Raw genomic sequence first — 114,289 nt, 5'->3', positions numbered from 1 at the left:
TGGGCCTGCGCACCGAACCCGTGACGCGCGTTCGCGGCCGCACCCACCGGGTAGCCTGGAGCGCATGCCCCACCCGGAGGACGGTGCCCTGACCGAGGTCGTGCGCCTCGCCCGTGATCTGATCCGTCTCGACACCACCAACCACGGCGGCGGCCGCGCCGCGGGGGAGCGCGAGGCCGCCGAATACGTCGCCGCGCACCTGACCTCACTCGGGCTGACCCCCGAACTGTACGAGCCGATCCCGCGTCGCACCAACCTCTGCGTACGCGTGCCGGGGCGTGACCGCGACCGTCCGGCCCTGGTGCTGCACGGTCACCTCGACGTGGTGCCGGCCATCGCGGCGGACTGGAGCGTCGACCCGTTCGCCGGCGTCGTCCGCGACGGCATGCTGTGGGGCCGCGGCGCCGTCGACATGAAAGACATGGATGCCATGATCCTGGCCGCCGTCGGCAACCTGTTGCGCGCCGGGGAACAGCCCGCCCGCGACATCGTGGTGACCTTCTTCGCCGACGAGGAGGACGGCGGGCAGGAGGGATCCGCGTTGGTCGTGCGCGACCGACCCGACTGGTTCGCCGGGGCGACCGAGTCCATCAGTGAGGTCGGCGGGTACTCGATCACCGTGGGCGACCGCCGCGCGTATCTGCTGCAGACCGGCGAGAAGGGCCTGCTCTGGCTGCGGCTGCGCGCCCGGGGGAGGGCCGGGCACGGCAGCGGCCACCACCCCGACAACGCCATCACCCGCCTCGCCGAAGCGGTGGCGGCCCTCGGCCGCACCGCGTGGCCGGTGCAGCTGACCGACACCACCCGCGCCATGCTCGACCGGTTCGCCGACCTGGGTGGCACGGGCGAGACCGATCCCGACGCCCTCGCGGGCCTTGCCGGCCCCGCCGCCGGGTTCATCCGTTCGACGCTGCGGACCACGAGCAACCCCACCGGCCTGTCCGCCGGCTACAAGCACAACGTGATCCCCGATGTCGCCGAGGCGCTCATCGATGTGCGCGTGCTGCCCGGCACCGAGCAGACCGTGCTCGCCGAGGTCCGCCGCATCGTCGGCGACGACATCGAGATCGAGACGGTCACCCGCGACATCGGGCTGGAAGCACCGCTGTCGGGCGACCTCGTCGACGCCATGGTCGCCGCCCTCGGCCGGCACGACCCCGGCGTTCCCGTCATCCCCTACCTGATGGGCGGCGGCACCGACAACAAGGCGCTGGCGCGCCTGGGGATCACCGGCTACGGCTTCGCCCCGCTGCGACTGCCCGCCGGGCTCGATTTCACCGGCATGTTCCACGGCGTCGACGAACGGGTGCCGCTGGACGCCCTCGATTTCGGCACCGCCGTGCTCACCGACCTGCTGCGCACCTGCTGACCCCGCCGATCCCCGCCGACACCGCACGAAAGGCGCCCCATGCATTTCTTCGAGGCCGTCCTGCTCGGATTCGTGCAGGGACTCACCGAGTTCCTGCCCGTCTCGTCCAGCGCTCACCTGCGCATCGTCGGCGCCTTCCTGCCCGAGGCGGGGGATCCGGGGGCGGCGTTCACCGCCATCACCCAGATCGGCACCGAGACCGCCGTCGTCGTGTTCTTCTGGCGCGACATCGTGCGCATCATCGGCCATTGGTTCCGCTCACTGACCGGTCGCATCCCCCGCAACGACCCCGACGCCCGGATGGGCTGGCTGATCATCGTCGGCACCATCCCGATCGTGGTGCTCGGACTGCTGTTCCAAGACGCGATCGAGACCACCCTGCGCTCCCTGTGGATCGTGGCCGGCACACTCATCGTGTTCGGCGTCGTCCTCGGCATCGCCGACATGATCGGCGCGCAGCGGCGCAAGCTCGACGATCTGACCGTGGGCCACGGCATCCTGTACGGGCTCGCGCAGTCGCTCGCACTCATTCCGGGCGTGTCCCGCTCGGGCGGCACCATCACCGCGGGGCTGTTGATGGGCTACACCCGCGCCGCGGCGGCACGGTACGCGTTCCTGCTCGCCATCCCCGCGGTCTTCGGCAGCGGGCTCTACGAGCTGGCCAAGGTCATCCGCACACCCGCACACGAGGCGTTCTCGATGGGCGAGACCCTCGTGGCCACCGTCGTCGCGTTCGGAGTGGGGCTGGCGGTCATCGCGTTCTTCATGAAGTGGATCTCCAAGCACAGCTTTCTGCCGTTCGTGGTCTACCGGGTGGCGCTGGGCACCGTGCTGATCGTGCTGCTGAGCACCGGCGCGATCACGGCCTGACCGGTCTGAACCTCCTGCGGCTGGCGTCGGGCGGGACGGGCTCAGCGAGCACCCGGGCGTGGGTCGTCGCGGCCGGGCTTTCCCGGTCCGTCGCCGCGACGCAGGTAGCGCTCGAACTCCCGGGCGATGGCATCACCGGATGCCTCGGGCGAATCCCACGTGTCGCGGGCGGCCTCCAGCTGACGGATGTAGGCGCTCATCTCCTCGTCGTCGGCGGCCGCTGCGTCGATCGACGCCTCCCATGCCGCCGCCTGCGTGGGCAGGTCGCCGCGCGGCACCTGCGCCCCGGTGAGGTCCTCGAGGCGGTCCAGCAGCGCCAGCGTCGCCTTGGGTGACGGGGTGTGTCCGGCGACGTAGTGCGGCACGCTCGCCCACAGGCCCACACACGGGATGCCGGCATCCTCGGCCGCGACCGACAGTGCGCTGAGGATCCCCACCGGGCCCTCGTAGGTGCTGCGTTCCAGATCGAGCGCGGCACGCAGCTGTTCGTTGTCGCTGCCGGCGAACACCGAGATCGGACGGGTGTGGGGCACATCCGACATCATCGAGCCGAGGGCGACCATTCCGGTGATGTCTTCGCGCAGCAGCACGTCCACGATCTCGGACGAGAACGACTGCCACGCTCGCGCCGGTTCGACGCCGCCCAGCAGCCACAGCCGGGGCCCCCGCCCCCGACCCGTGGGGCGCAGCAGGGTGGTCTCGGGCCATTGCAGCACGCGACGGCCGTCCCCGGTGGTGACCATCTGCGGGCGGGTGTACTGGTAGTCGAAGTACAGCTCCGGGTCGACCGAGTAGACGGTCTCGAAGCGGCCGGACTCCTTCAGCAGGGTCGTCGCCGAGGTGGCCGCCTCGCCGGCGTCGTTCCAGCCGTCGAAGGCGGCGACGACCACCCGTGAGCCCAGTCCGTCCACGCGCGCCCCCTTCCACCGGTCACCGTCCAGAATAGGCGAGCGGGCCCGGCGGCCGCCCGGGACCGCGCCGATAGCATGGGAGGATGACGACATCCCTGCCGGCGGCCGTCCTGTGGGACATGGACGGGACCTTGGTCGACACCGAGCCGTACTGGATGAGTGCCGAGACCCAGCTGGTCACCGAGCACGGCGGCACGTGGACCCGCGAGCAGGCCCTGCAACTGGTGGGTCTGGCCTTGGACGAGTCGGCGCGCATGTTTCAGGCCGCCGGGGTGCGCATGGGTGTGACCGCGATCGTCGACCGACTCACCGACGACGTGCTCGCCGGCCTCGCCCGCGACGGGGTGCCGTTCCGTCCCGGCGCGCGCGAGCTGCTGGCATCGTTGCGCGATGCCGGGGTGAAGACCGCGCTGGTGACCATGTCGATGGGTCGCATGGCGCGTGCGGTCGCCGACCTGATCGACTTTCCCGCGTTCGATGTGATCGTGGCCGGTGACGAGGTCACCCGGCCCAAGCCGTATCCCGATCCCTATCTGCAGGCGTGTCAGGCGCTGGGGGTGGATGCCGCCGATGCGGTCGCGTTCGAGGATTCGCCCAACGGGCTGCGTGCCGCCGTGGCCTCCGGTGCGGTCACCGTGGGCGTGCCGCACATGGTCTCACTGACCGGTGCGGGCGCGCACGCCCTCTGGCCGAGTCTTCACGGCCGCGACGCCGACGACGTGGCGGCGGTGTTCGGGGCGCACCGCGGCGCCGGCGACGGTGTGGCCGGTCCGCGCGGGGAGGGCCGCGGCGCCCCCGGGGGTTCCGCGGCCGACGACCCGGTGACCGGCGGTCTCACGGGCGACCCTGTCGCGACGCGCCCTGGCGACCCTGTCGCGACGCAGCCCGGAGCCCACGCGTGAGCGTCCCCGGCCTGCGCGGCCCGTTCCGCTACGGCGACCGCGTGCAGCTGACGGGGCCGAAGGGCCGCCTGCACACCGTCACGCTGCGTGAGGGCGGTGAGCTGCACACCCATCGCGGCGTGCTGCGCCACGACGACCTGGTCGGCCTGCCGGACGGATCGGTGGTCCGCAACAGCGGCGATGCCGAGTACCTGGCGTTGCGGCCGCTGCTGCGCGATTTCGTGATGTCGATGCCCCGCGGCGCGGCCATCGTCTACCCGAAGGACGCGGCGCAGATCCTCGCCCAGGCAGACGTGTTCCCGGGTGCGGTGGTGGTCGAGGCGGGCGTCGGGTCGGGTGCGCTGTCGTTGTGGCTGTTGCGTGCGATCGGGCCGACCGGGCGGCTGATCTCGTTCGAACGGCGTGAGGAGTTCGCCGAGGTGGCCGAGGCGAACGTCACGACGTTTCTGGGCGCGGTCCCCGAGAACTGGCGGATCGAGCTCGGTGACCTGACGCAGCGCCTGCCCGAGACCGTGCCACCCGGCGGTGCCGACCGGGTGATCCTCGACATGCTCGCACCGTGGGAGTGCATCGACGCGGTCGGCGAGGCGCTCGTCCCCGGCGGGGTCGTGGTCTGCTATGTGGCGACCGCCACCCAGCTGAGCCGAGCAGCCGAGTACATCCGCGGCACCGGTCTGTTCACCGAGCCCGAAGCCAGCGAGACCATGGTGCGCGGGTGGCACGTCGAGGGGTTGGCGGTGCGGCCGGACCACCGCATGGTGGCGCACACCGGGTTCCTGCTGGCCGCTCGGCGGCTGGCTCCCGGCGCGGTGCCGCCCGATGTGCGGCGGCGCGCGGTGCGCAAGACGGCGTACGGCGACGAGGATGTGGAGCTGTGGACGCCGGGTGCGGTGGGTGACCGGCAGATCACCGACAAGAACCTGCGCAAGCGCGCCCGCGACGCCAAGCGCGCCGCCGACGGTGCGCGCCGTGCGGCCGCGGCAGGGCCGTCCGGGGACGATTCGTCGAACGCCTAGACTGGTCCGGTGCGCAAACTCCCCGCTGTCTTCGCCGTCCTGTCCCTGACAGCCGTCGCCCTCGTCGGCTGCGCCTCGTCGTCGGACCCGGCGGCGTCGTGCCCGCGGCACACCGACGCAGGGTCGCCGACGATGGACCTGGTCTCGGTGACCGGATCCGAGACATCCGTGCCCCACGTGCAGGTGCGCACCCCGTTCCACACCGCGCACACCGAGTTCGCCGACGTCACCGCCGGCACCGGTACGGTGCCGATCGACCGCGACGACCAGATGATCGTGCTCGACGTCTCGCTGGTCAGCGCGCAGACCGGCAAGACCCTGATCAGCACCCCGTACGACGGTGACCAGTCCCGCGCCATGCCGCTGTCGCAGTGGGTGCAGTCGTTCCCGGCGTTCGGCGACGCCCTGCACTGCGCGACCGCAGGCTCTCGCATCGCCGTGGCGATCGCTCCCGGCGGTGTGGCACCGACCGGCGCGCAGAGCCTCGGCCTGGCCGCCGACGACTCACTGATCGCCGTGCTCGACGTGCGCCGGGTCTACCTGGGAGCCGCCAACGGTGCCCTGGTCTACAACTCCGGCTGGGGCATGCCCGCGGTGGTGCGGGCGCCCGGCGGCCGCCCCGGCGTGATCGTCCCCGACGGAGCCGCCCCCACGACGCAGAAGGTGCAGGTGCTCAAGCGCGGTGACGGCGAGAAGGTGACCGGTGACGCCCCGGTGCTGCTGAACTACACCGTCGTCAACTGGACCGACAAGAGCGTGGCCGAGACGACATGGGATGCCTCACCGCAGTTCGTGACGCTGTCGACGATGTCGAAGGGCTTCCAGCACGCGGTGGAAGGTCAAACGGTCGGATCGCAGGTGCTCGCGGTGATTCCGAAGGCGGATGGCGCCTCGGACGCGCAGGACACGCAGATCGCGGTGATCGACATCCTCGGGATCGGCCCGGCCGGTTCCGGTCAGTAGCCGCGCCCGCGCGTTCCCGCACGCGGCTGCGGGCCCGGTCCTAGGATGGGGGACGTGCCCGCCAATGCCGCGTCATCGTCGCCGTCCGTCGAGCGCAACGCCCCCGAAGAACGGCTGCTGAACCTCGTCGTCGCCCTGATGGCGACCGAGCAGGGCCTGACCAAGGACGCGATCCTCGCCTCGGTGTCGGGGTACCGCGAGCAGGGCGAGGCCGGGGCGTCGAAGGATGCTCTGGAGAAGATGTTCGAGCGCGACAAGGAGAACCTGCGGGGCCTGGGCGTACCGATCGAGACCATCGGCGACCGCCTCGACCCGGACGATCTGCGACAGGCGCGGTACCGCATCCCCACCTCCGAGTACGCACTGCCCGCCGACATCACGTTCACGCCCGCCGAGGTGGCGGTGCTCACCCTCGCCGGAGAGGTGTGGAGTCAGAGCTCGCTGTCGGCCGACGCGCGCAGCGGACTGCGCAAGATCCGGGCACTCGGCATCGACGTCGACGAGCCGATCATCGGCTACTCGCCCCGGATCAGCCAGCGTGAGGCGTCGTTCGCGCCGCTGCAACGTGCCATCGAACAGTGCCGGGTCGTCACGTTCCCCTACCTGAAGCCGGGCGAGAGCGCGCCGCGGGTGCGCACCGTGCGCCCGCTCGCCCTTGTCGAGTACGAGGCGCGCTGGCACGTGTTCGGCATCGACGTGGACGCCGACGCCGACCGCACGTTCCTGCTCTCGCGGATCGCCGGCGACGTCAAGGTCACCCGCACCGGGTTCGATCCCGCGCTGCGTGACGGGGCGGGCGAGCGGGCGTTGGCCGGCCTGGCGGCGGTCGCGTCACGACAGTCCGCGCTGCTGGAGGTGAATCCCGGCACCGAGGCGGCACTGCGGCTGCACCGTCGGGGCACACCCGCCGAGCAGGGTATCCGCGTGCCGTACGTCGACGTCCACATCTTCGCCGACGAGTTGGCCTCGTACGGCCCCGAGGTACGGGTGGTGGAACCGGCCGAGCTGCGCGATCAGGTGGTGCGGCGCCTCCGGACCGCCCTGAAGGTGCACGAAGGAGCGCGATGAACGGCGAGCGACCGGTGCTGGCCACCGATCGGGCGGCCATGATGCTGCAGCTGGTGCCCTACCTGTTGAACCAGGGCGAGGTGTCGGTGGCTGACGCCGCCCGGGACTTCGACGTGAGCCCGGACCAGATGCGCGCCATGGTCGAGAAGCTCACCGTCATCGGACGCCCCGGCGACAGCGGCTACTGGCAGCTGCCCAACGACCTGTTCGACATCGACTGGGACCTGCTGGACGAGCAGGACCGCATCGTCATCACCAACGCGGTCGGGCTCGAGAAGGCGCCCCGGCTCACCGCCCGCGAGGCGGCCGCCCTGCTGGCCGGTCTGCAACTGGCGCGGTCACTGCCCGGCGTCGGCGACAGCGGTGTGATCACCGGACTGCTCGCCAAGCTCGCGCGCGGAGCGTCGAGCACCCCGGCCGACGTGATCGTCGCGCCCGAACCGGTCGACGACGTCCGCAGCGCCGTCGACGAGGCGTTGCGGCGCCGGGTGGCGATCTCGTTCGTCTACAAGGCGCCGGATGCCGCGGCCACCACCCGCACCGTCGACCCGGTCAAGGTCCACATCGCGGACGGGCAGTGGTACCTGCAGGGCTGGTGCCACCTGCGGCAGGCGATGCGCACCTTCCACCTCGACCGGGTGAGCGAGCCCGTCCTCACCGACATCCCGATCGCGCACGGCGAGGAGCCGGTGCCCGAGCTGTTCCAGACCGGACGCGGCGACATCGTGGTGCAGGTGCGGTTCCCCGCCGCCCTCGCGCCGCAGCTGGGCGGATACCTCGACCACGCCGAGACGCGGACAGCAAACGGTGTGACCATCGCGACGCTGCGGGTCGCCGACGCGCAGAGCCTCAAACGCCTCGCCACGGGCCTCGGCGGTGACCTGCGGATCCTACGGCCCGACCAGGCCCGCGCCGCGGCGGCGGAGTGGGCGCGGGCCGCGCTCGCCCAGTACCCGCAGTGAGCTCGGTCCGCCGAAACACCGCCCCGCGTGCCGGGGCCTCGGCGCCGCGGGTTAGACTGTTCCGACAGCGCACGAAGGAGACGACATGGGCGCATTCGGGTGGCCGCACCTCCTGATCATCCTCGCGGTGATCCTGCTGCTGTTCGGGGCGGCGAAGCTGCCGGCCCTCGCCAAGAGCCTCGGCCAGTCGGCCCGGGTGTTCAAAGGCGAGATGAAGGCGATGAAGCAAGACGACGCGCCCCCCGCGTCGGCGACGCCGTCGGCACCGGCGACGGATGCCTCGTCCAGCGCACCGACGCCGACCAACAGCGGCGGCGACGCCAAGCAATAGCCGGTCGTGACACAGACCGATTCCCCGCACATCGACGAACCGGCGACGCCGCGGCGCGAGAAGCGGATGTCGCTGGGCGATCATCTGCGCGAGTTGCGCAAACGGCTGTTCATCGCGGCGGCCGGCCTCGTGGTCGGGATGGTGATCGCGTTCATCATCAGCGAGCCGGTGATCGATCTGCTGTCGCAGCCGATCGCGCACATCGCCGCTCAGAACGGCCACGAGTACACCAAGCTGAACTTCAACACGGTCACCAGCGGGTTCGACCTGCGCATGCGCATCGCGTTCTCGATCGGTCTGCTGATCTCGGCACCGGTGTGGCTGTGGCAGCTGTGGGCGTTCGTCATGCCCGGCCTCACCCGCAAAGAGATCCGCTACACGGTCGGCTTCATGTGCGCGGCGATCCCGTTGTTCGTGGGTGGTCTGTACGTGGGCTGGTTGATCATGCCGCACATGGTCGAGATCATGGCCCTGTTCGTCCCGGACGGCGATGGCATCTCACGGTTCTACGACTACTCCACCTATTACGACTTCGTCTTCAAACTGCTGCTGGTGGTCGGAGTGTCGTTCGTCACGCCGGTGTTCCTGGTCGCGCTGAACCTGGCGGGCGTCATGAGCGGCAAGACGATCCTCAAGGGGTGGCGGGTGGCGATCATCGTCATCGTGGTGTTCGCCGCCGCGGCGACCCCCGCGGCCGATGTCACGTCGATGCTGTTGCTGGCCGGCATCCTGTGCGTGCTCTACTTCGCGGCGGCGCTGCTGTCGCTGCTGTTCGACCGGCGCAAGGCCAAGCGCAGCCCGGTGGAGCCGCTGGGGTGAGCGACCGCAGTCCCGCCGACCGTTACGCGGACGCACAGGCTGCGGTGCGGCATCCGATCGCCACGGCGTTCGCGCAGGCGCAGCGGTTCGAGCTCGACGATTTCCAGATCGCCGGATGCCACGCCCTCGAAGACGATCGCAGCGTGCTGGTCGCCGCCCCCACCGGCGCCGGAAAGACCGTGGTGGGCGAGTTCGCGATCCACCTGGCGATGCGCCAGGTCGCGGCGAAGGCGTTCTACACCACGCCCATGAAAGCCCTGTCGAACCAGAAGTTCCGTGAACTCGTCGACGTGTACGGGGCGGATGAGGTGGGCCTGCTCACCGGCGACGTGAGCATCAACCCCTCCGCGCGGGTCGTGGTGATGACCACCGAGGTGCTGCGGAACATGCTCTACGCCGACTCGACCGCCCTGCGTGACCTGAGGTTCGTGGTGATGGACGAGGTGCACTACCTCGCCGACCGGTTCCGCGGCGCGGTGTGGGAGGAGGTCATCATCCACCTGCCGCTCCAGGTGCGGCTGGTGTGCCTGTCGGCGACCGTGTCCAACGCCGAGGAGTTCGGCGACTGGCTCGACACCGTCCGCGGCGCCGGCGCCGACGGCGGCGGTTCCGCGGTGGAGGTGATCGTCTCCGAGACCCGGCCGGTGCCGCTCGAGCAGCACGTGCTCGTGCGCGGCGACCTGTTGCCGTTGTTCGACGACCGCGCCGGCGTCGCCACGGCGCGGGTCAACCAGGAGCTCATGCGCATCCGCTCGTTCACCGGCCAGCGCTACGAGAACAACCGCAGCGCGCAGAAGTTCCGGTCGTCGGGCGGGTACGAGGCATCCCGTCGCCGCCCCGACCGAAGCCACCGGCGCCCGGTGCGATCGGCGAACGCGCGGCGCATCGAACGCATGGACCGGCCCGACGTGGTCCGGCTGCTCGAGCGCGACCGGCTGCTGCCGGCGATCTTCTTCATCTTCAGCCGGGTCGGCTGCGAGGCCGCGGTGCAGCAATTGCGCCGTGCCGGGGTCCGGCTCACCTCGAACGCCGAGCGGGCGCAGATCCGCGAGATCGTGGACGAGCACACCCGCACCCTGCAGGACGAGGACCTCGCCGTGCTCGGCTACTGGGAGTGGCGCGAGAGCCTGGAGCGCGGCATCGCCGCGCATCACGCCGGACTGCTGCCCGCGTTCAAAGAGGTCGTCGAAGAGCTGTTCCAGCGCAAGCTCGTCAAGGCGGTGTTCGCCACCGAGACGCTCGCTCTGGGCATCAACATGCCCGCCCGCACCGTCGTGCTCGAAAAGCTCGAGAAGTTCAACGGCGAGGCCCGGGTGGCCATCACCTCGGGGGAGTACACCCAGCTCACCGGTCGTGCCGGCCGCCGCGGCATCGACGTCGAGGGGCACGCGGTCATCCAGTGGACCGAGGGCATGGACCCGCAGTCGGTCGCGGCACTGGCGTCGCGGCGCACGTATCCGCTGAACTCCAGTTTCCGTCCCACCTACAACATGGCGGTGAACCTCATCGACCAGTTCGGGCGTGCCCGTGCGCGCGAGATCCTGGAGTCGTCGTTCGCGCAGTTCCAGGCCGACCGCGCCGTCGTGGGGCTCGCCCGACGGGTGCGCGAGCAGGAGCACTCGCTCGCCGGCTACGCCGAGGCGATGACGTGCGATCGCGGCGACTTCCTCGAGTACTCCGCGATGCGGCGCGCGCTCAGCGACCTCGAGAAGCAGGGCCGCAAGGACGGTCACGCCTCGCACAGCGCCCGCCAGGCGCGGCAACGCGAGATCGACCGGCTGCGGCGGCGACTGCAGCGGCATCCGTGCCACGACTGCCCCGACCGCGAGGCGCATGCCCGGTGGGCGCAGCGGTACTGGAAACTCGAGCGCGAGACCGACCGCATCCGTCGCCAGATCGCCACCCGCACCGGCACCGTCGCCCGCCAGTTCGACCGGGTCGTCGACGTGCTCGCGGCACTCGACTACGTGCGGATCGACGACGACGGGGCCACCGTGCTCACCGACGCCGGCCGCACCATGCGCCGCATCTACGGCGAACGCGACCTGCTGGTGGCCGAATCGCTGCGTGCGGGCATCTGGCGAGACCTGGATGCCGCGGGCCTGGCCGCGCTCGTCTGTTGCCTCGTCTACGAACCGCGCCGCGACCAGGCTCAGGCGGGGGAGCGGGGCCTGCCGCGCGGGCCGTTCCGCGCGGCGCTCACCGAGACACAGCGGCTGTGGGCGCAGCTGGATGATCTGGAGCACGACCACCACCTGCCCGGCACCGCCGAGGTGCCGTCGGGTCTCGCGCAGGCGATGCACTCGTGGGCGCGCGGGGCGGGGCTGGAGCGGGTGCTGGTCGAGGCCGATATGGCGGCGGGGGACTTCGTACGGTGGGCGAAGCAGACCATCGATCTGCTCGACCAGCTGACGCTCGTTTCCGACGCCGACGTGGCCGCCACGGCCCGACGTGCCCTCGACGCGGTGCGCCGCGGCATCGTCGCCTACTCGTCGGTGTGAACGGGCGGCTCCCGTAGGCTGGAGCGGTGCCCGAACGCCGTGCCCTGCCGCGCCCGCTGCTGCCGCTGGGTGTCGCGACGTTCGCAGCGGCGCTGGGTGGTTTCCTCCTGACGCTCGCGTTCCCGTCGACCAGCTGGTGGCCGCTGGCGTTCCCGGCCGTGGCGCTGGCACTGCTCGCCCTGATCGGACGCCGGACGTGGGCGGCGGTGCTGGTCGGCTTCGCGTTCGGTGTGGTGTTCTTCCTGGTCAACGTGTCGTTCACCGCGCGGTACCTCGGCCCCGTGCCGTGGCTGGCACTGTCGATCTTCGAGGCGGTCCTCACCGCCGCCGGGGCCTTGCCGATCGCCCTCGCGTACCGGTGGCTTCCGCGTCGTGCACCGGGCCGCACGGCACGGCTTGTGCTGCTGCCGGTGCTGGTGGCGGGTCTGTGGACGATGCGCGAGCAGGTGCTCGGCAGCTGGCCGTACGGCGGATTCCCGTGGGGGAGGGTGGGGATCAGCCAGGTCAACGGTCCCTTCGCCCAGGTGGCCTCGTGGGTGGGGGTGAGCGGGCTGTCGTTCCTGGTCGTGTTCGTCTGCGCCGCCGCGATCGAATACGTCCGGATCGCCCGGTTCCGCGACGTCCGCACCATGCTGCCGGCACTGGTGGGCGTCGCCGTCATGCTCGTGCCGCAGTTTCCGACCACACCCGCCGGATCGATGCGGGTGGGGGCGGTGCAGGGCAACGGTCCCACCGGCTACTTCGACCACCGCCGGCCCGGCGAGGTGTTGAACGCGCAGCTGGATGCCACCGCCCCTCTCATCGGTGAGCCGATGGACGTGCTGCTCTGGCCCGAGGGCGGCGTCGACTCCGACCCGACCTCCGACGCCACCACCGCAGCCGCTCTGGACGGGCTGAGTGCCGAGGTGGGGGCTCCGCTGATCGTCAGCGCGATCACCGAACGCGGTGATGACCTGTTCAACTCGTCCCTGCTGTGGCAGGCGGACGCCCCGCACAACCCCGTCGCGGTCTATGACAAGCGGCATCCGGTGCCCTTCGGTGAGTACGTGCCCGACCGGCCGTTCTACCGCTTCTTCGCTCCGGACCTGATCGACCTGGTGCAGCGCGAGTACACGCCGGGCACGAACCCACCGGTGTTCGAGGTGAACGGGGTCGGCGTGGGGCTGGCGATCTGCTTCGACGTGATCTACGACGATGTCATCTGGGACGGTGCCCGCGGCGGCGCCGAGGTGTACATGTTCCAGACGAACAACGCCGACTTCCGGGGCACCGACGAGAACCTGCAGCAGCTGGCGTTCGCGCGCATGGCCGCGATCGAGACCGGCCGGTCGGTGGTGAACATCTCGACGGTGGGCACCAGCCAGATGATCGCGCCGGACGGGCGCGAGATCGCCGGCCTTCCCGCCGACACCGCCGGCGCACTGCTGCACGACGTGCCGTTGCGCACCGGGCTGACCCCGGCGGTGATCGCCGGGCCGGCGATCACCGTGCTGCTGGGTTGGGGGAGTGCGGCGGCGATCGCGGTGCTCGGCCTGCTGGTGTGGGCGCCGTGGCGCCGCCAGCCGCGCGCGCGAAACGACGATGCCGGCCCCGACGGGACCGGCATCGCGTGATCCTGAAAGGTCAGGCCGACAGCTTCGAGCTGTCGTCGGCGGCGCCACGACGGGCGCGGATGTAGTTCAGGCGCTCCTCGAGCAGCTCTTCGAGCTCGGGGATCGTGCGGCGCTCCAGCAGCATGTCCCAGTGGGTGCGGGGTGCCTTGTCGTCGCTGTGGTCGACGCTGACGGTGCCGTCACCGACCCGCAGCACCGCCTCACCGCCGCAGGTGCGGCATTCCCAGGTCTCGGGCACCTCGGCGTCGGCTGCGAAGGTCAGCGTGGTGTCGCGCCCGCACGCCGTGCAGGCATAGGTCTTCTGGATGCGCTCATGGAACACGACGCCCTCTTCGCTCTGCAGGCTTTGGGCGCCGAGTCGGATGCCGCGCAGGCTCCGGTCTGCCATGGTGTGGTCCTCTCGTCGCTACCCAGGTATAACGCGTCCACCTGTGCGCATCATCCGAACGGGCAGGGGCGGGAGGCCTTTCACAGAGGATGCTCAGCGGTCGGTGCCCGGGGCCTGACCGGCTGCCACGCGCAGCGCCAGATCGGCACGGTCGGTGACCACGCCGTCGACACCGAGAGCGAACAGCCTGCGCATGTCGGCCTCCTCGTCCACCGTCCACACGTGCACCTCGACACCGGCCCGGTGTGCGGCATCCAGCAGTCGCGGCGTCACGATCCGCACGCCGCGATGCCGTTCCGGTACCTGCAGGGCGTCGACACCGGACAGGGCACGTCTGACCAGCGCGCGCGAGTGCAGCGTCAGCGCCGCCAGCACCCGGCCGATGGTGGCGGTGCCCGCCGAGGTGGCCGGCACACCGCCGGCGTCTCGCGCTGCGGTCAGGGCGCGCCCACGCCGCCGATCCGAGAAGCTGGTCAGCAGTACCCGGTCGGCGTGGGGCGCGACGATCCTTCCGGCGGGTTCGGCCGCCTCGTCGGCCTTCACGTCGATGTTGAACCGGACGGTGGGGAACGCGTCGAGGGCCTGCTCGAGCGTGATCAGCCCCCCGCGATCGGCCATGAGCGCGTCGAGTTCTGCGAGCGACACCGCGGCGAGCGGGCGCGGGTCTCCGGTGACACGCTGCAATGTGGCGTCGTGGAACAGCACCACCGCACCGTCGACGGTGAGGTGGCAGTCGGACTCGACGTACACCGCACCGGCCGCGTGTGCCTCGGCGACCGCGGCGAACGAGTTCTCGGCGATGCCGTGGGCAGCAGCTGCCGCCGTGACCAGGCCCCGGTGCGCGAGGACACGGGGTGTGCCGGACCCCGCGAACCAGGGATGCGTCACGGCGTGGGCGGGGTGAGCGGCGGCTCGGAGGTGGTGCCCGGTGCGGTGTCGCCGGGACCGGCCGTGGTCGCCGGCGTGGGCGCCGATGTCCCGGACGGGGCGGAGGGCTGCGCGCCCGCCGCGGCCGTCGTGCCGGCGCTCGCCGCTGCTGGGCTCCCCGCGGCCGGGCCCGTCGCTGCCGGGCTCGCCGCGCGTGCGCGGGCCGCGGCACCCGCCACCGTGCCGCCGAAGGCACCGGTCAGGCCCTTGAGCGCGTCGGTGAACTCGCTGGGGATGATCCACAGCTTGCTCGATGCGCTGTCGGCGATCTTCGGCAGCGTCAGCAGGTACTGGTAGGCGAGCAGCTTGTCGTCGGGGTTGCCCTTGTGGATCGAGTCGAACACCGCGCCGATCGCCTGGGCCTCGCCCTCGGCGCGCAGCACCTGCGCCTGCTTGTCACCCTCGGCCTCGAGGATCGCGGCCTGCCGGCGCCCTTCGGCCTCGAGGATCTGCGACTGCTTCGAGCCCTCTGCGGTGAGGATCGCGGCACGGCGGTCACGCTCGGCACGCATCTGCTTCTCCATCGAGTCCTGGATCGACACCGGCGGGTCGATGGCCTTGAGCTCGACCCGTGAGACGCGGATGCCCCACTTGCCGGTCGCCTCGTCGAGGACGACCCGCAGCTGGCCGTTGATCTCGTCGCGGCTGGTGAGCGCCTCCTCGAGGTTCAGACCGCCGACGACGTTGCGCAGCGTGGTCGTGGTGAGCTGCTCGACGGCGCCGAGGTAGTTGGCGATCTCGTAGGTGGCGGCACGGGCGTCGGTGACCTGGAAGTAGACGACGGTGTCGATGGACACGACCAGGTTGTCTTCGGTGATGACCGGCTGCGGCGGGAACGATACGACCTGCTCACGCATGTCGATGAGCGGACGGAGTCGGTCGATGAACGGCACCAGCAGGTTCAGGCCGGGCTGCAGGGTCTTGTGGTAGCGGCCGAGGCGCTCGACGATGCCGGCGGTGGCCTGGGGGATGATCCGGATCGACCGGACGATCACCACCAAGACGAAGATGACGATCGCGATGGCCAGCAGCCACCCGATCGCGGTGGGGATGAGCTGCTCTACGGTCATGCGTCGTCCTCCTGCAGGGTCGTCGGATCGGTCTGGGGGTCGGTGTGGACGAAGGCCGTGGCACCGTCGATGCGCGCCACGCGCACGTGCGTGTGCGGGGGGATGGATTCGTCGTCATCGGCGGTGCGCGCGGTCCAGGTCTCGCCGTTGTCGAGCTTGACCAGCCCGCCCAGCCGGGTCACCGTCGACAGCACGAGTCCCGGCATCCCCAGGAGCGCTGCCACGTTCGACGGGGTCGGGTCCTCGCCGCGACGCAGGCGTCGCAGCAGCGGGGGTCGCAGGACGAAGATGAGCAGCACCGCCAGCACGGCGGCGATCACCACCTGCAGCCACAGCGGCGCGCCGAACAGATCGGCGATCAGGCCCGCCAGGCCGCCGATGCCCAGCATCAGGAATGTGAAGTCCAGAGTGAGCATCTCGATGACGAGGAACAGCGCGATGAGCACGATCCAGGCGATCCACGCGAACTGTTCGATGCCCGTGATCAGGTCCACGCCGCCTCCAGAGCCGTCATCGAGTGTGCCTCGAACCTAGCATGACGTATGCCGACGACACCGGGATTGATAGGGTCGAAGCGCCGCGCGCGACATCGCGTGGGCGAGCATCGAGCACGATATCAGGAGGTCCCGTGACCCAGACCCTTCCGCCCGTACTTGCGTCCGGCGCGTTGCGCGGCAAGACAGCGCTGGTCACCGGATCGTCACGCGGCATCGGTGCCGACACCGCACGCTACCTCGCCGAGGCGGGGGCGAACATCGTCATCAACTACCGCAACAAGGCACCGCGTGCCGAGAAGCTGGCGGCGTCGCTGCGCGAGCTGGGCGTGCAGGTGCTCGTCGTCGGCGCCGACCTGACCGACCAGGCCTCGGTGGACGCGATGTTCGCGAGCGTCCGCGAGACGTTCGGCGGCCTCGACCTGCTCGTGCTCAACGCGTCGGGCGGCATGGAGTCCGGCATGGGTGAGGACTACGCGCTCAGGCTCAACCGCGACGCCCAGGTGCGGGTGCTCGAGGCCGCCGTGCCGCTGATGCCGGCCGGGTCGCGCGTGGTGTTCGTCACCAGCCACCAGGCGCACTTCATCCGCACCACGCCGACGATGCCCGAATACGAGCCGGTCGCCCGTTCGAAGCGGGCCGGAGAAGACGCGCTGCGCGAGCGGATCCCCGCCCTGGCCGAGCGCGGCATCGAGTTCGTCGTCGTCTCGGGCGACATGATCGAGGGCACGATCACCGCAACGCTGCTGAACCGGCTGAACCCCGACGCGATCGCCGCCCGTCGCGACGCGGCCGGCAAGCTCTACAACGTCGCGGAGTTCGCCGCCGAAGTCGCCCAGGCGGCGATCGACCCGATCCCCGAGGGCAACCTGCGGCTGGTGGGCGACGTCAGCTCGTTCACCCCGGAGTGAGCCGATCCCGTCGAACGCAGACACACAGGGCCCCGCATGCGGGGCCCTGTGTGTGGGGTGCGCGCGTCAGAGGTCGCTCGAGGCGAACGTGAACGCACGGATGATCTGGATGATGCCGAGCACCACCAGCGAGATGCCGAGCAGCCACCACAGCACGACGGCGCCCCACGCGGGCGAGAACAGCAGGATGACACCGGCGATGATGCTGAGGATCGCGAAGAAGACCGACCAGACCTTCGAGCGCGAACCGCTCAGCGTGGTGAGGGCGACGATGCCCTCGACGATCCACATGATGCCCACGAGGATGCCGAGGAACACGGCGAGCCACGCCGTGGTGGCCGTGAGGTTCGCGAACGCGATGATGCCGGCCGCGATGAAGATCAGGCCGAGGATGATGTGCCCGATACGGGCCCATCCGCCCATCGTCTTGGCGAAGATCCCGAGGCCGACGTAGACCAGGCCGCCGGCGATGGCGTAGATCGCGATGATCGAGGTGACGACCATGGCGGTCTTGCCCGGCCAGACGAGGATCAGGATGCCGATGATCAGGGCGATGAGGCCGCCGAGGCCGAGCGCGGTGCGAATGCCGTTGACCGCAGCCTTCGCGGGAGATGAGTCGGTGGACATGATGCTCACCTTTCTGAGAGGAACCTGTGAAGTTGCCGCCTTTCAGGCTAGCGGGGACGGATGGCGGCGCGCCACACGACACGCGGGCGCGCGCGTGGGGGCGGGGGTGCATAGGCTGAGGCCCATGCATCCGGCAGACAGCCATGACCTGATCCGCGTGCGTGGTGCCCGCGAGAACAACCTGAAGGGGATCGACGTCGGGATCCCGAAGCGCCGGCTGACGGTGTTCACCGGCGTGTCGGGCTCCGGCAAGAGCTCGCTGGTGTTCGCGACGATCGCCGCCGAGTCGCAGCGGATGATCAACGAGACCTACAGCGCGTTCGTGCAGGGGTTCATGCCGTCGATCCCGCGGCCCGACGTGGACGTGCTCGACGGGCTGACCACCGCGATCGTCGTGGACCAGGAGCGACTGGGAGCGAACCCGCGCTCGACGGTGGGGACGGTCACCGACGCGAACGCGATGCTGCGCATCCTGTTCTCGCGGCTGGGGCAGCCGTACATCGGCGGACCGACCGCGTTCTCGTTCAACGTGCCGACCCAGAAGGCCAGCGGCATCATGACCTCGGCCAAGGGTGAGAAGAAGATCGTCCGCAACGAGATCTACCTGGGCGGCATGTGCCCGCGGTGCGAGGGCCGCGGCCAGGTGTCGGACATCGACCTTTCGGCGGTGGTCGACGAGTCGCTGTCACTGAACGACGGGGCGATTCTGGTGCCCGGATACACGGCCGACGGGTGGATGGTGCGGGGCTTCGCCGAGTCGGGGTTCTATCCCGCCGACAGACCGATCGCGACGTTCACCGAGAAGCAGCGTCACGCCTTCCTGTACAGCGAGCCGACGAAGGTCAAGATCAACGGCATCAACATGACCTACGAGGGACTGATCCCGAAGATCACCAAGTCCATGCTGTCGAAGGACCTCGATGCGTTGCAGCCGCACATCCGCCGCTTCGTGGAGCGTGCGGCGACCTTCACCACCTGTCCGGAATGCGACGGGACGCGGCTGACCGAGGGGGCGCGGTCGTCGAAGATCGACGGTGTCAGCATCGCCGACGCGTGTCGCATGCAGGTCACCGACCTGGCCGAGTGGGTGCGCGGGCTGGACCGGCCCGAGGCGGGGCCGCTGCTGACCGGACTGGGTGCGAACCTGGACGCGTTCGTGACGCTGGGGCTCGGCTACCTGAGTCTGGAGCGTCCGTCGGGGACGCTCAGCGGGGGAGAGGCGCAGCGCATCAAGCTGCTGCGCCACCTCGGCTCGTCGCTGACGGATGTCACCTACGTGTTCGACGAGCCGACGATCGGTCTGCACCCCCACGACATCCAGCGCATGAACGAACTGCTGCTTCAGCTGCGTGACAAGGGCAACACGGTGCTGGTGGTCGAACACAAGCCCGAGACGATCGCGATCGCCGACCACGTGATCGATCTCGGCCCGGGGGCGGGTACGGCCGGCGGGCAGATCTGTTTCGAGGGCAGCGTCGGTGATCTGCGCACGAGTGACACCCTCACCGGCAGGCACCTGGACGACCGGGCATCCGTGAAGAAGACCGTCCGTGAGGCATCCGGTGTTCTTGCCGTGCGTGGTGCAGATGCCCACAATCTGCAGAACGTGGACGTCGACATTCCGCTGGGCGTGTTGACCGTGGTCACCGGGGTGGCCGGCTCGGGCAAGAGTTCGCTCATCGGCGGTTCGGTCACCGGGCGCGACGGTGTGGTCACCGTGGACCAGGGGGCGATCAAGGGGTCACGCCGCAGCAACCCGGCGACGTACACCGGGATGCTCGAGCCGATCCGCAAGGCGTTCGCGAAGGCCAACGGGGTCAAGCCGGCGCTGTTTAGCGCGAACTCCGAGGGGGCGTGCCCGACGTGCAAGGGGTCGGGCGTGATCGTCACCCAGTTGGGGTTCATGGACAGTGTGGAATCACCGTGTGAAGACTGCGGGGGTACGCGGTTTCAGCCGGCGGTGCTGGAGTACACGCTGGGCGGCAAAGACATCACCGAGGTGCTGGCGCTGCCCGTGGTCGAGGCGCGGGAGTTCTTCGCATCCGGCGAGGCGAAGATCCCGGCGGTGGTGGCGATCCTGGACCGGCTGGTGGACGTGGGGCTCGGCTATCTGACGCTCGGTCAGCCGCTGTCGACGTTGTCGGGCGGCGAGCGGCAGCGGATCAAGCTGGCCACGCAGATGGCCGACGGGGGAGAGGTCTACGTGCTCGACGAGCCCAGCAGTGGCCTGCACCTGGCCGATGTGGCGAACCTGCTCGGGCTGCTGGACCGGTTGGTGGACGCCGGCAAGAGCGTCATCGTGATCGAGCATCACCAGGCGGTCATGGCGCACGCCGACTGGATCATCGATCTGGGGCCCGGCGCCGGCCACGACGGCGGGCGGATCGTATTCGAGGGCACGCCCACGCAGCTGATCGCGGAGCGTTCGACGCTGACCGGCCGGCACCTGGCCGAGTACGTCGGGCCGTGAGGTGGCCGCGACCGGCCGCGACGTGCCTGCGCGGTGCAACGGCGCCGATTCCACACAGACCGACGTGTGATCGGAGCCTCGACGAAGGCGGCTCGATGTGGCTACAATAATCGTATCAAACAGGCCACATGTGGGGGAGTGCGATGAACGTGGGCATCAGGGAGCTCCGTGACGGGCTCAGCCGCTACGTCGCCGCGGCCCGCGACGGCGAAGAGATCGTCGTCACCGACCACGGCAGGGCCGTCGCCCGGCTGGTGCCGTACCGTGCGCCGAGCGTCCTGGAGAGCCTGATCGCGCGAGGTCTCGTGACGCCTGCGGCACAGAGCCGAACGGAACTGCCCGAACCGATCGTCGCGCAGGGCACGGTATCGGATCTGATCGCCCAGCAGCGCCGGTGACCGTCTATCTCGACACCTCGGCCATCGTGCCGCTGGTGGTCGCGGAGCCCACCTCGCGCCTGTGCCGCGAGGTGTGGCTGGCCGCGGACCGTGTGGCGACCAGTCGGCTTGCGTATGTCGAGGCGGCTGCGGCGTTGGCTTCGGCGCACCGCCGGGCGCGGCTCACGACGACCGACGTCGGCGAGGCGCGCGACCGGCTCGACCGTCTGTGGCGGATGATCGATGTCGTCGAGTTCGATGCCGCGCTGATGGATGCTGCGGCTTCCGCATCGGCGACGTTCGCGCTGCGGGGGTACGACGCCGTGCACTGCGCGAGCGCATTGCGCATCGCGGATGTGCGAACCGTCGCCGTCTCGGGCGATCGCGCCCTGTTGGACGCTTGGCACAAGGCAGGCCTGGCGACGATCGACACCAACAGCACCGCGCTGGGTCATCGCCGATAATGCACATTATGTCAGTCCGTAGGCAAATGCAGGGCAGCATCCCGCTCTCCCGCCGGAAGTCGGTGACCGCAGCGGGGCGCACCTGAGATGTTCTCTGACCGTGCCTTCCCTGTTGTCAGCGGTGCAGTGGCGTTGTGTCTATCGGTCGCGTCGATCGCTCATCGCCGTGCGGGTCCGTGGACTCGTCTGTTACTTTGGCTGCATGTTCCGTTACTGATGCGGCGCCCTCGCGCTGCTGACCAGACCTCCTCCCTTCGAGATCAACGAACGGAACTTTCTCATGCCTGAAGGCGTGCGCACTCTCGCGCTCACAGACTCTCCCGCTCTCACCACAACCGTCGCGGGCATCCTGCTTCGCCCCGTCGTGTCGACGGACCGCGGCGATCTGGCAACCCGGATTCTCTCCACCGTCATAGACAGCGAGGCACACGCTGTCGTCGTCTTCACTAATTGAGGAAGTACACCTGGAGCGACCCCCGGAGACGCGCCGCGCGTCCCATATCGGCCTCACGGGATGAGGTGCTCCCCCGCGCCCACCGCGTACGCCTCGCGGATCCACCCTCCGAACACGTCGTCGAGCTGATCGAGACGCGTGACCCGGAGGTAATGGACGAACAGTCGTTTCGTGTACGGCGACGAGCGCGTGATCCGCGGGTCTTCCACGCGGCGTTGCAGGTCGAGGTAGCAGTCGAGACTGTGGGCCTTGGGTTTTGCGCCGGCGAAGCCACGCCGTGTGCCTTTGAGCGTGATCGCTGACTTCGTGACACTGTAGGTGAACGGTCCGCATTCGGCGACAAGCTCGATGAATCGGTCGTACAGCCGCGCAATGTCATCCGGCACCTGGTCGAGGTGGTCATCCACGGTCCACGTCATGGCCACACGATAGCGGCTCGGAATCGGACCGACCTCGCTGCCCGGCCGGGCCTGCGCGTAGACTGCCGGACGTGCATCTGACGGTTCGAGGCCCGGGCAACGGGCGGCAAGGGGTGTCGGGCGCGTCGAGCGCCGGCATGAGATGACCGCGCCCCGGCGCTCCCGCACTCCGCGGTGAGCGCTGCTCCGGCGTACCCCCACTCCCCGATCGACAAGAACCGAAGGAACCCTCATCATGCATGCCCTGACCGAGAAGGACGTCCGCAGCTCGTTCGCGAACGCGTCGCTGCGCGAACGCAACAGCCTCACCCTGCCCACGGGCTTCGACGACCTCGACTGGGATGCCCGCGACTTCCTCGCCTGGCGCGACCCGAAGCTGGCGCCCCTCGGCTACGTCGTCGCGATCCTCGACGACCGACCCGTGGGCATCCTTCTGCGCGTCTCGGATCAGCCCACGCGCACCCGCCCGCAGTGCTCCTGGTGCGAGGACGTCACGCTGCCCAACGACGTCGTCTTCTTCAGCGCGAAGCGCAGCGGACAGGCAGGACGGCGGGGCGACACCGTGGGCACGCTCGTGTGCGCCCGGTACGAGTGCCCGCGGAACGTGCGCAAGCTGCCCCCGCTCGCCTACCCCGGCTTCGACCGTGAGGCGGCGCGAGAGCGGCGGATCGTCGCGCTCCGCGAGAACGTCGTGAACTTCGTGCGAGACATCCGCGACAGCGACTGACCGAACAGGGGCGACGCCGCCCTGCCCTCAATGCCACCGCGGTGCCCGAGCCTCAGGCTCCGGGGGTCGAGAACGGTCAGGATGCGGCGCCCGTGGGCGCTGCGACCAGTGACTTGCCCGGTCTCCCGGAAGCCGAGCTTCTCCAGAACGCGGCGAGACGGGGCATTCCAGTCCCGGACCGTCGCCCACAGCCGCGCGTGTCCGACATTGTCGCAGCGCCCTCTCGCTCGCGCCACACGTCGAGCCTTGGAGCGAGCATTGCGAGCATGCTGTGTCGGCCGCATCGCCTGTTTCAGCGCGGCCGAGGCAGCGCAGGGCGCGGGGCGCCACGCGACTACGCTGGATGCTGGTGTCTTGTCGGAACGGAAGCTCGTGACCACTCCCCTCTCCCCTGCCCCGATGTGGCGCGCCTGGCTGATCTGGGGCGTCGCCGTCGCCGCCTACATCCTCGCCGTCACCAACCGCACCTCGCTGGCGGCGGTCGGCGTGGACGCGGCGCACCGGTTCGACGCGGATGCCTCGACCCTGTCGATGTTCGCGGTGCTGCAACTGGCGGTCTACGGGTTCATGCAGTTGCCCGTCGGTATGCTGCTCGACCGGCTCGGCACCCGTCCCATCATCGTCACCGGCATGGTGCTGATGGCCGTCGGCCAGCTGGTGATGGCACTTTCACCCAACGTCGGCATCGCGATCGGCGCACGCATGCTCATCGGCGCCGGCGACGCCGCGGTCTTTCCCAGTGTGCTCCGCGTGGTCGCGACCTGGTTCCCCGCCCAGCGCGGATCGCTCATGGTGCAACTCACCGGCATCGTCGGTCTCACCGGACAGCTGCTGGCCATCGCCCCGCTCGCGACCCTCGTGCACGCGACCGGTTGGTCGATCGCCTTCGGCTCACTCGCCGGGCTGTGCATCCTGTTCGCGATCCTGCTCCTGGCCGTCGTGCGCAACCACCCGCCGACCATGGCCGCCGATCTCTCGGTCAACACCGACACCGGTGCGATCCAGGTCGTCACCTCGGCCGTCGACACCCGCATCGGGCTGAAGGCCACGTGGTCGCACCCGGGCACACGGCTCGCGTTCTGGTCGCACTTCACCACACCCTTCGCCGGCACCGCGTTCATCATGCTGTGGGGCATCCCCTTCCTCACCGCCGGTGAAGGCCTCACCTCGGCGCAGGCCGCCCTGGTCACCACGGTGTATGTCGTGGTCGGCATGCTGCTCGGCCCGGTGATGGGGGCGTTGTCGGGCCGCATGCCGAACCATCGATCCCGGATGCTGGTGCTGCCCACCGTCGCATTCCAGATGCTCGCCTGGCTCGCGGTCATCGCCTGGCCCACACCGGCTCCGCTCTGGCTGCTGTTCGTGCTGGCCGTCGCCATGGGCACCGGCGGACCGGCATCCATGATCGCGTTCGATCACGCCCGCACCCACAACCCCAGCCACCGGCTCAGCACCGCGACCGGCATCACCAACACCGGCGGGTTCATCGCGGGCCTTGTCGCCATCTTCCTCATCGGCGCGGCCCTCGACCTGCAGGGTGCCGGGACTCCGGACACGTACAGCCTTGAGGCGTTCCGTCTCGCCTTCCTCACCCAGGTACCACTGTGGCTGATCGGTGCGTTCTTCATCGTGTTCGAGCGCAAGCGCACCCGCATCCGGATGGGACTGGACGAACCCCGCACGAAGCGGCGCCCGCGCGCGTAGTCTGGGCGCATGTCACGCGCCCGCCCGGCCGGCTCCTACGGCATCGACGCCCCTTGGGTTCCCTGGTTGTGGCTCGGGCTCGGTGTGCTGTACCTGGCGCTCACCGTGTGCGGCATCGTGTGGTGGGATGTCACCGCCTGGGGCAACACGATCGTCGCTGTCATCGGCGTGCTGTTCCTGTGCGGGGCGGCGCTGTACTGGCACGCGACCCTGCGCGGCAAGTTCCTGGTCTGGCGCGGGCTGCTGGACGAGCTGCCCGCCCCGCCCCGCGCGCTCGACATGGGGTGCGGGCGAGGTGCGGTCGCCATCATGACCGCGCTGCGGTTCCCGTCCGCGCACGTCGAGGGCGTCGACCTGTGGCGTTCGATCGATCAGTCCGGCAACGGCGAGCAGGCCGCGATCGCCAACGCCGAGGTGAGCGGGGTGGCCGATCGCATCTCGTTCGCGACCGCCGACATGACCGCACTCCCCTCCCCCGATGCGGCATACGACCTGGTGACGGCGAGCCTGTCTATCCACAACATCCCGACCGCGGACGGGCGGGCCCAGGCGATCACCGAGGCGTGGCGGGTGCTCGCACCCGGCGGCCGGCTGGTGATCGTCGACATCTCGAAGGTCGGCGAGTACATCGTCACCCTGCGCGGGTTGGGCGCCGAGGCGCTCCAGGTGCGGCCGGCGGGATGGCGGATGTGGTGGAGCGGGCCGTGGATGGCCACCCGCATCCTCACCGCGGTCAAAGCGCCCGTCTGACCCGCCGCAGCCTGCGGGCCCCGGCTACGGCACCGCCCCGTCGCCGTTCGATGGGCTGACCTCGACCCAGTCGGGGTACTTCGCTCTGCGGCCGTCGCCCGACGAGCGGCCGGTGAGCCGGCGTTGCACCCACGGCAGCACGTGCGCGCGGTAGTAGGCGGCGCCACGCAGTGCCTGCTGGTCGTCGAGCGGTGGCAGCGACCACCACGCGGTCGGGGCGGCCAGGCCCAGCGCGGTCAGCACCCGTGCGGCGACCCGGTGGTGGCCGCGGGCGTTCATGTGCAGTCGGTCGGGCGACCAGTACCCCGGGGCGCTCAGCTCACGATCGGGCCAGTTCCATGCCGTCACCACATCGGCCCGGTCGGCGAGCCGCGCCGCCACCGCGGCCGACAGTTCGTCGCCGCGGCGCTGGATCAGCCCGTGCAGCGGAAGCTGACCCGACGGATTCGCGCCCGAGAGGGCGATGAGCTGCACGCCCGCCTCGTCGCAACGACGCAACACCTGCGTGAACCGGTCGGCGACATGCGCGATCGACGTGCGCGGCCTCAACATGTCGTTGCCGCCGCCGTTGAACGACAGGTGGGTGGGTTTCAGAGCCAGCGCCGCCTCGAGCTGTTCGTCGACGATCGGGCCGATGAGCTTTCCCCGGATCGCGAGATTGGCGTACTCGATCGGCCGACCGGTGGCATCCGCCCACCCCTGTGCGACCAGGTCGGCCCAGCCGCGCACCACACCGCCGGGCAGCTCGTCGCCGACGCCCTCGGTGAACGAGTCACCGATCGCCACGAGACGCACGGATGTCACGGGCACAAGCCTACGACCGCGAGACCGGGCGTCGTGTCGACCCGCTGCGTTCGCAGCGCGGCTGAGGTGAGGTGTCGTTCCGACCCGCTGCGCCCGCTCACCGACCGGAACCGGACAGCAGCGCCGTACGGAGCGTGTCGAGCCCCACGCCGCCGAGGTCGAGTGCGCGCTTGTGGAACTGCTTGATGTCGAACGCGTCGCCTGCGGCGGCCGCGTACTCGTCGCGCAGCTGCTCCCAGATGCGCTGGCCCACCTTGTACGACGGCGCCTGTCCGGGCCAGCCGAGGTACCGGTTGACCTCGAACTGCACGAACGCGTCCGACATGTTCACGTTGTGGCGCATGAACTCGAGTGCGAAACCGGCGTCCCAGGTCGATCCGCCGTCACCCAGGTGCGCCCAAGCGGCCGGGCGCGGCTTGCCCAGGTGCACGCCGATGTCGAGCACGACCCGGGCCGCGCGCATGCGCTGACCATCCAGCATCCCGAGCCGGTCGGCAGGGTCTTCGAGGTAGCCCAGCTGCTCCATCAACCGTTCGGCGTACAGCGCCCAACCCTCGGCGTGCCCGGAGGTGCCGGCCAGCAGGCGTCGCCACGCGTTGAGCTCGCCGCGGTTGTAGACCGCCTGCGCGATCTGCAGGTGGTGGCCCGGAACACCCTCGTGGTACACCGTGGTCAGCTCGCGCCACGTGTCGAAGTCCTCGACCCCCTCGGGCACCGACCACCACATCCGTCCCGGGCGCGAGAAGTCGTCGGTCGGGCCGGTGTAGTAGATGCCGCCCTCCTGTGTGGGCGCGATCATGCACTCGATGCGGCGCACCGGCTCGGGGATGTCGAAGTGGGTCGCGCCCAGCTCGGCGACGGCCCGGTCCGCGGTCTGCTGCATCCAGCGCTGCAGCGCCTCGGTGCCGTGCAGTTTGCGGGCCGGGTCCGCCTCGAGGAACGCCACCGCCTCTTCGACGCTTGCGCCGGGCTTGATCTCGTTCGCGATCGACTGCTGCTCGGCGACCATGCGTGAGAGCTCTTCGAGCCCCCACTCGTACGTCTCGTCCAGGTCGACCGTCGCACCCAGGAACTGCCGCGAGAACAGCGCGTACAGCTCGCGCCCGACGCCGTCCTGCTCGGTGGCGGCGGGTGCCAGTTCGGAGCCGAGGAACCCGGCCAGCTTGTCGTATGCGACGCGGGCGCCGCCGGCGGCGTCCGACAGGGTGCGGGCCAGGGATGCCGGCAGTTGCCCGTCGTCGGGGGCGGCCTCGCCCGCGAAGGTCGCGAAGAAGCCGTCGTCGGCGGTGTACCGGGCGATCTGGGTGATCACCTCGGTGACCTGGCGGCGCGCCGGCACCACACCGGAGGCGATGCCGGTGCGCAGCGTTTCGATGTAGCCGTCGATGGCTGCCGGCAGCGCGCCCAGGCGGGCGGCGATCGTCTCCCAGTCGTCGGCGGTGGCCGTCGGCATGAGGTCCAGGACACTGCGGATGTCTTGGGCGGGCGAGGCGATGACGTTAAGGTCACGCAGGTGCGCCTGCGCGTCGTACACGTCCAGCGACAGTTCGAGCTCACGGGTGAGGTCGAGCTTGGTCACCTCGTCCACGGCGTCCTGCGGCGCCGCCTCGCGCAGCTGCGCGAGGCGTGCGCGCACCCGGCGTACGGCCTCGTCGGCGCCGGCGGGCGAGTAATCGCCGTACCGGTCGTTGTACTCGTCCCGGCCGATGTAGGTCGCCACAGTGGGGTACAGTTCGGCGACATCGTCGACCCAGGCCTCGGCGATCGTGTCGACCGGAGTGGGGGTGCGTGCGGAATCCGTCATGCGATGAGCCTACGAGCGAGACGGCGGCTCAGGCAATCCGGCACTCAGTGCCCGGCCTCATCCCAGTTGGGGCCGCGTCCGATCTGCACATCCAGGGGCACGCTGAGCTGCGCCGCATCCCCCATCCGGTCGCGCACGATGCGTTCCACGGCGTCCCACTCCCCCGGCGCCACCTCGACGACGAGTTCATCGTGGATCTGCAGCAGGATGCGCGACGTCAGCTGCTCGTCGAGCAGCTGACGGTGGATGCGGAACAACGCGATCTTCATGATGTCGGCCGCGCTGCCCTGGATCGGGGCGTTCAGCGCCGCCCGCTCCGCGTTCTCGCGCAGCACCCGGTTCGGGCTGGTCAGGTCGGGGAACGGGCGGCGGCGGCCGAAGATCGTCTCGGTGTAGCCGTCGACCCGTGCCTTCTCGACCGAGGCGCGCAGGTAATCGCGCACGGCGCCGAACCGGGCGAAATACTCGGTCATCAGCTGCTTGGCCTCGGCCTGCTCGATGCGCAACTGCTTCGACAGCCCGAACGCGCTCAGTCCGTACACCAGCCCGTACGACATCGCCTTCACCTTGGTGCGCATCGCCGGGGTCACGTCGGCCGGGTCCACGCCGAACACGCGTGAGCCGACGAACCGGTGGGTGTCTTCGCCGGAGTTGAACGCCTCGATGAGCCCCGGGTCTTCGGACAGGTGCGCCATGATGCGCATCTCGATCTGCGAATAGTCGGCGGTCAACAGCGTCTCATATCCGTCGCCGACCTCGAACGCGCCGCGGATGCGATGGCTCTCGTCGGTGCGGATGGGGATGTTCTGCAGGTTCGGGTCGGTGCTCGAGAGCCGCCCGGTCTGGCTGCCGGTCTGCAGATAGGTCGTGTGGATGCGGGAGTCCGGACCGATCGCGACGTCCAGGGATTCGATGATCTGGCGCAGCTTGGTGGCCTCGCGATGCTGCAGCAACAGATCGAGGAACGGGTGCGGACTGGTCTCTTGCAGGGCGGCCAGCGCCCCCGCGTCGGTGGAATAGCCGGTCTTCGTCTTGCGGGTCTTCGGCAGCCCGAGTTCGTCGAACAGCACCTCTTGCAGCTGCTTGGGCGAGCCGAGATTCACCTCGCGGCCGATGGCGGCGTACGCCTCCTGTGCGATGCCGTCGGCGCGGATGCCGAGCTCACCCGAGAACGCGGAGAGCTTGTCGTGTGAGACGGCCACGCCCGCCAGTTCCATGTCGACGAGGGCGAGCAGCGTCGGCAACTCGATGTCGGTGAGCACGGTCGCGACCGGCTCGGGCAGCCGGGCGCGTTGCGCCTGCGCGACCCGCAGCGTGTACCAGGACAGCTGGCCGGGTGTCGCGCCCTCGGTCTCGGGGACGAGCTGCGTGGGGTCTGCCTCCGGCAGTTTCTCGCCCAGGAACCGTTCCACAAGGTGCCCGAGCGTCTTGTCGGGAAAGCTCGGACGCGCCAGCCACCCGGCGAGGATCACGTCATAGGCCAGCCCGGCCACGCGGCATCCGGCCCGCTGCAGGGCCTTGAGCTGCGGCTTCGCGTCACTGAACACTTTGGGCGTATCGCCGGCGAGCCAGTCGCGCAGCGCATCGGCGAGGTCATCCGACCAGGTCGCTTCGGCCGCGGCATCCGCCCGCGCGAACCCGATCCGGTGCACCCGGCCGGCCTCGGTCACCACCGTGACCCCGACCTCGGTGTCGGACTCGGCCAGCCATGCGGTCAGCTGGGCCGGGTGCAGTTCGGCCGGTGTCGGGGCGTCGGCGACGGGCGCGGCATCCTCACCCGACTCGGCTGTGCCGGTCGCCTCGAACACCCGCGGCAGGAGGGTGCGGAACTCCAGCCGCGAGAAGATGTCGCGCACGGCCTGCGCGTCGATGGGTTTCACGGCGAGATCGGCCGGCGTCACCGGAAGCTCGAGATCGCGCAGCAGACGGTTCAGTCGGCGGTTGCGGCGCACGTCATCGAGATGCTCGCGCAGGTTGCCGCCCACGACACCGGTGATCTGGTCGGCGTTCTCGAGCAGTGCGTCGAGCGAGCCGAACCGGGTCAGCCACTTGACGGCGGTCTTCTCGCCCACCTTCGGCACGCCCGGCAGGTTGTCGCTGGTCTCGCCGACCAGGGCCGCCACGTCGGGGTACTGCGCGGGGTCGACACCGTACCGTTCGCGCACCGCGGCGGGGTCGTAGCGCTTGAGCTGCGACACCCCCTGCACGCTCGGGTACAGCAGCGTGACGCGGTCGTCGACGAGTTGGATGCTGTCGCGGTCGCCCGAGCAGACGAGCACGTCGTAACCGAGTTCGGCGCCCTGTGTGGCGAGGGTCGCGAGGATGTCGTCGGCTTCGACGTCTTCTTTGGTGAGCACCGGGATGTTCATCGCGGCCAGGCACTCCTGCAGCAGCGGGATCTGGCCGCGGAACTCGGCGGGCGTCTCGGAGCGGGTGGCCTTGTACTCGGCATACTCGCGGGTGCGGAACGACACCCGCGAGGTGTCGAACGCGACGGCCATGTGGGTGGGCTTTTCGGCCTTGATCAGGTTCACCAGCATGGACAGGAATCCGTAGATGCCGTTGGTGTGCTGGCCGTCCTTCGTCGAGAAGTTCTCGACGGGCAACGCATAGAACGCGCGGTAGGCGAGCGAATGGCCGTCGACGACCAGAAGGGTAGGCTTTGCGGAGTCCGTCACCCTGTCAGCCTAGCCAGGGCGACGGACATCCGAATCGGCCCCCGACCGGAAGGCAGCGATGGCTGAGCAGGCCCCGACCGACACCCCGACTCCGCTGGAGTGGGCGCGCGAACGCGGCATGGGCGCCCTTGCCGCGCGGATGGGCATCGAGTGGACCGAGTTCTCGGCTGAGCGCTGCGCGGCACGGATGCCGGTGGCGGGCAACACCCAGCCGGTGGGCCTGTTGCACGGTGGTGCGTACGTGGTGCTGGGCGAATCGCTGGGCTCGATGCATGCGAACTTCCACGCCGGGCCGGGGCGATTGGCCGTGGGCGTGGACATCAACGCCACGCACACGCGATCGGCGACCTCCGGCTACGTGACGGGCGTGTGCACACCGATCCATCTGGGCCGCAGCATGACGGTGCACGAGATCGTGGTGAGCGACGAGCAGGGCCGTCGCTGCTCCACGGTGCGGATCACGAACCTGATCAAGGACATGCCCGCGCGTTGAGCCGTCTCAGCGTGCGGTGAGCAGGGCGAGGATCTCGGCGAGTTTGCCGTCCATAGACCCGAGCCGCTTCTCGACGGCACCGAGCCGGGAATCGACCCCATCGAATCGAGCATCGTGCGCGTTCAGGCGCTCGTGCACCCCCGTCAGCTGGGTACTGATCTCGTTCAGGCGATTGTGATGCCGGCGCAGGGTGCCGTCGATCGACGAGATCATCTCGTAGATGGCCTGCACATCGTTGTCGAGCTGTGCGACCTTCAGCTCCATCGCGGCGGGTGACATCGGCATGTCCACGACCCTACGCGTTGTCTGGTTCCGGCGGGAGCCGGAAGCGGCATCTGTGGACAAGTCGCTGACGGCGAGCTCGAAGCTCAGCTCTTCTTCGGGGCGAGCTGCTCGATGATCGCCTTGGCGACATCCTGCATGGTGAGGCGCCGATCCATCGACGCCTTCTGGATCCAGCGGAACGCCTCGGGCTCGGTCAGGCCCATCTTCTCGTTGAGCAGGCCCTTCGCGCGGTCGACGAGCTTGCGGGTCTCGAAGCGCTCGACCATGTCCTGCACTTCGGCCTCGAGCGTGATGATCTGCTCGTGCCGGGCCAGGGCGATCTCGATCGCCGGCAGCAGGTCGTTCGGAGTGAACGGCTTGACGACGTAGGCCAGGGCACCGGCCTCACTGGCACGCTCGACGAGCTCCTTCTGGCTGAACGCGGTGAGCAGCACCACCGGGGCGATGTGGTTCTTGCTGAGCTTCTCGGCGGCCGAGATGCCGTCCAGCTGCGGCATCTTGACGTCCATGATGACCAGATCGGGCCGCAGCTCGGTGGCCAGCTGCACGGCGGTCTCTCCGTCGCCGGCCTCTCCGACCACGTCGAACCCGTTGTCGCGCAGGATCTCGACGATGTCCAGCCGGATCAGCGATTCGTCCTCGGCCACCACGACACGGCGCGGGGCGGTTGCAGCGGAGTTCTGTTCCTGCTCAGTCACCTTACGATCCTACGGTATGGCGCTTCCCGCACGTGCGAGCGGGCGCACTCTGCGGGTCATCGTCGCGCCGTGCGGGTCGCAGAAGGTGCCGGATGCTGTGCCGCCGGGCGGCCTCTTGTGAGACCGCGCCGTACGGGTCGCAGAAGATGCCGGATCCTGCGCCGCCGGGCGGCGTCTTATGAGACCGCGCCGCACGGGTCGCAGAAGATGCCGGATCCTGCGCCGCCGGGCGGCGTCTTATGAGACCGCGCCGCACGGGTCGCAGAAGATGCCGGATGCTGCGCCGCCGGGCGGCGTCTTGTGAGACCTGGCGCGGCGCGGGTCGCAGAACGTGCCGGATGCTGCTCGGCGAGGCGGCGTCTTGTGAGACCTGGTGCGGCGCGGGTCGCAGAACGTGCCGGGCGGTGACGTTGCCCGGCGTGCACTCGACTGGCGACCTGGGCGGTTGGGTCTGTGCTGTCGGTCTGGCCGGGCGACTGAGCGCGACATACGATCGCGGTATGAACCTGTCCGCGAAGGATCGTGCATTCCTGGAGGCGACCCACTCGGCCGCGATGATCACGGTCGGCGCCGACGGCGTACCCAAAGCGGTGCGCGTGGGTGTGGTGGTGGTCGACGGCCGGCTGTGGAGCAGCGGCACCGCCGATCGCGTGCGCACCCGGCGGTTGCGCGCCGATCCGCGCTGCACGCTGTACGTCCACGACGCCGGTCACGGGTATCTCACGCTCGAGACGACCGTCCGCGTGCTCGACGGACCCGATGCGCCGGACCTGTCGCTGCGCCTGTTCCGCACGATGCAGAACCGGCCCGCCGGTCCGCTGATGTGGTACGGAAAGACACTGGACGAGGACGCGTTCGTGGCCGCGATGATCGACGAGAAGCGCCTGGTCTACGAGTTCGACATCCACCGCGCCTACGGCATGCACTGACCCGCGCTCGGGCGCCCGGTGAGACAGACGTGCCGGTGGTGGGAGTCGAACCCACACGCCCTTGCGGGCAACCGAGTTTGAGTCGGTCGCGTCTGCCATTCCGCCACACCGGCGCACGTGCGCCCCAGCCTATCGCAGCCGGCGGCGCCGCTCGCAGCGAGGAGACGGTCGAGCGCGTCGAGCAAGACGCGACATCCCGTGCCCGAAGCCGGCACCTTCTACGAACCGCGCCGCGGTAGGTCTCACAACACGCCGCCCGGCGGCACAGCATCCGGCACCTTCTGCGACCCGCCCGGCCCGGTCTCACAAGACGCCGCCCGGCGGCACAGCATCCGGCACCTTCTGCGACCCGCGCTGCGGCAGGTCTCACAACACGCCGCCTGACCGCGCAGCAGCCGGCACGTTCTGCGACCCGTAGATTGCGGTCTCACAACGCGCCGCCTGACCGCGCAGTATCCGGCACGTTCTGCGACCCGCCCGGCGCGGTCTCACAAGACGCCGCCCGATGCGGCCGATGAGGCGACGAATGCGGGATGCCTCAGCCCGAGGCATCCCGCATTGCGTGCCGTGTGCGACTACCGGTGGTCGCGGTAGATGGGTGCCGCGCCGTGGATGGCGTCGCCGACCTTGTGCACACGGATGTCGTTGGTCGACCCGACGATGCCGGGCGGGGAGCCCGACACGACGACGACCTTGTCGCCCACCTGAGCCATGTCGTTGCCGAGCAGGTAGTCGTCGACCTGCAGGAACATGCGGTCGGTGTGCGGCACATGCTCGACCAGGGTCGAGTGGATGCCCCAGGTCAACGCCATGCGGCGGCGGATCGCCGGCTCGGCGGCGAACGCGATCATCGGCATCTTCGGGCGCAGCCGCGACATCCGCCGCGCGGTGTCACCGGACTCGGTGAAGATGCACAGGTACTTGGCGTCGATGAACTCGGCGACCTCGAGCGCCGCGGCGGTGATGGCCCCGCCCTGCGTGCGGGGCTTGGTGCCCAGCGGCAGGATGCGCTCCAGACCGTGCTCCTCGGTCGACTCGATGATGCGCGCCATCGTCTCGACCGTCACCACGGGGTACTCCCCCACACTGGTCTCGCCCGAGAGCATGACCGCGTCGGCGCCATCGAGCACCGCGTTGGCGACGTCGGACGCCTCGGCCCGGGTGGGCACCGGAGAGTGCGTCATCGACTCGAGCATCTGCGTGGCCACGATCACGGGCTTCGCCATGCGACGGCACAGTTCGACGGCACGCTTCTGCACGATCGGCACCGCCTCCAGCGGCAGCTCCACCGCCAGGTCACCGCGCGCCACCATGATGCCGTCGAACGCGTCGATGATCTCTTCGAGGTGGTCGACCGCCTGCGGCTTCTCGATCTTGGCGATCACCGGCACGCGACGGCCCTCTTCGGCCATGATCACGTGCACGCGCTGCACGTCCTTCGCGTCGCGCACGAACGACAGGGCGATGATGTCGGCACCGATGTTCAGCGCCCAGCGCAGATCGGCCTCGTCCTTCTCGCTCAGCGCCGGCACGTTCACCGCGACGCCCGGCAGGTTGATGCCCTTGTTGTCGGACACCGGCCCGCCCACGACCACCCGGGTGGTGACCGCCGGTCCGTCCACCGAGGTGACCTGTACCCGCACCTTGCCGTCGTCGATCAGCAGGAAGTCGCCCGGCGAGACGTCGTCGGGCAGCCCCGCGAACGTCGTCGAGACGAGATCCTTGGTGCCGGGCACGTCTTCGGTGGTGATGGTGAACACATCGCCCTCGGCCAACTCGTGCGGGCCGTCGGCGAACTTGCCGAGGCGGATCTTCGGCCCCTGCAGGTCGACGAGCACGGCCACCGGCCGGTTTGCGTCGTCGGCGGCCTTGCGCACGTTGGCGAAGTTGTTCTCGTGCACGGCGTAGTCGCCGTGGCTGAGGTTGAACCGTGCCACGTCCACGCCGGCGTCGATGATCGCGCGGACCATCTCATACGTCGACGTGGCGGGCCCGAGTGTGGCGACGATCTTGGCGCGTCTCATACCGAGCTGATTCTCCGTGGGTTTGTAAAGGGAACGAGCAAAACTGGAATTCCTCCGCCAGCCTACGCGGGCTGCAGGCCGATCGCGACATCGCCGGGGGCCACCGGAGCGGGCAGGGCGGTCTCGCCGGTCAGGTACCGGTCGACGGCCGCGGCCGCCGCCCGTCCCTCCGCGATCGCCCACACGATGAGCGACTGTCCGCGTCCGGCATCGCCGGCCACGAACACCCCCTCGGTCGCGCTCTGGTAGTCACCGGAGCGCTGCAGTGCCCCACGCCCGGTGACGGCGACGTCGAGCTCGGCGGCGATGCCGTCGTGTTCCGGGCCCGTGAAGCCCATGGCGATCAGCACCAGGTCTGCCGGAATCTCGCGCTCGGTGCCGGCCTTGGGCACCCGGGCGCCGTCGACGAACTCGGTCTCGGCGACCCGCAGCGCCCGCACCGTGCCGTCGGCACCGGTGAGGAACTCGACCGTCGAAGCGAGGTACGCGCGCTCACCGCCCTCTTCGTGCGAGGACTGCACTTCGAACACGGTGGGGAACATCGGCCACGGCTGGTGCGCCGGCCGGTCGGGCGACGGCTGCCGTCCGATCGCGAGGTTCGTGACCGAGCGGGCGCCCTGCCGGTGGGCGGTGCCGATGCAGTCCGACCCGGTGTCGCCGCCGCCGATGACGATGACGTGCTTGCCGGCCGCGGTGATCTGGTCGGCGACCTCGTCGCCGGCGACCACCCGATTGGACTGCACCAGGTACTCCATGGCGAAGTGGATGCCACCGGCATCGCGCCCGGGGATCGGCAGGTCCCGTGGCACCGTGGCGCCGGTGGCGACGACGACCGCGTCGTACCGGGCCCGCAGGTCGGCCCAGCCCAGGTCGCGCCCGATCTCGACGCCCGGGCGGAACTTGGTGCCCTCGGCCTCCATCTGGCGCAGCCGGGCGTCGAGCACCTGCTTCTCGAGCTTGAAGTCGGGAATGCCGTAGCGCAGCAACCCGCCGATCCGGTCGTCGCGCTCGAACACCGCGACGGTGTGCCCGGCGCGGGTCAGCTGCTGCGCGGCGGCGAGCCCGGCGGGCCCGGAGCCGACCACGGCGACCGTCTTGCCGCTCAACCGGCCCGGCAGTTCGGGCTCGACCCAGCCGTGCGCGAACGCCTCGTCGGCGATGGTCTGCTCGATGCGTTTGATCGTCACCGCCGGCTGGTTGATGCCGAGTACGCACGCGCTCTCGCACGGTGCCGGGCACAGGCGTCCGGTCAGCTCGGGGAAGTTGTTCGTCGCGTGCAGCCGCTCGCTGGCGGCGTGCATCTCGTCGCGGAACGTGAGATCGTTCCACTCCGGGATGAGGTTGCCCAACGGGCAGCCGCGGTGACAGAAGGGGATGCCGCAGTCCATGCAGCGGCTCGCCTGCCGGCGCACCATCGCGCCGTCGGTGGCCTCGTAGACCTCCTTGTAGTCCATGATCCGCACCGGGACCGGCCGGCGCGGCGGCAGCTCGCGCTCGGTCACCTTCAGAAAACCCTTCGGGTCAGCCATGGGTCACCTCCAGGATGCGGTTCCAGACCACGTCGCCGTCGGGGTCGAGCCCTTCGGCGATGGCGTTCTGCCGGGTGTGCAGCACCGCCGCATAGTCGCGCGGCAGCACCTTCACGAACTCGCCGACGGTGTGCTCGAAGTCATCGAGCATCGCGGCGGCCAGTGTCGAGCCGGTTTCGGCGCGGTGCCGTTCCAGCAGGTCGCGCACGATGGCGGCATCCCCCGCGCCCAGCGGCAGCAGCTCCAGTTCACCGCCGTCGAGTGCCTCGCGGTTGACGGATGCCTCGTCCAGTGCGTACACGTACGCGGTGCCGCCCGACATCCCGGCGCCGAGGTTGCGCCCGGTGGCTCCCAGGATCAGCGCGAGCCCCCCGGTCATGTACTCGAGGGCGTGGTCGCCGACACCTTCGACCACGGCGGTGGCGCCGGAGTTGCGGACGAAGAACCGCTCCCCCACCACGCCGCGCAGGAACATGCTGCCGCTGGTGGCGCCGTATCCGATGACGTTGCCGGCGATGACGTTGTGTGCCGCGTCGAACCGCGCGCCCACGGGCGGGCGGATCACGATCTGCCCGCCCGACAGGCCTTTGCCGACGTAGTCGTTCGCATCGCCGTGCAGTCGCAGTGTGATACCCGCCGGCAGGAAGGCGCCCAGCGACTGCCCTGCCGACCCGGTCAGATCGATCTGGATCGAGTCGGTGGCAAGGCCGTTCTCGCGGTGCACCCGGGTGACATGGTGGCCGAGCAGCGTGCCGACGGCGCGGTCGGTGTTGCGGATCGTGGCGGCCAGGCGCACGGTGCCGCCGTGGTCGATGACATCCCGCGCCCGGGCGATCAGCGGCACGTCGAAGTGCTCGTCGACGTGGTGCTCCTGGTCGCGCAGGTGGCGCCGCGGCTCGTCCGCCGCGAACACGGGTCCGTGCAGGATCGGGCCGAGGTCCAGTCCCGCGGTCTTGAAGTGGCGGACGGCGTCGTCGACGTCGAGCAGTTCGCTGTGCCCGACCGCCTCGTCGATCGAGCGGAAGCCGAGCGCGGCGAGGTGCTCGCGCACCTCTTCGGCGATGAACTCCATGAAGGTGGCGACGAACTCGGGCTTTCCACTGAACCGTTCCCGCAGCAGTGGGTTCTGCGTGGCGACCCCCACCGGGCAGGTGTCGAGGTGGCACACCCGCATCATCACGCAGCCCGAGACCACCAGCGGTGCGGTGGCGAAACCGAACTCCTCGGCGCCCAGCAGGGCGGCGACGATGACGTCACGGCCGGTCTTGAGCTGCCCGTCGGCCTGCACCACGACCCGGTCGCGCATGCCGTTGAGCATGAGGGTCTGCTGGGTCTCGGCCAGGCCGAGCTCCCACGGCGTGCCGGCGTGCTTGAGCGAGTTCAGCGGGCTGGCGCCGGTGCCGCCGTCGTGGCCTGAGACGAGGATGACGTCCGCCAGCGCCTTCGCGGTTCCCGCCGCGACCGCGCCGATGCCGGATTGGCTGACCAGCTTGACGTGCACGCGGGCGCGCGGGTTCGCACGCTTGAGGTCGTAGATCAGCTGCTTGAGGTCCTCGATGGAGTAGATGTCGTGGTGCGGCGGCGGCGAGATCAGACCGACCCCGGCGGTCGCGTGGCGGGTGCGCGCGATCCACGGGTACACCTTCGCGGGCGGCAACTGGCCGCCCTCACCGGGCTTGGCCCCCTGGGCGAGCTTGATCTGGATGTCGTCGGCCTCGGTCAGGTACAGGCTGGTGACGCCGAACCGCCCGGAGGCGACCTGCTTGATCGCACTGCGCCGTTCGGGGTCGAGCAGCCGGTCGACATCCTCGCCCCCTTCGCCGGTGTTCGACTTGCCGCCGATCCGGTTCATCGCGATGGCGAGGGTCTCGTGCGCCTCGCGGGAGATCGAACCGTAGCTCATCGCCCCGGTCGAGAACCGTTTCACGATCGAGGCGACCGGTTCGACCTCGTCCAGCGGCACGGGCGGGCGCTGACCGGTGCGCAACCGGAACATGCCGCGCAGCGTCTTCAGCTCGGCCGACTGGTCGTCCACCAACCGGGTGTACTCACGGAACACGTCGTACCGGCGGGTGCGGGTGGAGTGCTGCAGCCGGAACACCGTCTCGGGGTTGAACAGGTGCGCCGGGCCGCCGCGGCGCCACTGGTACTCGCCGCCGGTCCACAGCCGTTCGTGCGCCCTGGCCGCCTCGTCCTTCGGGTAGGCGAAGTCGTGGCGCACCTGGTTCTCGGCCTCGATGTCTTCGAGGGTGATGCCGCCGATCTTCGAGGTGGTGCCGGTGAAGTACTCGTCGATCACCTCGCGGCCCAGCCCGATCGCCTCGAACACCTGCGCCCCGGTGTACGACGACACGGTCGAGATGCCCATCTTCGACATGATCTTCAGCACGCCCTTGCCGAGGGCGTGGATGACGTTGAACACGGCCTGCTCGCGCGAGATGCCGGTGATCGCCCCCGACCGCACCAGGTACTCCACGGTCTCCATGGCCAGGTACGGGTTCACCGCCGACGCGCCGTAGCCGAGCAGGGTGGCGACGTGGTGCACCTCGCGCACGTCGCCGGCTTCGACCACGAGCCCCACCTTCATGCGGTTCTGGTTGCGGATGAGGTGATGGTGCACGGCCGAGACCATGAGCAGCGACGGGATCGGGACGAGGTCCTTGTCGGAGTCGCGGTCGGACAGGATGATGAACTCGGCGCCGTCGTCGATGGCGGCGTCCACCTCGGCGCACATCCGGTCGAGCCGGCGTCTCATGGTGCCGGGGCCGGCGTCGAAGTGGTACAGCCCGCGCACCGTGACGGCACGCCGTCCGGGCATGGTGCGCTCGATGTTCTGGATCTTGGCCAGCTCGTCGTTGTCGAGCACCGGGAAGTCGATGGTGATCTGCCGTGCGTGGTCGGGACCCCAGGCCAGTAGGTTGCGCTCGGGTCCGATGCCGGACTGCAGGCTGGTGACCACGGACTCGCGGATCGCGTCCAGCGGCGGGTTGGTGACCTGCGCGAACTGCTGGGTGAAGTAGTCGAACAGCAGCCTGGGGCGGTCGCTGAGCACCGCGATCGGGGTGTCGGTTCCCATCGCGCCGATCGGCTCGGCACCGTGCTGCCCCATCGGGGTCAGCAGGATCCGCACCTCTTCTTCGGTGTATCCGAACGTGCGCTGCCGGCGGGTGATCGAGGCGATCGGGTGGACGATGTGCTCGCGTTCGGGAAGTTCGGCGAGGGCGAGCTTCTGCCGCAGCCACAATTCCCAGGGGTGCAGCGCGGCCAGTTCGGCTTTGATCTGTTCGTCCAGCACGATGCGTCGCTGCGCGGTGTCGACGAGGAACATCCGACCCGGCTGCAGCCGGCCGCGGCGCTGGATGCGCTCGGGTTCGAACTCGAGCACACCGGTCTCGCTGCCGATCACCACCAGGCCGTCGGTGGTCTGCGTCCACCGGCCGGGCCGCAGACCGTTGCGGTCGAGCGTCGCGCCCACGAGCGTGCCGTCGGTGAAGATCATGGCGGCGGGGCCGTCCCACGGCTCCATCTGCAGCGCGTGGTACTCGTAGAACGCGCGCAGGTCGGGCGCCAGGTCGGTGCGCGCCTCGTACGCCTCGGGCACCATCATCAGCATCGCGTGCGGCAGGCTGCGGCCGGTGAGGGTGAGCAGTTCGAGCACCTCGTCGAACGAGGCGGAGTCGCTGGCGCCTTCGGTGCAGATCGGCAGCAGCGGGTCGATGTCGCCGAGCAGATCGGATGCCAGCTGCGACTGGCGGGCGCGCATCCAGTTGCGGTTGCCGCCCACGGTGTTGATCTCACCGTTGTGCGCGAGCATGCGCAACGGCTGCGCCAGCGGCCACGACGGGAACGTGTTCGTCGAATAGCGGGAGTGCACCACCGCCAGCTGGGAGGCGAACCGCTCGTCTTGGAGGTCGGGGTAGAACGGCTCGAGCTGCAGCGTGGTGACCATGCCCTTGTAGCCGAGGGTGCGCGAGGACAGCGAGACGAAATACGCGCCCAGCTCATGCTGGGCGCGCTTGCGGACGCGGTAGACGCGACGGTCGAGGTCGAGGCCCGCGATCGCCGGCGCACCGCCGATGGCCGGGCGCGACAGGAACAGCTGCTCGAAGTCGGGGCGCGCGTCCAGGGCGAGCTTGCCCAGGTGCGCGTCGTCGGTCGGCACCGTGCGCCACCCGAGCACGACGAGGTTCTCACTGCGCGCGATCTGCTCGATGCCGGCCTTCTGCGCCGCCCGTTCGGCCGCATCGCGGGGCAGGAACACCGTGCCCGCGGCGTACTCGCCGGCCGGCGGCAGCTGAAAGTCGGTCACCGCACGCAGGAACGCGTCGGGCATCTGGGTGAGGATGCCCGCCCCGTCGCCGGTGCCGGCGTCAGAGCCGATCGCCCCACGGTGCTCGAGGTTGCGCAGTGCGGTCAGGGCGAGCTCGATGATGTCGTGCCCGGGCTCGCCGCGGAGCGTGGCGACCATGGCCAGGCCGCAGGCATCCTTCTCGAATGCCGGGTCGTACAGGCCCTGGCGGGGCGGGAGCGCCCCCGGCGAAGTGGGGTCGTTCAGGGTCGCGGACACAGTCGTCCTCCCGTGCGGATCAGGATGGGACGACGTCGGCCCAGGAGTCGGAGGGGAAGGCCCGTCCGATCCCAGCGGTGGGTCAGCGGACGGTGGCCGGTGAGGCGTCCGCGTTCGTGGCGCGGGAGGCCGGATCGTCGTCGAGACCAGGCTCGCTGGTGTCGACGTACTCAGGGGTGTTTCCCGATTGTACAGCCCCGCGACCGGTCCACTCGCGTCCGGGTCGATACGGTGACGGTTCGAGACCCGGATGCCGGCGCTTCTGCACGATCATGATGACCAGGCCCACGATCACGCCGAAGATCGCCGCCCACACGTTGGTGCGCAGCCCCAGGAACACGTCGCTCGGGTCGATGCGGATGGACTCCCACACGATGCGGCCGGCGCTGTACCAGGTCAGGTACAGGCCGAACAGCCGCCCCCACTGCATGCGGAACCGTTGTCCGGCCCACAGGATCACCGCGGCGCCGAGCAGGTTCCAGATCATCTCGTACAGGAACGTCGGGTGGAACAGGGTGCCCGGCGCAAGGCCCGCCGGGAACGCCGGGTTGCTCGACTCGATCTCAAGCCCCCACGGCAGGTTCGTGGGCAGCCCGAACAGTTCGTGGTTGAAGTAGTTGCCCAGCCGCCCCATCGCCTGCGCGATGATCAGGCCCGGCGCCAGGGCGTCGGCGAAGCTCCAGAACCGGATGCCCGTCCACCGGCATCCCAGCCACGCGCCCACGGCGCCGCCGATCAGCGCGCCGTAGATGGCGATGCCGCCCTCCCAGATGTACAGCGCCGACAGCGGGTTCTTGCCCGGGCCGAAGTAGAACGAGTAGTGCGTGAGCACGTGGTAGGCGCGGGCGCAGATGATCGCCAGCGGTACCGCGATCAGAGCGATGTCGATGACCACCCAGGGTTCGCCGCCCCGCTTGGTGAGCCGGTGGTTCGTCATCAGCGTGGCCACGACGATGCCGGCGATGATGCACAGGGCGTAGAAGTGGATGCGCAGCGGCCCGAGGTCGATGTAGCTGATGGACGGGCTCGGGATGCTGGCGAGCACGCCGTGCAGCGCGCTGGCGGGGGCGAACGTCATGCGTACGAGTCTAGGCGTTCGTGCGCGCGGCCCCGTGCGCGGTGCCCGCGGCCAGGGCACGGGCGGTCGCGCCGACTCCGGCGACGCCCTTGTCGCGCAGGGCGCGCACCAGGGCGGTGCCGACGATGGCGCCGTCGGCGTACTCGAGCACGCCGGCGACCTGGTCGGCGTTGGAGATGCCGATGCCCACGCAGCACCGCTGTGCCCCATGCTGGCGTAACCGTTCCACCAGGGTGCGGGCGGCGGCATCCAGCTGCGCCCGTTCACCGGTGATGCCCATCGTCGAGACCGTGTACACGAACCCGGTCGTGTTGCGCACGATGAGCTCGAGTCGCTCGTCGGTCGAGGTGGGCGCGGCCAAGAAGATCCGGTCGAGCCCGGTGCGCTCGCTCGCCGCGATCCACTCCGGCGCGGCGTCCGGAGTGATGTCGGGCGTGATCAGGCCCGCTCCCCCGGCCGCAGCCAACTCGTCGGCGTACCGGTCGACGCCGTACTGCAGCACCAGGTTCCAGTACGTCATCACCAGCACCGGCACGTTCGACCGCTCGGCGATCTCGCGCACCGCCGGGAACAGATCGCGGATGCGGAACCCGGATGCCAACGCCGCCTGGGACGCCTCCTGGATGACGGTGCCGTCCATGACCGGGTCGGAGTAGGGCGGTCCGAGTTCGAGGATGTCGGCGCCGGCGTCGGCGAGGGCGACGGCGGCCTCGATGCTCGTGCGCAGGTCGGGGTAGCCCAGGGGCAGGTAGCCGATGAACGCGCCGCGCCCGGCGGCGTGGGCGGCGTCGATGGCTGCGGCGGTGCGGGAGGTCATCCGAGCGCCCCTTCGTCGTAGAGGCCGAAGTAGCGGGCGGCGGTGTCCATGTCTTTGTCGCCGCGGCCGCTCAGGCACACGGCCAGCACCGCGTCGGGGCCGAGTTCGCGGCCGACCCGCAGCGCTCCGGCCAGCGCGTGCGCCGACTCGATGGCGGGGATGATGCCCTCGGTCTCGCTGAGCAGCCGCAGCGCCTGCATGGCCTCGTCATCGGTCGCCGGGATGTAGTGCGCCCGCCCGATCGAGGCCAGCCACGCGTGCTCGGGACCGACGCCCGGGTAGTCGAGCCCGGCCGAGATGGAGTGCGACTCGATGGTCTGGCCGTCCTCGTTCTGCAGCACGTACGTCTTGGCGCCGTGCAGCACGCCGACCCGGCCGCGTTCGATGGATGCCGCGTGTCGGGCGGTGTCGACCCCGTCGCCTGCGGCCTCCACGCCGTAGAGGGCGACATCCGCGTCGTCGAGGAACGCATCGAACATGCCGATGGCGTTGGAGCCGCCGCCGACGCAGGCGAGCACCGCGTCGGGAAGCCGGCCGACCTCGTCGAGCAGTTGGGCGCGGGCCTCGTCGCCGATGACCTTCTGGAAGTCACGCACCATCGCCGGGAACGGGTGGGGGCCGGCGGCCGTGCCGAAGATGTAGTTCGTGGTCTGAACGCTGGCGACCCAGTCACGGTAGGCGTCGTTGATGGCGTCCTTCAGCGTGCGCGACCCGGTCTTCACCGCGATCACCTCGGCGCCCAGCAGCCGCATGCGGGCGACGTTCAGCGCCTGCCGCTGCGTGTCGACCTCGCCCATGTAGATGGTGCACTCGAACCCGAACAGGGCGGCGGCGGTCGCGGTGGCGACACCGTGCTGCCCGGCCCCGGTCTCGGCGATCACGCGGGTCTTGCCCAGACGCTTGGTCAGCAGTGCCTGACCGAGCACGTTGTTGATCTTGTGCGAGCCGGTGTGGTTAAGGTCTTCGCGTTTGAGGAACACCCGGGCACCGCCGGCGTGGGCAGCGAAGCGCGGCACCTCGGTGATCGGCGACGGCCGCCCCGCGTACGAGTGCAGCAGCCGCGAGAACTCGGCCTGGAACGCCGGGTCGACGATCGCGGCCTCGTACTCGGCGGTGAGCTCGTCGATCGCGGCGATGAGGGACTCGGGCATGTACCGGCCGCCGAAGTCGCCGAAGAACGGGCCGCGCGCGTCGCGCAGAGAGGTCATGGTGTCTCCGGGGCGGTCAGGAAGGCCTGCAGGGTGGCGACCGGGTCACCGGTGACCAGCGCTTCGCCGATCAGCACCACATCGGCGCCGGCGGCACGGTAGTGGGCGACGTCGGCCGGGGTGTGCACCGCCGATTCGGCGATCTTGACGGCACCGGCGGGGATGCGCTCGGCCAGTCGCCCGAACAGGTCGCGGTCGAGTTCGAACGTGGTCAGGTCACGGGCGTTCACACCGATCAGTTCGGCGCCGATGTCGGTGGCGCGGGCGATCTCGTCGGCGGAGTGGGTCTCGACCAGTGCGGTCATGCCCAACTCGCGCACCAGATCGTGCAGCCGCGCCAGCCGGTCCTGCTCGAGCGCGGCGACGATCAGCAGCACCAGGTCGGCGCCGGCGGCGCGTGCCTCGAGCACCTGGTACTCGGTGGCGATGAAGTCTTTGCGCAGCACCGGCAGCGACACCGCTGCACGCACCGCGACCAGGTCGTCGAGGCTGCCCTTGAAGCGGCGTTGCTCGGTGAGCACCGAGATGGCGGATGCGCCGCCCTGCTCGTAGCGTCGGGCCTGCGCGGCCGGGTCGGGGATGGCGGCCAGGTCGCCGCGGGACGGGCTGGCACGCTTGACCTCGGCGATGATCTTCACCCGTTCGGCGGGTGCGAGCGCCGCACGCGCGTCACGCGCCGGGGCGAGGGCGAGGGCATCCCGTTCGACTGCGGATGCCGGCCGCTGCGCCTGGCGGGCACGGGCGTCGTCGACTGCGCCGGCCGTCAGGTCGGCGAGCATGCTCAATGCTCTTTGGGCGTGAACTTCGGTCCGTTGATGCCGTAGCCCGCCTTCGACATCACCCACCCCACGATCAGGCCCACCAGCATGAGTGCCGCGCACGCCCACACCAGCCACGGCACGTCGAGGAAGAACGCGACGGTGCCGGCGGCGAACGCGATCAGCATGATGATCACGGCGGTCCATGCGGCCGGCGAGTGTCCGTGGCCGGGGTCGGCGATGGGGTTGCTCATGGGGCTCCTTCGTGTGCGGGCGCACCGTGCCGCGCCCTGTGGCAAGTCTAGCGGGGGTCCCGATCCGCAGTGGGATCCTCACCCCGTGACAGGTCGTCCCACGAGTCGATCGCGTCGACCGGTCCCGCCGCCGCGCTGGGCGCGGCATCCGTGCGGTACTTGCGGCCCGAGCTGCCCCAGTGCGCCGCGGTCGCCAGCACGAACACCGCAACCGCGCACAGCACCGCCCACACCGCGACGGCCACCAGCGGCCAGGCGGTGCCGGTGATCGTGTCGACCAGCCCCGAGACCGCGTCGTCGCCGGCGATGCCGGTGGCGTCGGTGACGGTGCGGGCGACGGCTGAGATCGGATGCCCGAAGCCGACGCGGGCGCTCAGCACGAGCTGGACGACGCCGATGCCCAGCGCGATCGCCCCGAACAGGTAGCGCAGCGCGCGGCCGACGATCGACAGCGCAGCGCCCAGGGCCAGGACCGCCAGACTGAGCGGGGCGAGGACGGGGATGGCTGCGGCACCGGTGACCGTGAGGTCGTGGGCGGCGGCCCCGGTCAGCCGCACGTGCAGCCAGGTCTGCGTCGACGACATCAGCCCGAGCGCACCGCACAGCACGGTGAGCACGACGGACGTCAGCCGCGCGCGGGCCTTCACGGGCGTCCTCCGATGACCGGGTCGAGGTCGTCGGCGTCGAAGCAGGTGCGGTCGCCGGTGTGGCAGGCGGCGCCGATCTGCTGCACCGTGACCAGCACGGTGTCGCCGTCGCAGTCGAGCCTGGCGCCGCGCACCAGCTGGATATGACCGGAGGTGTCGCCTTTGCGCCAGTATTCGCCGCGGGAGCGGGACCAGAACGTCACGCGCCCGGTGGTGAGGGTGCGGCGCAACGCCTCGGCGTCCATCCACCCGAGCATCAGCACCTCGCCGGTGTCCCACTGCTGGATGACGGCGGGCACGAGCCCCTGCTCGTTGAACGACACCCGGCCCAGGCGCTCCTCGATCGACCCGGTCATGCGGCAGCCTCCACGTCGCGGACGGTGATGCCGTCCTGTGCCAGCGCCCGTTTGACGTCGCCGATCGTCAACTGCCCGGAGTGGAACACGGAGGCCGCCAGTACGGCGTCCGCGCCGGCGTGCACTGCGGGCGGGAAGTCGGTCGCGGCGCCGGCTCCGCCCGAGGCGATGACCGGCACCGACGAGAGCTCACGCATCAACCCGACCAGCTCGAGGTCGAACCCCGTCTTGGTGCCGTCGGCGTCGATCGAGTTGACGAGCAGCTCGCCGGCGCCGCGCTCGGTGGCTTCGCGCGCCCAGCCCAGTGCGTCCAGGGCGGTCTCGACCCGCCCGCCGTGCGTGGTGACGGCGAAACCCGACTCGGTCGCCTGCGAGCGGGTGACGTCGAGCGAGAGCACCAGCACCTGGGCGCCGAACCGGTCGGCGATCTCGTCGATCAGTGCCGGGCGGGCGATCGCGGCGGAGTTCACGCCGACCTTGTCGGCGCCCACAGACAGCAGCCGGGCGACGTCGTCGACGCTGCGCACTCCCCCGCCGACGGTGAGCGGGATGAACACCTGCTCGGCGGTGCGGCGCACCACCTCGTACGTGGTCGCCCTCTCGTCGACGGTCGCGGTCACGTCCAGGAAGGTGAGTTCGTCGGCGCCCTGCGCGTAATATCGGGCGGCCAGCTCGACGGGGTCGCCCATCTCGCGCAGGTTCTGGAAGTTCACGCCCTTGACGACCCGACCCGCGGCGACGTCCAGGCACGGGATGACCCGGCACGCGAGCGTCATCACAGCCTCGCCGCGTGGATCGCGGTGACCAGGATCGCCCGCGCGCCGAGTGCGTACAGCGCGTCCATCACCTGGTTGACGCTCTTGCGCGGGCTCATGATGCGCACCGCGACCCAGTCGGGGTCGCGCAGCGGCGAGATCGTCGGTGATTCGATGCCGGGGGCCAGCGCCACCGCCTCGTCGACGAGGTTCGCGGGCAGGTCGTAGTCGATCAGCACGTACCGGCGGGCGACCATCACGCCCCGCAGTCGGCGCAGCAGCGTCTCGGTGCCGTCGGCGTCGTGCGGGCCGGCGACGAGCACCGCCTCGGACGTGAGGATCTCGGGGCCGAACACCTCGAGCCCCGCCTGGCGCAGCGTGGTGCCGGTCTCGACCACGTCGGCGATGGCGTCGGCGACCCCCAGCTCCACGGCCGACTCGACGGCGCCGTCCAGCGGCACCAGATCGACGGCGATGCCGCGCTCGTCGAGGAACGCGTCGACCAGCCCCGGGTACGAGGTGGCCACCCGCACCCCGTCGAGATCGCCGACGTCCGCGAACCGTCCGGGGGGTGCGGCGAAGCGGAACGTGGAGTGCGCGAAGCCCAGCGCCTCGATCTCACGGGCACCCGGCATGCGGGCGTCGCGCAGCAGGTCGCGCCCGGTGATGCCGACGTGCAGAGCCCCCGAGCCGACGTAGGTGGCGATGTCCTTCGGACGCAGGTAGAAGAACTCGACCTCGTTCTCGGGGTCGATCAGGTGCAGTTCCTTGCTGTCGCGGCGGCCGGTGTAGCCGGCCTCGGCGAGCATCTCGGCGGCCGTCTCGGCCAGCGAGCCCTTGTTGGGCACGGCGATTCGCAGCATGGGGGTCTTCCTGTCGTCAGCGGGGGCGGTACGCGGCATCACAGATGTCGGTACACGTCCTGAAGCGTCAGTCCCTTCGCGATCATCATCACCTGCAGGTGGTACAGCAACTGCGAGATCTCTTCGGCTGCGGCATCCGTCGACTCGTATTCGGCGGCCATCCACACCTCGGCGGCCTCTTCGACGACCTTCTTGCCGATCGCGTGGATGCCGGCGTCCAGCTCTGCGACGGTGCCGGATCCGGCGGGGCGGTCGGTCGCCTTCGCGGACAGTTCCGCGAACAGGGAGTCGAACGTCTTCACCTAGCCAGGGTATCGAACCGCAGCCGCCCGGCCGACCGCGTGACCGCCCGGGTGGTCAGTGCGCGTGCGCGGCGGCGGTGTGCCGCAGTGCCGCGATGGCCGCCTCGGGATCGGGCGAGCCGAACACGGCGGAGCCTGCCACGAACGTGTCGGCTCCGGCCTCGGCCGCCTGGGCGATGGTGGATGCCGCGATGCCGCCGTCGACCTGCAACCACACCGACGATCCGCGACGGCGGGCCTCGTCGTGCAGGCGGCGCAGCTTGGGCATGGTCTCGGGCATGAACGACTGGCCGCCGAAGCCGGGCTCGACGGTCATCACCAGGATCTGGTCGAAGTCCTCGAGGATGTCGAACAGCGACTCGACCGGGGTCATCGGCTTGACCGCGACACCCGCGCGGGCGCCGATCGCGCGCAGCCGGCGTGCGAGGGCGACCGGCTCGTTCGCGGCCTCGAGGTGGAACGTGACCGACGCGGCGCCGAGCTCGGCGTAGCCGGGCGCCCACCGGTCGGGGTCGTCGATCATGAGGTGCACGTCCAACGGCACGGGGCTCGTGGCCTGGATGCGCTCCACCATCTGCGGGCCGAACGTGAGGTTCGGCACGAAATGGTTGTCCATCACGTCGACGTGCACGAAGTCGGCACCGGTGATGCGGGCGAGCTCGGCCTGCATGTTCACGAAGTCGGCGGCGAGGATGCTGGGGTTGATGCGCACGTCCCCATTATGTCGGGCGGCGATGTGCCCGCCACCGGAGCCGGTTCGCGGTGCGTGTCCCAGAACATGCGGGATGCCGCGGGCGGAGGCCGCATCTTGTGGGACACGCGTCACAGTCGTGTCGCAGAAGATGTGGGATGCCGCGGGCGGGGTGGCACGCCCCGGGACACGCTTCAGCGGCGGCGCAGCAGGGCGATCGACATGGCGTCGGTGCCGTGCCGGTGTGGCCACAGCTGGGCGCGGCCCGAGCCGTCGGCGGGGGTCGGCAGGTCCATCGGCGCGCGCGCGAGCGTCTGCAGCACCGCACGGGTGTCGAGTTCGTCGATCTCGTCGCCGTGGGTGCGCCGGATCTCGGCGAGCACGCCGGCAGTCTCGGCCAGGTGCGGCGAGCAGGTGACATAGGCGAGCAGCCCGCCCGGACGCAGCGCGCCGATCGCGGCGGTCACCAGCTCGACCTGCAGCGCGGTGAGCGCGGGTACGTCCTGCGGGCTCTTGCGCCACCGCGCCTCGGGGCGCCGGCGCAGCGCACCGAGCCCGGTGCACGGCGCGTCGACGAGCACGCGGTCGTATCCCGCGGGGTGCGATGCCGCGAACTCGCGGCCGTCCTGTTCGTGCACCGTCACCTCGCCGGGCACGCCCGCCAGCGCGCGGCGCACCAGGCCGGCGCGGGCCGGCACCGGCTCGTTGGCCTCGAGCCGGGCGCCGCCGCGCCGGGCCTCGGCGGCCAGCAGCGCGGTCTTGCCGCCGGGTCCGGCGCACAGGTCCAGCCACCGCTCCCCCGCGGCGATCGGCGCCGCCCGGGTCAGGGCCAGGGCCGCCAGCTGCGAGCCTTCGTCCTGCACGCGCAACGTGCCGCCCGAGGCGCGCACGAGCGGTTCAGGGTCGCCCGCCCCCGGCAGGAACCCGGTAGGCGCGTACGCGGTGCGCGCGGCCCCGTCGGGCACCCGGCCGAGCTCCGGCAGCGCGGCCATCGCGACCTTCGGTGCGGCGTTGTCGGCGGTCAGCAGCGCATCCAGTTCTTCGGCCCGGCCTTCGGCGGTCAGGGCGCGGCGCAGCGCGCGGATCACCCACACCGGGTGCGCGGTGCGCAGTGAAAGCCGCTCGTCATCGGACCGCGCGGTCTGTTCGATGCGGGCCAGCCACTCCCCCGGCGTGTCGCGGGCGATACGGCGCAGCACGGCATTGGCGAAACCGGATGCGGCCCGCCCCGCGTGTTCGCGCACCTGCTGCACGGTCTCGTTGACGGCGGCGTGCGAGGCGATGCGGGTGGACAGCAGTTGATGCACGCCCAGGCGCAGGGCGTCGAGCACCACGGGGTCGATCCGATCGACCGGACGGTCGGCGGCCGCGGCGATCACGGCATCGTAGGTGCCGCGCCGGCGCAGCGTGCCGTACGCGAGTTCGGTGGCCAGGGCGGCGTCGGCACGCTCCAGCCCGGCCCGGTCGATCAGTCGCGGCAGCAGCAGGTTGGCGTAGGCGTCGTCGGCGTGCACGGCGCGCACGGTCTGGTAGGCGACATCCCGGGCGCCGGTCACGAACCGGCCACCGGTTCGTCCACGCGCAGGCCCCGCCACCAGTCCGCGGCGGCCATGGCGGCCTTGCCCGCCGGTTGTACGCGGTCGATGAGCACAGGCTCGTCAGCGGTGCCGATCAGCACCTCACCGCCGTCCTCGGCGATCCGCCCGGCGCCCAGCCGCACGTCGCGGTCGGCCGGGCGCAGGGCGAGCACCTTCACCCGCACGCCATCGACGGTCGTGTAGGCGCCCGGCTCGGGCGTCGTGCCCTGCCACCGGGCGATGACGTGCGCGGCCGGCTCGTCCCAGCGCAGGCATCCGTCGTCGGCGGTCGGCTTCGGCGCGAGCGTCGCCGCCCCGATCTGCGGATGTGCCTGCGCGGTGCCCGAACCGATGGCCGCCACGACGTCCTCGACCAGGTAGGCACCGCGGTGGGCCAGCGCGTCGAGCACATCGCCGGCAGTGGCCAACGGGGGCACCTCGTAGCGCAGTGTCGCATACACGTCGCCGGCGTCCAGCTGCGGCACGAGCCGGAACACGCTCGCCCCGGTCACCTCATCGCCCGCGATGAGCGCATGCTGCACCGGCGCCGCACCGCGCCAGCGCGGCAGCAGTGAGAAGTGCAGGTTGATCCAGCCGTGCCCCGGCAGCGACAGCAACGGCTCGCGCACCAGGGCGCCGTACGCGACCACGACGCCCAGCTCGGGACGGGCCTGCGCGACGGCGGTGGTCGCGGCCTGGTCGAAACGGGCGGCGCGCAGCACGGGAAGTCCGAGACGTTCGGCCGCAGCGGCCACCGGCGAGGGGGTGAGCACTCGCTTGCGTCCGAGTGGGGCGTCCGGTCGGGTCACGACGAGCGCGACCTCGTGACCGGCCTCGACCAGCCTCATCAGCGACGGCACGGCGACCTCGGGGGTACCGGCGAACACCAGACGCATCGTCCTCCTCGGGGGTGTCACAGCTCGGGATCGAGCACGTCGAGCCGCACTCTGAGTGTATTCCGGGAGCCGGCCGGGGCGCCCTTGGTCCGGCGTCGCGTGCTCAGCGCGGCGGTGACCACGGCACCGCGCAATGCGTCGGCCACCGCCCGGCCCTGCGCGTACCCGAACCGCACCAGGGCGCGGCGGGCGCCGTCGCCGGCGGCCTCGGCCCCGTCGCCGACCGGCACGGGACCGAGCACCGCGTCGGCGTCGAGGCCCGGCACCGCTTCGTGCACCGCGGCAAGCGCCGCCTGCACCTGGCGTGCGGTGCCCTCCACGACGGCGACCCGCACGGCGGGCGGCATCTTCAGCGGTGCGCGCTCGGCGAGTTCCGCACGCGCATAGGCCGGCTGCGTCCAGGTGGCCAGGGCCCGGGCCACCGGTCCGGCGACGCCCACCAGGTGCACCGGTGCCCCGGGCGCCGCCAGTGCCGCCGCGTTCGACCACCAGCGCAGGGCGGACTCCGTGATCCGCAGGTCGTCGGCCTGCAGCATCCTGTCGCCGTCCAGCAGCAGCACCGCGCGGTACCCGTCCACGGCGATCGGCTCCGCACCGCGCGTGGCGATCACCAGGGCCGGTGCGGCCCCGACGGCGGCCACGGGGTGCTCGCCGTCGGCGAGGATGACCCGGGTGCCGGGGAACGCGCGGCCGAGCTCGTCGGCGGTGCGCTCGCTGCCCGACGAGGCCATGCGCACCCGGGTCGAGCCGCAGCCGCACGTCCAGCCGTGCGCGGCGCGGCCGCACCATGAGCACTGCGGCACCGCCCCCGGCCGTGCGGCGCGCAGCGGTCCGCCGCACACCGCGCAACGGGCGGGCCGGCGGCATTCCGCGCAGACCAGGGTGGGTGCATACCCGGGTCGGGCCACCTGCACGAGCACCGGGCCGGTGCGCAGGGCTTCACGGGCCGCGGCGAAGGCCGCCGACGGCACCCGTGCTCCGCGCGCCTCGCCCTCGCGCGTGGCCGACAGCACCACGCGGGGCGAGCGTCGCCGGGCCGCCGGCACTTCGCGCACCCAGCCCGCCTCGACCAGTCGCTGTACGTCGGTGGTGCGGGTGTGACCGGCGAACACGAGCGCGCACGGTTCGAGCTCCTGCCGCACCAGCGCGGCGTCGCGGGCGTGCACGCCGGGACTGAGCGGTTCGGACAACAGCGGGTCGCCGTCGTCCCAGATCGCGATCAGGCCGAGCGATGCGGCGGGCGCATACACCGCGGACCGTTTGCCGATCACCACGCACGGCGCGTCGGCGAGCACCCGCAGGTACGCGGCGTAACGCTCGGGCCCGGACTGCTCGGCGTCCATCCGCACCACAGCCGTCTCGGGAACGAGCTCCGCCAGCGCGCGCTGGACCTGGTCGAGGTCGCGGTGGTCGGGCACAACCAGCACGGCGCTCTGTCCGCGCGCGAGGGTGTGCGCGGCGGCGGCGGCCAGCAGCAGCGCCCAGGCGCCGACGGTGTCGGTCTCGCTCAGCCGCACCGGGTGCGGCGGGGCGTCGAGGGCGACCCGCCGCGCGTCGTTGACGGCGTCGGTCAGACCGGGGTACTCGCCGAGCACGTCGTCGGCCCGGCTGGCTCGCGCGGCGTCGATGTGTGCGGCCTCGGGCGCGGCTGCGGCCAGCCAGGCCTTCTCGGCGCGCACCATCCGTTTCGGCACGACCAGGCGCAGGATGTCACCGGCCGAGCCGGCGGCGCGGTCGGCCACCCGCCGCGCCAGCGTGTACAGGCGATGCGGCAGCACCGGCACCGGGGACACCACGGCATCGATCTGCGACAGCGGCCGGTCTGCGGCATCCGCTTCGCCGATCTCGACGAGATACCCGTCGACGACGCGTCCGGCGCTGCGCAACGGCACCTTCACCCGCACGCCCGGTACGGCCGTGTCGGCGAGGTCGTCACCGATCGCGTAGTCGAACAGCCGGTCCAGCTGCGGCAGCGGCGAGTCGACGAGCACCCGCCCGACCCGGCGCCCGGTCACCTCAGATCCCGGCGGCGGCGCGCAACTCGTCGACGCGGTCGGTGCGCTCCCAGGTGAAGTCGGGCAGCTCCCGTCCGAAGTGCCCGTACGCGGCGGTCTGCGCGTAGATCGGGCGCAGCAGATCGAGCTGCTCGATGATGGCACGCGGTCGCAGGTCGAACACCTCGCGGATCGCGTTCGTGATCACCTCGTCGGGCACCGCGCCGGTGCCGAAGGTCTCGACGTACAGTCCGACCGGGCTCGCCTTACCGATCGCGTAGGCGACCTGCAGCTCCAGCCGCCGCGCGAGACCCGCGGCGACCGCGTTCTTGGCGACCCAGCGCATCGCGTAGGCGCCGGAGCGGTCGACCTTCGACGGGTCCTTGCCGCTGAAGGCACCCCCGCCGTGCCGGGCGGCGCCGCCATAGGTGTCGATGATGATCTTGCGGCCGGTCAGGCCCGCGTCGCCCTTGGGCCCGCCGATCACGAAGGGTCCGGCGGGGTTGATGAAGTATTCGGCGTGCGAGGCGTCCAGGCCGGTGGTGGCCAGGACGGGGTCGATGACCTCGGCGCGCACCGCCGCGCGCAGGGCGGCCATCGAGATGTCGGGGTGGTGCTGGGTCGACAGCACGACCGTCTCGATGGTGCGGGGCACGTCGCCCTCGAAGCCGACGGTGACCTGGGTCTTGCCGTCCGGGCGCAGGAACGGCAGCGCATCCGACCGCCGAGCCTGGCTGAGCCGCTCCGCGAGCCGGTGCGCGGTCCATGCCGTGATCGGCATGAGCTCGGGCGTCTCGGTGGTGGCGTACCCGAACATGATGCCCTGGTCACCGGCCCCCAGCTCGTCGTTGGGGTCGGTGGAACCGTCGTCGCGGTGTTCGAGCGCCCGGTCGACCCCGGCGGCGATGTCGCTGGACTGCTCGCCGATCGACACGCTGACCCCGCACGAATCGCCGTCGAACCCGGTGTCGCTGGAGGTGTACCCGATGCGGTTGACCACCGCGCGCACGGTGCCGGGCACGTCGGCCCACGCCTCGGTGCGCACCTCGCCGGCCACGTGCACGAGGCCCGTGGTGACCAGGGTCTCGACGGCGACCCGGCTGCCGGGGTCTTTGGCGAGCAGCTCATCGAGGATGGAGTCGGAGATCTGGTCGCAGATCTTGTCGGGGTGGCCCTCGGTGACGGATTCGGACGTGAACAGGCGCAGCTGCGTCATTGTGCTCCCAGGATCGATGTGGGCACCAGTATGCCCCCGGCCGCGGACATACCGCGTTCCGGGGGCAGCCAGAGGAAACGAAGCGTCACTCCGCCGGGCGCAGGCGGAGCTTGTCCTCGTTGATCTCGTGGAGCGCGATGGTCAACGGCTTGTCCTCGACCGTGGAGTCGACCAGCGGCCCGACATTGTCGAACAGGTTGCCCTCGTGCAGGTCGGAGTAGTAGTCGTTGATCTGACGCGCACGCTTGGCGGCGTAGATGACGAGCTGGTACTTCGAGTCGACCTTCTCGAGCAGGTTGTCGATGGGCGGGTCGATGATGCCCTGGTTGCTTCCGGCCATGACAGGCCCTCCTTCTGGGAACGTGGACCGCACCGTGCGCGACGCGCCGGGCGTGCCTCCAGTCTACCGGGTGGCCACGCCGCACCCGCCGAGAACCCGGAGCCGGTCACCGTGGCATCCGCGGCACTGGGGACCGACGCGGGTCACCGGGCCAGAGCGGCCACCTCGGCGGCGGCGCGGGCGACGTCGTCGTTGACGACGAGATGGTCGAACTCGCCCTGCGCGGCCAGTTCCACCTTCGCGGTGCGCAGCCGCCGAGCACGCTCCTGGGCGTCCTCGGTTCCCCGCCCGATGAGGCGCCCCACCAACTCGTCCCAGCTGGGCGGCAGCAGGAACACCAGGGTCGCCGACGGCTCGGCCGCCCGCACCTGCCGTGCCCCCTGCAGGTCGATCTCCAGCAGCACGGTGCGCCCGTCGGCGAGGGCCCGCTCGATCGGCGCACGCGGGGTGCCGTAGCGGAACCGGTTGTGCACGGTCGCATGCTCGAGCAGCTCGCCGGCGGCGATCATCCGGTCGAACGCGGCGTCGTCGACGAAGTAGTAGTGCACGCCCTCGACCTCGCCCGGGCGCGGCGGACGCGTGGTGGCCGACACCGACAGCAGGATCTGCGGGTGGTCCTGCTGGATACGGGCGGCGACCGTGCCCTTGCCCACCGCGGTGGGTCCGGCCAGCACGAGCAGCCGACTGCGGCCGTCGCGCGGGTGCACCTGCGGGAACCGCTCGTCCAGCCAGAGCGCCAGGGCGCGGCGCTGCCGCACGCCCAGCCCGCCCAGACGCTTGACCGGTGAGATGTCCAGCTGCGCGAGGATGCGGTCGCGCTTTCCCTCGCCGATCGCCGGCAGGGCCGTCAAGAACTCGGTGATCCGCAGCGTGCCGGCCGCCGACCCCGCATCGTCCGACGCCCGACGCAGCACGTCCTGCGGCGGCACGACCCTGGTCGAGATGTCGCGTTTGAGCGCCGCCCGCGCCCGCCTCGCGGCGACCGCCTTCTGCGACGCCGCGACCCGGTCCACCTCGGGGGGATGCTGGGCATCGACCACGTTCACGCCTCCAGTTCGCTCTGATGGGTCTCGATGGCCTCGGCCAACCCGTCGGGGCCGGCCGAGAGGATGCTGCGGCTCGCACTGGCGAGCACCTCGGGCGCAGCCGGGCCGAACAGCCGGCCCAGGTCTGAGAGCGCGGCGCCCTGATGGCCGAACCCGGGAGCGAGCACGGGCAGGCCGGTCAGGGCGGCGTCGCTCAGGCCGAAGGCGTCACGGTCGCAGGTCGCGCCGATCACCACGCCGAGGCTGCCGTCCACGTCCAGCGCGCGCACCTGCGCGCACACCTGGGCGGCCACCGGCACCCCTGTCGCCGTGGCGGCGCGTTGCAGTCCGGCCGCTTCGGGGTTGCTGGTGGCGGCCAACACGAACAGGCCCTTGCCGTGCGCCAGGGCGAACCGTGCGGTGTCGGCCAGAGCGCCCACACCCAGGTAGGGGCTCACCGTCAGCGCGTCGGCCTCCAACGCGGCGCCCGGGGCCAGCCACGCCTCGGCGTAGCCCTGCATCGTCGACCCGATGTCGCCGCGCTTCGCGTCGGCGATCACGATCAGCCCCGCTGCGCGCGCGGAGCCGATCACCTCTTCGAGCGCCGCGAAGCCGGCCGATCCGTACCGCTCGAAGAACGCCACCTGAGGCTTGACCACGCCGACGCGGGATGCCGCGGCCCGAACGACCGCCAGCCCGAAGCGACGGGCACCGTCGGCCGACACATCCAGCCCCCACGCGGTCAACAGCCCCGGGTGCGGGTCGATGCCCACGCACAACCGCCCGTGGGCGGCACTCGCCTGCCGCAGCCGCGCGCCGAACGAGCTCACGCAGGCACCGCCGCCCGATCGGCCGCGTATTCCTGCAGGCTGCGCACCTCGAACCCGTCGCCGGTCGCGTCCAGAGCACTGACCGCGGCGCCGAGCGTGGCGATCGTGGTGAACAGGGCCTTGTCGGCGGCCACGGCGGCGGCGCGGATCTCGTAGCCGTCGGCGCGGGCCGACATGCCGCTGGGGGTGTTCACCACGATGTCGACCTCGTCGGCGTCGATGAGGTCGACGATGCTGCGCCCGCCGACGGACTGGGTCTCGCTGAACTTCTGCACGATGCCGACCTCGATGCCGTTGCGGCGCAGGATCTCGGCGGTGCCCTCGGTGGCCACCAGAGTGAAGCCCAGCTGCGCCAGCCGGTGCGCCGGCAGGATCACCGCGCGCTTGTCGTCGTCGGCGACCGAGATGAACACGGTGCCCGAGCGCGGGATGCCCCCGTAGGCGGCCGCCTGGCTCTTGGCGAACGCGGTCGGAAAGTCCCGGTCGAAACCCATCACCTCGCCGGTGGAGCGCATCTCGGGGCCGAGCACCGAGTCCACCGTCTTGCCCTCGGCGGTGCGGAACCGCTTGAACGGCAACACCGCCTCTTTGACGGCGACCGGCGCGTCGATCGCGACCGTCGAGCCGTCGCCGGCCGGCAGCATCCCCTCGCCCCGCAGCTGCGCGATCGACGCGCCCGCCATGATGCGGGCGGCCGCCTTGGCCAGCGGTGTGCCGAGCGCCTTCGACACGAACGGGACGGTGCGGCTGGCGCGCGGGTTGGCCTCGATGACGTGGAGCACGCCGGCGCTGACCGCGAACTGCACGTTGAGCAGGCCGCGCACACCGACGCCGGCGGCGATGGCCTCGGTGGCCTCGCGCACGCGCTGGATCTCACCGCGGCCGAGGCTCATCGGGGGCAGCGCGCAGCTGGAGTCGCCGGAGTGGATGCCCGCCTCCTCGAGGTGCTCCATGATGCCGCCGATGAACAGCTCATCGCCGTCGTAGAGGGCGTCCACGTCGATCTCCACGGCGTCGTCGAGGAACCGGTCGACCAGCAGGGGCTTGCCCGGACCGATGATCGCCGCCTCGCCGATGCGCACGAAGTAGTCGCGCAGGCTGGGGGTGTCGTAGACGATCTCCATGCCGCGACCGCCCAGCACGAAGCTCGGGCGCACCAGCACGGGGTAACCGATGTCTTCGGCCACCGCGACCGCGCCGTCCACGTCGATCGCGGTGCCGTGGCGCGGGGCGACGAGGCCTGCGGCATCCAGGATGCCGCTGAACAGCGCGCGTTCCTCGGCGAGGTCGATGGCCGCCGGGCTGGTGCCGAGGATCGTGTACCCGGCATCCTCGATGCCCTTCGCCAGCCCCAGCGGGGTCTGGCCGCCCAGCTGGCAGATCACGCCGAGGATGGTGCCCGAGCGCGACTCGGCGTGCAGCACCTCGAGCACGTCCTCAAGGGTGAGCGGCTCGAAGTAGAGCCGGTCGCTGGTGTCGTAGTCGGTCGAGACGGTCTCGGGGTTGCAGTTGACCATCACGGTCTCCAACCCGGCGTCGGCGAGGGCGAACGAGGCGTGCACGCAGGAGTAGTCGAACTCGACGCCCTGCCCGATGCGGTTGGGGCCCGAGCCGATGATGACGACCTTGGTGCGCTCCGAGGGCTCCACCTCGGTCTCGGTGTCGTAGCTTGAGTAGTGGTACGGCGTGAGCGCCGGGAACTCCCCCGCGCAGGTGTCGACGGTCTTGTACACCGGGCGGATGTGAAGACCGTGACGGATGCCGCGGACCTCCGCCTCGGAAAGGCCCCGCAGCTGCGCGAGCTGGGCGTCGCTGAAGCCGTGCTCCTTGGCCAGGCGCAGCGTGTCGGCGTCCAGCTCCGCCGCCGTTCGCACGAGCTCGGCGACCTCGTTGATGAGCACGATCTGGTCGAGGAACCAGGGGTCCATCTTCGTGGCGTCGAACAGCTGCTCGGTCGTCGCGCCCTTGCGCAGCGCCTGCTGGATCAGCACGATCCGGCCGTCGGTCGGGGTCTTCGCCCGCTCGACGAGCTCGTCGACCGACCGCGGTTCGTCGCCCCAGTGGAAGCTGGAGCCGCGCTTCTCGAGCGAGCGCAGCGCCTTCTGCAGCGCCGTCGTGTAGTTGCGGCCGATGGCCATCGCCTCGCCCACCGACTTCATGGTGGTGGTCAGGGTGGCGTCGGCGGCCGGGAACTTCTCGAAGTTGAACCGCGGCACCTTGACGACGACGTAGTCGAGGGTCGGCTCGAAGCTCGCCGGGGTCACGCGGGTGATGTCGTTGGGGATCTCGTCGAGCCGGTAGCCGATGGCGAGCTTGGCCGCGATCTTGGCGATCGGGAATCCGGTGGCCTTGGACGCCAGCGCCGACGAGCGCGACACCCGCGGGTTCATCTCGATGACGATGATGCGGCCGGTGGCGGGATCGACGGCGAACTGGATGTTGCAGCCGCCGGTGTCCACACCCACGCGCCGGATGATCTCGATGCCGATGTCGCGCAGCTTCTGGTACTCGCGGTCGGTGAGGGTCAGCGCCGGCGCGACGGTGATCGAGTCGCCGGTGTGCACGCCGACGGGGTCGACGTTCTCGATCGAGCACACCACGACCGTGTTGTCGGCCGCGTCGCGCATGAGCTCGAGCTCATACTCCTTCCAGCCGAGGATCGACTCCTCCAGCAGCACCTCGTGCGTGGGCGAATCGTGGAGCCCCGCTCCGGCGATGCGGCGCAGGTCGGCCTCGTCGTAGGCGAACCCGGATCCCAACCCGCCCATGGTGAAGCTCGGGCGCACCACCAGCGGGTAGCCGAGCTCCGCGGCCCCGGCGAGCACCTCGTCCATGGTGTGGCAGATGCGGGACGCCGCGACATCCGCCCCCGCCTCGATCACGAGCTCTTTGAAGATCTGCCGGTTCTCGCCCTTCTCGATCGCGTCGGGGCGGGCACCGATCAGTTCGACGTCGTATGTGGCGAGGATGCCACGCTCGTACAGCGCCATGGCCGCGTTCAGGGCGGTCTGGCCGCCCAGGGTCGGCAGGATCGCGTCGGGGTGCTCTTTGGCGATGATCGTCTCGATCACCTCGGGGGTGATCGGCTCGATGTAGGTGGCGTCGGCGAAGTCGGGGTCGGTCATGATCGTCGCCGGGTTGGAGTTGACGAGGATGACGCGCACACCCTCCGCGCGCAGCACCCGGCACGCCTGGGTGCCGGAGTAGTCGAACTCGCACGCCTGGCCGATCACGATCGGCCCGGAGCCGATGACCAGGACGGAGTGGATGTCGTCGCGCTTAGGCATTGTTCTCCTTCAGGGTCGCGACGACGAGGTCACGGAACCGGTCGAACAGGTAGTTGGCGTCGTGCGGTCCGCCGGCGGCCTCGGGATGGTACTGGACGCTGAAGGCCGGCACGTCGAGCGCCCGCAGACCCTCGACCACGTTGTCGTTGAGGCCGACGTGGCTGACCTCGACACGGCCGTAGCCGTGCGGGCTGTCGACCACGCCGGTCACGGGCGCGTCGACGGCGAAGCCGTGGTTGTGGGCGGTGATCTCCACGCGCCCGGTCTGCTTGTCGAGCACCGGCTGGTTGATGCCGCGGTGGCCGAACGGCAGCTTGTAGGTGGTGAAGCCGAGCGCCCTGCCCAGCAGCTGGTTGCCGAAGCAGATGCCGAAGAACGGCACCCGGTCGTCGAGCACGCGCCGCAGCAGCGCGACCTGCTCGTCGGCGGTGGCGGGATCGCCCGGCCCGTTCGAGTAGAACACCGCGTCGACGTTCGCGTCGCGGATCTGCTCGTAGGTGGCGTCGTACGGCAGCACGTGCACGTCGAAGCCGCGGTCGGCGAGGTTCTCGATGCTGGCCTGCTTGATCCCCAGGTCGATGAGGGCGACGGCGCCGATCCGCTCGCCTCGTGCGGGCACGACTGTCGCCGTTTCGACCGACACCTGCGCGGACAGGTTCTGTCCGGCCATCTCGGGGGCCTCACGCACGCGGCGCAGCTGCTCGTCGACGTCCAGGCCGGCGGCCTCGCCTGAGAAGATGCCGCCGCGCATGCTGCCCGCCGAGCGGATGTGGCGGGTGACGGCTCGGGTGTCGATGCCGCTGATGCCGACGATCCCGTCGCGGATGAGCGCGTCGTCGAGTGACTCGTCGGCGCGCCAGTTCGATACGACCCGTGAGGGGTCGCGCACGATGTAGCCGGCGACCCAGATGCGCCGCGACTCGGGGTCTTCGTCGTTCATGCCGGTGTTGCCGATGTGCGGTGCGGTCTGCAGCACGATCTGGCCGGCATAGGACGGGTCGGTGAGGGTCTCCTGGTATCCGGTCATGCCGGTGGCGAAGACGACTTCGCCCAGCGTGGTGCCGCGGGCGCCGTAGGCGCGGCCGCGGTGGCGGGTGCCGTCCTCGAGCACGAGTACGGCGGGGTCGGTGGTGAGGGTCATGCGGCGGATCCTGTCCGGTGGATGAGGGGGCGGATGCGCTCGGCCAGCGCCTTGGCGGAGGCATCCTGCGGTCTGAGGTAGGTGTCGACGGCGAAGCCGGGGTCGGTGCGCCAGGTGACGCGCACCAGGCCGTCCTTTTCGACGACGCGGTCGATGGCGAGCGTGGCCTGTGCCACCTCGTCGATGCGCTCGGCCGGCAGGACGATACGGTCCTGACCGGGGATGTCCAGGGCGATGCCGGCGTCGGCCACCGTGATCTGCGCCTTGGAGCGGAACCCGAGTCCGGGGGCGGCGACGCGCTCGAGCGGCTCCCCCTGCCGGGTGGTGGCCACGTACAGCCCGTCGAAGCGGGCCGTCACGTGTGCACCGTCCGGCAGGGCGGTGACCGTGCTCAGCGGCTGCGCGTCGCGCCGGGTTCGTCGCCGCCAGGCCCACGCCATCAGCGCCAGCAGCACCGCCGCGACGGCGACCATGACCAGCAGGGCGCCTTCGCGGGTCATGCGGGCACCTGCGTGAGCGTGCCGTCGGCCACGGTGGGCGCTCCGGCGTGCACCGTCCACCGCACCGAGCCGGGCAGTGGCCGGCCGAGGTACGGCGAGTTGCGACTGCGACCGCGCAGGTCGGCGGCCTCGAACGTGCCCGCCGCATCCGGGTCGTAGAAGGTGAGTTCCGCGGGTTCACCGGCGGCGATCGGCCGACCGTGACCGGCCAGGCGCCCGATGCGCGCCGGGGTGCGCGACATCACGCGGGCGACGTCGGCCCAGTCGAGCAGGCCGGTCTGCACCATCGCGGCGTGCACCACGCGCAGGGCGGACTCGAGTCCGACCATGCCGTTGGCGGCGGCCTGCCACTCGCAGCTCTTCGCCTCGTCGGGGTGCGGGGCGTGGTCGGTGGCGACGATGTCGATCGTGCCGTCGGCCAACCCTTCGCGCACCGCGTGGACGTCTTCGGCGCGGCGCAGCGGCGGGTTCACCTTGAACCGGGCGTCGTAGCCGCGAACGAGTTCCTCGTCCAGCAGCAGGTGGTGCGGGGTGACCTCGGCGGTCACCGCGATGCCGCGCTTCTTGGCCCAGCGGATCAGGTCCACCGAGCCGGCCGTGGACAGGTGGCACACGTGCAGGCGGGAGCCGACGTGTTCGGCCAGCAGCACGTCGCGGGCGATGATCGACTCTTCGGCGACCGCGGGCCAGCCGGCAAGTCCCAGCTCGGCCGACACGGCGCCCTCGTTCATCTGGGCGCCCTCGGTCAGCCGCGGGTCCTGGGCGTGCTGGGCGATCACACCGTCGAACGCTTTCACGTACTCGAGGGCGCGTCGCATGATGAGCGGGTCCCAGACGCAGAAGCCGTCGTCGCTGAACACCCGCACCCGGGCGCGGGAGGCGGCCATGGCACCGAGCTCGGCCAGCCGCTCGCCCTTCTGACCGACCGTCACCGCGCCGATCGGCTGCACGGTGACCAGGCCCGCCGCCTCGCCGAGGGCGAGCTCCTGCTCGACGACGCCGGCGGTGTCGGCCACGGGCGAGGTGTTGGGCATGGCGAACACGGCGGTGTAGCCGCCGGCGGCGGCCGCCTCGGACCCGGTGCGGACGGTCTCGGATGCCTCGTACCCGGGCTCGCGCAGATGGGTGTGCAGGTCGACCAGGCCCGGCAGGGCGATGAGCCCGTCGACGTCGATCTCGCGGGCGCCGGCGTGCGAAAGCCCGGTGCCGACCTCGGCGATGCGACCGTCGGCCACGAGGATGTCGGCGGCCGTGTCACCTTCCAGCGATGCTCCGCGGAACAGGAGGACCTCGGTCATCGTGCGTCCTCCTTCTGGTTCGGTGTCGTCGCGTCGTTCGTGGCGGGGTCGTCTGCGGGCGCGGGCCGCTCCCCCGCCAGCAGCAGGTAGAGCGCGGCCATGCGCACCGACACCCCGTTCGTGACCTGGTCGAGCACGGTCGACCGGGGCGAGTCCGCCGCCTGGGCGCAGATCTCCAAGCCCCGGTTCATCGGACCGGGATGCATCACCATCGTACTCTCCGGCAGCGCGGCGAATCGTTCCGGCGTCAGTCCCCAGTGCCGGGAATACTCCCGTTCGGTGGGGAAATACGCGGCGTTCATGCGCTCGGCCTGGATGCGCAGCATCATGAGCGCGTCGGGCCCGTCGGCCACGGCCTCGTCGAGGTCGTAGCCGACCTGCACCGGCCAGCCCGAGACATCCTGGGGCACCAGCGTGGGCGGGGCGACCAGCGCAACCTTGGCGCCCAGCGTGTGCAGCAGCCACACGTTCGAACGGGCGACCCGTGAGTGCAGGATGTCGCCGACGATCGTCACGCGGACCCCGCTCAGGTCGCGTCCGCGGCTGGCGTCGCCGAACCGGCGCTTGCGGATGGTGTAGGCGTCCAGCAGCGCCTGGGTGGGGTGCTCGTGGGTGCCGTCGCCGGCGTTGAGCACACCGGCGCTGATCCAGCCGCTGGTGGCGAGGGTGCGCGGCGCGCCCGAGGCGCCGTGCCGGATCACCACCGCGTCGGCGGCCATCGCCTGCAGGGTCTGTGCGGTGTCCTGCAGCGACTCGCCCTTCGAGACGGACGAGCCCTTGGCCGAGAAGTTGATCACATCGGCTGAGAGCCGTTTGGCGGCGGCCTCGAACGAGATGCGGGTGCGGGTGGAGTCCTCGAAGAACAGGTTCACGACGGTCTTGCCGCGCAGCGTCGGAAGCTTCTTGACCTCGCGGCGCTGGGTGCCCGCCATGTCTTCGGCGACGTCGAGGATCCGCAGCGCGTCGGCGCGGTCGAGGGTGCGGGTGTCGAGCAGGTGCCTCATGACTCGATCGTCACCTCGTCGGCGCCGTCGACCTCGGCCAGGCGCACGTTGACGCGCTCGTCGCGGGAGCTCGGCAGGTTCTTGCCCACGAAGTCGGGGCGGATGGGCAGTTCGCGGTGCCCCCGGTCGACGAGGATCGCCAGGCGCACCGCGGCGGGCCGGCCGATGTCTTGCAGTGCGTCGAGGGCGGCGCGGATGCTGCGGCCCGAGAACAGCACGTCGTCGACGAGCACGACGGTGCGGCCGTCGATGCCGCCGGGCGGGATCGAGGTCGGTTGCGGGGTGCGCGTGGGATGTCGGTGCAGATCGTCGCGGTACATCGTGACATCCATCGCCCCCACCGGCACCGGCGTGCCGGCGACGTCGCCGATCAGCGCCGCGATGCGGTGCGCGAGGGTGACGCCTCGCGTCGGGATGCCCAGGATCACGAGGTTCTGTGCGCCCTTGTTCGACTCCAGGATCTCGTGCGAGATCCGAGTCAGGGCTCGTGCGATGTCAGCGTCATGCAGCACGGTGCGCGTGCTCATCCGCCGCTCCCTTCTCCGCCTCACGGGACGGGGTTAAAGGTTGCCTGCTCGTTCGAGTCTATCGGGTGCCGGCTCCCCCGCCGACGACCCCGACTTCCCCTCGGAAACGTGCGGCGGGCTCGTGCGTGTCTCAGAACGTGTGGGTTTCGGCGGTGGCATCCCGCATCTTCTGGGACATCGGTCGCGGGCGTGTCTCAGAACCCGTGGGTTTCGGAGGTGGCATCCCGCATCTTGTGAGACATGCCCCGCGGGCGTGTCTCAGAACCTGTGGGTTTCGGAGTTGGCATCCCGCATCTTGTGGGACACGGGCGTCACGGGCGTGGTCGCGTCGGCCGGCTGCGGGACGGCGGCTCAGCGCACGGGCTCGGCGACCGAGCCTTCGGCAACCGGGCCTTCGGCGACCGGGCACTGCTCGGCGCGGATCGGGTGGCCCTGCGTGGTGAGGCAGCGGCCGGTGGTCAGGTCCCACTTCCAGTCGTGCATGCTGCAGGTGAGCACGCCGTCCTGGATCGTGCCGGTCTTCGACAGGTCGGCGCGCAGGTGCGGGCAGCGGCGCTGGATCGTCCAGTCGCCCAGCTGCACATCCTCGGTCTGGTCGGTCTGCTCCTGATACCAGTTCTCGACGTACTCGATCCGATCCACCGACAGGCACTTCAGGAACGTGGTGAGGAACTCGTTGAACTTGCCGCTCCGCCCGACCGAGAACTGCATCGACAGGAAGATCGAGTTCGACCAGTCGATCTCGTGGTCGCGGATGTTCGTCGAGACGAGGTCAGCGGGGATCGTGTACCAGTAGATGCATTCCTCGCCCGCATACTCGCGCACCTTGGCCTTCGGAAAGTCGACGACCATGTCGAGCTCGCCGATGCGGAACCGCACGTTGCCGCCGACACCGAGCCGGATCGTGCGGGACTTGCGCAGCAGCGGCTCCCACCACGCTTTCAGCGCGGCGAGCATCTCATCGGGGGCCATCACCGGGGCACGGGATGCCTCTTCCGCGCGGATCTCGTCCTGCCGCGCATCGCGCTGCTCGGCCAGGTACGTCCACTTGTCGCCGAAGATGCGGTCGATCTCGGCGTCGGTGTACAGCGTCTGAGTCACGCTGATCCGACCGTGGTCGAGGTCGACCTGTGTTCCGGGCAGGAACAGGTACCCCTTCTGCTCGGGTCGCAGCTGCCGCATGTGCTCGAGGAACTGGGCCTGGTCGGTGAAGATGGCATCGTCTTCAAGGCCCCACCCGTTGTACCGGAACAGCTCCTCGCGCAGGAACATCGGCGGCCCCGCCATCGGGAACACGTGCTCGGCGTCGACCTTCTCGATGTAGTACATGGCGCGCTTGTTCTGCGCGTCACGCTTGAGCCGGGCGAAGTTCTGCTTGGCGTCCTGCGGCAGGTCGTACACCATCGGCCACCAGATCGCCCCCGACACCTGCGTGAAATACGCGTCGGGTTTCGAGAAGCCGAGCAGCTTCTCCAGATCCAGCGGGTGCGAGTCATTCTGGTTCAGGATGCTGGCGGTCCCGTCGTCGACCGACAGCGACGAGTCGCCGATCGGCCCGTCGCTGGGGGCGCGCAGTGGCGTGACCATGAGCTTCAGGTCACCGAACTCGAGCGGAACGCCCGCTTGGGTGTAGACGATGTTCGTGTAACCGAGACGGCGCAGGTCGTCTTCGAGGTCGTCGGTCGGGTATTCCGGCAGCAGCACCCGGATGTCTGTGCGGATGTACCGCTGCATGAGCGCCGGGTCGAAGTGGTCGCGGTGCCGGTGCGAGATGTAGAGGAAGTCGGCCGCCCCGAACCGCTCCCAGTCCAGGCTGCGGTTGTCGGGGAACGGGAACCACGATCCGTAGAAGCTCGGGCCGATCACCGGGTCGCAGATGATGCTGCCGCCGGTGGTCTCGATGAACATGCCCGCATGGCCGAGGCCGGTGATCCGCATGTGTCCTCCCGTTCGAATCGCCCACCGAGTCTACGCGGCCGATCCTGTGTGACCGGCGTTCACGGCCGTGCGTGCACAGACCGGGCGGACGGCCGGTCCGGCGGTTCAGGCGAACAGGCCGCGGATGTCGTCGGCGGTCAGGGACTGCGCGAACAGATCGTCCTCGTCCATGACCGAGCGGAACAGCCGGGCCTTGCGCTGCTGCAGGGCGAGTACCTTCTCTTCGATGGTGCCGCCGGCGATCATCCGGTACACGAACACGCTCCGGGTCTGCCCGATCCGGTGGGTGCGGTCGACGGCCTGGGCTTCGGCCGCCGGGTTCCACCACGGGTCGAGCAGGAACACGTAGTCGGCCTCCGTGAGGGTGAGTCCGAACCCGCCCGCCTTCAGGCTGATCAGGAACACCGGGGCGTCGCCGGTGCGGAACCCGTCGACGACCTCGCCGCGCCGCCGGGTCGAGCCGTCGAGGTGCGCGCTGGCGATGCCCGCGGCATCCAGTCGCTGCGCGGCCAGGTCGAGGAACGACGTGAACTGGCTGAAGACCAGGCATCGGTGCCCCTCGGCGGCGAGTTCGGCGACCTGGGAGACGAGCTCGTCGAGCTTGGCCGACGGGATGCGCGCGTCGGCGGGATCGACCAGCGCCGGCGACAGTGCGAGCAGGCGCAGCAGCGTCAGCGACCGGAACACGATGAAGCGGTTGCGGTCGAGGTCCTCGAGCAGCCCCAGCACCTTCTGCCGCTCGCGCTGCAGCACGGTGTCGTAGCGGGCCCGGTGGGCGGCGGTCAGCTCGATGTGCAGCACCTGCTCCTGCTTCGCCGGCAGTTCGGCGGCCACGTGCTCCTTCGTGCGCCGCAGCATGAGCGGGCGCACCCGGCGCCGCAGCCGGGCCAGGCGGGCGGACCGGTACGGCGCCCCCTCCTGATTCTCGGGCACCTTGCCCTGCTCGATCGGGCCGATGTACTCCTGCCGGAACCGGCGGGCGGACGGGAAAAGCCCGGGCGAGGTCAGTGACAGCAAGGCCCAGAGTTCGGCAAGGGTGTTCTCCATCGGCGTGCCGGTGATCGCGAACGTCACGTCGGCGCGCAGTCGGCGGACCGCCTTGTGCAGCCTGGTCGCCGGGTTCTTCACGAACTGGGCCTCATCGAGCACGACGCCGGCCCAGTCCACCGCGACGAACTCGTCCTCGTCCAGCCGCAGCAGCGCGTACGAGGTCACGACGACGTCGGCATCGGCCGGGAGCGGACTGCGGCGCCGCGCCCGCGTCGCGTCGACGACGGCCACCCACAGGCCCGGTGTGAACCGCGCCGCTTCGTCGCGCCAGGTCGTCAGCACCGAGGTGGGCGCCACCACCAGGAACGGGCGCCGCGGGCCCGTCTGCACCGCGTGGGCGAAGAACGCGAGCATCTGCAGCGTCTTGCCCAGCCCCATGTCGTCGGCGAGGATGCCGCCGAGCCGGTGGCGCCACAGGAACGCGAGCCAGTCGTACCCGGCGCGCTGATACGGGCGCAGCTCGGCGTGCAGACCAGCCGGCAGCGGCGTCGACTCGATGCGCTGCACGTCCCGCAGCCCGTCGACGGCCGCCCGCCACGAGACGGCGGGTTCGGCGACGTCGGCGAGGTCCTCGAAGTCCTCCCACAACGCAGTCTGATACCGGCTGATGCGCGGCCCGGTCTCCCATTCGGTCAGTTCGGCCGCCTCGTCGATCAGCTCCCGCAGCCGGTCGAGCGCAGGGTGGCGCAGCGAGAAGTAGCTGCCGTCGACGAGCAGGAGCTTGCTCTGCCGTTTCGCCAGTGCGGTGAACAGCGGCTGGAACGGGATGGCGTGGCCGTCGATCGTCACGAGCACGCCGAGGTCGAACCAGTCGGGGTCGGTGCTCTCCACGGTCGACACGGTGATCTCGGGGTCACCGGTCAGCTCCTGGTAGGTGCGGCGCCGGCCGTGGGTGACGACGCGGACGCCGTCGAGAGCCTCGAGCGCGGGGACGGTCTCGGCGATGAACTCGGCGGCCTCGATGCCGCTGCAGGTCGTGATCGCTGTGGCGGGCGGCCCCGCCGCCGGCGGCCATACCGCATCGAGCCGACCCCGCACCTCGGCCTCCGCCTCGGCGTCGCGATCGGGATGCTCCCCGGTGAGCGGGAACCGGTCGCCCGACGCGTACACCCACTCCCACGCGTACTCGACGACCTCGCGCGGCCGGAATCTCACCGACAGCTCGAGCACCGGCGGCGACGGCTCGGGGACCGCGACTCCGGCGCCGGCCACGATCTTCGCCCGGCGCGCCAGCCGCGCGTACCCACCGCTCAAGAACTCCTGGACCTCGGCGGCGGGAACGGACATGCCGGCAGGATGCTCGAGCAGCGTGCGCAGCGGCTCACCGAGCGCACCGGGGGCCAGCGTCAGAGCGATCCGACCACGCGACACGGTCCACGAGTACACGCCGGTGCGGTCGACGGCGCGGACCCTCTCAGGGTCGACGACGGCGTCCTCGATGCGCACCTCGGGCACGAGTCTCAAGCCGCGCCCGTCCCGCTGCACCACGATGGCCGCGTCGGCGTCGGATGCCATCCGCACCTCCTGCCCCTTGGCGGCCGACACGATCTCGATGCCGTGCGCGGGTGCAGTGGCCAGGTGCGGCCACAGCAGATCGGACGCCACCGTGTCGAGGGTGAGCCAGTCCGACACGTCGACGAACGGACCGATGGCACGGGTGCCGTGTGCGATGCTGTGCAGCTCGAGCATCCAGCGAACGTGGTCGGTGCGAAACAGCGACCCCTGGCGTCGCAGCGTGTCCCATGCCGCCTGGCCGCGGATCCAGTTTCCGGTCGAGGTGCTGCGCATCAGCGGGCGCAGTCCGACCAGCACCTCTCCCCCGGCCGTGGCGAGGCTGCGAGCCGTCGCGGTCGCGACGGAGCGGGGCGCCCAGCGCGAGGCGCCGGTGCGGGAGCGCTGGCGCAGCTCGACCCCGAGCGCCAGCGGCACCGCGCCCGGTGCCGCACCGCCGGACGCCGTGCCGTCGCGCAGCAGGTCGCGCCACGACGGTGTCGGCGCCGGCACGGGCGTCGGAGCCGGCGCGAACCCGTCGGCCGCCGCCCACGCGCGCACGTCCTGCCGAGCGGCCGGTTCCGCCGTGGTGGCCGCGGCCGGTGCAGGACGGGCGGGTACGGGCGTGCGTCGCGGCGGGGGCCCCGTCCGTTCGTTCGAGGCGAGCATCGTCGCGACGGTGTGCTTGCACCAGGCGGTCATCGGGCACGTGCACGACGCACTGGCGATGCCGCCGGCGCCGTCCGGTCGGATCGTCGTGCGATACACCGCGGAACGGCTTCCGGACACGGTGCCGCGCAGGACGCCGGCATCCTCGTCCCACGCCACCGAGCGCACGGCGCCCTGCCGGAAGTAGTCGACGCCGCGCACGAACCCGAAACCGAGCGCCTGGCGTCGGATCTGCTCGGGATCGAAGAACGGTGCGGTCACGGGACCCATTCCAGCCGGGGCCACCGACATCCGTCGTCAGGACGAGCGCGCGATGCGGGCGAGCACGCCGTTGACGAACGCGCCCGACTCGTCGGTGGAGAACTCCTTGGCCAACTCGACAGCCTCATCGATGGCGACCGCGGTGGGCACCTCGTCGTTGTAGAGGATCTCCCAGGTGGCGATACGCAACAGGGCACGGTCCACCGCGGGCATCCGGGACAGCGGCCAGTCCTTGGCGAAGGTGGTGATCTGCTCGTCGATCTCGCCCTGGTTGTCGATGATCCCGTCGACGATCTCGCGCGCATACAGCCACGAGGCCTCACGCGCCGGCTCGTTGGCGGCGCGCTGCGCCTCGGCGGCGAGGATCGTCGCGACCTCGTCGCCGCGGACGTCGGCCTGGAACAGGATGTCCAGGGCGCGCTTGCGCGCCTTCGTGCGTGCGCTCATCGGGCGGGCGCGCTCAGTTCACGCGGCCGAGGTAGTCGCCGGTGCGGGTGTCGACCTTGACCTTCGTGCCGGTCTCGAGGAACAGCGGCACCTGGATCTCGTACCCGGTCTCGACGGTGGCGGCCTTCGTGCCGGCCGACGAGCGGTCGCCCTGCAGTCCGGGCTCGGTGTAGGTGATCTCGAGCACCACCGAGGCGGGGAGTTCGACGTACAGCGGGTTGCCGTCGTGCAGGGCGATCGTGACCTGCTGGTTCTCGAGCAGGAAGTTCTTCGCGTCGCCGACCACCGCGGCGGGAACCGTGATCTGGTCGTAGTCGGTCGCGTCCATGAACACGAAGCCGTCGCCGTCGCTGTACAGGTAGGTGAAGTCGCGGCGGTCGACGTTCTCGATCTCGACCTTCGAGCCGGCGTTGAACGTCTTGTCGTTGGTGCGGCCGGTGACGACGTTCTTCAGCTTGGTGCGCACGAACGCGCCGCCCTTGCCGGGCTTGACGTGCTGGAACTCCACGACGCTCCAGAGCTGGCCGTCGAGGTTGAGGACGACGCCGTTGCGGATGTCTGCGGTGGATGCCATGGGTGATGTGGTCCGTTTCGTCGGTCGGGGACGGGCCCGGCACGAGCCCGACGTCTGATTCTACGGGATGTCGTCCGCACCCTCGGGGGCTGGGGGCCGCGGGGCCACCAGCGGCAGCAGGATCTCGTCGACGATCGCGGTGATCTGCTCGTCCGGCAACGGGGTGAACGTCATCAGCATGTCGTGCCGCATCAGGTCGGCGGCGACCGTGCGCACGCGCGGCGTCAGGCGTGCGGCATCCGCTTCGCCGCGCTGCACGGCGCGGTCGAGGATCACGTCCATGCCGCCGCCGCGGCCGCCGAACGCCTGCTCGCGCAGATGGGCGAAGGTGCGCCCCGACTCGGAGAAGTACGCCCCCACCAGCACGCTCATCAGCGGGGCCAGCTGGCCGCGGCTCGCGCTCGCACGCCGCAACAGTTCGATGGCGTCGCCGCGCAGCGAGCCGGTGTCGGGCACCTCGACGCGGTCGCGGCGCAGGCCGTGGGCGACGGATGCCTCCAGCAACGCCCAGCGGTCGGGCCAGCGCCGGTAGATCACCGAGCGGCTGGTGCCGGCGCGCTCGGCCACCGCGTCGATGGTGAAACCGCCGTATCCGTCGACGATCAGCTGCTCCCAGCCGGCATCGAGGATCGCGTCCTCGAGCTGCTTCCCGCGCCGCCGTCGCACCGACTCCTGAAGATTCATTTGTGTATCTTATCGTGACGGCGTATCGTCGGTCACGTCTGTTAGATACAGCTCTGACTCTTAAGGATCCGCATGTCCGAGGCATCCGCCCCTGCCGTCCCCCGCCGCGCGATCGTCACGGCCCTCGTGCTCATGGTCGGGGGCCTGGCCGTCATCTTCGACAGCACGATCATGAGCATCGCGCTGAAGACCCTCGCCGTCGACCTGGACGTGCCCATCGGCACGATCCAGTGGGTGACCACCGCGTATCTGCTCGCGCTGGGCGTCGCGATCCCCGCGGTCGGCTGGGCGCAGGCGCGCATCGGCGGCAAACGGCTCTGGATGATCGCGCTCACGATCTTCCTCGTCGCCTCGATCGCGTGCTCGCTCGCGTGGGACGCGCCCAGCCTCATCGCGTTCCGGGTCGTGCAGGGCGTCGGCGGCGGTCTCATGATGCCGCTGATGGCGACCCTGGCCATCCAGCAGGTGCCGGGCGGTGCCGGACTCGGCCGGCTGATGGCGACGGTGAGCCTGCCCGCCGCGCTCGGGCCCATCCTCGGCCCCACCATCGGCGGACTCATCCTGAACCTCCTGGACTGGCGCTGGATCTTCTGGGTGAACGTGCCGTTCTGCCTGGTCGGGCTGCTGCTCGCCTGGAGGCTGATCCCCGCCGACCCGCCGCGGGGCCGGCCGGTGCTGGACTGGCTCGGACTGGTGCTGGTCTCGCCGGGGCTGGTCGGCGTGCTCTTCGGACTCTCGAACGTGAGCCGCGACGGCGGCTTCGCACGTCTGGACGTCTGGCCGCCCGCGGCGGCGGGCGTCGTGTTCCTCGCGCTGTTCGTGCTCGTGCAGCTGCGCCGCCCCGCCACCGCGCTGGTCGATGTCGGCCTGCTGGCCCGCAGGCCGGTCGCCTCGTCGACCGCGGTGCTGTTCCTGTCGGGCGCGTCGCTGTACGGCGCGATGCTGCTGCTGCCGCTGTTCTTCCAGCTGGTGCGCGGCGCGGACGCGCTCACCGCCGCGCTGCTGCTCATTCCGCAGGGGGTCGGCGCGCTGCTGAGCCGGACGCTGGCGGGCAGGCTCACCGATGCGATCGGCGCGCGCCTGGTGGCGATCGCCGGGTTCGTCGTGATGGGGGCGGCGACCGTGCCGTTCGCACTCGCCCACGCGGCGACGAACGACTGGTGGCTGGCTGCGGTGCTGGTCGTGCGCGGCTTCGGCATGGGCGCCGTGATGATCCCGGTGATGTCGGTCGCCTACCTCGGGCTGGAGCGGGAGCAGGTGCCGCATGCCAGCATCGTCACACGTCTCGCGCAGCAGATCGGCGGCGCGTTCGGCACCGCGGTGCTGGCGGTGATCCTGGATGCCTCGACCCGCGGCGCGCACGGGATCGCCGACGTGGCGTCCGGCTTCGACACGGCGTTCTGGTGGGCGGTGGGCTTCACCGTCGTCGCGATCGGCGTGTGCCTCACGCTGCCGTCGCGGCCGCGCCCCACGGCTGCGGCCGAGGCGAAGCGGGCCGCGGTCGGGGCCGCGTGAGCGCGGGGCGCGCCGGGGCCGCGTGAGCGCGGGGCGCGCCGGGGCCGCGTGAGCGCGGGGCGCGCCGGGGCCGCGTGAGCGCGGGGCGCGCCGAAGCGCGCCGGGGCGGCGGTTCGGCACTCGCGACGCCGTGGCCGGGTCAGCCCTCGGACTGGCCGGCGATCACGTCGATGAGCAGGTTCACGGCGGTCGCGTAGCCGGCGACGCCCTCGCCGATCACGTGCACGGCCGCGACGTCACGCACGTACGAGACCTGCCGGAACTGCTCGCGGGCGTACACATCCGAAATGTGCACCTCGGCGACCGGGAGCGCGACGCCCGACAGCGCGTCGCGCAGCACGACCGAGGTGTGGGTGAGCCCGCCCGGGTTGATGACGATCCCTGCGCACTCGGTGCGCGCGGCGTGGATGGCGTCGATGAGCACGCCTTCGTGGTTGCTCTGCACCGCCTGCACGTCGAAGCCGCGGGCGGCGGCCGCGTCGGCGGCGATCCGTTCCACGTCGGCGAGGGTGGCGGTGCCGTACACCTCGGGCTCGCGCACCCCGAGCAGGTTCAGGTTCGGCCCGTTGACCAGCAGCAGGCGGCGCGGTGCGCTCATGACCCGATCTCCTGGTAGGCGGCGTACAGCAGCGACTCGTCGGGCGCCTGCATCACCGTCGGACGGCCGATGCCGTCGAGCACGACGAAGCGCAGCATGCTGCCGCGCGCCTTCTTGTCGCGGCGCATCGTGGCCAGCAGCTGCTGCCACGCGCCGGCCCGGTAAGTGGTCGGCAGCCCCAGCGAGGTGAGGATGTCGCGATGCCGGTCGACAGCGGCGTCGTCGAGGCGTCCGGCCAGCCGTGACAGCTCGGCGGCGTACATCATGCCGACGCTGATCGCCGCGCCGTGGCGCCACTGGTATCGCTCGGCGTACTCGATGGCGTGCCCGAGGGTGTGCCCGTAATTGAGCATCTCGCGCAGCCCCGCCTCGCGCAGGTCCTGTCCCACCACCTGCGCCTTCATGCCGATCGCCAGTTCCATGCAGCGGCGGAACGCGTCGGAGCCGGGGTCGACCGCAGCCTGCGGGTCGGCTTCGACGAGGTCGAGGATCTCGGGGTGGCGGATGAACCCGGCCTTGACGACCTCGGCGAACCCGGCCACACGTTCGTTGGCCGACAGGCTGTCGAGCAGGTCGAGGTCGCAGATCACCGCGCGCGGCGTCCAGAACGCGCCGACGAGGTTCTTGCCCTCGTTGGTGTTGATCCCGGTCTTGCCGCCGACGGCGGCATCGGCCATGCCCAGCACGGTGGTCGGCAGCTGGATGACGTCGACGCCGCGCAGCCAGGTCGCGGCGACGAAACCGGCCAGGTCGGTCACCGCGCCCCCGCCGAAGCCGATCACCGCGTCGCTGCGCGTCAAGTCGGCCTGGCCGAGGATCTGCCAGCAGAACGACGCGACCTCGATGCGCTTGCCCGCCTCGGCGTCGGGGATCTCGGCGAGCAGCACCTGTCGCCCGGTGGCGGCGAGGGCTTCGCGCAGCTGTTCGGCGGCGGTCGCCATCGACGGCTGGTGCACCAGCAGCAGCTTCGCGGCACCCTCGGGCACGACGGCCGGTAGCCGGTCGCGCAGGATGCCGCGGCCGACGGCGACCTCGTAGGGCCGCTCGGCGGCGACCGGGATGACGGTGGTGTCGGTCATCGCTGTCCTTCCTGGGCGTCGTGCGCCCGACTGGAGCGCACCCAATCGGCCACCCGCGCGACGATGTCGCGGATGTGTCCGGTCGAGGTGTCGAAGGTGACGTCGGCGAGCCGGTCGTACAGCTCCCGCCGCTCGGCGCTGACCTGCCGCCACCGGGCCAGGGCGTCCTCACCCTGCAGCAGCGGGCGGGTGGAGGTGCGGATGCGACCGGCCACGGTACGCGGGTCGACGGTCAACAGCACGACCCGGTGAGCGGCCAGGTCGGCTCGGGTGTCGGCATCGAGCACCGCCCCGCCGCCGAGCGCGACGATGCCGTCGGTGCGAAGACCCTCCTTGACGGCCTCGCGCTCCAGCTCGCGAAAGCGCGCTTCACCCGCTGCCGCGAAGATCTCGGGGATCGGTCCGTACGTGCGCGAGACGGCGACGTCGGTGTCGAAGAAGCCCACACCCAGGGCCTTGGCGACCTTGCGGCCGATGCTCGTCTTGCCGGCCCCCATCGGGCCGATCAGCACGACGGCGCGGCCGGTCATGCCCGGGCGGGGTCGCTGTGGGCGGCCGTGCGCAGGGTGTCGGGGATCGCGGCGAGGTACCCGTCGAGGTTGCGGCGGGTCTCGGCGACGCTGTCACCGCCGAACTTCTCGAGCACCGCCTCGGCCACAACGAGTGCGACCATCGCCTCGGCGACCACGCCCGCGGCGGGCACCGCGCACACGTCGGAGCGTTGATGGTGTGCCGATGCGGTCTCGCCGGTGGCCACATCCACCGTGCGCAGGGCGTGCGGCACGGTCGCGATCGGTTTCATCCCGGCGCGCACCCGCAGCACGGTGCCGGTCGACATGCCGCCCTCGGTGCCACCGGCACGGTCGCTCGCGCGCACGATGCCGTCGTCGGCGGCGAAGAGCTCATCGTGCGCGGCCGAGCCGCGGCGGCGGGTGGTCTCGAACCCGTCGCCGACCTCGACGGCCTTGATGGCCTGGATGCTCATGAGCGCCTGCGCGAGCCGGCCGTCCAGGCGGCGGTCCCACTGCACGTGCGAACCCAGCCCGGGCGGCAGCCCGTAGGCGAGCACTTCGACGATGCCGCCGAGGGTGTCGCCGTCCTTGCGGGCGGCGTCGACCTCGGCGACCATGCGCGCGCTGGTAGCCGCATCGAAGCATCGCAGCGGGTCGGCGTCCAGTGCTGCGACGTCGCCCGGGCCGGGCACCGGGGCATCCGGCGGCACCTGCACGGGGCCGATCGAGAGCGTGTGGCTGACCAGGCCGATGCCGAGTTCCGCCAGGAACGCCCGCGCGATCGCACCGAGCGCGACCCGGGCCGCCGTCTCGCGGGCGCTGGCGCGTTCGAGGATCGGCCGGGCCTCGTCGAACCCGTACTTCTGCATGCCGACGAGGTCGGCGTGGCCAGGCCGCGGGCGGGTCAGCGGTGCACCGCGTCCGCGAGAGCGGTCGGTGAGGTCGACGGGTTCGGCGCTCATCACCTCGGTCCACTTCGGCCACTCGGTGTTGCCGATCCGCACCGCGATGGGGCTGCCGATCGTGTAGCCGTGTCGCACGCCGGCCGAGACGGTCAGCTCGTCCTGTTCGAACTTCATGCGCGACCCGCGGCCGTACCCGAGCTTGCGACGCTGCAGGTCGGCCTGGATCGCCTCGCGCGAGACGGGCACGCCGGCGGGCATGCCCTCCATGAGGGCGACGAGTTCGGGGCCGTGCGATTCGCCGGCCGTGAGCACGCGGAGCATGGCTCCAGTCTCCCACGCCCTCGCGCAGGCTCAGTCGCCGGTGACGGCCGCGCGCATCGCGGCCAGCACCGCCGGCTCGTCCGGCAGGGGCGTGTCGGGGTCGCCGTGCACAAACACGCGCACCTGCAGCAGCGCCTGCTCGGTGAGCATTCCACGGCCGGGAACGGCGGTGCCCCCGGCCCGCTGCCATGCCCGCGCCAGGTCGGTCGGCCACTGCCCGTAGACGACGTCGTAGAGGATGCCGCCGCCCGCCGCCGCCGCGTCGGCGACCTCGTCGGGCACCTGGGCACCGCCGGGCAGCGCGGCCACGGTCAACGGCGTGGGCTCGTGGCCGGCGGCATCCAACGGCACAGCATGCACCGCCACGCCGATACGCTCCCCCAGCGCCACGAGCGGTGCGGCCGAGTCGACCCGTCGCGCCGCGACCTCGACGGCGGTCGCGCCCAGCTCGGCCAGGGCGAGCACGGCCGAGGTGGCGGTCGCTCCGGCACCGATCACCCGGGCCGAGCCGACACCGGCCAGTCCGTGCGTGCGCAGGTCGCGTGCGATGCCGCCGACGTCGGTGTTGAACCCGTGCGGCCCGTCGTCGGTCAGCAGCAGCGTGTTCACGGCGCCCGACAGCTCCGCCCGCCGGTCGCGGGTGCGTGCGGCGCGGAACGCGGGCGTCTTCAGGGGCATGGTCAGCGACAGGCCGCGCCAGGACGCGTCCAGGCCGTGCAGGGCTGCGCCGAAGGATGCGGCATCCACCCGCCGCCTGGTGTACCGCCAGTCCAGCCCGAGCGCACGGTAGGCGGCGGTGTGCAGGACCGGCGAGAGGCTGTGGGCGATCGGGTCGCCCCAGACCGCGAGCAGGTCTGGGCCGATCAACATCCCGAGTCCGGGTGCGCCTTGCACCACTGCTGGAACTGGGTGACGGCCTTCTCATGCTCTGCGTACGTGGTGCTGAACACCGTCTTGCCGGTGTCGAGGTTCACCGTCACGAAGTACAGCCATGGGCCGGCGGCGGGGTGCATCGCGGCGTCGATGGCAACGTCCCCCGGGTTGCTGATGGGTCCGACCGGCAGCCCCGCGTGCACATAGGTGTTCCACGGGTTGTCGTCCTTCAGCGCAGCCGCCGACGAGCTTGCGGTGCCGTCGTGCATCTCGCCGTACCCGTACTGGGCGGTCGAGTCCATCTGCAGCTTGCCGAACGTCTCCTGATTGTTCGGATCGAGGCGGTTCTCGATCACCCGCGACACCTTGTAGAAGTCGTCGGACGAGCGTGCCTCGCGCTGGATGATCGACGCGATCGTGAGGATCCGTTCCCGGTCGGCCTGCGCCACCCCGGCGTCGTCGAGCGAGCTCACGGTGCGGTCGACCATCGTCTTGATGACATCTTTCGCGGTGACCCCGGGCGGGAACGTGTACATCGCGGGGAACAGCCAGCCCTCGAGGCTCTTCGCCTTCACCCCGTACGCCGACGGGTCCTTGACGGCGGCCTGGAAATCGGCGAGCGGGATCTTCAGCGCGTCCGACAGGCGCTTCAGGATCTGATCCTCGGTGAGGCCTTCGGGCAGCAGCGCCGAGTTCTCGAGCTTGTTGGCCGGGTCGGTCAGCGCGGTCAACGCGTCCTTCGCCGTCATCATCTTCTGCAGCTTGTACACGCCCGGGTAGAACGTCGGATTCGCGTGGCTGGACACCAGCATGTCGTAGAACACGCCGGGGGTCTTGGTGACCCCGGCCGACGCGAGCGACTTCGAGATCGAGGCACCGGTGTCGCCGGCGACGATCGTCACCAGAGCCTCGCCGTGCGCCTGTCCGGCCTCGTAGTCCTTCGGCTCTTCCCACCCCATCAGTGAGCGGATCTGCGGCTCGTAGGTGTGCCACACGTAATAGCCGCCGCCGGCGATGCCACCGAGCACCACCAGCACGACCGCCAGTGCGATCCAGCGACCGCGACGCTTGGCCCGCCGACTCTTGCCGGGCGGGACGGTGCCGAGCGCGTCGGTGGTGGCGGCGCCGGTGAACAGATCCTCCACCGAGGGGCGGTGCGCGGTGCCGGCCGACGTGTGGCCGTGAGCCCCCTGACCGTGCGCGGCGTGCTGGTCGGCAGCCGCCTGGTCGGTAGCCGTCGGCCGCGAGGGCGTGTGCCGGTGCGCGGACGCGGCCTGCGCCGCACCGCCGGCCGCAGAGGCCGGCGCTCCGGCATCCGTCGGCCGTGGCGCCGACACCGGTGTCGGCTGCTGCCGGGCGGCGTCGCGTCCGCCGGTGGCCGGCGTGTCCCCGGCGGCGCCGTCGCGGCTGGCACCGCCCGCCGCCGCCGCGCGGCGCGCGGCTTCACGGGCGGCACGGCGGGACGTGGGCACGGCGCCGTCGGCAGCGTCGGCGGCGTGTGCGCCGGTCTGCCCCGAACGCGGGTCGGGCAGGCGGCCGTAGAGGTCGGCGAACGGGTCGTCGCCGTCGGGACGGGCTTCGGGCATCAGGCGGGCTCCTGCGCTGGGGGGACGAGGTCGCCGGCCGGGCGACCTGTGCGCTTCTCGATGTCGAGAGCCTGCTGCAGGAAGACCACCGCGGCGACCTGGTCCACAATGCTACGAGAAGAACGCTGGGTTCTGCCCGACCCGCGCAGCGCGGCGTGCGCGCTCACCGTGCTCAGCCGCTCGTCGACGAGCCGCACCGGTCGCAGGGATGCCGCGGCCAGCGCGCCGGCGAACGCCCGGGCGTCCGCGGTCGAGGGCGTGTCGTCACCGCGCAGGTTCAGGGGCAGGCCGACGACGAGCTCGACCGCGTCGTGCTCGGTCGCCAGCGCCAACACCCGCGCCACCGAGGCGTCGTCGCGCGGGACGGTCTCGACGGGCACGGCGAGCATCCCATCGGGGTCGCAGCGGGCGACGCCGATGCGGGCACGGCCCACGTCGACGCCGAGCCGCACCCCGCGCCGGAACGTCATCCGCGCTCCAGTCCGGCCCGCACCGCCTCGAGCGCGGCCGGCAGGGCTGCGGCATCCGTCCCGCCGCCCTGTGCCACATCGTCGCGTCCGCCGCCTCCGCCGCCGAGGACGGATGCCGCGGCCTTGGCGAGAACGCCGGCCCGCGCCCCGGCGGCCCGGGCGGCCTCGTTGAGCGCCACGACCACCAGGGGGCGGCCCTTCGCCTCGGCACCCAGTGCCACCACGGCGGCGTCGGCGCCCAGCCGGTCGCGCACCTGCAGGGCCAGGGTGCGGGCGTCGTCGGCCGAACCGACCGTACCGATGGACTGCGCGACGAGCCGGTAGCCGTCGACAGGGGTCGCGGTCTGCGCCAGCGCCGGAGCCCGGTCGGCGAGGGCGCGCGCCTCGAACGCGGCGATCTTCTTCTCAGCGGCCTTCAGCTGGGCGCTCAGTTCCGCGATGCGAGCGGGCAGCTGCTCGCGCGGTGTCTTCAGCGCCGACGTGAGCTGCGAGACGATCGCCCGCTCGGCGGCCAGATCACGGAAGGCGTCCAGGCCCACCAGGGCCTCGACCCGCCGGTTGGAGGCGCCCACCGACGATTCGCCGACGAGGTTGATCAGCCCCACCTCGGCGCTGGTGGACACGTGCGTGCCGGCGCACAGCTCGCGCGACCAGGGACCGCCGATGTCGACCATGCGCACGGTGTCGCCGTACTTCTCACCGAACAGAGCCATCGCGCCCAGCTTTTTGGCCTCGGCCAGCGGCAGAACGCGCGTGGTCACCTGCAGGTTCTCGCGCACCGCGTTGTTGGCGATCTCTTCGATCTCGCTCTTGGTGTCGTCCGACAGCGCCTGACCCCAGGTGAAGTCGAAGCGCAGGTAGCCGGCACGGTTGAGCGAGCCTGCCTGCGTCGCCGTCTTGCCGAGGGTGTCGCGCAGTGCGGCGTGCACCAGGTGGGTCGCGGAGTGTGCCTGTGCGGCGGCGCGCCGGTTCGCGGCATCCACCACGCTGGTCGCCGGCTGCCCCACGCCCACCTCGCCCTGCCGCACCTCGACGGTGTGGCTGACCAGGCCCGGCACCGGTTTCTGCACGTCGAGCACGTCCAGTTCGTAGCCGGGGCCGACGATCATGCCCTTGTCGGCCACCTGTCCACCGCTCTCGGCGTACAGCGCGGTCTCGGCCAGGATCACTTCGGCGATCTGGCCCTGCACCGCCCGCTCGGCGGGCACCCCGTCGACGAGCAGGCCGAGCACGGTCGACTCGGTCTCCAGGTCGGTGTAGCCGGTGAACACGGTCTCGCCCTGGGCCCGGAACGCCCGGTACACGCTCTGGTCGGCGAGCGCTCGCTTGCGCGAGCGGGCGTCGGCCTTCGCGCGTGCCTTCTGCTCCTGCATGAGCGTGTCGAACGCGCCCCGATCGACCGACAGTCCGGCCTCTTCGGCGACCTCGAGGGTCAGGTCGATCGGAAAGCCGTACGTGTCGTGCAGCAGGAACGCCTCCGACCCGCTGAGAGCGGTATTGCCGGTCTTCTTGGTCTGGTCGATGGCGAGGTCGAGGATGGTGGAGCCGGCCGCGAGCGTGCGCAGGAAGGTCTCCTCTTCGGCGAAGGCGTACTGCGAGATCCGTGTCCAGTCCGTGGCGACCTCGGGGTAGGCATCCTTCATCGCGTCACGCGAGGCGGCGAACAGCTCGGGGAAGGTGGGTCCGTCCACGCCCAGCAGGCGCATGGCGCGCACGGTGCGCCGCATCAGCCGGCGCAGGATGTAGCCGCGGCCTTCGTTCGCGGGGGTGACCCCGTCGCTCAGGAGCATGAGCGATGAGCGCACGTGGTCGGCGATCACCCGGAAGCGCACGTCGTCGGCGTGCTCGGCCCCGTAGCGCCGGCCCGACAGGTCGACCGCGCGGTCGAGCACCGGGCGCACCTGGTCGATCTCGTACATGTTCTCGACGCCCTGCGTGATGAACGCGACGCGCTCCAGACCCATGCCGGTGTCGATGTTCTTCTTGGGGAGAGGTCCGACCACCTCGAACTCGGTCTTCGACCGCACGTTCGTGATCTGCTCCTGCATGAACACCAGGTTCCAGATCTCGGTGAACCGGTTGTCGTCCACGGCCGGACCGCCGTCCTGGCCGTACGCGGGTCCGCGGTCGAAGTAGATCTCCGAGCACGGGCCGCCGGGGCCGGGCTGGCCGGTGTGCCAGTAGTTGTCCTCTTTGCCCATGCGCTGGATGCGTGACTCGGGCAGTCCGGCGATGCGCTTCCACAGTCTGGCCGCCTCGTCGTCGTCTTCATAGACGGTGACCCACAGGTCGCGCTCGGCGAAGCCGAGACCGCCGTCGGAGGTGGGTGTGGTCAGCAGTTCCCAGGCGTAGCCGATGGCGCCCTCTTTGAAGTAGTCGCCGAACGACCAGTTGCCGAGCATCTGGAAGAACGTGCCGTGCCGCGCGGTGTGACCGACCTCTTCGATGTCGAGCGTGCGGATGCACTTCTGGCAGTCGGCGGCGCGCGGGAAAGGCGCGGGCACCAGGCCGTTCAGGTACGGGATGAACGGCACCATCCCGGCGATCGTGAACAGGATCGACGGGTCGTCGGTGACCAGCGACGCCGACGGCACGATCACGTGGTCGTTGCGTTCGAAATAGTCGAGGTAGCGCTGGGCGATCTCAGCGGTCTTCATGCGTGTGTGCTCCGGAAGGCAGCAAGGGGCCACAGGCCCGGGTGCGGGAGGGATCAGTCGGCGAGCTTGCGGGCGGCGTCCTGCGCCTTTTCGGCGACGTCGGATGCCACATCCGTGGCCTTCTCGGCGAGGTCCGAGGCGGTGTCGGCGACGGTCTCGACGGCGGAGGCTGCGACGTCCTTGACCTTTCCGGCCGCGTCGGCTGCGGCATCCCGTGCCGTCTGCACCAGGTCGACCGCGCCGTCGCGCGCGTCGGCCACGGTCTGCGAGATGCGCGCCTCCTGGTCGCGGTAGGCATCGCCGACGCGGCCGGTGAACTCGGTGATCCGGGCGTCGATGTCGGCGAGCATGTCGCGGCCGCGCGGGTCCTTGTTGACGAGGTGGGCGAGGACGAAGCCTCCGGCCACGCCGACGAGGAACCACAGGAGCTTCTTCATGTCATCCCTTCCCTGCGCGGAGCCGTGTCGGCGCCGCCTGTCCATCGTAGGCGGAAATGCCACGAGGGCGCCGGGATCCCCCGGCGCCCTCGTCTGTGCGAACTGAGCGAGTCGGGCCCGATCAGCGCGCGGCGTAGTACTCGACGACGAGCTGCACGTCACAGACGACGGGCACCTCGGCGCGCTTGGGCCGGCGCACCAGGCGGGCCTGCAGCTTGTCGAGGTCGACCTCGAGGTAGCCGGGCACCGGGGGCAGCACCTCGGCGTTGCCGCCGGCGGCTGCGACCTGGAAGGGCTCGGTGCCCTCGCTGCGGGCCTTGACGTGGATGAGCTGGCCGGGCTTGACCCGGAACGACGGGCGGTCGACGAGCTGTCCGTCGACGAGGATGTGCCGGTGCACCACGAACTGGCGGGCCTGCGCCATGGTGCGCGCGAAGCCGGCGCGCAGCACGAGCGCGTCCAGGCGCATCTCCAGCTGCTCGACGAGGTTCTCACCGGTCAGCCCGTCCTTGCGACGGGCCTCTTCGAACTGGATGCGCAGCTGCTTCTCGCGGATGCCGTACTGCTCGCGCAGACGCTGCTTCTCGCGCAGACGGACGGCGTAGTCGCTGTCCTGCTTGCGCTTGGTGCGGCCGTGCTCGCCGGGACCGTAGGGGCGCTTCTCGAGGTAGCGCGCCGCCTTCGGGGTGAGGGCGACGCCGAGGGCGCGGGACAGGCGGACCTTGCGGCGGTCCTGGGACTTCGATGCCACGAAGTGTTCCTTCCATGACGCGGCCGTGTCTCTCACGGCTCGCGGGCGTATCGCCCTTCCTCCGCCGGTCCGGACTGCACGCCGGGGCAGACCGGATGGTGTGAAGAAGAAAGGGGATGCCCGAAAACACGGTTTCGAGCCGATCCAGCCTAGCAGATCGAGCCCGGCCGCCGCCGAGGATGCGGGCCGGGGCATCCTGACCGGCGCGTGTCCCACAAGCTGCGGGTGCCCCACGCCGCATCCCGCACCATCTGAGACATGCTCCCCGGCGCGGCGGCCGGCACGCGGCCAGGTGCCGGCGCGCTCAGGCGCCGCCGAGGATGCGGCGGATCTTCTCGAGCCGTGCCTGCACGTCGCGCTCGGCGCCCAGCGGTTTCGGCTCGTAGTAGCGGCGCCCGCGCAGCTCGTCGGGCAGGTACTGCTGCGCCGACACTCCGATCTCACTGTCGTGCGGGTACACGTACCCCTTGCCGTGTCCGAGCCGCTTCGCGCCGGGGTAGTGGGCGTCGCGCAGGTGCACGGGCACCCGACCGAACCCGCCGGCGCGCACGTCGGCGATCGCCGCGTCGATCGCCAGATACGCGGCGTTCGATTTCGCGGTCGTCGCCAGGTAGGCGGTCGCTTCGGCGAGCGGGATGCGGCCTTCGGGCATGCCGATGAACGCGACCGCGTCCGCGGCGGCCACGGCGATCTGCAGGGCCTGCGGGTCGGCCAGTCCGATGTCTTCGGCCGCCGAGATGACCAGGCGCCGGGCGATGAAACGGGGGTCCTCGCCGGCTTCGATCATGCGGGCCAGATAGTGCATCGCCGCGTCCACGTCCGATCCGCGGATGGACTTGATGAACGCGCTGATCACGTCGTAGTGCTCGTCGCCCTGACGGTCGTAGCGCAGCAGCGCCTTGTCCACGGCCTGCGCGACGTGTTCGGCGGTGACCGTCGCCGGTCCGGCGTCACCGGCCGCGTCGGCATGGTGCTCCCCCTCGCGCTCGTCGCCGTCCGCGCGCGCGTCGTGCTCGTCACTGTCCGCGTCGGCGCCCGGCTCGTCACCGGCCGCGTCGCCACGGTGCTCGGCGGTGACCGTCGCCGGTCCGGCGTCACCGGCCGCATCGCCACGGCGCTCCCCCTCGTGCCCGTCACCGGCCGAATCGGCGCCGGCCGCGCCGTCGTGCGCCGCGGCGGGTGTGGCGAGGGATGCCGCGGCCTCCAGTGCCGTGAGCGCCCGGCGCGCGTCACCCGAGGCCAGCCGCACCAGTGCCGTCCGGGCATCGTCGGCGAGTCGCACCGCACCTGCCAGGCCCCGGGGGTCGGCGACCGCGCGGTCCAGGAGCATGCCCAGGTCGTCGTCCGACAGCGGCTGCAGCGTGAGCAGCAGAGATCGGCTGAGCAACGGCGAGATCACCGAGAACGACGGGTTCTCGGTGGTGGCCGCGATCAACACCACCCAGCCGTTCTCGACGCCGGGCAGCAGGGCGTCCTGCTGGGCCTTGGTGAACCGGTGGCTCTCGTCGAGGAACAGGATCGTGGACTGCCCGTACAGGTCGCGCTGGTTCAGAGCATCCTGCATCACCTCGCGCACGTCGCGCACGCCCGCCGTCACCGCCGACAGCTCCACGAAGCGCCGCCCCGACGACCGGGCGATGGCCTGCGCCAGCGTGGTCTTGCCGGTGCCCGGCGGCCCCCACAGGATCACCGACACCGCGCCGGGACTTGTCGCGCTCGGGTCGGCGAGCGTGACCAGCGGCGACCCCGGCCGCAGCAGATGCCGCTGTCCCGCGACCTCGTCGAGCGAGGTGGGCCGCATGCGCACGGCCAGCGGCGTCTGGCCCGAGAACAGCGCGGTGGGGGTGGTCACTCCCCCAGGCTATCCGCGCCCGCCGACGTCGCCGCCGGTGATGTCCGGCACGAGCGCCCGCTTTGTCGCGGTGTCACCGGCGCCCATAGGATCGTGCTGCAGGGTCGTGCTGACGACGGACGAGGAGGCTCGGTGGCCGCGGCGAAGGACAGGGATGCCCGCATCCAGCGCGAACGCGCACGCGCGTATCAGGCGCGTCAAGAGCTCAACGCCCGGCAGCAGCACCGCCGCACCCGCGACAATGTTGTGGGCGGCATCGTCGGCGCCGTGCTGTTGGTCGGCGTGATCGGCGTGCAGGTCGCCTATTACACGGCCGGACCGGGCGCGCCCGCTCCCGCGCCGTCACCGACCACGACAGCGGTCTCGACGCCCGCACCCACGGCCACAGCCCCCACCCCGGCGCCCACCGCGCCCGCCCCCAGCGGCTCGACCACGCCGTGACCGGCACACGTCTCGTACTAGGCTTGTGACCCGTCCATTCCCCACGATCGGCGCCAGCCGTGATGAGGTGCACCCGTGACTGCCGACGCAGAGAACACCCCCGTGACCCCGCCCGTGCCCGGCCCCCCGCCGGCGTCCGCCCCCACCGCCCCGGCGGTGCCCGAGACGGCAGCAGAGACCTGGGGCCGCGTGGACGAGAACGGCGTCGTGTCGGTGCGCACCGAAGACGGATGGCGCGTGGTGGGCGAGTACCCCGACGGCACGCCCGACGAGGCTCTCGCGTACTTCGAGCGCAAGTTCGCCGACCTGGCCGGTGAGGTCGTCCTGCTCGAGGCCCGGCACCGTCGCGGCGGCGCCTCGGCGAGCGATCTGCGCGCCACCGCGCTCGCGGTGCGCGAGAAGACGGTGGATGCCGCAGCCGTCGGCGACCTCGCAAGCCTGCAGCGGCGCCTGGACGCGCTGGTCGCCGAACTCGAGCAGGCCGCGGCCGTCGAGGCCGAGGCCGCGCGCGCCGCCGTGGATGCCGCCGTCGCGGCGCGCACCGCTCTGGTCGAGCAGATGGAGGCGCTGGCCGCCCGCGACCCGAAGTCGGTGCAGTGGAAGCAGACCACCGCCCAGGTCGCCGAGCTGTTCGAGCAGTGGCAGACCCAGCAGAAGGACGGACCGCGCCTGCCCAAGTCGGCCGCACAGCGCCTGTGGAAGCGGTTCCGCGATGCCCGCGCGGTCATCGACAAACAACGTCGTGAGTTCTATGCCGACCTCGACGAGGTGCACAAGGCGGCCCGCGCCCGCAAGACCACGCTCATCGAACGTGCCGAGGCACTGGCCCCCAAGGGCGAGGACGGCATCGCGGCGTACCGCGACCTCCTGGACGCATGGAAGTCGGCGGGCCGCGCCGGCAAGAAGGCCGACGATGCGCTGTGGGCGCGCTTCAAGGCGGCCGGTGACGCCCTGTACGCCGCACGCAGCGAACGCGAGAGCGCCGAGATCGAGGCATCTCGCGAGAAGATCGAACTCAAGCGTGGGCTGCTGGACGAGGCCGCCCCGATCGTCGACGAGCCCGACCTCGCCAAGGCGCGCGCCGCGCTCACCCGCATCCAGCGCCGGTGGGACGAGATCGGTCGCATCTTCCCCCGCGACACCGAACGCGCACTGGACGACGACCTGCGCAAGATCGAGCAGAGCGTGCGCACCCGCGAGGACGCGGACTGGAAGCGGAACAACCCCGAGACCAAGGCCCGCGCCACCGATCTGACCCGCCAGCTCACCGACGCGATCGCCAAGCTCGAGTCCGAGCTCGCCGCCGCCGAAGCCGCCGGCGATGACCGGGCGGCCGCCCAGGCGCGCGAGGCGCTGGCGGCCCGGCGCACCTGGCTCAAGGCCGTCGGCGGCTGAGTTCTCCACAGCTCGGGCTTGTGTCCCCCGCGGCGCGGGTGGATGCGGCACACTGCCGTACATGCACTCCCTGCACCTGTACTTTCCCGGCGACAGGCTTTCTGAGGCGGAGCTGTTCGCCGCATGTCTGGACGGGCATCTCGCCCCGGTGGGCGAGGCGTTCCTGCCCGCCGATGCGGTGGAGACGGCGGCGCTGCGCGCGGCATCCCTCGCCCCGCTGCTGGGCGGGCAGCTGGCCGCCACCGGCTTGAGCGCGGCGTGGATCCACGGGGCGCTCGCCTTTCCGCCCGGGCGGCACAGTGCCCAGCGCGTCAGCGCGCAGCGGCGTGGGCACATCCTCGACCGCCGCATCGAATACCATGACCGGCGGCTCGACGCCGACCAGGTGATGGTGCTCGGGGGCGTGCACGTCACCACACCCACACGCACTCTGGCAGACCTGGTCCGGGTCGCCGATGCCGCCCACCGCGAGGCGGCCGAGATGATGGTACGCACCGGCATCGCGGATGCGCACACGGCGGTTCAGTGGCTGCACAGTGCCGGCCCGCTGCCCAACAAACGCGCCGGATTGACGCTGCTGCGTGCGCTGGCGGCGGATCAGCCCGAGGTCACCCGGTAGACGTCGTACACGGCGTCGATGCGCCGCACCGCGTTCAGCACCCGGTCCAGGTGCACGGTGTCGCCCATCTCGAACACGAACCGGCTGATCGCCAGGCGGTCGTCGCTGGTCGACACGGTGGCCGACAGGATGTTGACGTGATGTTCGCTGAGCACGCGGGTGACGTCGCTGAGCAGCCCCGAGCGGTCGAGCGCCTCGACCTGGATCTGCACCAGGAACACGCTCTTGGCGGTAGGGGCCCACTCGACGTCGATGAGACGGTCCTTCTCGGCCATCAGCGCCTTCACGTTCGTGCAGTCGGCGCGGTGTACCGAGACTCCGCTGCCGCGGGTGACGAACCCGACGATCTGGTCACCGGGCACGGGTGTGCAGCACTTGGCGAGCTTGACGAGGATGTCGTCGGCCCCCCGCACGAGGATCCCCGAGTCGCTGCCGCGGTGCGCGCGCGGCTTTCCGCCGTGCGGCGGCAGGTCGATGGGACCGGTCACCGCCTCGTTCACCGTCACCAGGGCCGTGACCTTCTCGAGCACCGACTGGGTCGACACGTGGCCCTCGCCGACGGCGGCGTACAGCGCCGAGACATCCTCGTAGCGCAGCTGCTGGGCGACCTCGGCGAACGAATCCTGGTTCATCAGCCGCTGCAGCGGCAGGTTCTGCCGGCGCATCGCCCGGGCGATGGCCTCCTTGCCCTGCTCGATCGCCTCTTCGCGGCGCTCCTTCGTGAACCAGCCACGGATCTTGCTGCGCGCCCGGGTGCTCTTGACGAAGCTGAGCCAATCCTGGCTGGGTCCGGCATCCGGATTCTTGGACGTGAAGACCTCGACGACGTCACCGGAGTGCAGCTCGGACTCCAGCGGCACCAGGCGCCCGTTGACCTTCGCCCCCATGGTGCGGTGCCCGACCTCGGTGTGCACGGCGTAGGCGAAATCCACCGGGGTGGCGCCGGCGGGCAGCCCGATCACGCGGCCTTTGGGGGTGAAGACGTACACCTCTTTGGCGCCGATCTCGAACCGCAGCGATTCGAGGAACTCCCCCGGGTCGGCGGTCTCGGCCTGCCAGTCCGAGATGTGCGCCAGCCATGCCATGTCGGCGTCCACGCGGGCGCCCGACTTGCCGCCGTTGACCCGCTCCTTGTACTTCCAGTGCGCGGCCACGCCGTACTCGGCCTGCTGATGCATCTCATGGGTGCGGATCTGGATCTCCACCGTGCGCCCGCCGGGACCGATCACCGTGGTGTGCAACGACTGGTACAGGTTGAACTTCGGGGTGGCGATGTAGTCCTTGAAACGCCCCGGCAGCGGTGTCCACCGCGCGTGGATCGCGCCGAGCACCGCATAGCAGTCGCGCACCGTGTTCACCAGCACCCGGATGCCGATCAGATCGTAGATGTCGTCGAACTCGCGACCGCGCACCACCATCTTCTGGTACACCGAGTACAACTGCTTGGGCCGCCCCATCACCTGCCCGCGGATCTTCAGTTCGCGCAGGTCGGCCTCGACGTCGGTGATGACACTGTGCACGTACTGTTCGCGCTGCGGCGTGCGCTGTTTGACGAGGCTGTCGATCTCGGCGTAGAGCTTGGGCTGCAGCACCGCGAACGACAGGTCCTCGAGTTCGGCCTTGATGGCCTGGATGCCCAGCCGGTGCGCGAGCGGCGCGTAGATCTCGAGGGTCTCGGTGGCCTTCTTCTTCGCCTTCTCGGGCGGCACGAACCCCCACGTGCGGGCGTTGTGCAGGCGGTCGGCGAGTTTGATCAGCAGCACCCGGATGTCTCGTGACATGGCCACGATCATCTTGCGCACCGTCTCAGCCTGGGCGCTTTCGCCGTACTTCACCTTGTCGAGCTTGGTGACCCCGTCCACGAGCATGGCCACCTCGTCGCCGAACTCCATGGTGAGCCGGTCGAGCCCGTAGTCGGTGTCTTCGACGGTGTCGTGCAGCAGCGCGGCCGCGACCGCGCGCGGCCCGAGGCCGAGATCGGCGAGGATCTGCGCCACCGCGAGCGGGTGGGTGATGTACGGCTCGCCGCTCTGCCGCTTCTGCCCGGTGTGCGCGGCATCCGCCGTCGAATACGCGCGCTCGATGATCGACAGGTCACCCTTGGGGTGGTGCGAGCGCACGGTGCGGATCAGCTGTTCGACGTCGTCGCGGCGCTGACTGCGTGAGAAGATGCGCGGGACGAGTCGCCGCAGCGAGGAACTCTGCCCCGCGGGGACTGTCTCGGCCACCCATGCACCCCCTCCGCGTCGGCTGGCACCATCCTACGCCCGGGCCTCGCAGTGCCCGTGCCCGCCGGCCCTGGTCACGCAGCCGGTGTCACCCCGTTCGCGCCACCCGGCTCTCGTCACGAGACGCCGGCCGCGGCCGAGCCGGTCAGACGGTGACCGCAGTGGCCTTGGCCCGCGCCTTGCGCACCTTCTGGTCGTGGGCCTTCACTGCCGGTTCGCTCTCGCGGAACAGCGAATACAGCGGCGAGGCCACGAACAGCGTCGAGTAGGCGGCGACGATGATGCCGACGAAGATCGCCAGCGAGATGTCGCTGAGGGTCTGCGCGCCCAGCGCGAACGCACCGATGAACAGGATCGCCCCGACGGGGAGGATCGCCACCACGGTCGTGTTGATCGAGCGCACCAGGGTCTGGTTGACCGCCAGGTTCACCGACTCGCCGAACGTGCGGTTGGCGTGTTCGCCGTCCTCGTGCGTGTTCTCACGGATCTTGTCGAACACGACCGTGGTGTCGTACAACGAATAGGCGAGGATGGTGAGGAACCCGATCACCGCCGCCGGCGAGATCTCGAACCCGGCCAGGGCATAGATGCCGATGGTGATCACCAGCACGTCGACCAGCCCGATGATCGCCGCGCCCGACATCTTCCAGGTGCGGAAGTACAGCGCCAGGATGAGGAACGTCAGGGCGAGGAAGATCGCCAGGCCCCACAGCGACTGTCGGGTGACGTCGGCGCCCCAGCTCGGGCCGATGAACGATGCGGTCACCTCTTTGGCATCGACGTCGTAGATCTTCGCAAGCGCCGCACGGACGTCCTCGGTCTGCTGCGGGGACATCTGGTTGGTCTGCACGCGCACGCCGTCGGCGCCCACCGTGGTGACCTTGGTGGTGGCGTCGGGAACGACCGAGGTGACCGCCTCGGTGGCCTTCGTCTGATCGGGGCTGCTCACGCCCGACACGGTGAACTGCGACCCGCCGGTGAACTCGATCGAGAACTGCACCGGCCGCACCAGCGGCACCAGCACCGAGCCGACGACCAACAGTGCCGCGATGACGAACCAGATGCGCCGCTTGGGGATGAACGGGAAAGAGACCTTGCCCGAATACAGGTTGTTGCCGAACCGGCTCATGACGCCCATCAGCGGTCAGCCCCCTTCGTCGGTGCGTCGGTACTGCCGCCGTTCTTCGCGGCGGCCTCTGCGGCCAGCTTGCGCTCGGCGATGGTCTGACGGCGTGCCGCCTCACCGCGCGAACGGGCCGCGCGCCGTGCGGCGGCGCCGGGTGCCTCGACGGCGGGGGCGCGGAACTCCGCGCGCCCGCGGTAGACGGCGCCCAGCGCGTCCGGGTCCATGCCCGAGAGCGCATGACCCTCACCGAAGAAGCGGGTGCGCGCCACCAGCTGCATCACCGGGTGGGTGAAGATGATGAAGATCAGGATGTCGATGGCCGTGGTGATCCCGAGCGTGAACGCGAAGCCCTTCACGGTGGCATCCGCGAGGATGTACAGCACCACCGCGGCGAGGATGTTCACCGCCTTGGCGATGTAGATCGTGCGCTTGGCGCGGCCCCAGCCGTCTTCGACGGCGCCGGTGATCGATTTACCGTCGCGCAGTTCGTCGCGGATGCGCTCGAAGTACACGATGAACGAGTCCGCCGTGAATCCGATCGTCACGATCAGACCGGCCACGCCCGCCAGCGACAGGCGGAAGCCCATTCGCCAGGCGAGGATGCACAGCAGCACGTAGGTGATCACCGCCATGACCGCCAACGATGCGATGATCACGAAACCGAGGGCGCGATAGCTCAGCAGCGAGTACACGGCGACCAGGGCGAGACCGATCAGGCCCGCGATGAGGCCGATCCGCAGCTGCTGCGAGCCGAGCGTCGCCGAGATGGTGTCGGAGCTGACCACGGTGAAGCTCAGCGGCAGCGCGCCGTACTTCAGCTGGTCGGCGAGGGTCTTCGCGCTCTCTTGTGTGAAGCTGCCGGTGATCGACGGGTTGCCGTCGGTGATGATGCCGTTCATCGCCGGAGCCGAGATGACCTTGCCGTCGAGCACGAACGCGAACTGGTCGCGCGGCGATTCGGCCTTCAGCCCGTACAGCCGCTGGCTGACCTCGGCGAACGCCTTGGTGCCCTCCGCGTTGAACTTCAGCTGCACCTCCCACTGACCGTTCTGGGAGTTCTGTCCGTAGCCGGCGTCGGTGATCTGCGAGCCGTCGAGCTCGACCGGGCCCAGGATGTACTTCACCGAGCCGTCGTCCGAGCAGGTGATCAGCGGCTGATCCTTGGGCGCGTTGGCCGGGTCGTTGTCTTTGGAGCCGCAGTCGTAGGCGAGGAATTGGGCCTGCAGCTTCGGCGTGATCCAACTCGGATCGCTGCCGTTGCTCGGCGACGCGGTCGGAGTGGCCTGCAGCGTCGGCGCCGGGGTGGGGTACGGCGTCTGCTTTCCGTCGTCGCCGACGAACGAGGTCGCCGGTGCCCCGGTGTACAGCACCGAGCGCAGCTGCATCTGGGCCGAGGCCTCGATGCGTTCACGGGTCTGCTCGTCGGCCTGACCGGGGATCTGCACGACGATCTGGTTGCCGGCCTGTGTGGTGATGTCGGACTCGCCCACGCCCGAGGCATCCACCCGCTGGCGGATGATCGTCGCGGCCTGCTGCATCTGGTCGGTGGTCGGCGCCGAACCGTCCGGGGTCTTGGCCTGCAGGATGATCTGCGTGCCGCCCTGCAGGTCGAGCGCCAGTTCGGGCACCCACGACGCCTTCTGGAACACGTACACGCCGAGGGCGTTGATGCCGAACAGCACGGCGATGACGATCACAAGGCCCAGCAGCGCGCGCCAGGCGTGCCGGACAGGGGTGGATGTGGCCACGGAGGGTCAGCTTTCTGGTGGGAGTGCCGGGCTCAGGCCTCGGGCGTGTCCTTCTTGTCGTCGTTCTCGCGCAGCCGGCGGGCGGTCTCTTCCGCGGTCTCGACGCGCGGGCCGTCCTCGGCGGGTGCGGCCAGGTCGCCGTCGGATGCCGCGGGGGTCTCGTCGGTTGGGTTCACGATGCGCAAGATCGCCTGGCTGTGCACCTTGATGTCGACACCGGGGGCGATCTCGACGACCGCCGGCTGGTCGAGGTTGTCGGGGTCGTACGACACGATCGTGCCGTACAGGCCTCCCTGCAGCAGCACCTCGGCACCGGGAACGGTCTGCCGGGCCTTCGCCTCCTGCTCGGCCTTCTGCTTCGCCATCCGTCGCCGTGAGCTCCAGAACATGAAGACGAGGAGGATCACCAACAGGATGATCAGGCCGTAGTTCTGGAAGAACGTTCCGAGGTCCATGAAGGGATGGGCACCTTTCGATTGCGGCGGGGCACGGCGGCGCTGCCGGGAAGAATCCGGGGGAAGTCTTCAGCGATTATAGGTCATCGAGGTTCAGCGCCCCGTCCGGGCGCGGCAGCCGCAGGTGCGCATACGCCTCGGGCGTCGCGATGCGTCCCCGCGGAGTGCGCCCCATGAAGCCGATCCGCACCAGATACGGCTCGACCACCGACTCGATCGTCTCGGCCTCTTCACCGACGGTGACCGCCAGCGTGTTCAACCCCACCGGTCCCCCGCCGAAGCGGCGGATCAGCACATCGAGTACGGCACGGTCGAGCCGGTCCAGGCCGATCGCGTCGACGTCGTACAGGTCGAGCGCGGCGTCGACCACTGCGGTGTCGACGGCGGTGCCGTCCGTGCCCGAGCCGTGCACGATGACGTAGTCACGTACGCGCCGCAGCAACCGGTTCGCGATGCGCGGCGTGCCCCGGGAGCGCCGGGCGATCTCGGCACGGGCCGGCTGCGGCAGGTCGATCTCGAGCATCGCCGCCGAGCGGCGGATGACCTGCTCGAGTTCGTCGGCGTCGTAGTACTCCAGGTGGGCGGTGAACCCGAACCGGTCGCGCAGCGGATTCGGCAGCAGTCCGGAACGGGTGGTGGCTCCCACGAGCGTGAACGGCGCGAGATCGAGCGGGATGCTGGTGGCACCGGCACCCTTGCCGACCATGATGTCGATGCGGAAGTCCTCCATCGCCAGATAGAGCATCTCTTCGGCCGACCGGGCCATGCGGTGCACCTCGTCGATGAACAGCACCTCGCCGCTGGTCAGGCTCGACAGCAGCGCGGCGAGGTCGCCGGCGTGCTGGATGGCCGGACCGCTCGACATGCGCAGCGGGCGATCGCTCTCGTGGGCGACGATCATCGCGAGGGTCGTCTTGCCGAGGCCGGGAGGACCCGCCAGCAGGATGTGATCGGCGGGCCGTTGCTGGATGCGTGCGGCGTCCAGCAACAGCTGCAGCTGGCCGCGCACCTTCTGCTGGCCGATGAACTCGGCCAGCGACGCCGGGCGCAGCGCCCCCTCGATGGCGAGCTCGGTCTCGTCGAGGGCCTGCGGGTCGAGCTCAGCCACGACCGGCCTCCGCCCGCGCCGCGCCCTGTCGGGCCGGCCCCAGGTGGGCCAGGGCCAGACGCAGCAGCGCGGGGACCTGCGCACGGTCGGCGTCCGAGGCATCCGTCGCCACCGTCTCGACCGCGTCGACGGCCACCCGCTCCGACCACCCCAGACCCACCAGGGCCGCCACCACCCGCCCGGTGGTGGCGTCGACCGTCGTGGTGGCGGTGGCCGCGGTGGCGGTCGGCGCGAGCTTTCCTGCCAGCTGCACGACGATCAGCTTGGCGGTCTTGGGTCCGATGCCCGACACCCGCCGGAACGGAGCGTCGTCGTCGTCGGCCACGGCCTGGGCGATCTGATCGACGCTCATCGCCGACAGCACCCCGAGTGCCGACTTCGGCCCGACCCCGGTCACCGACAGCAGCGTGGTGAACAGGGCCGACTGGGCGCGCTCGGCGAACCCGTACAGCGAGAACGCGTCGTCGCGGACGATCAGCTGCGTGTGCAGCCGCAGCGACTCGCCGACCCGCGCGGTGCGGGCCACGTCGGGCGGTACCGCCACGGTGAAGCCCATGCCGCCGACCTCGATGTCGACGGTGTCCGAGCCGGCGTGCAGCACCGTTCCGTGCAGGGAGGAGATCATGCCGCCAGCCTAGACTCGACCTCGGACATATGTTCGACCGACACGCCGCCGGTCTGCGGCATCATCGGCGCGCCGCCTTCTCGGCTGCGGCCCACGCGCGCTGGGCGGGGGTCAGGCCGACGCTCTGCGCGGCGGGCGCGGCGATGTCACCCCGTCGCCAGGCATGGCACAGCGCGAGGGCGAGCGCGTCGGCCGCGTCGGCCGGCCGCGGCGCCTCGTCCAGGCGAAGGATGCGGGCCACCATCGCCTGCACCTGCCGTTTGTCCGCGGCACCGTATCCGGTGATCGCGGCCTTCACCTCGGTGGGGGTGTGCGTGGCGGCGGGGATGCCCCGCTCGGCGGCGAGCAGCAGGGCGATGCCGCTGGCCTGGGCGGTGCCCATCACGGTGTTGCGGTTGTTCTGCGCGAACACCCGCTCCACGGCGAGCACGTCGGGGTCGTGCGCGTCGAGCACGTCGCGGATGCCTGCGGCGATCGCCGCGAGCCGCTGTTCGATGCGGGCGTCGGCGGCCGAGCGCACCACGCCGACGTACACCAGCCGCGCCGACCGGTCGGGCGCGACGTCCACGACACCGACGCCACACCGGGTCAGCCCGGGGTCGATGCCCAGCACGCGCAGTCGTCCGGCCGTCATCTGCCCAGCCTAGGCACGGTGTCGCAGCAGGCGGTCGCGACGCGCGTCGCTCAGTCGTCCTGCTCGAGCTCGGCCTGCACCTCGGCGGACAGGTCGACGTTGCTGTACACGTTCTGCACGTCGTCGCTGTCTTCGAGCGCGTCGATGACGCGGAACACCTTGCGGGCGGTCTCGGCGTCGACCTCGACCTTCAGCGACGGCACGAACTCGACGTCGGCGGACTCGTAGTCCAGGCCCGCCTCCTGCAGTGCGGCGCGGACGGCGACCAGGTCGGATGCCTCGGTGATGACCTCGAACCCGGACGGGTGCGGCTCGATCTCTTCGGCGCCGGCCTCGAGGGCCGCCATCATGACGTCGTCCTCGGTGGTGCCCTCGCCCGAGACGACGATGACGCCCTTGCGGCTGAAGTTGTACGAGACGCTGCCGGGGTCGGCGAGGTTGCCGCCGTTGCGGCTGAGCGCGGTGCGCACCTCGGCGGCCGCGCGGTTCTTGTTGTCGGTGAGGCACTCGATGAGGATCGCCACGCCGCCGGGGGCGTAGCCCTCGTACATGATCGTCTGGTAGTCGACCGACTCGCCCGAGATGCCCGCACCGCGCTTGATCGCGCGGTCGATGTTGTCGTTGGGCACCGACGTCTTCTTCGCCTTCTGCACGGCGTCGTACAGCGTCGGGTTGCCCGCGAGGTCGGCACCGCCGATCTTGGCGGCGACTTCGATGTTCTTGATGAGCTTGGCGAACGACTTGGCACGACGCGCGTCGATGACGGCCTTCTTGTGCTTGGTCGTCGCCCACTTGGAGTGGCCGGACATGCCTTCCAGTCTACGGAATATCAGCCGAGCATCTTCCGCACCGTCTCTCGCCGGCGCGCACAGACAAGACCACGACAGAGCGCCTGCCCGCCCGCTCGGCCACGGCGTGTCTCAGAACTCGTGGGTTGAACGCTCCGCAGTCCGCAGGTTCTGGGACACGCCCGACCACGATGTCTCACAACGTGCGGGTGTCGGTGCCGGGAAGTCGCAGGTTCTGGGACACGCCCACGGGGAAGTACGCCTATCCGAGCATCTTCTGCACCGTGCGCAGGTTGCGGGTGGTGGTGCCGGTGCGGAATGCGGCGCGTGCCAGCGCGCGGGCCACCGGCGAGGTCGTCGAGGTGCCGGTGCGCGCGTGCCAATAGACGACACCGTCCCCGGCTGCGACCGGTTCGTCGTCGCCGGCGGCGGCGGTCGCGGCATCCCGTACCTGCGCGTGCACCTCGTCGTCGGCGCAGAACACGATGTACGGATGCCGATCGGCGTCGTCCTCGTCGAAGGGGAAGGATGCCGCGACCGCGGCGAGCTCGTCGCGGGTGAGCAGGATGATCCAGGCGTCGTAGCCGAACCGGTCGCGCAGCGCCCGCTCGATGCGGCGCTTCCACGTCGCGCGCGCACCGGAAGCGGTGAACAGCACGTTGCCGCTGGCGAGCACCGTGCGCACGTCACTCGCGCCGAGCCCGTCGAACACGTCGCGCAGGTCGGCACTGCGGATCGTGATCCCGCCGACGTTCACCCCGCGCAGCAGCGCGATCCAGCGGGGTGAGGCTGCGGCATCCCGGGTCGTGCCGGTGCTTTCGGGTGCCCTGCCGTTCGCCGCATCGCCCGTCGCGCCGGTGCCCTTCGCGCCGGTGCCCTTCGCGCCGACGCCCTTCGTCACAGTGCCCTTCGCCACAGTGAGAGGCTAGCCCCGGTGTGCGGGTGATCGGCTCAGCGTCCCCGCGCCATCTCGAGCAGCAACCGATGGAAGCGGGTCTCCCCGTTCATCTCGGGGTGGAACGAGGTGCCGATGAGGTTTCCGGCACGCACGCCCACGACCGTGCCGTCCGGCAGTGCGGCGAGGGTCTGGACGCCGGGTCCGACCCGCTCGACGATCGGAGCGCGGATGAACACCGCGTGCACCGGCGGGTCGCCCAGTTCCGGAACCGTCAGATCGGCCTCGAACGAGAACACCTGGCCGCCGAACGCGTTGCGGCGCACCGTGATGTCCAGTCCCCCGAACGTCTGCTGTCCGTCGATGCCGTCGACGATCCGGTCGGCGAGCATGATCAGCCCGGCGCACGTGCCGTACACCGGCAGCCCCGCGGCGATGGCCGCACGGATGGGCTCGCGCAGACCAAACGTGCGCGACAGTTTGTCGATGACGCTCGACTCACCGCCGGGGATCACCAGACCCGCCACCGCGGCGAGGTCGTCCGGCCGGCGTACCGGCACCGCCTCGGCGCCCAGCCCGCGCAACACCTGCACGTGCTCGCGCACGTCGCCCTGCAGCGCGAGCACGCCGATGCGCGGCGGCGTGGCGGTCACCAGCCGCGCTCGGCCAGGCGGTGCGGGGCGGCGAGGTCGGCCACGTTGATGCCGACCATCGCCTCACCAAGGCCGCGCGAGACCTCCGCGACGACCGTGGGGTCGTCGTAGAACGTGGTCGCCTTCACGATGGCCGCAGCGCGCGCGGCAGGATCGCCCGACTTGAAGATGCCCGAGCCGACGAACACGCCGTCCGCCCCCAGCTGCATCATCATCGCGGCATCCGCCGGCGTCGCCACTCCCCCGGCGACGAACAACACGACCGGCAGCTTTCCGGTCTCGGCGACTTCGGCGACGAGCTCGTACGGCGCCTGAAGTTCCTTGGCCGCCACGTACAGCTCGTCGCGGCTCATCGACCGCAGCGCGGCGATCTCGGCGTTGATCTTACGGATGTGCTTGGTCGCCTCGGAGACATCCCCCGTGCCGGCCTCGCCCTTGGAGCGGATCATGGCCGCACCCTCGGTGATGCGGCGCAGCGCCTCACCCAGGTTGGTGGCACCGCACACGAACGGCACCGTGAAGTTCCACTTGTCGATGTGGTTGACGTAGTCGGCCGGCGAAAGCACTTCGGACTCGTCGATGTAATCGACGCCGAGCTCCTGCAGCACCTGCGCCTCGACGAAGTGGCCGATCCGCGCCTTCGCCATCACCGGGATCGACACCGCGGCGATGATGTCGTCGATCAGGTCCGGGTCGCTCATCCGGGCCACCCCGCCCTGCGCGCGGATGTCGGCGGGCACGCGCTCCAGCGCCATCACCGCGACGGCCCCCGCCTCTTCGGCGACCTTCGCCTGGTCGGCGGTGACGACGTCCATGATGACGCCGCCCTTGAGCATCTCGGCCAGGCCGCGCTTGACGCGCGCGGTGCCTGCGGTCCGGGTTTCGTCTGCCATGGTCCTTCTCCTCGCTGTGTGCGCGTGCAAGGCACCGGATGCTGTCGCCACCGGTGCGCGGTCCTTGCCCGTCATTGGCCTATGCCAAAACGTACCACGTCCGCGTACAGTCGTCAGCGGAGGTGTCATGACCACGACCATCACCGGTCGCACCGCGGCCGAGATCGCCGACAGCGTGCGCGCCCTGCACGAGCGCGGCACCCTGCGTGCCGGCGATACGCTGCCCCCGGTGCGCACCCTGGCCGAACGGCTCGGCGTGAACCGCAACACGATCGTCGCCGCGTACCGGCAACTCGCCCAGGCCGGGCTCGTGGTCACCCTCGGGCGGGCCGGCACCCGCCTGGCCGACCCCGCGCCGGTGGCGCAAGAGGGCTACGCGCCGAACAGTGCCCTGCGCGATGTGGGCACCGGCAACCCCGACCCGCGGCTGATCCCCGACCCCACCGCGGCGCTGTCCGCCGTCGTCGGCCGTCCCGTGCTGTACGGCGAACCGGTGATCGACGCCGGCCTGCAGCAGTGGGCGCACGCGTGGATGGGGGCCGACCTCGCCCCCCGCGAGGTGCGTCTGACGGTCACCTCGGGCGCGGTGGATGCGGTGGAGCGGCTGCTCGCCCAGGCACTGACCCGCGACGACGCGGTGGCCCTCGAGGACCCGTGCTGGCTCGCCGGCATCCACACCGTCCGCCTGGGCGGATACCGTGCCGTGCCGGTGGCCACCGACGAAGAGGGCATGACCGCCGAGGGGCTGCGCGCCGCGCTCGATGCCGGGGTCCGCGCGGTGATCTGCACGCCCCGGGCGCAGAACCCGACCGGCGCGAGCCTGTCGGCCGCCCGCGCCGCCGAACTGCGCGAGGTGCTCGCCGACCACCCGTATGTGCTCGTCATCGAGGACGATCACTTCTCGCTGTTGTCGCGGCGGCCGTTCCACAGCATCGTCGCAGCCGACCACCGCCGGTTCGCTCTGGTGCGGTCGGTGTCGAAGTTCCTCGGCCCCGACATGTGCCTGGCGGTCACCGCCTCGGACCCCGAGACCGCGCATCGTCTCGCGCTGCGGCTGAGCCCCGGCACCACCTGGGTCAGCCACCTCCTGCAGCGGCTCGCGCACGCACTGCTGGCCGACCACGCCGTGCGCGAGCGCATCGAGCAGGCCGGCGCGCACTATGCGGCCCGCAATGCGGCGTTCGCCGCCCGACTGCGCGCGCTCGACCTGCCCGTGGCATCCGGCGACGGACTCAACCTGTGGGTGCCCGTACCCGCGCCCGCGCGCCTGGTGTCGGCGCACCTGACGCGGCTGAGGTGGCTGGCGCGCACCGGTGACGAGTTCGGCATCGACGAGTCGGCCTCGCGGCATCTGCGGCTCACCGTGCACGAGTTGGCGGACCCGGATGCCGCCCAGCTGGCCGCCGATCTGGCCACCGCGGTCGATGCCGCCAGGCGTGAGATGGGATGATCGAGCGGTGAACATCCTCTCCATCCAGTCCGCCGTCGCCTACGGCCACGTCGGCAACTCGGCCGCCGTCTTCCCGCTTCAGCGGATCGGCGTCGAGGTGCTGCCGGTGTACACCGTGAACTTCTCGAACCACACCGGATACGGCGCCTGGCGCGGACCTCTGATCAGCCCCGACGACGTGCGCGACGTCATCACCGGCATCGAAGAGCGCGGCGTGCTCGGCGAGGTCGACGTGGTGCTCAGCGGCTACCAGGGCGGCGAGGGCATCGCCGACGTCATCCTGGATGCCGTCGCCCGTGTCAAGGCCGCCAACCCGCACGCCGTGTACGCGTGCGACCCGGTGATGGGCAACGCGAAGTCGGGATGCTTCGTCGCCCCCGCGATCCCCGAACTGCTGCGCGACCGGGTGGTACCGGCCGCCGACATCATCACGCCGAACCAGTTCGAGCTCGGTTATCTGACACGCACCGAGCCCGCCGATCTCGCATCGACGCTCGCCTCGGTCGACGCGGCCCGCGCGATCGGGCCGCGCACGGTGCTGGTCACCAGCGTCGAGCGCCCCGACCGCCCGGAGGGCACGATCGAGATGCTGGCCGTCGACGATGCCGGCGCGTGGATCGTGCAGACGCCACTCCTGCCGCTGAAGGCGAACGGGTCGGGGGATGTCACGGCCGCCCTGTTCACCGCGCACTACCGGGCCACGGGCAGTGCCGCCGAGGCCCTCGCCCGCACCACGTCGAGCGTTTGGGATCTGCTGCGGCTGACCCACGAGTCGGGCAAGCGCGAGCTGCAGCTGGTCGAGGCGCAGGAGTTCTATGCCCACCCGCGGATGCAGTTCGAGGTCACGCAGGTGCGCTGAGCCGGCATCCGCATCCGTTCATCCGACCCGGTGTCCGCGTCACCGGAACAGGAGATCTCACGGGCTCAGGAGAATCTGCGCCGGATCCTCCTGAGCCGGAGATATCTCCTGCGCTCGTGATGCTCGCGGCGGATGCCGCGGCGTGCGCGTGCGGCCTCAGCCGGCCCAGGCGTTGGCGACGGCCCGGCGCACCTCGCCGAGCAGCTGCGGCAGCGCCTTGGTCTTCGCGATGATCGGGAAGAAGTTCGCGTCGGTCTCCCAGCGGGGCACGATGTGCTGGTGCAGGTGCTCGTCGACACCGGCGCCGGCGACCCTCCCCTGGTTCATGCCGATGTTGAACCCGTCGCACCGCGACACGCCACGCAGCACCTGCATGGCATGCTGCGTGAGCGCTCCGATCTCGGCGACCTCCTCCGGGCTCGCCTGGTCGTACGTGGCGATGTGCCGGTACGGGCAGACCAGCAGGTGACCGGAGTTGTACGGGAACAGGTTGAGCAACACGTACGCCGTCTGCCCGCGGTGCACGATCAGCCCGTCCTCGTCCCTCTTGTCGGGCGCCGCGCAGAACGGGCAGTCCGCCCGCATCGCGTCGGCCCCGGCCTGGATGTAGGCCATGCGGTGCGGCGTCCACAGTCGCTGGAACTCGTCGGGCACGCCGGGCAGGTCGCTGGCGGCCACCAGCCCCGCGACCGTGTCGTCGGCGACATCCGTCACGACAGGTCCTCGGCGGCGTTCACCAGCGCCTTCGTGTCGATGGCGTGCCGCACCAGACGCAGCGCCTCGTCGACCGGCACGCCGTTGCGCTGCGAGCCGTCGCGGAACCGGAACGAGACGGTGCCGGCGGAGCGGTCCTGCTCCCCCGCGATGAGCTGGAACGGCACCTTCTGCGTGGTGTGGGTACGGATCTTCTTCTGCATGCGGTCGTCGCTGTGGTCGACCTCGGCGCGCACGCCGTCGGCACGCAGCCGCTCGACGATGCCGTCCAGGTAGCCGGCGTACTCCTCGGCGACGGGGATGCCCACCACCTGCACCGGTGCGAGCCACACCGGGAACGCCCCGGCATAGTGCTCGAGCAGGATGGCGAAGAACCGCTCGATCGAGCCGAACAGGGCCCGGTGGATCATGATCGGCCGGTGCTTCTCGCCGTCGGGCCCGGTGTACTCCAGACCGAAACGCTCGGGCAGGTTGGGGTCCACCTGCACGGTGGACAGCTGCCACACCCGGCCGATCGCGTCCTTGGTCTTCAGGTCGATCTTCGGCCCGTAGAACGCGGCCTCGCCCGGCACCTCGGTGAGCTTCAGACCGCTGGCCAGGGCGACGTTGCGCAGCGCGTTCGTCGAGTACTCCCAGAACTCGTCCGAGCCGATCCACTTCGACTTCTCGTCGTCACGCATCGACAGCTCGAGCTCGAAGTCGTCCAGGCCGAAGTCGCGCAGCATCGAGATGACGAACTCGAGCACCCGCGTCGCCTCGGATTCGAGCTGTTCGGGAGTGACGAACAGGTGCGAGTCGTCCTGGGTGAACCCGCGCACCCGGGTGAGCCCGTGCAGTGCGCCCGACAACTCGTTGCGGTACACGGTGCCGTTCTCGGCCAGCCGCATCGGCAGGTCACGGTAGCTGCGTGCACGCTCCTTGTAGATGAGGATATGCATCGGACAGTTCATCGGCTTGAGGTAGTAGTCCTGCCCCGCCTTGACGACGTGCCCGTGCTCGTCGACCTCCTCGTCCATGCGGATCGGCGGGAACATGCCCTCCCGGTAGGTGACCAGGTGGTTCGAGGTGAGGAACAGATCCTCCTTGGAGATGTGCGGCGTGTACACGTAGGTGTAGCCGGCGTCGATGTGCCGACGTCGCGCGTGCTGTTCCATCTCGCCGCGGACGATGCCGCCCTTGGGATGCCACACACTCAGCCCCGATCCGATCTCGTCGGGGAACGAGAACAGGTCGAGCTCGCGCCCGAGTTTGCGGTGGTCGCGCTTGGCGGCCTCCTCGAGGCGGTGCTGGTACGCGCGCAGCTCGTCCTTGGTGGGCCAGGCGGTGCCGTACACCCGCTGCAGCTGCGGGTTGTGCTCGTTGCCGCGCCAGTAGGCGCCGGCGATGCGCTGCAGCGCCCAACCATTGCCGATCAGGCGGGTGTTCGGCAGGTGCGGCCCGCGGCACAGGTCCTTCCAGACCGTCTCGCCGTCGCGGTTCACGTTGTCGTAGATGGTCAGCTCGCCCGCGCCGACCTCGACCGACGCGCCCTCGGTCTTCTCGGCGCCGCCGCCCTTCAACCCGATCAGTTCGAGCTTGAACGGTTCGTCGCGCAGCTCCTGCCGCGCCTGGTCGTCGGTGACCACCCGGCGGACGAACCGCTGGCCGTCACGGACGATGCGCTGCATCTCCTTCTCGATGGCCTTGAGGTCTTCGGGGGTGAACGGCTCGGGGGCTCCGAAGTCGTAGTAGAACCCGTCGGTGATCGGCGGTCCGATCCCCAGGTTGGTCTGCGGCTTGACCCGCTGCACCGCCTGCGCGAGCACGTGCGCGGTGGAATGGCGCAGGATCGCCAGGCCCTCGGGACTGTCGATGCGGATCGGCTCGACGGCATCCGTCTCGGTCACCAGCGTGGCGAGGTCTTTGAGCTCACCGTTGACGCGCAGCGCGATCACGGCACGGTCAGGGAACAGGGCGAATCCGTCGGCGGGATAGCTCACGTCCGACGGAATGACAGCGTCAGTCACAGGAAGGTCTCCAGAGAAAGAGGGCTCGGATGGCTCAGCTTCGCGGCGTGTCGCGCCGCTGCCCGCTCGGGCCTAGCGCGTTCGCCGGCCGCGCGCCGCCGCCTGCTCGTTGCGGGCTCGGACGACTGGCTGCATACCGGAAGTCTAGTCGGGCCGGCCGTCAGCCTCCGGCGACCGTCACCTCGACCTGGATCTCGGCGGCGAGCCGTTCCAGTTCAGCGACGGCGTCGGCGGTGTCGGCGTCGGAGGTCGCGCGGGCGGTGACGGCGGCCTCGAACAACTCCCCGCCGGCCATCGGCGCGGCGAGGGTGCGGCTGGTGAACCGGTCGATGGTCAACCCGTGGCCGACCAGCGCGCGGGTGATGTCGCGGACGATGCCCGGATGATCGTTGCCGAGCACGGTGAAGGTGACCCGCTCGCCGGGTGGTGTGGCATCCGCTTCACCGCCGCGGTACGGCGTGATGGTCAGCAGTCCGCTCAACGCGCTCAGGGCGGCGGTCAGCGCATCCACGTCGGCGTCGGGCACGTCGACGAGCACAATGCCCGCGAACGCGCCGGCGAGTTCGGCCAGTTCGCTGCGCTCCCAGTTGCCGCCGTGGGCGGCGACGGTGTCGGCGAGGGCTTGAACGAGGCCGGCGCGATCGTCGCCGACGACGGTGAGCACGAGGTGGGCCATGACGTGAGCCTAATGCGCGCGGGTCGTACGCGCGATCAGGCGCGGTGCGCACGACCCGTGCCGGCGGGCGGGTTGCATGCGATCGCGCGGCGGGGTGCGAACAGTGCGTACCGACCCCGCCGCACACGGCCGGGCGCGGCGCACGCATCCGTGGCCGGGGTGCGCTCAGCGGTGCGCCGGGGTGCGTTCGCGTGCCGCGCCGTCGTGCACGGAGGGGCCCATCGTGTCGGGCGTCGTGGCGAACCCTGTGCCCGGCGCTCGGTCGCGCACGGGCCCGGGCTCGCCCGGCGCACCGTCCGACCCGGGCTGCTGCCGCGCACCCGCGTCGGCGGGCGGATGCCACACCGCCCGCGCCCGCACGGTACGGGCGAGGTGGTGCGCCGGGCGCTCCACGACGAGCCAGAACACCCAGGCGGTCGCCAGCGCCAGCGGTACCGCGGCCAGAACGGTCCAGCGCGCGGCATCCGTCACGTTGGCCATCAGGATCACCAGCGGCTCGTGGATGAGGTACAGGCTGAACGAGATCGCCCCGAGCAGGGCGATCGGCCGCCAGGTCAGCAGACGCCGTACGGGCGTGCAGTGCACCGCGGCGATCACGAGGATGCCGGCGCCCACCACGATCGGCCCCTGGGCGAGCATCACGGTCGCGGCGTGGCCGAGCGGCAGCACGAGCAGCCAGTGCATGCTCAGCAGCACCGTCGCCACCGCCAGCACAGCGGTCCACACGAGCCACCCGGCGCGGCGGCTGATCCGATCCACGATGCGGCCGATGCGATCCCATTCGCCTTCGATGGCGACGCCGACACCGAAGATCGGCAGGTACTGCAGCGCCGCGACGTCGCGAGCCGCGCCGACCGTCGACAGCACGACGCAGGCGGCACCGAGCAGCCACGCGGGGATCAGCCGTGCCGCGTATGCGGCGATGGGCAGGAGCAGCGAGAAGATCACCTCCCACCGCAAGGTCCACAGCGGCGAGACGACGCCCGACACGCCGCCGAGCAGGGTCACGTCCTGCAGGATCGCCCCGAACGGGTAGCCGGCGTCACGGTCGAGCCACGGGCTGTCGGGCGCCCCGTCGTGGGGCAGCAGCATGATCGCGTACGCGAAGGCCACCGCCGCGATCACCGGCAGGTACAGGCGCAGCAGGCGGGACGGAAAGTAGGCGAACCAGTCGAACGAGCGTGAGCGCACCTGCCGGGCGAGCACGAACCCCGAGAGCACGAAGAACACGACCACGGCCTCCGCGCCGCCCCACAGCAGATGCAGCGGCGAGTACGCCAGCGCGACGTGCAGCGGGTCGTCGCCGACCGAGCCGCCGTAGTACGCGGCCGCCATCGACGGTGAGACCAGAAGGGCATGGTGGACGACCACGACGAGCGCCGCGACGCCGCGGAGCCCATCGAGTGCGGACAGTCGTGTAGCTGCTGGCATCCCTTCGACGTTACGAATCCGTTATCAATGGATGCTGTGGATCGGGGTGTTGTGAGAGGAATCTCATCCCCTGCCGCGGTCAGCCGACGATGCGTCCCGACCAGATGTTGCGCGCCCAGGAGATCTGCTTCGCCGAGCAGTGCATGCCGTGTGCGGTCGCGCCGCGGGCCGATGCCATGCAGTTGGCGAGCAGCTCGATGTTGCCGCCGAACAGGCTGCGGTAGGTCTTCGAGGCCATCAGCTTGCCCCACACCCGGAACTGGTACTGGTGGGCGAGCTCGTGGGTCATCGCCCAGACCTTGCGGGCGTGGGTCCACGAGGCGATGGCGGAGCTGACCTTGATGGTGCCCTGCGTCGAGCAGGCGACCGCGCGCCCGCCCGCGCACACGCCGTTGTACTGCACCAGACGGATGCCGCCCCCGCCCACCTGAGTGAGGATGGAGCGCATCTGCGCGAACCAGCCACCGGACGAGCTCGCCTTCGCCTTGGGTGCGGGCGCCTTCGCCGGGCTCTTCGCGCTCTTGGCGGTGCTCTTGGTGGATGCGGTGGCGGTGGCACGCTTGGCGGTGGCGCTCTTCGCGGCGCCCGCGCCCGACGTGGCCGGAGCGGCGGTGTAGACCTGCGCGGTCTGCGCGGCACGGGTCGACGCGGCCGTCCGCGCGTGAGCGGCGTCATAGGCGCGGATCTTCGCCTTCACCGCGCTGGTGAGGGCGCCGGCGGCGGCGGTCTGTGTCGTCACCGCGGCGGCGTCGACGGCGGCCGTGGCAGCACGACGGATCGCGGCCAGGCGCGTGCGCTCGGCGGCGACGTCGACTTTGCCCTTGGCGGCGCCGAGTGTCCCCTCGGCTGTGGCCGCGGCGGCGTCGAACGCCGTGCGGGCCGCGACGAGCTCGCGAGCGGCCTTCACGCGCAGGAACGCCGCCGACTCGAGGGTCTGCATCCGGTCGTGACCGATGACCAGGGCCTGCGCGTTCGCGGCGGCGACCTGGGTCTGCGCCCGGCCGTCCTGCTCGGCCTGCGCCTTGTCGGCTGCGGCGGTGCCGGCCAGGATGACGACGGCGGCCAGGGCCACCGCGGCCACCTTCCGTGCCGATCTCGGCAGCTTCGCGGACGGGCGCTGCGTGGCCGCAGCACCGTGTGTGGTGGGGAACCCGTTGTCGATCGCCGTCATACCAGGCACCATCGGCAGGTGTGCCGGACATGTCAGGCGGATCGGCGATCATTTTTCCGCGGGGCGCGCACAACGCACCCCGGAAACACGAAAACCCCCGTTTCACCGGGGGTTTCTCGGTGCGCGATACTGGGATCGAACCAGTGACCTCTTCCGTGTCAGGGAAGCGCGCTACCGCTGCGCCAATCGCGCCTGTGAAGGCTGTTCACTTGTCCGATCAGCGACCGGGAGTGGAGGTGGCGACGGGATTCGAACCCGTGTAAACGGCTTTGCAGGCCGGTGCCTAGCCTCTCGGCCACGCCACCGCGTGGTTCGAACCCCACGGCGTGTCCCTTCGGAAAGGAACCCCGCACTCGAGCGGATGACGAGACTCGAACTCGCGACCCTCACCTTGGCAAGGTGATGCGCTACCAACTGCGCTACATCCGCATTTCGCTCCGGATCACTCCGGCGCAGATATGACTGTAGCCGATCCGGGCCGCAGTGCAAAACCGCGCACCGCCCGCGCGTGTCACCCGCCGCGTGGTCGGAAACACCCCCGAACATCCGGTACGATCGATACTCGTCCCCCTCGGGAGACGGGCGATTGGCGCAGTTGGTAGCGCGCTTCCTTCACACGGAAGAGGTCGTCGGTTCGAGTCCGGCATCGCCCACCACGGGAACCCGCGGAATCACGCAAGAGTTCCCACTCCCCCAGCGTCGACAGGCGCGATCTGACCGTCGTCGTTGTGCACCGGGTGTGCAGTTGCGCGCGGAACGAGTGCCGCGACAGCCTCGGCAGCGTGCCGGGCACGGTCGCCGATCAGGTGCGTGTAAACGTCCGACGTGATGACGACCGACGAGTGCCGCAGCCGCTTCGACGTCAACGCGATATCGGCCCCGCTCGCGAGCATGAGCGACGCGTGCATGTGCCGCAGCCCGTGCATCTTGATCCACGACAGCAGCGGCTCGGGCTGCTCGCCGCGCGCGACGCGCTTGTCGTTCTCAGCAGCGATCGTCGCGTTCGTCGCGGCCCACACCGGCTTGAACACGTTCTTCAGCACGTAGTCGCGCCGCAGCGGTCGACCGTCCTCGTGCGTGAACACGTAGCCGCTGTTCTGCCAGAGAGCGCCGAACCGCTCCCTTTCGTGCTGCTGGGTGATCTGCCACGCAACGAGCGCGCCGACCGTCTGGTCTTCGAGGTCGATGCTCGCTTGGCTCTCTTCGGTCTTCGGCTCCTTCTCTTCGACTTTCCCGTCGACGATCGTGCGCGTCCACCGCACCGTGAGAGTGCGCGACGCGAGGTCGATGTCGATCCATCTGAGCCCGGCCAACTCTGCAGGACGCAGCCCGGTGAACATCGCCACTTCGAGCACGACGCCCAGCCGATGCTTCGCCGCATGATCGAGGAACAGCCCCGCTTGCGCGGGCGACCACGGCTCGAACTTCGGGCGACGCTCCTTGGGGAACACGACGCCGTGAGCAGGGTTCGCCGCGATGAGATCGCCCCGCACGGCTGCGGTGAACGCGCTGGAAATCCCGCGATGCGCCTTCCTGACCGTGGGCAGCCCGCGACCGGCTGCGAGCATGCCGTCGACGAAGCGCTGCACGTCGGCGCGCCGAATGTCGCTGAGTCGCATGCGTCCGAGCGCGCTCGGGGCGACGTCGTTGTCGAAGTAGCGTCGATACGCCGCGACGAGGCCCGTCGACAGCCCACTCGTCTCCAACCACTCGTTGCACCACTGCGCGAACGGCGTACGGTTCGTCTCGCGGAACTGCCCAGCGTCGTGCTCGGTCTTCGCCTTCGCATAGGCCGACTGGGCAGCGCGCTTGCTGCTGAAGTTCGCGACGCGCGTCTGCAGCCGCTTCATCTTCTTGGTCTTCGGGTCGAAGCCGAACCCGCGGCTGAGGTAGTACCCCCACTTGCCGTGCTTCGGGTCGCTGAGCAACCGCGGGCACGCCCGCGCGATCTGCTGCTCGGTCGCGTTCTCGGGCAGGTTGCCGTACGGCTTGCCGCGCTCATCGCGGCACGAGCATCTGCGATAGATCATCGGTGATTCCTCTCTTGCTTGGGGCGCTTAGCCCACGGATACGTCGGAAGGGCGATATCGCTCAGCACGTCGAGCGCGGCGGTGAGATCGGGTGTCGGGTTCAGTCGCGTGTACGCGTCGGCGTCGAAGTCGGCGGGCGGGCGGAACGAAAACGCATCGACGATCTCGCGGTGCGCTCGGTCACGCTCGGCGACTGCGTACCGCTTGATGTCGTCCCGCAGGTGGGCGCTGTCTCGTGCGCGGTTCTTCACGATGTCGACAGCGTTCTCGTAGCGCGCCCACGCGAGGGCACAATCGCGGAGGGCAGCGACGGCTTCATCGAAGCGTGCCCATCCTTCGACCTCCGGCATGGCGCTCTCGCCATTGACCAGATCGTCGGTGCGCCTCTCGATGCCGTCGAACTCGACGGGCTCGCTGCTGCTGATGAGGTCAACGACCGTCACTGCGAGCACGTCGGCGATGTGCATGAGTTCGCGGGTGCTGAGCGGCTTCTCCCCGCGCTCGACCTGCCAGACGACCTGGCGCGTCCAGCCCTTCTTGATGCGTGCCTTCATCCGATCGGCGAACTCTCCCTGCGTGATGTGGCGCTTCTCCCTGATCTCGTGGATGCGCTCGCCCACCCACTTATCGAGGGGTGTTGCAGTTTTCCGAACACGGTTCGTCATAGGCACACAGTAGCACGTAGCGTCATGACATCGACCCCATCGAGAGTGGAGAACACGACATGAACAGGGACGAACTCAGCGCGCGAGTCACGTGCACGGTCGAAGAGGCGGCAAAGGCACTGGGCATCTCTCGGGGTGCGGCCTACGAGGCGGCTCGTCGTGGCGACCTACCTGTCACACGGTTTGGGACGCGCATGCTCGTGAGCACTCGTCGGCTCATCGAGATGATCGACGCCCCGACACCTGTTCGCTGACCGACTCACTCGACGGAGGGCGAGCACGCACAATGACACCGACTGCACCGCGTCGAGAGCACGACGGCTTCACGATGATCCCCGACTGGCTCGTCGAGAGTACGGCGCTGCCGCTGCACGACTATGCCGTCCTGATCGTCCTGATGAAGCACGCGCGCACGAGCGGGCAGTGTCATCCCGGCTTCGCGACGATCTCGGCTCAGGCGCGCGTCTCGCGCGACACCGTGATGCGGTCGCTGCGCTCGCTCGAAGCGCGCGGCCTGATCTCGATCGAGCGCCGTCGCGTCGGCGCGAAGAACCTCCCGAACCTCTACACGCTGCACGTCGAGCCGGGACTGGTAGTGGCTGACAGCGACCACCAGGACGATGACGCAGCGCGTCGGGTAGTCGCTCCCAGCGACCAGGTGGATGCTGACAGCGACCAGGGGTGGTCGCTCCCAGCGACTCAAACGAGAGTTATCAACGAGAGTCATGAACGACCCTCTCGGGTGCAACGCTTTGCGTCGCACGACGAAGCCGATGATGTCGTCGATGTCGAAGCGATCGAGAGCGGTGACACTCCCAGCGCGGGCGGTCGCAGCGGTTGCACCGACGCGCAGGTGTCGCTGCTGAGCGATCTGTTCATCCTCTCGGGGCAGGGCATCCCGGATGAGCGCCAGATCGTCAGGTGGCGCAATCTTACGAACGACGAGTGCACGACGCTCATGGCCCGCTACTGGCAACGTCTCGACCAGCGCGGTCCGGCCCGTTCGTGGCCGATTGACGGTGAACCCGAGTACGAGCATCTGACCGCACGAGGGAAGCAGTGGGCCGACGTCGGTTGTCTCCCTGGCCAGATGGAGCCGTGACCATGTGCACAACAGGTGTGCCAGCAGACCAAGGAACCGCAGATGAGAGAGGTAGCCGCTTCATCCAGCCTGAAGCACCCGACGAGAGGAACGACACGATGAGCACTTACCCAGACGACATCATCCCTCCCGGTGACATCTTCGATCCGGACCCACAAGACATCGACGCGCTGCTCGACCGTGCGGCGAACCCGCCCCAGCGTGTCATCGAGTCGCCGCTGGAAATGCTCGCGGGGCGCGTGCTGCTGAAGGTCGACGAGTTTGCCGAGATCATGCGCATCGACGTGTCGACGGCATACAAGATGATTCGCGCGGGCAGTGTCGATGTCGCGCACGTCGGCGAGAACGGACACGGCATCCGGGTGAAGGCGCAGCCGCTCGCTCGCATGCTCGGCGCTGAGTGTCCGCACTGCGGCGAGATCGGCGGTGCGTGATGGACCGCTCTCTGGCACCCGTCGTGCGGCAAGCACGTCGACTCGTGACCGCACCCGATCGTGAGTCGCTGCGGGCTGCGAAGCGGCAGCGTCGCCGCGCCGTCGACGAGTACACGCGCGCGCTCGACGAGATGCACCCACGTCACCAGGCAGCGGTGAAGGCATACATGGCGGCGCTGAGTGCTGAGGCGGGTGCGAACCGGGCCGAGGCGGGCGAACTGCGCGATGTGCTCGCTGCTCTCGTCGGCGTCGAGATCGGCGGTCAGCGATGACGAGTGGCTACGTGATCGTGCACGAGATGCTGCGACGCGAGTTCGGAACTGCAGTCGGGCGACCATGTGTCGTGTCGGGGTGCACGAGCCTCGCGGACGGCTGGGGCCTTGTCGGTGAAGCGACGAACTATGGCGAGAAGAACGACGGCACGGCGGTGCGGTGGTCGACCGATCTGCGCGACTACGCGCCGCTGTGCTTCAGCCACAACGCACAGTTGGACGGCGGCGGTGATCTGCTGATGTGCCCACGCGGGCACGTGCGCATCACGTGGGGCAAGGACGCCACGAACAGCGAGTGCGTCGGCTGTCGCCGCGAGCGGCTGCGCGAGTACAAGCGCCGTCGCCGAGCCGATCCCGAGTATCGCGCTCGCGAGAACGCCCGCGACCGGGCGCAGAAGGCGAAGCGTCGAGCACAGACCACCGCGCAGACGAGCGCGGCCACCAAGGGCCGACAGGCCACCAACCGAGAGGGGCAATCGTGACAGACACGAGCCGATACGCCGCCGCAATGCGCGGCTACTACGACGAGATCGCCGCTTTGCGCGATATGAGCGATCCGAACCTGAGCGCCAGCGGGCAGGCTGATCGCCAGCGCGCTGCGCGTGTGGCCGCGAGCGAGCGGTTGCTGGCTGCGAGGCCCGTCCTGCCGAAGGGCGCGCGAAGCCGCGACGACGTGCTCGCCGGTCTGAGCGCGTCGAGCGCCGACGAGATCGCTCGCATGCAGCACGAGCAGGCGAAGGTGCGCACCCTGCTCGACAACGGCCGACCGCTCGGGGAGATCATCGCCGCCGCCGACAGTACGCGTGCGCTCGCGATCGCTGATCTCGTCGAGACGCTGCCGCAGGTGCTCGAATCCAACAGCGGTGCCGAGATCGTCGCTGAAGTCCGCGGCCTCGTCTTCGACCGGCTCGCCGATCTCGGCGTCGAAGCCGCGGAGAGCGTGCGTGATGTCGAGCAGCGCAACGCGCCCGACATCGCATGGCACCGTGCGATGTCCGAGGCCGCGGCGGGCAGCGACGCGAGCATCGCCGCGTGGCAGGACGTCTACCGTGCCGACCCTGACGGCTACGGCGTCGCCCACGACGGGCGCGACGGCCAGGTCGACGAGTGGCTGCGTCGCTTCGACGCTGCTGTCGACGCATAGACCGGTGACGGCGCGCATCTCCCTTCCGCGCCGTCAGCCACGAGAGGCCGGGCGGTCTTGTCTCCTGCCCGGCCTCTCTGTTCTCATCATGGGAGCGAAGATCGCCCGGGCATCGTCGCGGGCCGTGCGATCTGGCCCGGTGACCGCGACGAACATCTTCACGGACGTCGACGCTCGCGCTGACCCGCCCAGAGCGCGCGCCCGGCCCGTACGCGAGCACGGCACTCAGGCTGCAGCAGCCCGTCGCCCGGCTCGGCAACGCTGACGGGTGCAGCAGGACGGCGCGCGCCCTCACCGTCGCCCCGAACGGATCAGCGGCACTCTCGGCGCACCGTCGAGCGCGACGGCAATGAACGTACCTTCGGTCGCGTCTCGCGCGCACGCGTCCGCGTCGACGCCCTCGACGCGCGGCCGCGCCTGTCCGCGCCCTGGCGAGCGCAGGACGACGCGACAGCGCCGGGACGCACGACGACAGCGGCCAGCGTGCTCGACGTCTCAGATCGACGCACAGCAGCGGCAGGGGCGCGCTGAACTGGCGCTGTCCGGTCAGGCGCGCGCCGAGCGCATGCGCTGCACGCGATCGAGATGCGCGAGATGCGACCACTCGTCGAGAGCACCCGTCGCACGGTCGACGACGATCCACGCGCCGCCGATCTCGACGAGGCCCATCCGCTCGTGGTCGACGACGCGCTGCGGCGTGACGAGGCAGAACCCGTCGTCCTCCCGGCCGGTGCGAGCGAACGGCTCGCCGTAGTGCTCAGCAGCGATCTGCCGAGCCTCATCGAACGTCAGCACGAGCCGCCCCCCTCTCTCATCGTCTCGACTCACAGCATGCCGCGCAGCGCCGACACCGGGCAGCAGATCAACGGGACACCCAAGGTCAGGACACGCGCCGGGTAGATGTGTCTCAGCGTGTGCTCGGCTGTGCTCTGGTTGTGCATCGCGTTGTGCACACTGCCCGGCAGCGACCATCACGGGGCACCACCGGGCAGCATGCGCGAACGCTTGGACGTCAACGGGCGACTACGCCCCAGCACTCGATATCACCCGTCATCATGCGGCGATCGTCATTCACACGGAAGAGGTCGTCGGTTCGAGTCCGGCATCGCCCACCACAGAGAACCCCTGGTCATGCCAGGGGTTCTCTTGTTCTCAGGTGGTGCGGCTCGGTGGAGAGCACCCGCAGAATCACCCCGAAATCACCCCGAGCCAAGGTGCCTCTCGATCGGAGAAGGGGTCTACCGGCTTAGGCCGCGCGAATGACTCGCAGTACGGCCGCTGTCGGCACCAGCGCCGAAGCTGCTGAGGTCGGGCAGCTTGCGCGCCCGCTTGGTGAGCGCCTTCGGTGCGGTCTTGTTGAGCACGTCGAGCGCGGCGCGGTCGGCGTAGTCGCCAAAATGGTGCAGATAGCGGGCCAGCGGGCCGTGATCTGAACCCTGATCCACCGGTTGGGTTGGCTTGTGTAGGGCGTGCCTGTAAGTGAAATGCCCTTCTGGTCTGGGAAAATGTTGAGTGCTGAAGTCAACGTTTCCGAGAACAGAGGGGCATCTCTTAAGTGAAAGCATCTCATGGTCTGGTGCCGGTGTTCGATGACGGCAACCTCGTGTCGCATGCGGGTCTGGTTCCGGTGCTCGCGCTGGCGGAGAAGGCGGGCCTGACCGGTCTGGTCGAGGCGTGTTCGACGCTTCCGGCGGCGAACGTGGCGGTGAAGGTCCGCACGATCCTTGGCGGGATGCTCGCGGGGGCGGACAGCATCGACGATCTCGATGTGTTGC

106 protein-coding genes, 5 tRNA genes and 2 pseudogenes are annotated in these 114,289 nt (G+C 70.5%); 34 read left to right on the top strand and 79 right to left on the bottom strand.

Annotated elements, in window-relative coordinates:
• The first annotated feature begins 64 nt into the window (after positions 1 to 64).
• Together H577_RS0100570 and H577_RS0100565 are read left to right on the top strand one after the other, a co-directional pair.
• Positions 65 to 1,369, top strand: coding sequence for a M20/M25/M40 family metallo-hydrolase (locus tag H577_RS0100570; RefSeq protein WP_036283219.1), 1,305 nt, complete (start codon positions 65 to 67; stop codon positions 1,367 to 1,369).
• Positions 1,370 to 1,408: 39 nt separating this feature from the next.
• The gene (locus H577_RS0100565; RefSeq protein ID WP_029144296.1) at positions 1,409 to 2,239 is read left to right on the top strand and encodes an undecaprenyl-diphosphate phosphatase; all 831 of its coding nucleotides are present in this window, start codon (positions 1,409 to 1,411) and stop codon (positions 2,237 to 2,239) included.
• A 41-nt stretch (positions 2,240 to 2,280) separates the two neighbouring features.
• On the opposite strand, the gene H577_RS0100560 is transcribed toward H577_RS0100565, so the two are convergent.
• Complete coding sequence (locus tag H577_RS0100560; protein WP_029144295.1) at positions 2,281 to 3,150, bottom strand: proteasome assembly chaperone family protein; 870 nt, start codon at positions 3,148 to 3,150, stop codon at positions 2,281 to 2,283.
• 83 nt (positions 3,151 to 3,233) lie between these two features.
• Here H577_RS0100560 and H577_RS14560 point away from each other — a divergent pair.
• The 9 genes and pseudogenes from H577_RS14560 to lnt form a co-directional block, all read left to right on the top strand.
• Positions 3,234 to 3,896 (top strand): annotated as a pseudogene (locus H577_RS14560) (HAD family hydrolase); the annotation flags it as partial.
• A gap of 152 nt (positions 3,897 to 4,048) precedes the next feature.
• Positions 4,049 to 5,068, top strand: coding sequence for a tRNA (adenine-N1)-methyltransferase (locus H577_RS0100550; protein ID WP_029144294.1), 1,020 nt, complete (start codon positions 4,049 to 4,051; stop codon positions 5,066 to 5,068).
• Between the two features lie 9 nt (positions 5,069 to 5,077).
• On the top strand, positions 5,078 to 6,031 hold the full coding sequence (locus H577_RS0100545) for an FKBP-type peptidyl-prolyl cis-trans isomerase (RefSeq protein ID WP_029144293.1): 954 nt from the start codon (positions 5,078 to 5,080) through the stop codon (positions 6,029 to 6,031).
• Positions 6,032 to 6,085: 54 nt separating this feature from the next.
• Positions 6,086 to 7,099: a helix-turn-helix transcriptional regulator gene (locus H577_RS0100540; RefSeq protein WP_425411309.1), complete on the top strand. Its 1,014-nt coding sequence runs from the start codon at positions 6,086 to 6,088 to the stop codon at positions 7,097 to 7,099.
• The gene (locus tag H577_RS0100535; protein ID WP_029144291.1) at positions 7,096 to 8,061 is read left to right on the top strand and encodes a helix-turn-helix transcriptional regulator; all 966 of its coding nucleotides are present in this window, start codon (positions 7,096 to 7,098) and stop codon (positions 8,059 to 8,061) included. The genes H577_RS0100540 and H577_RS0100535 overlap by 4 nt, the downstream gene beginning before the upstream one ends.
• Before the next feature lie 85 nt (positions 8,062 to 8,146).
• Positions 8,147 to 8,392, top strand: coding sequence for a Sec-independent protein translocase subunit TatA (gene tatA, locus H577_RS0100530; protein WP_029144290.1), 246 nt, complete (start codon positions 8,147 to 8,149; stop codon positions 8,390 to 8,392).
• 66 nt (positions 8,393 to 8,458) lie between these two features.
• A complete protein-coding gene (tatC, locus tag H577_RS0100525; RefSeq protein WP_029144289.1) occupies positions 8,459 to 9,211 on the top strand; it encodes a twin-arginine translocase subunit TatC in 753 nt (250 codons plus the stop codon).
• Positions 9,208 to 11,712: a DEAD/DEAH box helicase gene (locus H577_RS0100520; protein WP_029144288.1), complete on the top strand. Its 2,505-nt coding sequence runs from the start codon at positions 9,208 to 9,210 to the stop codon at positions 11,710 to 11,712. The genes tatC and H577_RS0100520 overlap by 4 nt, the downstream gene beginning before the upstream one ends.
• A 26-nt stretch (positions 11,713 to 11,738) precedes the next feature.
• A complete protein-coding gene (lnt, locus tag H577_RS0100515) occupies positions 11,739 to 13,325 on the top strand; it encodes an apolipoprotein N-acyltransferase (RefSeq protein ID WP_029144287.1) in 1,587 nt (528 codons plus the stop codon).
• A 10-nt stretch (positions 13,326 to 13,335) separates the two neighbouring features.
• On the opposite strand, the gene H577_RS0100510 is transcribed toward lnt, so the two are convergent.
• The 4 genes from H577_RS0100510 to H577_RS0100495 all read right to left on the bottom strand — a co-directional run bounded on the left by H577_RS0100510 (position 13,336) and on the right by H577_RS0100495 (position 16,204).
• Complete coding sequence (locus tag H577_RS0100510) at positions 13,336 to 13,713, bottom strand: RNA polymerase-binding protein RbpA (protein WP_029144286.1); 378 nt, start codon at positions 13,711 to 13,713, stop codon at positions 13,336 to 13,338.
• A 93-nt stretch (positions 13,714 to 13,806) separates the two neighbouring features.
• Positions 13,807 to 14,601 (bottom strand): glycerophosphodiester phosphodiesterase family protein, encoded by a 795-nt coding sequence (locus H577_RS0100505; RefSeq protein ID WP_029144285.1) that lies wholly within the window; start codon positions 14,599 to 14,601, stop codon positions 13,807 to 13,809.
• Positions 14,598 to 15,710, bottom strand: coding sequence for an SPFH domain-containing protein (locus tag H577_RS14555; RefSeq protein WP_084515708.1), 1,113 nt, complete (start codon positions 15,708 to 15,710; stop codon positions 14,598 to 14,600). The genes H577_RS0100505 and H577_RS14555 overlap by 4 nt, the downstream gene beginning before the upstream one ends.
• Entirely contained in the window at positions 15,707 to 16,204 is a 498-nt protein-coding gene (locus H577_RS0100495; protein WP_029144284.1) for an NfeD family protein, read from the bottom strand. The genes H577_RS14555 and H577_RS0100495 overlap by 4 nt, the downstream gene beginning before the upstream one ends.
• Before the next feature lie 134 nt (positions 16,205 to 16,338).
• Between H577_RS0100495 and H577_RS0100490 the strand changes: the two genes are divergently transcribed.
• Complete coding sequence (locus H577_RS0100490) at positions 16,339 to 17,115, top strand: SDR family oxidoreductase (RefSeq protein WP_029144283.1); 777 nt, start codon at positions 16,339 to 16,341, stop codon at positions 17,113 to 17,115.
• 66 nt (positions 17,116 to 17,181) lie between these two features.
• Here the strand turns inward: H577_RS0100490 and H577_RS0100485 are convergent, their stop codons facing one another.
• Positions 17,182 to 17,742, bottom strand: a complete 561-nt coding sequence (locus H577_RS0100485; protein ID WP_029144282.1) for an HdeD family acid-resistance protein — start codon at positions 17,740 to 17,742, stop codon at positions 17,182 to 17,184.
• 124 nt (positions 17,743 to 17,866) lie between these two features.
• Here H577_RS0100485 and H577_RS0100480 point away from each other — a divergent pair, with 124 nt between their 5' ends.
• The 3 genes from H577_RS0100480 to H577_RS0100470 all read left to right on the top strand — a co-directional run bounded on the left by H577_RS0100480 (position 17,867) and on the right by H577_RS0100470 (position 21,053).
• Complete coding sequence (locus H577_RS0100480; RefSeq protein ID WP_036283216.1) at positions 17,867 to 20,212, top strand: excinuclease ABC subunit UvrA; 2,346 nt, start codon at positions 17,867 to 17,869, stop codon at positions 20,210 to 20,212.
• Positions 20,213 to 20,355: 143 nt separating this feature from the next.
• The gene (locus H577_RS0100475) at positions 20,356 to 20,610 is read left to right on the top strand and encodes a type II toxin-antitoxin system Phd/YefM family antitoxin (protein ID WP_029144280.1); all 255 of its coding nucleotides are present in this window, start codon (positions 20,356 to 20,358) and stop codon (positions 20,608 to 20,610) included.
• Complete coding sequence (locus H577_RS0100470; protein ID WP_029144279.1) at positions 20,607 to 21,053, top strand: type II toxin-antitoxin system VapC family toxin; 447 nt, start codon at positions 20,607 to 20,609, stop codon at positions 21,051 to 21,053. The genes H577_RS0100475 and H577_RS0100470 overlap by 4 nt, the downstream gene beginning before the upstream one ends.
• A 507-nt stretch (positions 21,054 to 21,560) precedes the next feature.
• On the opposite strand, the gene H577_RS0100465 is transcribed toward H577_RS0100470, so the two are convergent.
• Positions 21,561 to 21,914 carry a DUF5655 domain-containing protein gene (locus H577_RS0100465; RefSeq protein ID WP_245570299.1) on the bottom strand — a complete coding sequence of 118 codons (354 nt, stop codon included), beginning with the start codon at positions 21,912 to 21,914 and terminating at the stop codon, positions 21,561 to 21,563.
• Positions 21,915 to 22,161: 247 nt separating this feature from the next.
• Between H577_RS0100465 and H577_RS0100460 the strand changes: the two genes are divergently transcribed.
• From H577_RS0100460 to H577_RS0100450, 3 genes are all read left to right on the top strand, one after another.
• Entirely contained in the window at positions 22,162 to 22,653 is a 492-nt protein-coding gene (locus H577_RS0100460) for an FBP domain-containing protein (RefSeq protein ID WP_029144277.1), read from the top strand.
• Positions 22,654 to 23,052: 399 nt separating this feature from the next.
• Positions 23,053 to 24,357, top strand: coding sequence for an MFS transporter (locus H577_RS0100455; protein WP_051191524.1), 1,305 nt, complete (start codon positions 23,053 to 23,055; stop codon positions 24,355 to 24,357).
• A gap of 9 nt (positions 24,358 to 24,366) precedes the next feature.
• Entirely contained in the window at positions 24,367 to 25,107 is a 741-nt protein-coding gene (locus tag H577_RS0100450) for a class I SAM-dependent methyltransferase (RefSeq protein ID WP_029144275.1), read from the top strand.
• Between the two features lie 24 nt (positions 25,108 to 25,131).
• On the opposite strand, the gene H577_RS0100445 is transcribed toward H577_RS0100450, so the two are convergent.
• The 3 genes from H577_RS0100445 to polA form a co-directional block, all read right to left on the bottom strand.
• A complete protein-coding gene (locus H577_RS0100445; protein WP_029144274.1) occupies positions 25,132 to 25,911 on the bottom strand; it encodes an SGNH/GDSL hydrolase family protein in 780 nt (259 codons plus the stop codon).
• 97 nt (positions 25,912 to 26,008) lie between these two features.
• On the bottom strand, positions 26,009 to 27,715 hold the full coding sequence (locus H577_RS0100440) for a DUF885 domain-containing protein (RefSeq protein ID WP_029144273.1): 1,707 nt from the start codon (positions 27,713 to 27,715) through the stop codon (positions 26,009 to 26,011).
• A gap of 44 nt (positions 27,716 to 27,759) precedes the next feature.
• Positions 27,760 to 30,393: a DNA polymerase I gene (gene polA / locus H577_RS0100435; protein WP_029144272.1), complete on the bottom strand. Its 2,634-nt coding sequence runs from the start codon at positions 30,391 to 30,393 to the stop codon at positions 27,760 to 27,762.
• A gap of 58 nt (positions 30,394 to 30,451) precedes the next feature.
• On the opposite strand from polA, the gene H577_RS0100430 reads away from it, so the two are divergent.
• Positions 30,452 to 30,886, top strand: coding sequence for a hotdog fold thioesterase (locus H577_RS0100430; protein ID WP_029144271.1), 435 nt, complete (start codon positions 30,452 to 30,454; stop codon positions 30,884 to 30,886).
• A gap of 6 nt (positions 30,887 to 30,892) precedes the next feature.
• On the opposite strand, the gene H577_RS0100425 is transcribed toward H577_RS0100430, so the two are convergent.
• Both H577_RS0100425 and H577_RS0100420 read right to left on the bottom strand, forming a co-directional pair.
• On the bottom strand, positions 30,893 to 31,171 hold the full coding sequence (locus H577_RS0100425) for a hypothetical protein (RefSeq protein ID WP_029144270.1): 279 nt from the start codon (positions 31,169 to 31,171) through the stop codon (positions 30,893 to 30,895).
• Positions 31,172 to 31,254: 83 nt separating this feature from the next.
• Positions 31,255 to 31,869, bottom strand: a complete 615-nt coding sequence (locus tag H577_RS0100420) for an ANTAR domain-containing response regulator (RefSeq protein ID WP_029144269.1) — start codon at positions 31,867 to 31,869, stop codon at positions 31,255 to 31,257.
• A gap of 500 nt (positions 31,870 to 32,369) precedes the next feature.
• On the opposite strand from H577_RS0100420, the gene H577_RS17775 reads away from it, so the two are divergent.
• Positions 32,370 to 32,798 (top strand): pyridoxamine 5'-phosphate oxidase family protein, encoded by a 429-nt coding sequence (locus H577_RS17775; protein ID WP_051191522.1) that lies wholly within the window; start codon positions 32,370 to 32,372, stop codon positions 32,796 to 32,798.
• Between the two features lie 30 nt (positions 32,799 to 32,828).
• Here H577_RS17775 and H577_RS0100405 read toward each other — a convergent pair.
• The 33 genes from H577_RS0100405 to H577_RS0100245 form a co-directional block, all read right to left on the bottom strand.
• A tRNA-Leu gene (locus tag H577_RS0100405) sits at positions 32,829 to 32,911 on the bottom strand.
• Between the two features lie 462 nt (positions 32,912 to 33,373).
• A complete protein-coding gene (gene pyk / locus H577_RS0100400) occupies positions 33,374 to 34,822 on the bottom strand; it encodes a pyruvate kinase (protein ID WP_029144268.1) in 1,449 nt (482 codons plus the stop codon).
• 62 nt (positions 34,823 to 34,884) lie between these two features.
• Positions 34,885 to 36,351, bottom strand: a complete 1,467-nt coding sequence (locus tag H577_RS0100395) for a glutamate synthase subunit beta (protein WP_029144267.1) — start codon at positions 36,349 to 36,351, stop codon at positions 34,885 to 34,887.
• Complete coding sequence (gltB, locus tag H577_RS0100390; protein ID WP_029144266.1) at positions 36,344 to 40,918, bottom strand: glutamate synthase large subunit; 4,575 nt, start codon at positions 40,916 to 40,918, stop codon at positions 36,344 to 36,346. Before gltB ends, H577_RS0100395 begins: the two co-directional genes overlap by 8 nt.
• Positions 40,919 to 41,000: 82 nt before the next feature.
• On the bottom strand, positions 41,001 to 41,996 hold the full coding sequence (gene lgt, locus H577_RS0100385) for a prolipoprotein diacylglyceryl transferase (protein ID WP_029144265.1): 996 nt from the start codon (positions 41,994 to 41,996) through the stop codon (positions 41,001 to 41,003).
• A 10-nt stretch (positions 41,997 to 42,006) separates the two neighbouring features.
• The gene (gene trpA / locus H577_RS0100380; RefSeq protein WP_029144264.1) at positions 42,007 to 42,813 is read right to left on the bottom strand and encodes a tryptophan synthase subunit alpha; all 807 of its coding nucleotides are present in this window, start codon (positions 42,811 to 42,813) and stop codon (positions 42,007 to 42,009) included.
• Positions 42,810 to 44,021 (bottom strand): tryptophan synthase subunit beta, encoded by a 1,212-nt coding sequence (gene trpB / locus H577_RS0100375; protein ID WP_029144263.1) that lies wholly within the window; start codon positions 44,019 to 44,021, stop codon positions 42,810 to 42,812. The genes trpA and trpB overlap by 4 nt, the downstream gene beginning before the upstream one ends.
• Positions 44,018 to 44,800: an indole-3-glycerol phosphate synthase TrpC gene (gene trpC / locus H577_RS0100370; RefSeq protein WP_029144262.1), complete on the bottom strand. Its 783-nt coding sequence runs from the start codon at positions 44,798 to 44,800 to the stop codon at positions 44,018 to 44,020. The genes trpB and trpC overlap by 4 nt, the downstream gene beginning before the upstream one ends.
• A 2-nt stretch (positions 44,801 to 44,802) precedes the next feature.
• Entirely contained in the window at positions 44,803 to 45,033 is a 231-nt protein-coding gene (locus tag H577_RS0100365) for a DUF6704 family protein (protein ID WP_029144261.1), read from the bottom strand.
• 47 nt (positions 45,034 to 45,080) lie between these two features.
• Positions 45,081 to 45,680: a Trp biosynthesis-associated membrane protein gene (locus tag H577_RS0100360; protein WP_029144260.1), complete on the bottom strand. Its 600-nt coding sequence runs from the start codon at positions 45,678 to 45,680 to the stop codon at positions 45,081 to 45,083.
• Positions 45,677 to 46,036, bottom strand: a complete 360-nt coding sequence (gene hisI, locus H577_RS0100355) for a phosphoribosyl-AMP cyclohydrolase (RefSeq protein ID WP_029144259.1) — start codon at positions 46,034 to 46,036, stop codon at positions 45,677 to 45,679. The genes H577_RS0100360 and hisI overlap by 4 nt, the downstream gene beginning before the upstream one ends.
• Positions 46,033 to 46,812 (bottom strand): imidazole glycerol phosphate synthase subunit HisF, encoded by a 780-nt coding sequence (gene hisF, locus H577_RS0100350; RefSeq protein WP_029144258.1) that lies wholly within the window; start codon positions 46,810 to 46,812, stop codon positions 46,033 to 46,035. The genes hisI and hisF overlap by 4 nt, the downstream gene beginning before the upstream one ends.
• A complete protein-coding gene (gene hisG, locus H577_RS0100345) occupies positions 46,812 to 47,654 on the bottom strand; it encodes an ATP phosphoribosyltransferase (RefSeq protein ID WP_029144257.1) in 843 nt (280 codons plus the stop codon). Before hisG ends, hisF begins: the two co-directional genes overlap by 1 nt.
• Before the next feature lie 38 nt (positions 47,655 to 47,692).
• The gene (locus tag H577_RS0100340) at positions 47,693 to 47,956 is read right to left on the bottom strand and encodes a phosphoribosyl-ATP diphosphatase (protein WP_029144256.1); all 264 of its coding nucleotides are present in this window, start codon (positions 47,954 to 47,956) and stop codon (positions 47,693 to 47,695) included.
• A 55-nt stretch (positions 47,957 to 48,011) separates the two neighbouring features.
• The gene (gene rpe / locus H577_RS0100335; protein WP_281166837.1) at positions 48,012 to 48,668 is read right to left on the bottom strand and encodes a ribulose-phosphate 3-epimerase; all 657 of its coding nucleotides are present in this window, start codon (positions 48,666 to 48,668) and stop codon (positions 48,012 to 48,014) included.
• A 173-nt stretch (positions 48,669 to 48,841) separates the two neighbouring features.
• On the bottom strand, positions 48,842 to 50,203 hold the full coding sequence (locus tag H577_RS0100330) for an RsmB/NOP family class I SAM-dependent RNA methyltransferase (protein ID WP_029144254.1): 1,362 nt from the start codon (positions 50,201 to 50,203) through the stop codon (positions 48,842 to 48,844).
• Positions 50,200 to 51,120 carry a methionyl-tRNA formyltransferase gene (gene fmt / locus H577_RS0100325; protein WP_029144253.1) on the bottom strand — a complete coding sequence of 307 codons (921 nt, stop codon included), beginning with the start codon at positions 51,118 to 51,120 and terminating at the stop codon, positions 50,200 to 50,202. Before fmt ends, H577_RS0100330 begins: the two co-directional genes overlap by 4 nt.
• A gap of 17 nt (positions 51,121 to 51,137) precedes the next feature.
• Positions 51,138 to 53,135: a primosomal protein N' family DNA-binding protein gene (locus H577_RS0100320; RefSeq protein WP_029144252.1), complete on the bottom strand. Its 1,998-nt coding sequence runs from the start codon at positions 53,133 to 53,135 to the stop codon at positions 51,138 to 51,140.
• A gap of 1 nt (position 53,136) precedes the next feature.
• On the bottom strand, positions 53,137 to 54,330 hold the full coding sequence (metK, locus tag H577_RS0100315; protein WP_029144251.1) for a methionine adenosyltransferase: 1,194 nt from the start codon (positions 54,328 to 54,330) through the stop codon (positions 53,137 to 53,139).
• An 85-nt stretch (positions 54,331 to 54,415) separates the two neighbouring features.
• Positions 54,416 to 54,670 carry a DNA-directed RNA polymerase subunit omega gene (rpoZ, locus tag H577_RS0100310; RefSeq protein WP_029144250.1) on the bottom strand — a complete coding sequence of 85 codons (255 nt, stop codon included), beginning with the start codon at positions 54,668 to 54,670 and terminating at the stop codon, positions 54,416 to 54,418.
• A 143-nt stretch (positions 54,671 to 54,813) separates the two neighbouring features.
• Positions 54,814 to 55,710, bottom strand: coding sequence for a guanylate kinase (gmk, locus tag H577_RS0100305; protein ID WP_029144249.1), 897 nt, complete (start codon positions 55,708 to 55,710; stop codon positions 54,814 to 54,816).
• Positions 55,711 to 55,712: 2 nt separating this feature from the next.
• Complete coding sequence (gene pyrF / locus H577_RS0100300; RefSeq protein ID WP_029144248.1) at positions 55,713 to 56,525, bottom strand: orotidine-5'-phosphate decarboxylase; 813 nt, start codon at positions 56,523 to 56,525, stop codon at positions 55,713 to 55,715.
• A complete protein-coding gene (gene carB / locus H577_RS0100295; protein WP_029144247.1) occupies positions 56,522 to 59,812 on the bottom strand; it encodes a carbamoyl-phosphate synthase large subunit in 3,291 nt (1,096 codons plus the stop codon). Before carB ends, pyrF begins: the two co-directional genes overlap by 4 nt.
• The gene (gene carA / locus H577_RS0100290; protein ID WP_029144246.1) at positions 59,805 to 60,953 is read right to left on the bottom strand and encodes a glutamine-hydrolyzing carbamoyl-phosphate synthase small subunit; all 1,149 of its coding nucleotides are present in this window, start codon (positions 60,951 to 60,953) and stop codon (positions 59,805 to 59,807) included. Before carA ends, carB begins: the two co-directional genes overlap by 8 nt.
• A complete protein-coding gene (locus H577_RS0100285) occupies positions 60,950 to 61,453 on the bottom strand; it encodes a PH-like domain-containing protein (RefSeq protein WP_029144245.1) in 504 nt (167 codons plus the stop codon). Before H577_RS0100285 ends, carA begins: the two co-directional genes overlap by 4 nt.
• Positions 61,450 to 62,751, bottom strand: coding sequence for a dihydroorotase (locus tag H577_RS0100280; protein ID WP_029144244.1), 1,302 nt, complete (start codon positions 62,749 to 62,751; stop codon positions 61,450 to 61,452). Before H577_RS0100280 ends, H577_RS0100285 begins: the two co-directional genes overlap by 4 nt.
• A complete protein-coding gene (locus H577_RS0100275) occupies positions 62,748 to 63,755 on the bottom strand; it encodes an aspartate carbamoyltransferase catalytic subunit (protein WP_029144243.1) in 1,008 nt (335 codons plus the stop codon). The genes H577_RS0100280 and H577_RS0100275 overlap by 4 nt, the downstream gene beginning before the upstream one ends.
• Positions 63,752 to 64,282 carry a bifunctional pyr operon transcriptional regulator/uracil phosphoribosyltransferase PyrR gene (gene pyrR, locus H577_RS0100270; protein WP_029144242.1) on the bottom strand — a complete coding sequence of 177 codons (531 nt, stop codon included), beginning with the start codon at positions 64,280 to 64,282 and terminating at the stop codon, positions 63,752 to 63,754. The genes H577_RS0100275 and pyrR overlap by 4 nt, the downstream gene beginning before the upstream one ends.
• A gap of 351 nt (positions 64,283 to 64,633) precedes the next feature.
• Positions 64,634 to 66,220, bottom strand: a complete 1,587-nt coding sequence (locus tag H577_RS0100265; RefSeq protein ID WP_029144241.1) for a Rieske 2Fe-2S domain-containing protein — start codon at positions 66,218 to 66,220, stop codon at positions 64,634 to 64,636.
• Between the two features lie 105 nt (positions 66,221 to 66,325).
• Positions 66,326 to 69,691: a DEAD/DEAH box helicase gene (locus tag H577_RS0100260; protein ID WP_245570298.1), complete on the bottom strand. Its 3,366-nt coding sequence runs from the start codon at positions 69,689 to 69,691 to the stop codon at positions 66,326 to 66,328.
• Positions 69,692 to 69,727: 36 nt separating this feature from the next.
• Positions 69,728 to 70,138: a transcription antitermination factor NusB gene (gene nusB / locus H577_RS0100255; protein ID WP_029144239.1), complete on the bottom strand. Its 411-nt coding sequence runs from the start codon at positions 70,136 to 70,138 to the stop codon at positions 69,728 to 69,730.
• Between the two features lie 13 nt (positions 70,139 to 70,151).
• Entirely contained in the window at positions 70,152 to 70,712 is a 561-nt protein-coding gene (efp, locus tag H577_RS0100250; RefSeq protein WP_029144238.1) for an elongation factor P, read from the bottom strand.
• Between the two features lie 60 nt (positions 70,713 to 70,772).
• Positions 70,773 to 71,396: a TetR/AcrR family transcriptional regulator gene (locus tag H577_RS0100245; protein WP_029144237.1), complete on the bottom strand. Its 624-nt coding sequence runs from the start codon at positions 71,394 to 71,396 to the stop codon at positions 70,773 to 70,775.
• A 72-nt stretch (positions 71,397 to 71,468) separates the two neighbouring features.
• Here H577_RS0100245 and H577_RS0100240 point away from each other — a divergent pair, with 72 nt between their 5' ends.
• Positions 71,469 to 72,911: an MDR family MFS transporter gene (locus H577_RS0100240; RefSeq protein ID WP_029144236.1), complete on the top strand. Its 1,443-nt coding sequence runs from the start codon at positions 71,469 to 71,471 to the stop codon at positions 72,909 to 72,911.
• A 139-nt stretch (positions 72,912 to 73,050) separates the two neighbouring features.
• On the opposite strand, the gene H577_RS0100235 is transcribed toward H577_RS0100240, so the two are convergent.
• The 11 genes from H577_RS0100235 to H577_RS0100185 form a co-directional block, all read right to left on the bottom strand.
• Positions 73,051 to 73,509 carry a type II 3-dehydroquinate dehydratase gene (locus H577_RS0100235; RefSeq protein ID WP_029144235.1) on the bottom strand — a complete coding sequence of 153 codons (459 nt, stop codon included), beginning with the start codon at positions 73,507 to 73,509 and terminating at the stop codon, positions 73,051 to 73,053.
• The gene (aroB, locus tag H577_RS0100230; RefSeq protein WP_029144234.1) at positions 73,506 to 74,588 is read right to left on the bottom strand and encodes a 3-dehydroquinate synthase; all 1,083 of its coding nucleotides are present in this window, start codon (positions 74,586 to 74,588) and stop codon (positions 73,506 to 73,508) included. The genes H577_RS0100235 and aroB overlap by 4 nt, the downstream gene beginning before the upstream one ends.
• Positions 74,585 to 75,118, bottom strand: coding sequence for a shikimate kinase (locus tag H577_RS0100225; RefSeq protein ID WP_029144233.1), 534 nt, complete (start codon positions 75,116 to 75,118; stop codon positions 74,585 to 74,587). Before H577_RS0100225 ends, aroB begins: the two co-directional genes overlap by 4 nt.
• The gene (gene aroC / locus H577_RS0100220) at positions 75,115 to 76,326 is read right to left on the bottom strand and encodes a chorismate synthase (RefSeq protein ID WP_029144232.1); all 1,212 of its coding nucleotides are present in this window, start codon (positions 76,324 to 76,326) and stop codon (positions 75,115 to 75,117) included. The genes H577_RS0100225 and aroC overlap by 4 nt, the downstream gene beginning before the upstream one ends.
• A 30-nt stretch (positions 76,327 to 76,356) precedes the next feature.
• On the bottom strand, positions 76,357 to 77,196 hold the full coding sequence (locus tag H577_RS0100215; RefSeq protein ID WP_029144231.1) for a shikimate dehydrogenase family protein: 840 nt from the start codon (positions 77,194 to 77,196) through the stop codon (positions 76,357 to 76,359).
• Entirely contained in the window at positions 77,190 to 78,785 is a 1,596-nt protein-coding gene (gene mltG / locus H577_RS0100210; protein ID WP_029144230.1) for an endolytic transglycosylase MltG, read from the bottom strand. Before mltG ends, H577_RS0100215 begins: the two co-directional genes overlap by 7 nt.
• The gene (gene ruvX / locus H577_RS0100205; protein WP_029144229.1) at positions 78,785 to 79,255 is read right to left on the bottom strand and encodes a Holliday junction resolvase RuvX; all 471 of its coding nucleotides are present in this window, start codon (positions 79,253 to 79,255) and stop codon (positions 78,785 to 78,787) included. Before ruvX ends, mltG begins: the two co-directional genes overlap by 1 nt.
• Positions 79,252 to 81,912 carry an alanine--tRNA ligase gene (gene alaS / locus H577_RS0100200; protein ID WP_029144228.1) on the bottom strand — a complete coding sequence of 887 codons (2,661 nt, stop codon included), beginning with the start codon at positions 81,910 to 81,912 and terminating at the stop codon, positions 79,252 to 79,254. Before alaS ends, ruvX begins: the two co-directional genes overlap by 4 nt.
• 53 nt (positions 81,913 to 81,965) lie before the next feature.
• Entirely contained in the window at positions 81,966 to 82,349 is a 384-nt protein-coding gene (locus H577_RS16810) for a hypothetical protein (RefSeq protein WP_051191520.1), read from the bottom strand.
• Between the two features lie 121 nt (positions 82,350 to 82,470).
• A complete protein-coding gene (gene rpsD / locus H577_RS0100190; protein WP_029144227.1) occupies positions 82,471 to 83,100 on the bottom strand; it encodes a 30S ribosomal protein S4 in 630 nt (209 codons plus the stop codon).
• Between the two features lie 304 nt (positions 83,101 to 83,404).
• A complete protein-coding gene (locus H577_RS0100185) occupies positions 83,405 to 84,952 on the bottom strand; it encodes a replication-associated recombination protein A (RefSeq protein ID WP_029144226.1) in 1,548 nt (515 codons plus the stop codon).
• A gap of 132 nt (positions 84,953 to 85,084) precedes the next feature.
• On the opposite strand from H577_RS0100185, the gene H577_RS0100180 reads away from it, so the two are divergent.
• The 3 genes from H577_RS0100180 to H577_RS0100170 all read left to right on the top strand — a co-directional run bounded on the left by H577_RS0100180 (position 85,085) and on the right by H577_RS0100170 (position 87,407).
• Positions 85,085 to 85,393, top strand: coding sequence for a hypothetical protein (locus H577_RS0100180; RefSeq protein WP_029144225.1), 309 nt, complete (start codon positions 85,085 to 85,087; stop codon positions 85,391 to 85,393).
• 75 nt (positions 85,394 to 85,468) lie between these two features.
• Positions 85,469 to 86,788, top strand: a complete 1,320-nt coding sequence (locus tag H577_RS0100175) for a DUF349 domain-containing protein (RefSeq protein ID WP_084515705.1) — start codon at positions 85,469 to 85,471, stop codon at positions 86,786 to 86,788.
• 61 nt (positions 86,789 to 86,849) lie between these two features.
• Positions 86,850 to 87,407, top strand: coding sequence for a hypothetical protein (locus H577_RS0100170; RefSeq protein ID WP_029144223.1), 558 nt, complete (start codon positions 86,850 to 86,852; stop codon positions 87,405 to 87,407).
• On the opposite strand, the gene H577_RS0100165 is transcribed toward H577_RS0100170, so the two are convergent.
• From H577_RS0100165 to pdxS, 11 genes are all read right to left on the bottom strand, one after another.
• On the bottom strand, positions 87,386 to 89,635 hold the full coding sequence (locus tag H577_RS0100165; protein ID WP_029144222.1) for a RelA/SpoT family protein: 2,250 nt from the start codon (positions 89,633 to 89,635) through the stop codon (positions 87,386 to 87,388). The two genes, H577_RS0100170 and H577_RS0100165, sit on opposite strands and share 22 nt — an antisense overlap.
• A gap of 145 nt (positions 89,636 to 89,780) precedes the next feature.
• Complete coding sequence (gene secF, locus H577_RS0100160; RefSeq protein WP_029144221.1) at positions 89,781 to 90,773, bottom strand: protein translocase subunit SecF; 993 nt, start codon at positions 90,771 to 90,773, stop codon at positions 89,781 to 89,783.
• A complete protein-coding gene (gene secD / locus H577_RS0100155; protein ID WP_029144220.1) occupies positions 90,773 to 92,509 on the bottom strand; it encodes a protein translocase subunit SecD in 1,737 nt (578 codons plus the stop codon). The genes secF and secD overlap by 1 nt, the downstream gene beginning before the upstream one ends.
• Positions 92,510 to 92,541: 32 nt before the next feature.
• A complete protein-coding gene (locus H577_RS0100150) occupies positions 92,542 to 92,964 on the bottom strand; it encodes a preprotein translocase subunit YajC (RefSeq protein ID WP_029144219.1) in 423 nt (140 codons plus the stop codon).
• Positions 92,965 to 93,040: 76 nt separating this feature from the next.
• Complete coding sequence (gene ruvB / locus H577_RS0100145; RefSeq protein WP_029144218.1) at positions 93,041 to 94,072, bottom strand: Holliday junction branch migration DNA helicase RuvB; 1,032 nt, start codon at positions 94,070 to 94,072, stop codon at positions 93,041 to 93,043.
• Positions 94,065 to 94,697 carry a Holliday junction branch migration protein RuvA gene (gene ruvA, locus H577_RS0100140; RefSeq protein WP_029144217.1) on the bottom strand — a complete coding sequence of 211 codons (633 nt, stop codon included), beginning with the start codon at positions 94,695 to 94,697 and terminating at the stop codon, positions 94,065 to 94,067. Before ruvA ends, ruvB begins: the two co-directional genes overlap by 8 nt.
• A gap of 61 nt (positions 94,698 to 94,758) precedes the next feature.
• Positions 94,759 to 95,331, bottom strand: coding sequence for a crossover junction endodeoxyribonuclease RuvC (ruvC, locus tag H577_RS0100135; RefSeq protein WP_029144216.1), 573 nt, complete (start codon positions 95,329 to 95,331; stop codon positions 94,759 to 94,761).
• Positions 95,332 to 95,381: 50 nt separating this feature from the next.
• Entirely contained in the window at positions 95,382 to 96,140 is a 759-nt protein-coding gene (locus H577_RS0100130) for a YebC/PmpR family DNA-binding transcriptional regulator (protein WP_029144215.1), read from the bottom strand.
• 241 nt (positions 96,141 to 96,381) lie between these two features.
• A complete protein-coding gene (locus H577_RS0100125; protein ID WP_245570297.1) occupies positions 96,382 to 97,035 on the bottom strand; it encodes a DUF1697 domain-containing protein in 654 nt (217 codons plus the stop codon).
• 35 nt (positions 97,036 to 97,070) lie between these two features.
• Positions 97,071 to 97,670, bottom strand: coding sequence for a pyridoxal 5'-phosphate synthase glutaminase subunit PdxT (pdxT, locus tag H577_RS0100120; RefSeq protein ID WP_036283208.1), 600 nt, complete (start codon positions 97,668 to 97,670; stop codon positions 97,071 to 97,073).
• On the bottom strand, positions 97,664 to 98,560 hold the full coding sequence (gene pdxS, locus H577_RS0100115) for a pyridoxal 5'-phosphate synthase lyase subunit PdxS (protein WP_029144212.1): 897 nt from the start codon (positions 98,558 to 98,560) through the stop codon (positions 97,664 to 97,666). Before pdxS ends, pdxT begins: the two co-directional genes overlap by 7 nt.
• Positions 98,561 to 98,687: 127 nt before the next feature.
• Between pdxS and H577_RS0100110 the strand changes: the two genes are divergently transcribed.
• Complete coding sequence (locus H577_RS0100110; protein WP_029144211.1) at positions 98,688 to 100,010, top strand: aminotransferase class I/II-fold pyridoxal phosphate-dependent enzyme; 1,323 nt, start codon at positions 98,688 to 98,690, stop codon at positions 100,008 to 100,010.
• A gap of 7 nt (positions 100,011 to 100,017) precedes the next feature.
• On the top strand, positions 100,018 to 100,869 hold the full coding sequence (gene pdxY, locus H577_RS0100105; protein WP_029144210.1) for a pyridoxal kinase PdxY: 852 nt from the start codon (positions 100,018 to 100,020) through the stop codon (positions 100,867 to 100,869).
• A gap of 156 nt (positions 100,870 to 101,025) precedes the next feature.
• Here the strand turns inward: pdxY and H577_RS0100100 are convergent, their stop codons facing one another.
• From H577_RS0100100 to H577_RS0100065, 8 genes are all read right to left on the bottom strand, one after another.
• On the bottom strand, positions 101,026 to 101,583 hold the full coding sequence (locus H577_RS0100100; RefSeq protein ID WP_245570296.1) for an HIT family protein: 558 nt from the start codon (positions 101,581 to 101,583) through the stop codon (positions 101,026 to 101,028).
• Positions 101,580 to 103,589, bottom strand: a complete 2,010-nt coding sequence (thrS, locus tag H577_RS0100095) for a threonine--tRNA ligase (RefSeq protein ID WP_036283206.1) — start codon at positions 103,587 to 103,589, stop codon at positions 101,580 to 101,582. Before thrS ends, H577_RS0100100 begins: the two co-directional genes overlap by 4 nt.
• A 160-nt stretch (positions 103,590 to 103,749) precedes the next feature.
• Positions 103,750 to 104,265: a glycine cleavage system transcriptional repressor gene (locus H577_RS0100090; protein ID WP_029144207.1), complete on the bottom strand. Its 516-nt coding sequence runs from the start codon at positions 104,263 to 104,265 to the stop codon at positions 103,750 to 103,752.
• Positions 104,266 to 104,430: 165 nt separating this feature from the next.
• On the bottom strand, positions 104,431 to 105,696 hold the full coding sequence (locus H577_RS0100085) for an acyltransferase family protein (protein WP_084515703.1): 1,266 nt from the start codon (positions 105,694 to 105,696) through the stop codon (positions 104,431 to 104,433).
• A gap of 79 nt (positions 105,697 to 105,775) precedes the next feature.
• A complete protein-coding gene (locus tag H577_RS16805) occupies positions 105,776 to 106,867 on the bottom strand; it encodes a hypothetical protein (RefSeq protein ID WP_029144205.1) in 1,092 nt (363 codons plus the stop codon).
• Positions 106,868 to 106,987: 120 nt separating this feature from the next.
• Positions 106,988 to 107,059, bottom strand: a tRNA-Val gene (locus H577_RS0100075).
• 39 nt (positions 107,060 to 107,098) lie between these two features.
• Positions 107,099 to 107,172: transfer RNA gene (locus H577_RS0100070), tRNA-Cys, on the bottom strand.
• A gap of 51 nt (positions 107,173 to 107,223) precedes the next feature.
• Positions 107,224 to 107,296, bottom strand: a tRNA-Gly gene (locus H577_RS0100065).
• 151 nt (positions 107,297 to 107,447) lie between these two features.
• Between H577_RS0100065 and H577_RS0100060 the strand changes: the two genes are divergently transcribed.
• Positions 107,448 to 107,523 (top strand) — tRNA-Val (locus tag H577_RS0100060).
• 15 nt (positions 107,524 to 107,538) lie between these two features.
• Here H577_RS0100060 and H577_RS16800 read toward each other — a convergent pair.
• Positions 107,539 to 108,897 (bottom strand): site-specific integrase, encoded by a 1,359-nt coding sequence (locus H577_RS16800; RefSeq protein ID WP_051191518.1) that lies wholly within the window; start codon positions 108,895 to 108,897, stop codon positions 107,539 to 107,541.
• The gene (locus H577_RS0100050; RefSeq protein ID WP_156876520.1) at positions 108,894 to 109,562 is read right to left on the bottom strand and encodes a helix-turn-helix domain-containing protein; all 669 of its coding nucleotides are present in this window, start codon (positions 109,560 to 109,562) and stop codon (positions 108,894 to 108,896) included. Before H577_RS0100050 ends, H577_RS16800 begins: the two co-directional genes overlap by 4 nt.
• A 59-nt stretch (positions 109,563 to 109,621) precedes the next feature.
• Between H577_RS0100050 and H577_RS18240 the strand changes: the two genes are divergently transcribed.
• The 6 genes from H577_RS18240 to H577_RS16795 are packed head-to-tail and all read left to right on the top strand — an operon-like array spanning position 109,622 to position 112,514.
• A complete protein-coding gene (locus H577_RS18240) occupies positions 109,622 to 109,816 on the top strand; it encodes a helix-turn-helix domain-containing protein (protein ID WP_084515702.1) in 195 nt (64 codons plus the stop codon).
• A gap of 32 nt (positions 109,817 to 109,848) precedes the next feature.
• A complete protein-coding gene (locus tag H577_RS0100045; protein WP_084515701.1) occupies positions 109,849 to 110,664 on the top strand; it encodes a helix-turn-helix domain-containing protein in 816 nt (271 codons plus the stop codon).
• Positions 110,661 to 111,098 carry a helix-turn-helix domain-containing protein gene (locus H577_RS0100040; RefSeq protein WP_156876519.1) on the top strand — a complete coding sequence of 146 codons (438 nt, stop codon included), beginning with the start codon at positions 110,661 to 110,663 and terminating at the stop codon, positions 111,096 to 111,098. The genes H577_RS0100045 and H577_RS0100040 overlap by 4 nt, the downstream gene beginning before the upstream one ends.
• Before the next feature lie 44 nt (positions 111,099 to 111,142).
• On the top strand, positions 111,143 to 111,370 hold the full coding sequence (locus tag H577_RS0100035; RefSeq protein ID WP_156876518.1) for a hypothetical protein: 228 nt from the start codon (positions 111,143 to 111,145) through the stop codon (positions 111,368 to 111,370).
• Positions 111,367 to 111,852, top strand: a complete 486-nt coding sequence (locus H577_RS0100030; protein WP_156876517.1) for a hypothetical protein — start codon at positions 111,367 to 111,369, stop codon at positions 111,850 to 111,852. The genes H577_RS0100035 and H577_RS0100030 overlap by 4 nt, the downstream gene beginning before the upstream one ends.
• A 26-nt stretch (positions 111,853 to 111,878) precedes the next feature.
• Complete coding sequence (locus tag H577_RS16795; protein WP_051191516.1) at positions 111,879 to 112,514, top strand: hypothetical protein; 636 nt, start codon at positions 111,879 to 111,881, stop codon at positions 112,512 to 112,514.
• Between the two features lie 546 nt (positions 112,515 to 113,060).
• Here H577_RS16795 and H577_RS0100020 read toward each other — a convergent pair.
• Together H577_RS0100020 and H577_RS0100010 are read right to left on the bottom strand one after the other, a co-directional pair.
• Complete coding sequence (locus H577_RS0100020) at positions 113,061 to 113,309, bottom strand: hypothetical protein (RefSeq protein WP_029144199.1); 249 nt, start codon at positions 113,307 to 113,309, stop codon at positions 113,061 to 113,063.
• Positions 113,310 to 113,752: 443 nt separating this feature from the next.
• Positions 113,753 to 113,959 (bottom strand): hypothetical protein, encoded by a 207-nt coding sequence (locus tag H577_RS0100010; RefSeq protein WP_029144198.1) that lies wholly within the window; start codon positions 113,957 to 113,959, stop codon positions 113,753 to 113,755.
• 131 nt (positions 113,960 to 114,090) lie between these two features.
• Here H577_RS0100010 and H577_RS14525 point away from each other — a divergent pair.
• Positions 114,091 to 114,289: pseudogene (locus H577_RS14525) on the top strand (IS1380 family transposase); the annotation flags it as partial.

It is taken from the genome of Microbacterium luticocti DSM 19459 (genome assembly GCF_000422405.1).
Lineage (GTDB): Bacteria > Actinomycetota > Actinomycetes > Actinomycetales > Microbacteriaceae > Microbacterium > Microbacterium luticocti.
Note: the sequence above shows the minus strand (reverse complement) of the source record. Positions and strands in the feature narration are given on the sequence as shown.

Excerpts from the sequence above, each read along its gene's own strand:
- H577_RS0100570 (WP_036283219.1), top strand. The coding sequence starts at position 65 with ATGCCCCACCCGGAGGACGGTGCCCTGACCGAGGTCGTGCGCCTCGCC.
- H577_RS0100565 (WP_029144296.1), top strand. The coding sequence starts at position 1,409 with ATGCATTTCTTCGAGGCCGTCCTGCTCGGATTCGTGCAGGGACTCACC.
- H577_RS0100535 (WP_029144291.1), top strand. The coding sequence starts at position 7,096 with ATGAACGGCGAGCGACCGGTGCTGGCCACCGATCGGGCGGCCATGATG.
- tatA (WP_029144290.1), top strand. The coding sequence starts at position 8,147 with ATGGGCGCATTCGGGTGGCCGCACCTCCTGATCATCCTCGCGGTGATC.
- tatC (WP_029144289.1), top strand. The coding sequence starts at position 8,459 with ATGTCGCTGGGCGATCATCTGCGCGAGTTGCGCAAACGGCTGTTCATC.
- H577_RS0100510 (WP_029144286.1), bottom strand. The coding sequence starts at position 13,713 with ATGGCAGACCGGAGCCTGCGCGGCATCCGACTCGGCGCCCAAAGCCTG.
- H577_RS14555 (WP_084515708.1), bottom strand. The coding sequence starts at position 15,710 with ATGACCGTAGAGCAGCTCATCCCCACCGCGATCGGGTGGCTGCTGGCC.
- H577_RS0100485 (WP_029144282.1), bottom strand. The coding sequence starts at position 17,742 with ATGTCCACCGACTCATCTCCCGCGAAGGCTGCGGTCAACGGCATTCGC.
- H577_RS0100480 (WP_036283216.1), top strand. The coding sequence starts at position 17,867 with ATGCATCCGGCAGACAGCCATGACCTGATCCGCGTGCGTGGTGCCCGC.
- H577_RS0100475 (WP_029144280.1), top strand. The coding sequence starts at position 20,356 with ATGAACGTGGGCATCAGGGAGCTCCGTGACGGGCTCAGCCGCTACGTC.
- H577_RS0100460 (WP_029144277.1), top strand. The coding sequence starts at position 22,162 with ATGCATGCCCTGACCGAGAAGGACGTCCGCAGCTCGTTCGCGAACGCG.
- H577_RS0100455 (WP_051191524.1), top strand. The coding sequence starts at position 23,053 with ATGTGGCGCGCCTGGCTGATCTGGGGCGTCGCCGTCGCCGCCTACATC.
- H577_RS0100450 (WP_029144275.1), top strand. The coding sequence starts at position 24,367 with ATGTCACGCGCCCGCCCGGCCGGCTCCTACGGCATCGACGCCCCTTGG.
- H577_RS0100440 (WP_029144273.1), bottom strand. The coding sequence starts at position 27,715 with ATGACGGATTCCGCACGCACCCCCACTCCGGTCGACACGATCGCCGAG.
- H577_RS0100430 (WP_029144271.1), top strand. The coding sequence starts at position 30,452 with ATGGCTGAGCAGGCCCCGACCGACACCCCGACTCCGCTGGAGTGGGCG.
- H577_RS0100425 (WP_029144270.1), bottom strand. The coding sequence starts at position 31,171 with ATGCCGATGTCACCCGCCGCGATGGAGCTGAAGGTCGCACAGCTCGAC.
- H577_RS17775 (WP_051191522.1), top strand. The coding sequence starts at position 32,370 with ATGAACCTGTCCGCGAAGGATCGTGCATTCCTGGAGGCGACCCACTCG.
- pyk (WP_029144268.1), bottom strand. The coding sequence starts at position 34,822 with ATGAGACGCGCCAAGATCGTCGCCACACTCGGGCCCGCCACGTCGACG.
- H577_RS0100395 (WP_029144267.1), bottom strand. The coding sequence starts at position 36,351 with ATGGCTGACCCGAAGGGTTTTCTGAAGGTGACCGAGCGCGAGCTGCCG.
- lgt (WP_029144265.1), bottom strand. The coding sequence starts at position 41,996 with ATGACGTTCGCCCCCGCCAGCGCGCTGCACGGCGTGCTCGCCAGCATC.
- trpA (WP_029144264.1), bottom strand. The coding sequence starts at position 42,813 with ATGACCTCCCGCACCGCCGCAGCCATCGACGCCGCCCACGCCGCCGGG.
- trpB (WP_029144263.1), bottom strand. The coding sequence starts at position 44,021 with ATGACCTCTCTGCGCGACGCGCGCGGCCCGTTCTTCGGCGACTTCGGC.
- trpC (WP_029144262.1), bottom strand. The coding sequence starts at position 44,800 with ATGCTCGCCGACCTGACGGCCGGCGCAGTCGACGACGCCCGTGCCCGC.
- H577_RS0100365 (WP_029144261.1), bottom strand. The coding sequence starts at position 45,033 with ATGAGCAACCCCATCGCCGACCCCGGCCACGGACACTCGCCGGCCGCA.
- hisI (WP_029144259.1), bottom strand. The coding sequence starts at position 46,036 with ATGACCGGGTCGATCGAGGAGCGCCTGGGCCGGGTGTCGTTCAACGAG.
- hisF (WP_029144258.1), bottom strand. The coding sequence starts at position 46,812 with ATGACGCTCGCGTGCCGGGTCATCCCGTGCCTGGACGTCGCCGCGGGT.
- hisG (WP_029144257.1), bottom strand. The coding sequence starts at position 47,654 with ATGCTGCGAATCGCCGTGCCCAACAAGGGCTCGCTGGCCGAGACGGCC.
- fmt (WP_029144253.1), bottom strand. The coding sequence starts at position 51,120 with ATGCGTCTGGTGTTCGCCGGTACCCCCGAGGTCGCCGTGCCGTCGCTG.
- metK (WP_029144251.1), bottom strand. The coding sequence starts at position 54,330 with ATGACGCAGCTGCGCCTGTTCACGTCCGAATCCGTCACCGAGGGCCAC.
- rpoZ (WP_029144250.1), bottom strand. The coding sequence starts at position 54,670 with ATGGCCGGAAGCAACCAGGGCATCATCGACCCGCCCATCGACAACCTG.
- carB (WP_029144247.1), bottom strand. The coding sequence starts at position 59,812 with ATGCCTAAGCGCGACGACATCCACTCCGTCCTGGTCATCGGCTCCGGG.
- carA (WP_029144246.1), bottom strand. The coding sequence starts at position 60,953 with ATGACCCTCACCACCGACCCCGCCGTACTCGTGCTCGAGGACGGCACC.
- H577_RS0100285 (WP_029144245.1), bottom strand. The coding sequence starts at position 61,453 with ATGACCCGCGAAGGCGCCCTGCTGGTCATGGTCGCCGTCGCGGCGGTG.
- H577_RS0100280 (WP_029144244.1), bottom strand. The coding sequence starts at position 62,751 with ATGACCGAGGTCCTCCTGTTCCGCGGAGCATCGCTGGAAGGTGACACG.
- H577_RS0100275 (WP_029144243.1), bottom strand. The coding sequence starts at position 63,755 with ATGAGGCACCTGCTCGACACCCGCACCCTCGACCGCGCCGACGCGCTG.
- pyrR (WP_029144242.1), bottom strand. The coding sequence starts at position 64,282 with ATGAGCACGCGCACCGTGCTGCATGACGCTGACATCGCACGAGCCCTG.
- H577_RS0100265 (WP_029144241.1), bottom strand. The coding sequence starts at position 66,220 with ATGCGGATCACCGGCCTCGGCCATGCGGGCATGTTCATCGAGACCACC.
- nusB (WP_029144239.1), bottom strand. The coding sequence starts at position 70,138 with ATGAGCGCACGCACGAAGGCGCGCAAGCGCGCCCTGGACATCCTGTTC.
- efp (WP_029144238.1), bottom strand. The coding sequence starts at position 70,712 with ATGGCATCCACCGCAGACATCCGCAACGGCGTCGTCCTCAACCTCGAC.
- H577_RS0100245 (WP_029144237.1), bottom strand. The coding sequence starts at position 71,396 with ATGAATCTTCAGGAGTCGGTGCGACGGCGGCGCGGGAAGCAGCTCGAG.
- H577_RS0100240 (WP_029144236.1), top strand. The coding sequence starts at position 71,469 with ATGTCCGAGGCATCCGCCCCTGCCGTCCCCCGCCGCGCGATCGTCACG.
- H577_RS0100235 (WP_029144235.1), bottom strand. The coding sequence starts at position 73,509 with ATGAGCGCACCGCGCCGCCTGCTGCTGGTCAACGGGCCGAACCTGAAC.
- aroB (WP_029144234.1), bottom strand. The coding sequence starts at position 74,588 with ATGACCGACACCACCGTCATCCCGGTCGCCGCCGAGCGGCCCTACGAG.
- H577_RS0100225 (WP_029144233.1), bottom strand. The coding sequence starts at position 75,118 with ATGACCGGCCGCGCCGTCGTGCTGATCGGCCCGATGGGGGCCGGCAAG.
- aroC (WP_029144232.1), bottom strand. The coding sequence starts at position 76,326 with ATGCTCCGCGTGCTCACGGCCGGCGAATCGCACGGCCCCGAACTCGTC.
- H577_RS0100215 (WP_029144231.1), bottom strand. The coding sequence starts at position 77,196 with ATGTTGATCGGCCCAGACCTGCTCGCGGTCTGGGGCGACCCGATCGCC.
- mltG (WP_029144230.1), bottom strand. The coding sequence starts at position 78,785 with ATGCCCGAAGCCCGTCCCGACGGCGACGACCCGTTCGCCGACCTCTAC.
- ruvX (WP_029144229.1), bottom strand. The coding sequence starts at position 79,255 with ATGACGTTCCGGCGCGGGGTGCGGCTCGGCGTCGACGTGGGCCGTGCC.
- alaS (WP_029144228.1), bottom strand. The coding sequence starts at position 81,912 with ATGAAGACCGCTGAGATCGCCCAGCGCTACCTCGACTATTTCGAACGC.
- H577_RS16810 (WP_051191520.1), bottom strand. The coding sequence starts at position 82,349 with ATGAAGAAGCTCCTGTGGTTCCTCGTCGGCGTGGCCGGAGGCTTCGTC.
- H577_RS0100170 (WP_029144223.1), top strand. The coding sequence starts at position 86,850 with ATGCACTCCCTGCACCTGTACTTTCCCGGCGACAGGCTTTCTGAGGCG.
- secF (WP_029144221.1), bottom strand. The coding sequence starts at position 90,773 with ATGGGCGTCATGAGCCGGTTCGGCAACAACCTGTATTCGGGCAAGGTC.
- H577_RS0100150 (WP_029144219.1), bottom strand. The coding sequence starts at position 92,964 with ATGGACCTCGGAACGTTCTTCCAGAACTACGGCCTGATCATCCTGTTG.
- ruvA (WP_029144217.1), bottom strand. The coding sequence starts at position 94,697 with ATGATCTCCTCCCTGCACGGAACGGTGCTGCACGCCGGCTCGGACACC.
- ruvC (WP_029144216.1), bottom strand. The coding sequence starts at position 95,331 with ATGACGGCCGGACGACTGCGCGTGCTGGGCATCGACCCCGGGCTGACC.
- H577_RS0100130 (WP_029144215.1), bottom strand. The coding sequence starts at position 96,140 with ATGTCCGGCCACTCCAAGTGGGCGACGACCAAGCACAAGAAGGCCGTC.
- pdxS (WP_029144212.1), bottom strand. The coding sequence starts at position 98,560 with ATGGCAGACGAAACCCGGACCGCAGGCACCGCGCGCGTCAAGCGCGGC.
- H577_RS0100110 (WP_029144211.1), top strand. The coding sequence starts at position 98,688 with ATGACCACGACCATCACCGGTCGCACCGCGGCCGAGATCGCCGACAGC.
- H577_RS0100090 (WP_029144207.1), bottom strand. The coding sequence starts at position 104,265 with ATGGCCCACCTCGTGCTCACCGTCGTCGGCGACGATCGCGCCGGCCTC.
- H577_RS0100085 (WP_084515703.1), bottom strand. The coding sequence starts at position 105,696 with ATGCCAGCAGCTACACGACTGTCCGCACTCGATGGGCTCCGCGGCGTC.
- H577_RS16805 (WP_029144205.1), bottom strand. The coding sequence starts at position 106,867 with ATGACGGCGATCGACAACGGGTTCCCCACCACACACGGTGCTGCGGCC.
- H577_RS16800 (WP_051191518.1), bottom strand. The coding sequence starts at position 108,897 with ATGATCTATCGCAGATGCTCGTGCCGCGATGAGCGCGGCAAGCCGTAC.
- H577_RS0100050 (WP_156876520.1), bottom strand. The coding sequence starts at position 109,562 with ATGACGAACCGTGTTCGGAAAACTGCAACACCCCTCGATAAGTGGGTG.
- H577_RS18240 (WP_084515702.1), top strand. The coding sequence starts at position 109,622 with ATGAACAGGGACGAACTCAGCGCGCGAGTCACGTGCACGGTCGAAGAG.
- H577_RS0100045 (WP_084515701.1), top strand. The coding sequence starts at position 109,849 with ATGACACCGACTGCACCGCGTCGAGAGCACGACGGCTTCACGATGATC.
- H577_RS0100030 (WP_156876517.1), top strand. The coding sequence starts at position 111,367 with ATGACGAGTGGCTACGTGATCGTGCACGAGATGCTGCGACGCGAGTTC.
- H577_RS16795 (WP_051191516.1), top strand. The coding sequence starts at position 111,879 with ATGCGCGGCTACTACGACGAGATCGCCGCTTTGCGCGATATGAGCGAT.